Origin of the sequence: Gluconobacter potus, assembly GCF_015244705.1 — a bacterium.
GTDB classification, from domain to species: domain Bacteria; phylum Pseudomonadota; class Alphaproteobacteria; order Acetobacterales; family Acetobacteraceae; genus Gluconobacter; species Gluconobacter potus.
Window position 1 is genome coordinate 57,672 of record NZ_JABCQF010000005.1, and the last position, 112,841, is coordinate 170,512.

A 112,841-nucleotide genomic window follows, 5' to 3' on the forward strand; every position below is an offset into this window, starting at 1 on the left:
GCGGCGGGTCTATAGCATCATCCTCGTATACATTAGAAACACTCCCCACAAAAAATGAATTAGATGGTGCACGACTATGGTGTTCGGATTGCAAACTGAATGGCATCAGCGGAGTCGTTGTGTACTGGCATGCATCCATATCCAAATGGACTGACAGCCAAAATAATACCCCAGTTAACTGATTCTCCAATTTTTGTTCCAAAAATAGGATACTTTATAATTCCAAAAGGATCATAATTTATCAAAATCCTGATAGACCCCTCTTGAGAAATATGGTTAATTCAAAAACTCTGAGAGGATTATAATATGTCAGAAATTATACTCAACAACGACAACTATGAAGTCTCCTATTGGAACAGGAAATCGAATACTGTTACGGTTGTGTTTTCAAGCGCAGGAGCTCTGGCACTTGCTCAGCCCGTTGAAGAATTTCGAAATACAATAAAGAACTTTGATACATCTTATATTTTCGTTAGATCCAAACATCTGGATTGGTATAATAACTCAAATTCAGTAAAGATGTTTCGGTTTGTTAGTGATTTTTGTCTGAAATATCAGTACATTTTTTCCATGGGAGAGAGCCTAGGAGGATCTGGTTCTCTCCTTTTTTCAAAATATTGCGATAGAATCACCAGAATTTTGGCTTTTAGCCCTCAATATTCGGCGTTGCCTTCCTTCTGCAAATGGTTTGGGCCTTTGACGCCCTTAGATGGAGCAATCGGCACCTTTGCCTTCTCAGATTATGCTCCAGAAAATGCCACTTCAAAAGCCATACTAATTTATCCCACCCAGTCTTACGAAGACAATCTTCATGCAAAATTTTACAAATCTGAAAACTTCAATGTTGTTTTCATAAAAACACATCATCATGATATAGCAAGACATCTCAAAAAGGATTATGAGACAAACTATTTAAATATCGTTTTGAACGCCTTCTACGATAGAAAAATTGAAATATCAACTAAATCATTTACTGATTTATTATCAAACATATCAGAAAGAAATCCTAAAACTTATACAAAATGGATTGGGCAGCAGACATTCAGATATGATGTCTTTATTGAAATTCCAGATTTTCCTCTAATTTCCGAAGAAGGAAAAGCTGACCAGAGTAGTGTTTGCGAATATTCTTTTCATAGACATAGTACAGAGGAGGAAGCACAGAGAGCTCTCACAGAGCCACTAAGGATGATTCCTGCATTTCACACGAATATCGAAAAAAATCCTTGGTGGAGTATAGAACTTAAAAGCCGCGCCCATATAAAACAGATTATTATCTTTAACCGTTGCGATAATGAAGAATACAACCGACGCTTAAGTAAATTTTCGCTTTTAAAATCCGATGATGGCATCTATTGGGAAGAATTTTTTGAAAAAACCGACACGAGATATATAGGAGGTGAGTTTGGAGAACCTCTTCAGATAGAAACAGATTTTTTGGCACGTTATATTAAGATAGTACTCAAAGAAACATCTTTTCTTCATTTGAGTAAGTTTAATATTTATGGAAATTATGTTTGATAAGATTTTTTAGTTTTTAAACCGTCTGTATATGAAATTTTTTCTTGCCTGGGTGTCGTTTCTGACTGCCTGTTCCACAAGGTTGTGAAACGGTGACAGGCTACAGACTGGATCGGTGTTTGCCGCATTTCCCGTCAGCGCAAGCGCCTGACAGCGGCATCCGCCCCAGTCCCTTTCCTTGCGTTCGCAGGAGCGGCAGGGCTCGGGCATCCAGTCCGTCCCGCGGAACATGTTGAACAGGGGCGAGATGTTCCAGATCTCGGACAGGGTCACGTCTTTCACGTTCGGGAACGCGACATCCGGAATGATCTCGGCCGCATGGCACGGCAGCACCCGTCCCGAGGGCGTGACATTCACGAAACGCTGCCCCCATCCCCCCATGCAGGGCTTGGGGCGATCTGCATGATAGTCCGGCGTCACGTAATCGATGGAAAGGCCGCCCTTCGCGCGTTCAGCTTCCACGGCACGGGTGGATTCCTCTAGCTGGTCCCTGCTGGGGAGAAGCGCATCGCGATTTTTCAGCCCCCAGCCATAATACTGGGTATGCGCGATCTCCACCCGCCCGGCTCCGAGTTCCCGCGCCAGCGCGAACATCTCGGGGATACGGGCAACATTTTCCCTGTGCACCACAAAATTGAGCGTCATCGGAATGCCGGATGCGCGGATCAGCCGCGCCGCCGCGATCTTGCGGGCCTGCGCCCCCTTGAGACCGCCAATACGCTCGGCTCCCGCTTCCGTCACGTCCTGGAAGGAGAGCTGGATGTGGTCCAGTCCCGCCTTGTCCAGAGCTTCCAGTTTCGGTTCGTCCAGTAGGACGCCGGACGTGATCAGGTTGGAATACAGGTTAAGTCTCCGCGCGACGGAGACCAGTTCGACCAGATCGGGCCGGGCCATGGGCTCGCCGCCGGAGAAATGAACCTGCAGGACTCCAAGCTCGGCCGCCTGCTCCAGTACGGCAGTCCAGGTGGCCGTATCGAGTTCTGCCGCCTTGCGTTCGAGTTCAAGAGGATTGGAGCAGTAGGGGCAGGCAAGCGGGCATCGATGCGTCAGTTCAGCCAGAAGGCTCATCGGCGGCGAAGGGAGTGTCATGTGTGCAGGACGTTCTTTTCTGTCAGTTCAGAAAGAAGCGTGAGGACATCCTTCGCAATGACCTCACGCGGGGCGGAAAACTCTTGGGCAAGCTGCTGGATGATATCGCCGACGCTGCGTTTCCCATCCAGCAGCCGCAGAATATGCGGCGCGGCGCCCTCAATCACAAATGCTTTTTCAGGGGCCTGCACGATCCACACATCCCGCACGCGATCGTGCTGGAGCCGGTGGCCACGGGCGAAAGAGAGCACCATCTCTTCCACGATACCCCGGGGGACTTCCATCATGGAACGAAAGCGCCCGGCGGAATGTGACCCTCCACATAGGCGTAATCGAGCGCATCCAGCATCGTCCACAGCACGGAACACTTGAACTCCAGCGCTCCCAGGACCTCTTTCTGCTGCTTCGGCGTGCGGGCGTTTTCGCGCACATAGGCCAGAGCGAAATCGGAATCCCGTGGGGCCTGCGTGAGGCGGGGCGTGAAATAAGCCAGCGTCTTTTCCGACACGAAGTCGTAGTGACGCAGCATCCCCGACACACGCTCGCTGATAATCGTAGGCGAAAACAATTCCGTCAGCGACGACGCAATGGCCGCCAGAATCGACTGGTCCCGCACGAAATTTACATAGGCATCGACCGAGAAGCGCGTGGCCGGAAGCAGGCCGTCGAGGCTTTCAACATACTCGCGATCCAATCCCAGACCGTCCGTCAGCATCAGCCAGCGCGCGACACCACCCGTTCCGGGCTCCGTGCCGTCATGATCCTCAATCCGGCGGCGCCATTCCCGACGCAGTTCGGCCGTGGGCAGGCGGGCAAGCAGGGTCGCATCCTTGGCCGGGATGCGCGCCTGATAATAATAGCGGTTCAGTGCCCAGGCCTGAACCTGTGCCTTGTCGAGCTTGCCGTCATGCAGTTTGCGATGGAACGGGTGCCGGTTGTGGTACCGCTCGGCACCGATCTGACGAAGCTGTGCTTCAAGCTGGTCAGGCGTAAGGAGCGTCATGGTGTGTCCAGTCTGAAAGTCATGCCATCTTCCGCAACCGTCCATCCGGCGCGTTCAACGTCTTTGCGTTCGGGGCTGTCTTCGAACAGAATTGGATTGGAGTTGTTGATATGAATCAACACCTTGCGAGGTTTTTCGCATGTGGTGAAACATTCTACCGGCCCACCGGCATCATTCACGGACACATGCCCCATGCGCTGCCCGCTCTTCGGGCTCAGCCCGGCGCGGATCATTTCATCATCCCGCCACAGCGTCCCGTCAAAGAACACGAGATCGGCCGCGGCCACCCGTTCCACGATTTCCGACGTAATCTGCGCACAGCCGGGAATGAAGAGCATCGTCTTGCATCCATCCGTAATGGACAGGCCCAGCGTTTCGTCCGGGCGTGAGCCTGCGGCTTCCGCGTAAAGCGGCGCCTTGCCGGGAACGGCGAAGGCCGTGAGCAGAAGACCGGACGGAATCCCGTCCTTGTTCATCAGGGACGTGGCTTCATCGAGAATAAGCGGGACACGCGGGACGATTTCCGGATCGAGCGCACCGAAGATCGGATTGTCCGCAAGCTGCTGAAGGGTCGAGTCGCTGCCCATCAGCGTGAAAGGTTCACGCTCGCGCAGGGTCAGAAGACCGGTTATGGCGTCGATCTCGCCGCAGGTCAGGACGACGCCCTGAATGGGAGTTCCGCGCAGGCTGCCCTGATGATGCAGGGCTGGCGTGTCGATGATCTGCTGCCGCAGATCGGGCGAGGCGTTGAGAATGAACCAGCGCTTTCCGTCGGCACTGACGGCAAGAGAAGCCTGGGTCCGGGCTTTCGCGCCCTGTCGCGTGCGGGCAGCCACACAGCCGGGTGCTGCGGAGTTCCACTGCGGGAAACCGCCCCCTGCCGCCGCGCCGAGCACGATGACATCAATCATTTTTTCACAAACCGTCTGACTGGGGCACCACAGGGCACCCATGAATGAAAACGGCCGCTCCATGGGGGAGCGGCCGTGCCATTATTCCTCAAGGACAGGTCCCCGGGGAAGCGGCTTATTTCTTCTCGCCGCAGACATACGAATTGATTTCTGCGCCCAGCGGGATTTCGGTAACTTTGGGGGTGTTCCAGGCCATAATGTTTCTCCTTAGTCTGCGATAACCGGCGAATGCGACAGACCACGCATCCACAGGCGCTCCTCATGATTTAGTGACCGGATGGCACTGGAGTTCAAGGGGGTTTTTGGGCAGAACACGCAACTGTGTCCTTTCGCGGATCGTTCTGGTCCGTAAGCTCCGTCTCCGTTGCAGGCAAAGAAAACATGTCCGGCCGTCCCATCGCGTCTTCCGCCGACCCTGCCTGTAACGACAGCCCCTCTCCCTCCGGAAAACCGGGCGAAAGACTGTTGCCCGACGGCGATTTTCCGGACCCGACCCTCGACCGCAATCTCCTGCGCGAACACCTGAACATCCGCGACATGTGCGTCCTGATCCTGACGATTCTGGCCGTATTCTATTCGCTGTATTTCACCGCGCCCATTCTGCTGCCCTTCGTCTTCGCGCTCGTCCTGAACCTGCTCATGATCGCGCCCATGCGATTCCTGACACAGCGCCTGCACCTGCCCCGGCATCTGGCAGGCCTCATGCTGATCGTCATGATGTTCGGAATCGTGGGCGGAATCGCCACGACCATTTCCGTCCCGGCCGCCGGCTGGATCACACGCGCCCCTCAGACGCTTCCCGCCCTGCAAAGCAAGCTGGCCCTGCTCAGCGGGCCAATCGACGTGGTCCAGCGCGACTATATGCGCCTTTCCGCCATGTTCAGCGGCCATTCGGGCAGCACACACACCACCCATGGCGTGAGCGGGACGATCGGGGGAGAAACGGCCCTCTCGCGCCTCGGCTCCTCCGTCCTGGCCGGAACACGCGAACTGGCCGGCGGCTTCTTCTCGATGCTGCTGATGCTGTTCTTCCTCATGACGGAAGGCGACACGCTCCTGCGCCGCTGCGTCGAGATCATGCCGACCTACGCCAAGAAACGCCGCCTCGTGGAAATGGCGACCCAGATCGAGCAGAACGTCTCGCTCTATCTCGTGACGATCACGATGATGAATCTGGGTGTCGGGCTGGTGAACATGATCCAGTGCTGGGCCACCGGCATGCCCAACCCGCTTCTGTGGGGCGTGCTCGCTTTCCTGCTGAACTACATTCCCATCATCGGCCCACTGACGGGTGTGGTGGTCTATTTCGTGGTCGGGCTGTTCAGTTTCCCGTCCCTGCTTTACGCACTCCTGCCGCCGTCGATCTACCTGCTGATCCATGTTCTGGAAGGCGAGACCATTACACCCATGCTGCTGGCCCGGCGTTTCACGCTCAATCCCGTCTTCGTCATGGGATCGCTGCTGTTCTGGGACTGGATGTGGGGCATTTCGGGCGCGTTCCTGTCCGTCCCGATGCTCGCGGTCTTCAAGATCGTCTGTGACCATATCGAAGTGCTCGCCCCGCTCGGCCATGTGCTGGGCGGCCCGACACGGCGGACGATCAGCCGCGCCATCGTCGCGCAGCTTCAGTCCGAGCCGTGAGGATCGGGGCTTTGCCCCGCGTCCCTTTGCGGGTTTCAAGGCAGCGCCCTGAATATCTGGCCAAAACCGCCCCTTTCACGCTAGACGCTTCGGCAGAACACTTCCCATCCGGCTCATAATGCAAGGAGACCCCATGACCCAACTGCCCCGCCGCGGCGTCTGTCTGGTGATCTCGGCCCCGTCTGGTGCGGGCAAGTCCACCATTGCCAACGCCCTGCGCGCTTCGGAACCAACCCTGCGCCATTCCGTCTCGGTCACAACGCGCAGTCCGCGTCCGGGAGAGGTCGAGGGCGTGCATTACCATTTCCGGGACATTGCGGAATTCCGCCGCATGGCCGCGGATGGCGAGCTTTTGGAATGGGCGGAAGTTTTCGGACGGGGGTATGGCACGCCGCGCGCACCGGTCGAGGAAGCGCTGGATGCCGGGCATGACATGGTGTTCGACATCGACTGGCAGGGACACCGCCTGCTGCGCGCCGCCCTGCCGGACGATGTGGTGAGCCTGTTCGTTCTGCCGCCGTCACTGGAAGAGCTGGAACGCCGACTGAACAAACGGGCGTCGGATGATCCGGAAGAAATCGCCAAGCGCATGAAGGCCGCGCTGGACGAGATTTCCCACTGGTCCGAGTTCGATCACACGATCATCAACTCGGACCTCGACACCGCCATTTCGCAGGCCCGCTCCGTGCTTACAGCCGCGCGGCTTGCGACACGGCGTCAGCGTAACCTGCGCGGCATGGTCGCCAGCTTCAGTCGCTGACCTCACCTGCGGCCACCGGAGGAGCCGCTTCCGGCTGGACCGTCTGCATTGCGGCGGCGAAGGCCGTGGCGGTGGTCATCGAATCCGCCATGGTGGTCGGCATCAGGATGGTGGTGCCGCGGTTCTTGTTCATCTCGAAGATACGGTTGATCTGCAGGATCTGAAGCGCGATCGGTGAGGCCTCATAGGTCTTCGCCGCCAGCGCCAGTTCATGTGCCACTTCCCGCTCCGCCGAAGCCAGCGTGACGCGGGCGGCGCGTTCACGTTCAGCCTGGGCCTGACGGCTCATGGCGTCCTGAAGACTGTCGGGAAGCTGCACGTCACGAATTTCGACGGCCTGCACCGTCACACCCCATTCGCGCGTCTTGATCTCGATAAGATCCCGCAATTCCCCGTCGATACGGCGGCGGTCTTCCAGCAGCGTGGCGAGGTCCGAACTGCTCACCACCTCACGCAGGGTGGTCAGTGCGACCATCGACACCGAACCTTCATAATTGTCGAGTTCCGTGATCGCCCGCAGCGGGTCATGCACCATCCAGAACACGACCGCATCCACATCTACCGGCGTCGTATCGCGCGTCAGGGTCTGTCGCGTATGGACCGGCACGGTGCGGATGCGCTGGTCCACGACGGCGTCGATCTGATCGAGAAACGGCACGATCATGAACAGGCCCGGGCCGCGCAGACCCTGAATTTTCCCTGCCCGCAGGACCAGAACGCGCTGCCAGGAATTGCACATCCGCAGCGACATCATCACCAGCAGCCCGAGAACCAGGCCACCGATCACCCAGCCCGGCGCTTTCGTCAGGGCCGTCAGACCGGCTCCCGCCAGCAGGATCGCACCCGCGATGGACGCCGCGACCGTATTGACGGGCAGACGCGACCGGTTCCCTGCGGACCGCAGTGGCGAAAGGGACGGGAAAACAGGAAATTCCGGCATGGACATCAGCCTTTCGAAACGCCGTCTCTCGGCATCAGGGGTTGGACAGGGAAAGAAGATCGCGCATGGCCTGAAGAACCGCTTCGGGCTCCAGACCCAGCGCCTGGCACCGGGCGATCGTGGAAGCGGCCAGATCCCGGATATCCGCCGCCCGGCGCTCTTCATCCGGGGGCGGTGGCCTGTCGCTGACGAAACTGCCACGTGCCCGGAAGGTCTGGATGGCCCCCAGACGTTCCAGCTCGGCATAGGCCCGCTGCACGGTGTTGAGATCCACCCGCAGATGAACCGCCAGGGCACGCATGGTGGGCAGACGATCCCCCGGACCGAGAAGTCCCGAGCCGATGGCCGCCAGCACGCGTTCCCGGAGCTGGACCCGGAGCGGCAAGCCACTCGTGTCGGACAAAGGCGTGGGAAACAGCAATGTTTCTATGTTGGCAGACATACATACAAAATTGAGCGATGGCGCTTCCGGACGTCAAGAAAATTCGCATCCGCCCCACACCGAGGCTGGAAATTCCTTTGAGGAACTTGGGAAGATTCCGGCTTCGTGATATGGCCTGCCGTTCTCTCAGTGGCTGCGGACGGCAAGGGAAAGACACTTCATGACAGCGCCCCAGAACGGGACCGGAAACGGCCTCCAGACCGGAGCGGACCTCGCTGTCCGCAGTGACTCACCCTTGATCCTGGCGCTCCCGAAAGGGCGTATCCTCAAGGCGCTGGCCCCCGTCCTGAGCCGCACCGGCATCGAACCCGATCCGGATTGCCTGACCGAAAGCAGCCGCCGCCTGCGCTTTGGCACGTCCGATCCGAATCTGGATGTGGTCCGGGTCCGCTCCTTCGATGTCGCGACCTTCGTGGCCTATGGCGGCGCGGATATTGGCGTCTGCGGTGCGGATGTGCTGATGGAGTTCGATTATCCGGACATCTATGCGCCGCTCGATCTGGGCATCGGTGGCTGCCGCATTTCCGTTGCACGCCCCAAGACCATGGTCGAAGATCCCGCAACCGGTCAGTCCCGCCTGCGCGTCGCCACGAAATACCCGACCATCGCCCGCCGCCATTTCGCGTCCCGCGCCATCAACGCCGAGATCGTGCATCTGAATGGTGCGATGGAACTGGCACCGACGCTGGATCTGGCGAGCGTGATCGTCGATCTGGTCGATACGGGCTCAACACTCCGTGCCAATGGCCTGATGGAAACCGAGACCATCGCACATGTCACGAGCCGCCTGATCGTCAACCGCGTCGCGCTCAAGACCCGTCCTGAAGAAATCAGCGCCCTGATCGAACGCTTCCGCGCCGCCCTGAACACGGAGGAAGCCGCCTGATGAAACGCCTCGATACGACCGCAGCCGGTTTCGCCGAAGACTTCGCAACACTGCTCGCCGCGCGTGGAAGCGATGAACGCAGCGTGGCCGAGCCGGTCCGCGCGATCCTCGCCGATGTGCGTAGCCGGGGCGATGAAGCTCTGTGCGATTATACCGCCCGCTTTGATCGCCTGACCCTGCCAGCCGAAAAGCTGCGGATTAGTGCCGAAGAAATCGCCTCCGAAGCCGCGCGCGTCCCTGCGGACCTGATGGACGCCCTGCGCACCGCCGCACGCCGGATCGAGACATTCCATACCGCCCAGATGCCAAAGGATCTGGACTTCACGGATGAGGACGGAATCCGCCTCGGCATGCGCTGGACGCCGCTGGATGCGGTCGGGCTGTATGTTCCCGGCGGCAAGGCGGCCTATCCGTCTTCCGTCCTGATGAATGCCCTGCCCGCCCGCGTTGCGGGTGTGAAGCGGCTCGCCATGTGCGTGCCATCGCCGGGTGGCGTGCTGAACCCGCTGGTTCTCGCAGCCGCGCAGCTTTGTGGCGTAGAGGAAATCTACCGCATCGGTGGTGCGCAGGCCGTGGGCGCCATGGCGTTTGGTACGGACCTTATCGCGCCCGTGGACCGCATCGTCGGACCCGGCAATGCCTTCGTTGCGGAAGCCAAGCGGCAGGTCTTCGGGCATGTCGGCATCGACAGCATCGCCGGACCATCCGAAGTCGTGGTCGTCGCCGATGGCCAGAACGATCCGCGCCTCGTTGCACTGGATCTGCTCGCGCAGGCCGAACATGACGAACAGGCCCAGGCCATCCTCATCACGACGGATGCCGCCTTTGCCGAGCGTGCTGCCGAAGCCGTCCGCACGGAGCTGGAAACGCTCCCCCGCACGGCCATCGCCTCAAAAAGCTGGGACGATCATGGCGCGATCATCGTGGTGCGTTCACTTGAGGAAGCCGCCGAAATTGTCAATGCGCTGGCCCCCGAGCATCTGGAAGTCATGCTCGACGCCCCGCGCGACTTCTCGGCCATGATCCGCCACGCAGGCGCGATCTTCATGGGCCGCTACTGCCCCGAAGCCGTGGGCGATTATGTCGGCGGCCCGAACCACGTCCTGCCGACCAGCCGAACGGCGCGGTTCGCCTCCGGTCTGTCGGTGTTCGACTTCATCAAGCGCACCACCACCATCGAAGCCGACGAAGCCGGTCTGCGCCGGATCGGCCCGGCCGGCGTGGCGCTGGCAAAGGCCGAAGGGCTGGACGCCCACGCGCTCAGCCTGTCAGTCCGGCTGGAAAAGAACTGATCCAGCCTCCACCCGGGAGGTTCTGACACCTCCTGGAGCATCCCGTGTTACCGGAGCGAGCCCGTATCCGGGTCCAGAACCAGAGGCGTGGTGTTCGGCATCTGCGTGAAGTCGAACATCGTGTTGATCTGGCCCGCATCCGCATCAAACGAGCCGCCACCAAGCCGCTTTCCGCCCAGCCAGTTGTCTTCGATGAAGCGCACCACGGAGGCCTGACTCGTCAGCCGATGACTGACGAAGTTCCGGCGGGCATACGGAGAGATCACGATGAGCGGGATGCGCGTCCCCGGCCCACAACGGCCATTGACCGGCTTGCCCGCCACACCTTTCGGAGCCGACCCTGCGGTTCCGCAGATCCCGGCGCCATTGAGCTGGTCCGCGGTGCTGTCGAACGAGCCCCAAAGTGGTTTGTGGAACGCATGATCGTACCAGCCATCAGAGTCATCATAGTCGATGATGATCGCCGTGCTGGCCCATTCCGGCTGGCTCTGGATAAAGTTGACGAGAGTTACAATACCGTTCTGCTCATCCAGCGGGTCTGAATTGCCAGGATGACCGTCCTGATAGGCCGGCAACTTGATATAGGAGACCGCGGGGAAATTTCCCGCCTTCACGGCCGTATAGAAATCCTTGATATCATACTGATGGTTGGCCGGTTCCCGCGTTGAAGTGCCGGGGATCGTGCTGAAGCCGATCGAAGCCGTGGAGTTTGGCCGGGCATGCGTCGGATTGGCCGTACTTGCGAAATACTGGAACCAGGCATGATGCGGAACATAGTCCGTGCGGATTCCCACCGTTTCGGAATAGGTGCTGCGATTGCACCCCGTGGTGTTGTTCGCGTTCGTGAGCGTCAGGTCGAAGCCCCCCATGAAGCCCCCCCAGGAAATCCCCTTCTCGTTCAGAAGATCGCCGATGTTTCTGGCATTGATCAGCACCTGTGACGGGGTGGAGCAGCGATCGTAAGCGGGATCCTCATCGTTGATCAGGGTGTATCCGCCCTGCCCGTCATGGATGTAGGCACTCCCGAGCATGTTACCCGCAACAGGCTGAAGACCGTTGGTCTGGCCAGCCACAACTTCAAGCGCACCCGGCGTGGAGGGCCCGTATGTATCGCTCCAGTTATTGTCGCTCATCGCGTAATGCTGGGCGTAATTCCAAAGCGCCGTGACCGTGTTGCCATCAAAATACCCCAGGACCTGCCCCTTTGTTCCGAAAGCACCCGAACTTCCAGATGTTGCTGATCCGGTATATTTTGGGAACAGATCCATCTTCCCACCATCATAAGCCTGCTGCTCCGGCGTATAGCTGTGGTTCTGGTCCGCTGTATTTGCCTGCGTCCGGTCAATGCGGAACGGAAGTGCTGCTCCCGACCCGTTTGCCGGGCTGGAATTCGGATTGCTCGTAAGGAGATTGGCGCTCGTGAGATTGTTGACAGAAGGCGTATCAGTCAACGCCGTAAAAGCCGGTTCACCACTCACATTCGCCGCCTTGGGATAAGTCGCGAAATAATGGTCGAAGGAACGGTTTTCCTGAAAAATCACCACGACATGCTTGATAGGCGTTGCAGTCTGGTAAGTCTCAGCCGCAGAAGACGATGCCGCCAGCCCCACGGATGGAAGAAGCATGGAGCCGGATAGAAGGACTGCCAGTCCGGATTTTGCTCGTTGTACGCGCTTCATGAACACCTTGCGGAACCTTTCCCCACTACGATTGAACGGCTTGCCAAAGACCCTGAACTCCATGTCCATCGTCCGTCCTGGCGCTTCCGGCTTTTGGAGCATGTCATCCATTCTGTCGTTTCCCTGTCTGTCCCGTGACGGTATCCACCGCAGGAGCCACGGCCGGAGCATCCGTATCTGTCAGCGTCCCAAGAAACGCGATGATCGCCCGGCGCTCGTTTTCGGTTAACGCCGACGACTCTCCGGCTTTGCGATCAAACGGCGCATCTATCGTGTCAATGTTGGAACGATATTGTTCCGGAATATCGTTGTAGACGTTGATTTTTCCATCCGGCCTGCGCGGATAGAATTTTTCAGGCTGAAGATCCCGGACAGCATAAAAATCCAGAACAGCTTCGAGCGTGTGAAAAACACCGTTATGGAAAAAAACATGACGCGTCGCGACATTGCGCAGGGTCGGCGTCACGAACATCCCGCAATAAGCCGCAAAGGCCTTCCGACCGTCAGACTGACTGTCGCACACCCCAAGATCGTCATAGCTGGCAACGGCATTGCGGCTGATCGCCATGTTGCGCGGCGCGCCCAGCGCTTCATACTGATGATCGGTGAAAAGCGGGGGCAGGCCGTCGCGCGTGATGCGATCGAGATGACAGGCCGCACAGTTGCCTTTCCGCGGATCGTTGAACAGAAGATATCCTTCGCGTTCGAGCGGCGTGAACTGGGCCTTTCCTTCCAGCCAGGCATCAAACCTGCTGGAATATTCGTGGAAATGACGGTCTTCCAGCTCATAACGCCCAATCGCGAACAGCGCTTCTTCACGCAGGAAGGCAGGATCCTTTTCCCCGCGCGTTCCTGCCAGCGCAAGAAGAGCCGCACGGTAAGGTGCCGTATTCAGCCGTGCGGTGACATGCTCCGGCGTGGAAGCCATCTCGTCGGGATCAAAAAGCGGCCCTCCGGCCTGCTGCTGAAACGTATCGACCCGACCATCCCAGAACAACCCGCCCTGAGGAACGATATGCACGGCGGATGACGCCGTATCCGTGGCACTTTTGCTGCCGCGCCGGTTTCCCGTACTCGGCACACTGATAACACGCGGTGCAACATCGTCATTTCCCAGATCTGGCCCGATACTGAACGGCGGCATACGTTCCAGATAGGTCAGAGTGGGAATTGCCCGCCGCCCCTGCCGGTGCAGATCCGCCCCGCCTTCGAAAACGGACGTCTCGCCCGTCGGCCCGTAATGATTGGCCGGATCGTGACAGGACGCGCAGGACAGTTTTCCCGAACCCGAAAGTGCCCTGTCGTAAAACAGCATGCGCCCGATCTGCGCCATCTGCGACAGGGGCTCCTGTCTGGGGCGCTGAAAAGTCTGGGGACAGGGATTGCGGCCATCCGGCGCGGGATCACAGACATCCTGCGACACCGGGGGTGATACAGGCGAGGATTGCGCCTCACAACCTGCGCCGAGCACCGTCATGCCAAGGACTGCACTGACACACCGAATTATCCGCATCACGCCCCTCACAGGAAACGCGTCCGTTCTCCATCCCGCACGTGCACCGTTTCCTGAACCCGTCATAACCAAAGGTCGTACCATACTGAAATGCGGGTGCTTCCTTGTCGCCAATTCTGAGCCAGTCCTCCCGATCAGTTCCGGCACAGGAGTAATCGCGGTGTCCGAGACAAGGGCTGATAACGGATTCAGCAAAGAGGGGGATGTGACAGTTTTATGAACCTCAGCCTGCGGTTTTTCGCTTTCTTTTCCCATGAAGGCAGGAGTGATGCAGTCCGCACGACGTTCGCATATGCCTTTCGGATTTGAAATCGGGCACGGGAAGCAGAAAATTTTTACCCACGATCCGGAAGTGCTCTAGGCTCCGTCCTGAGAAGGAGAAGTGTATCATGGCCAAGTTGTCGATCGGAGATCATGTTTCGGACCTGAAGGGCACGCATGATGGCAGGCTGGTCGATATCGACGGCTCCACCGGCTATGTGGAGCAGGCCAATGGCGTGGAGGTCGAGTTTCCGCTGAACCAGCTCAAGCCTTATGAGCCTCCGAAAATAGCGGAAGAGCGCACCCTCTCCGGCCCCCTGCGGGACCGGCTTCTGAACCCCGCACAGAGAGCGCTTCTGGCTTCGGTCCCCGCTTCCCTCCTTGCCGCAATTGCCAAAAGCTATGATGCGGGCAGTGAGGGCCCCGGATCGCGCCCACCTTTTGCGGCACTTCCGGAGTCCAAACGCCTTGAGGCCATCCGGATCTATCTGCCCACGTTGCCGCAGCGGCTTCTGGCGTCACACATGTCTCTGGTCGTGGCCATGCGCGATATTTCCAAACTGTCCTGACAGACGGGCTTGGCACGCTCTTTCGTTGCGTTGACGGCGACAGGCATCATTCGTACAAGCCCGTTTTCTGAATCCGCGAAGCCCCATCAGGCGCAGCTTTACTCAGCGCCGGAGGCGCCGCTTCATCATGTCCCCAACTTCTGCCCAGGCTTTTGCCGATCTCGCCCTGGCGCCCACCCTCCTCCGCGCCCTAGACGAAGCGGGTTACGTCACGCCGACGCCGATTCAGGCCCAGTCCATCCCGATGCTTCTGGAAGGCCGCGACCTGCTCGGTCTGGCCCAGACCGGCACCGGCAAGACGGCCTCCTTCGCACTCCCGCTGCTCCATCGGCTTGCCGAAACGCCGCGCCCTTCCCCAAAAAACGGAGCGCGCGTTCTGGTTCTCGCTCCCACACGCGAGCTGGTCTCCCAGATTGCGGACGGGTTCGAGAGCTTCAGCCGTCACCAGCCGGTACGCGTCACCACGATTTTCGGCGGTGTAAGCCAGTTTCATCAGGTCAAGGCGCTCGAAGAGGGCGTGGACATCATCGTCGCCGCACCGGGACGCCTGCTGGACCTGATCGAGCAGGGCCTGTGCGATCTGTCGCAGCTTGAAGCGCTGGTGCTGGATGAAGCCGACCAGATGCTGGACATGGGCTTTGCCAAGCCGATCGAACGCATCGTCGCAACGCTCCCCGAAGACCGGCACACGGTGCTGTTTTCCGCAACGATGCCGAAATCCATCACAGCCCTCGTCGAGAGCCTGCTGCGTGACCCGGCAAAGGTCGAGATCGCACCGCCTTCGACCACGGTGGACCGGATCGCGCAGTCTGTCATGTTCCTCGATGCGTCCAACAAGAAAGCCGCTCTTCTGGCGCAGCTTCAGACGCCGGGCATCGGTCAGGCCGTTGTCTTCACGTTGCAGAAGAACATCGCCAACGAGGTCTGCACCTTCCTGACGGAATCCGGCATCACGGCCGAAGCCCTGCACGGCAACCGCTCGCAGGGTCAGCGCGAGCGTGCCCTGAACGCTTTCCGCGAAGGCGACGTACAGGTTCTGGTGGCAACCGATATCGCCGCGCGTGGCATCGACGTCGATACGGTCACGCATGTGATCAACCACGATCTGCCGAGCCTGCCGGAAAGCTATGTGCACCGGATCGGCCGGACGGGCCGTGCGGGTCGCAGCGGTTTTGCCATCACGCTGTGCGATGCCGAGCAGCGCGCCTGGCTGCATGCCGTGGAGCGTGAGATCGGCCGGACGCTGGACGTTCATGACAGCCATGAATGGCACTCGGAAGAAGCCCGGAACTCCACCATGCGCCCGCCCGTGCTCGGCGGCGGTCCGGTCAAGCAGGTCAAGCCGCAGAAGGTGCGCGAGCGCCGCGTCTGGACTGAAGAGGAAAAGATGGCCGCCCGGGCTGCGGCGGCTGCCAAAGCGTCCTGAACAGATCCCGTCGTGCTGCCTGAGAGGGCGGCACGACGTCAGAGTGCCAAAAAACCGCAAGAATCCCCGGACAGGGACCGGTCATGCTTGACCTTTGGGCTGACAGTCCGCACATAGCGGGCTGGATTTTCTGGCTCCGCACCGGAGCCACTGCCGCGCGCAGATCATTACCCTGTCCCTGAAGCAAGGATTCACATGTCAAAAGAAGACCTGATCGAGTTTACCGGCACCGTCATGGAACTGCTCCCCAACGCCATGTTCCGCGTCACGCTCGACAACGAGCACACCATCCTGGCCCATACGAGCGGCAAGATGCGCAAGAACCGCATCCGCGTTCTGGCCGGTGACCGCGTGAACGTCGAAATGACGCCGTACGACCTGTCCAAGGGCCGGATCACGTTCCGCTTCAAGTAAGACAGTCCGCCGCATGACCTCCTCCCCGTCTTCCGCAGAAGGGTCATCCGGCCTTCCGGACCGTCCGAAGCTCGTTCTGGCCTCCGCCTCCCCGCGCCGCCTGAGCCTGCTGGAACAGATCGGCATCGTGCCCGACGCTGTCGTCAGCGCCGATATCGACGAAGAACCGCGCCCCGGTGAACTGCCGCGCCCGCTCGCGCAGCGCCTCGCCCGCCAGAAGGCGGAGCATGTGGCCGCGCAGCGCACGGATGCCGCCCTCGTCCTCGGGGCCGATACGGTGGTTTCGGTTGGTCGGCGCGTCCTGCCGAAAGCCGAAGACGAAAAGACGGCCCGCGCCTGCCTGAAACTGCTCTCCGGCCGCCGCCACAAGGTACTGACGGCCGTGGTCCTGCGCCCGAGCGCGGGCTGGCCACAAGGTACGCCCTGCGAGCGACTGGTGGAAACTTCCGTCATTTTCCATCGCCTGACAGATGCGCAGATCGACGCCCTGATCGCGCAGGGGGACTGGCAGGGCAAGGCGGGCGGCTACGCCATCCAGGGCGCCGCCGCCGCCCATATCCGTCAGATCGGTGGCAGCTATTCCGCCGTCGTGGGGCTGCCCCTGTTTGAAACGGCCCAGCTCCTGCGCGGACAGCCGGTCGGCAAGCCTTCAGGTGGCTGGATCGCATGACCGAAATCCGCGCAGCCTGTTCTCCGGGCGAAGTGCGGATTGCCGTCACCGACCATGATACCCTGCTGGATGCCGCGATCTGGCGTCCCGGCTGCCCGGATGGTCTGGAAGACTGGCACGTCGTCCGCGTCCAGAAAGCCGCTCCCGCTCTGGGTGGCGCGTTCGTCCTGCTCGAAGACGGCCAGAGCGGCTTTCTCTCCACCCGCGAAGCCCTGATCGAAGGCGCCCAGACCGCAGCCCGTGTCAGCCGCGCCGCCCAGAACAACAAGGGCCTGAGGCTGCGCCGGGCGGACATGCCCACTGAGGCACCCTCTGCCCCCAAACTGCTCGAACGCGGACCAACCCCGCTCGACGAGTTGGCGGACCGTTATCCGGATGCTCCGATTTTCGTGGACGATCCGGGCATTGCGGCAAAGCTGCCTGCCCGCCTGCGCCCGCGGCTTCAGCGCTGCCAGCAGGCCTTCGACGGTGCACTGGAAGCGGATTTCGACAGTCTCGGCAGCCCCGAGGCCGATCTGGGCCTCCTGACCGCCAGCTTCTTCCCGACCCCCGCCCTTGTTGCCATCGACCTAGACAGTACTGGCGCCCCGGACTTCAAGGGCAATGTCGCAGCCTTCCCTGAACTGACGCGGCAGATCCGCCTGCGGAATCTTTCAGGCACGATTCTTGTAGATCCGGCAGGCGTGAAGACGCGCAAACGCCCGGCTCTGGTTCCCTTCCTGCGTGAGGCTCTGGCTGGCGATCCCCTGAAACCGGACGTCCTCGGCGCCACACCGTCCGGCCTGCTGGAACTGACGCGCCCGCGCCGTCGCCCCCCCTTGCATGAACTCCTATCCTCCCCACATGGGCAGGCGCTGTCCATCCTCCGGACGATCCTGCGCGAAAACCGCCCCGGCCGGACGCTGACCGCCTCGATCGGACTCGTCAGGGCACTGGAAAACGATCCCGATGCCCTGGCGGATTTCATATCCCGTCGCGCCCGGCCGCTTGATCTTGTCCTTGATCCCAATGCCCCACCCGCAAGCTGGAGCCTGTCATGAGCAACGCCACCTGCCCGATCTGCCATCGCCCCACCGATCCGCAGTTCCGGCCTTTCTGCTCCCGCCACTGTGCGGATGTCGATCTGGGCCGCTGGTTCAGCGGGACCTACCGCGTTCCGTCCTTTCGTCAGGATAATGACGAAGAGCACGACGAATATCGCGACAGGGAGGGTTGATCCCGCCTCAATCATCAGTTAAACCCCATCTCCGCAACAGGGTCCGCCCTGAAGCTCGGTGCCCAAGTAGCTCAGTTGGTAGAGCATGCGACTGAAAATCGCAGTGTCGGTGGTTCGATTCCGCCCTTGGGCACCATTTTTCTCCTAAAAAAAATCATCTTCTGATCAGCGCTTCACGCGAATGGCTGCCTTTGAAAGGGCGCGATTCCCTCTGGCGTTCTGACAACCGGATCTTCCATGATGAAGCCAGGCAGGCCATTGCCGTCTGAAACAGGCCTCATCTCTCGTGCCCGGAGATATCGGGAACCGAACAATGGACGATCCCCTTTTCCGGCATCACGACCCGGACATTCCACCCCTGATGGAACCGGAGCAGGGCCCCCAGTCTGAACTCCAGCCCTGTCCCGAGCCGGATACCAACGGGCGACGTCGCCAGCCACCAGTCTGGTTTCTCCTGCCCGTGCTCTGCATCTGCCTGTTTCAGGTTGCTGTTCTGGTGCCGCAGATCGCCCATCTGAACATCGGCCCGGGCAGGTTTTTCGGTATCGCGGACCATCAGGACAACACCCACGCCGCCCGGCTCAACCGCGCCGTGTCGGGCACGCCCCGTTATCCTCAGGACATGATCGACCGGCATATCGAAGATCACGTCACGGTGGCCTGTAGGATCGATGCCCAGGGCCGTTCCCACGACTGTATGGTCCGGGAAGGGCATTATGCGGAACTGAATCAGGCCGCACGCGACTATGTGGTTCAGGCGTCCTATTTCCCCGCGATGAGAAACGGTCATCCCGTCAGCTCACACTACAGGATGCACTTCAACTTCCTCATCCCTCCGGACCGCTGACCGATAGCCGGAACATGAATTCTCCCTTCGCATGCATCCGAACCCGCGTCGGAGCGTTGTCTTCTCAAGTGTCAGTGCCACACGGGTTTGCACCCGCAGGGCCTGACTATGAAAACAGACAGAAGGTTTCATGATGTCTTTCAATATCAGCCGCCGTGGCGTCGCCCTTGCAGCCGTCCTTTTCGGTGCCGGTCTTGTCGCAGCTCCTGCCGTACGCGCTGAAGATACGCTCGGGGCCCCTGTCGGACACGTCACCCTCACCGCCCATTCGGCGGATGTCGGCATTGGCTACACCTGGGGCGATGGCACCCTGACCTACGGCCATCATACCTATCACTTCAAGGTCAGCGGCGGGAACATCGCTGCCGTCGGCTACTCCGCCCTGAAGGCCGAAGGCACCGTCTACAACCTGAAGCATCTGCATGATTTCGACGGCAGCTACGGCGCGCTTGCCGGTGAAGCGACGCTGGACAAGGGTCTCGGTGGCGCTGTCCTGTCCAACAGCAACGGCGTGCGCATCAAGATCGAGACGGCGACCGAAGGTGCGCGTCTGGCTGCGGGTGCGCAGGGTCTGACCTTTACGCTGAGCCGGTAATCTGGTGTCCTCCTCCCGCAGCCTTCCGGGAAGGCTGCGGTGACAGGCCGGACACTTCCCCCGCGTGCCCGGCTCTTCCTGCATTTTTTCGCGGGGGAGCGGAGCGTGACAGATCATGGATACCAACATTCTTGTTCTCTCCTTCACCGAGCAGAGCAAGGCTTTTCAGGCGTTTTCCGAACTGCGGGAACGGGCTGCAGACCAGAAGCTGGTCGTCATCAACGAGGCTGTCGTTGAACGCACCACGGACGGCAACATCACCATTCATGACAACTGGGCCAACGGCTCTTCAGGCGAGCAGGTTCTGAACGGAACGCTTCTGGGCTCGCTCGTCGGGCTTCTTCTGGGACCGCTGGGCGTGCTTCTCGGGGCGTCCATGGGGGCGCTCGTTGGATCGAGCCTGTCGGTTGAGGATGCGGCGATCCGCAGCAGCCTTCTGGCGCAGATCGCCTCCGTCATTCCCGTGGGGACGACGGCCGTGATTGCGACGGTTCAGGAATATGTGCCGCAGGTCGTGGACGATCTGGCGGCATCGCTGGGTGCATCGCTGGTGCTGCGTCGGCCGATCGAGGCCGTGGAGCGCGAGGTCCTGGCCCAGCAGAAGGCCCAGGCCGCTGCCGCCGCAGAAGCCGGCCGTGTTCTGGTGCAGCAGCATTCGACCGAATGGCACGAGCGCATGACCGACTGGCAGAAGCAGGTTTCGACCAGCCTTCACAATCTGAAGAACAGGATCACGGGCGGCTGAGACCGTTACGGTCTTGATCTGAGCCTCTGATGCGGGCCATCGTGACGTAACATTTCCTTACAGGATGTCGTCACGATGGCCCGTTTTCGTATGCTCTTCCTGCTGGCTGGTCTGGGCGTGTTTTCAGCAGCACCCGCGGCTCCTGCGCCGCCCGTTCTGGCGCCCTTTATCCATGACGGCAGTTTCGAGCCCGGCGATTACGGGTTTGTCCGTGGTGCTTTTCCGGGTGCGACCGCGCAGCAGGTCGCGGACTGGAAGGCCATTAAGGCTTATGGCAAGGCCTGCATGCAGGATGCGGCGCTTATACAGGATGCGGAGTTGAAGAAACTTGGTGTTGCGGCTTCTGTTCCCGAGGAATCCGGCTATCAGGATCATGTGTGCATGCAGGTCAATATGGCGGACAGCGTGCCTGACGGAATGAAAAGCTGGGAAGATTTTCAGAGGGCCATGTCCCGTAGCCTGCCTTATTTTCAGACTTATGAAATAGCCGTCCATGATGCCACGAAGGCACTTGAGAGCGATCCGGCAAAAGACACATTGGAAGAACAGATTACGGCACATGTTGTACCAGACCAGATGTGGCGTTTTTCAGCTGAATCCCGAGAGAAAATCATAGGGCTCGATGCACCGACCCGGAGCGCTCTGAAGAGTCGTCTTATCTCCGCTATTATCAACGTGGACTGGGGCAACAGCCATTGGGCACGGCATGTTCTGGAAACGCAGGGATGGACGAGCGTGCTGAAAGCGGGGCACAAACCTGCGAAGATGCTGTGGACTTTGGTACAGCACGCAGATGTGGATCCGGGTTTTCAGGTCATGGCGCTTCGTCAGCTTGAACCGCTTGCACGATCGGGTCAGTTTCCAAAACAGGGATATGCGCTGCTGACGGATCGGGTCATGCTCGCCACGACCGGAAAGCAGCATTATGGCTCCCAGCTTTCATGTCAGAGCCACCATTACGCCCCTATTTCGCTGGATGCGGGCGGCGACAATCCGAAAACGCTTGATGCAAGACGGGCGGACATGAATCTCCCTCCCGAAGCCACCTACCTCACACACTTCCCACCCCATTGTTAAAAGGGGTGAAGGGGGCAAGCCCCTTCTTTGCACATTCGGGCAGGTGCAGGACAGATCCCTGTGTCAGACCGCAGTCGGACGATCCATGGTTTTGCGCAGTGGATACAGCGCCAGTTCCTCGATTGTCGCACCGGTATTGGTGGCCTGAAGACCCAGTGTCGTCAGCGGATTGGCAGGGAAGACCAGAGCCGTGGCAACCGAGAGGCCGTCATTGGCGAAGAGTTCCAGCGCGCAGGCATCCAGCACCAGCCGCAGGGAGAAGCGGCGACTGTTGGCGATCAGGGGCGTAGAAAAGCGCTCCGTGAAGAACGGCTGGGAGAAGCCGCGCAGATCGCCGCGGTCGAGCCAGAGCTGGCTTGAGAAGGCATCGAAGCCGATGGAGAGGGACTCTCCCTGCCCGTTCGAGAACACGATGACGAAGCGGCCCGCGCGTCCCTGTTCGCCGTCCGGCTGCGGGTTGCTACGTTCGTCAACAGTGACGGTCAGGAGCAGTTCGATGGCGGTGCCGGTGGGGAGCGCAACCTGGACACCGCTCTGGGCCGCGATACGGTCCACTTTGAACGGGATCTTCTCACCCCGGAAGGCTTCGAGCCCGTAGGGGCGCTGGACCAGACGCAGCCAGTTCATTTCATCCCGGCGCAGGGACATGCGACGCGGCAGCGTCATGAGACCGCGCCAGCTCCGGTTGGGGACTTCCTCGCAGTACTGCCAGTTGCCGAACCAGGCGAAATAGACCGCCTTGTTGTCCGGCATGCTGTCATAGACCTGCATGGCGTAGCTGTCCTTGGCGAAATCCGTCAGGCCGATCACCGTGTTGTCGGGCGTAAAGCGTTCACCGTCGAAATCGCCCACGAAATACTGCGTGACGCTGCCGCCCAGCGGGCCACCCGGATTGACGGAGACGAACAGGACCCAGCGCTTGCCTTTCTCATCGCCCTCGATGTCGAGCTCGATCAGGTTGGGACACTCGTAGTCCACGCCGAACAGGCCGGCGGGACCGAAGCTGCTGAGATGCATCCAGTGCAGCAGGTCGATTGAGCCGTAGAACAGCACCTTGTGAGCGCGTGCGCTGACCACGACCATGATCCATTTGCCGCTGGCCTCGTGCCAGAAGACCTTGGGATCGCGAAAGGAATTGACGCCGATATTCAGGATCGGGTTGTGGTCGTAGTCGATGTAATGCTGGCCGCCATCGGGGCTCCAGGCGATGTACTGCGTCTGGCTCTGCGGTGTGGCACGGGTGTAGATCGCGACCAGTCCGCCAGGCATGGGCGGGAGCGCAGGCGGGGCGGCATGGGTTTCGGCACCGTTCGGAGGCGCATAGACCGAGCCGAACGGGGCGCCCTCATTCGGGCCAAGCGCGGGCATTTTGTCGGGCGCGTAAGGCGTGTCGGACGTGGTTTTCCGCAGTTCCGGCGCGAGCGCCTGCACGGCGGCCTGCGTGGCCGTCGGGGTTGCAGGAGCAGCAGCGGAGGCCTCCGGTTTGCGAGGCGGGAAAAGGCCCGAGACGTTGTTGCGGTCCAGCACGACGCAGCCGGTATAGGCCTCGCCCGCTGCCGTCTGGTCAATGGCGATGGGCTGGTCCTGCCAGGTGTAGAGATCCGTGCTGGTGGCGTGGCCCCAATGGACGCGACCGGCATAGGGGGAGGTCGGGTCGTACTGGTAATAGAGATGGTAGGTCTGGCCGTCGAAGATCAGGCCGTTGGGGTCATTCATGAAGCCGGTAGGCGGCGAGAAATGAATGGAGGGGCGATAGAAATAGTCGCTCTGGGTGCGGATGACAGGCTTGTTATTTGCGCCGGGCTGATCGGCGGGTTCGATATGCGCATTGCTCGGCTGATGGCCGTGAGACGTGAGTGTGTCTTTCGGCGGTTCATCGGCGGCGCTGGCATTCCCCGTCAGACGCAGGCTGCTGCCGACGGTGCCGGCAACGGTTCCGGCGGCAAGAAGGGATGTCAGGGCGCGGCGGCGGCCCGGGACTGGCAGGTCATTATGGTCTGTCATGGCGGACAGGATACATGAGACGCCCGTTTTCAAAAGAGCGGGCGTGAGCCCGGGGCAGGACGTTGCATGTCCGGCCCGGATACGGACATAGTGCGGCATGAAGCGTCTCGACCCCTTTCTCCTGTCCCTCATCGCCGCGATCGCGCTGGCCTCTTTCCTGCCCTGCCGGGGGCAGATGGAGCACATTCTCCAGCATGTCGTGACGATCCTCATCACGTTCATGTTCTTCTTCCAGGGCGCGAAGCTCGAACGTCACGCCATCGTGGACAGCGTGAAGGACTGGAAGCTTCAGGGAAGCGTGCTGCTCTGCACGTTCGCGCTGTTTCCCTTGCTGGGGATCGGGCTGCATCTGCTGTTCCGGGCGGTCTTTCCGGATGCGCTGTTCGGTGAAGAGTTGTGGTCGGGCATCCTGTTCCTGTGCTGCCTGCCATCCACCGTGCAGTCTTCCATCGCGCTGACCTCCATCGCGAAGGGCAATGTTCCGGCGGCGATCTGTGCGGCGACGGTTTCCAATATTGCGGGCATTGCGCTCACGCCGCTGCTGACGGGCGTGGTGCTCGGGCATGTGGGGGCCGGACATTCACCGCTGGAATCCGTGCTGGATGTGGGCAAGGAACTGCTGCTTCCGTTTGCGCTCGGGCAGATCCTTCAGAAATGGGTCGGGCCGATCGTGCGCAGGCACAAGATCCTGATCTCATTCACCGATCGCGGGTCCATCATCGTAGTCGTTTATACGGCGTTCAGCTCGGCCGTGGTCGAAGGAATCTGGTACCGGGTTTCGGGCGCGCATCTGCTGGAAGTCGCACTGCTCGACAGTTTCATGCTGGCGCTGGTTCTGGTGCTGTCGCATCTGATGGGCGACGGGCTGGGACAAACGACGGAGAACAAGATCGCGCTCCAGTTCTGCGGCTCAAAGAAGTCGCTGGCGTCAGGCGTGCCAATGGCGAGCGTGATTTTCCCGGCGGCATCGGTCGGCATCATCGTGCTGCCACTGATGATCTATCACCAGATCCAGCTCTTCACCTGCACGCTGCTGGCCCGGCGTTATGGACGTCGCGCGCTCGACACCAGAGACCAAGGCACGGCAACCTCGCCGCAGCGTCGCACTGCCACACCGTAAACTTCGGCGAACAGGGCGTCCGTCAGGACTTCGGCGGGGGGGCCAATACTGACGAGGCACCCCTGCGACAGGACGGCAATGCGTGTGCAGAAGCGGGCCGCGAGCGCCAGATCGTGCAGAACGACGGCGACGGCCTGACCCTGTGCGGCGCATTGGCCGAACAAGTCCATGACCGTAAGGGCCTGCGCGGGGTCGAGGGCCGCGACCGGTTCGTCCGCCAGAAGGATCGGGGCCTGAACCGCCAGCGCGCGGGCGAGCAGGACGCGGGCGCGTTCGCCGCCTGAGAGACGGGCGGAAGAGCGGTCGGCAAAGGCGCTCATTCCGACCGCATCGAGAGCCTGCTGCACGGCTGTTTCATTCTGTTCCGCCGAGGCCGTGCGACGATGGGGCAGGCGCCCGAGCATTGCGACATCCCGCACGCTCATGCCGATGGCAGCGGGGGCTTCCTGCGGGAGGTAAGCCAGATGGCGGCCGCGCTTTTCGGGGGGCATGGTGAACAGGTCCTGTCCGTCCAGCAGGACGCGGCCGGTTTCGGGGCGGAGCAGTCCGGCCATGATGCGCAGGAGCGTGCTCTTGCCCGCGCCGTTGGGTCCGATCAGGCCGAGGACTTCGCCGGGGCGGACGTCCAATGCGATATTGTTCAGGAGTCTGTGGCCCTGAAGGGTCAGGCTGATCGTGTCGGTCTGAAGGATCATGGCGCGCTCCTCATACCGGCCGGCCGCGCAGGCGCCAGACCTGCCAGAAAAAGACCGGCGTTCCGATCAGGGAGGTGACGACGCCAAGTTGGAGTTCGGCGCCGCTGACAGGCAGGCGCACGAACAGATCCGCGGCCAGCAGAAGCGCCGCGCCCCCGAGTGCGGACGGCAGGAGGAGGCGCGACGGGCGGGCGCCGGCGAGTGGGCGGAGCAGGTGCGGCATGACGAGGCCGACGAACCCGATCCCGCCCGCCACGGCGACACCGCTGCCGACCGCGAGCGCCGTTCCGAGCACGACGCGCCACTGCACCGCACGCAGGGGGAAACCCATTGTCTGGGCGACGTCTTCGCCGAGGGTCAGGGCGTCGAGCGAACGTCCAGTGCTAAACAGCAGCGCCGAGCCGATCAAGAGGCCCGGCGTGGCAATCAGCACGTCATGCAAACTGGCGCGGGACAGGGAGCCCATGAGCCAGTGCATGATTTCGTAGGAGGCATAGGGGCTTGGCACGAGATTGAGCGTCAGGGCCAGAAGGGCGGCGCTCATGGAGCCCAGCGCCGCACCGGCGAGAACCAGAACGAGCGTGCCACCGCGCGTCAGAGCCAGAAGCAGAAGTGTGGCGAGTCCGGCGCCGGACAAAGCCGCCAGCGGGAGTGCGGGCGCCCAGACTGCCGAGAGGCCGGTATAGAAAACCAGCACGGCGCCGAGCGCACCACAGCCCGAAATACCCAGCACGCCCGGATCGGCGAGCGGGTTGCGAACCAGTCCCTGAAGCGCTGCCCCCGACAGGCCGAGCGTTCCGCCGATCAGCAGGGCCAGGATCATGCGCGGCAGGCGGATCTGGCCAATGATGGTCGCGGCGATCGTCTCGCGGCCGTGCAGCATGTCGGACAGGCCCTGAATGACGCCGATCCCCGCCGGGCCTGCGGCCAGTGACAGGATGGCGAGAGCCAGAACCAGCGCACTCAGGACGGCGACGGTTAGCGAATAGCGACTCATGGCGAAGGCTCCGTGCCGGTCAGACGGTCATGCGCGGCGATCAGGGCGGTTAGCGCATCGAGAGTGTCAGGCGTGCCGCACATAGTCAGGCGGCCGGGAAGCGCCAGGAGATGCGCACCCGTGAAGCGATCCCGCAGGGCGGGATGATGCACGGCATCTTCCGCCAGAGATGCGCCTTCGGAAATCATGCCCGTCACCAACAGGTCGGGCGGATGGGCGATCAGTGTTTCCAGCGCAATGGTGCCATCAGGCCGTTCGGAAGCAGATAGCCGGAATCCGGCGCGCTTCAGCAGATCGGAAATCAGGCCCCCTTCTTCTCCGGCAAGGTTCGCGCCGATGACCGTGGCCGTCAGGATCTGATCCGGATGGGCTGGATGGAGACTTTCCAGACGGTCCGCGAAGTCGCGGATCATGTCGTCGCCGCGTGCGTCCTCGCCAATGGCATGAGCGACCGTGCGGATCTGCGTGGGAATATCCTCCAGAGACGCGATGGACGGAAGCTGGACGAACGGAACGTGCAGGGCATTGGTCACGAGCGGAACCGTTGGGCGGTGCCATGTTCCGTCCAGAACGACGTCCGGATGAGTGACGACGAGGTTTTCGCCATCAGGCCGCTGGACAGGATATGTCGCCGCGATCTCACAGCGGACGGATTCTGCGCAGTCCGTGGCCAAGGGGCTGAGACCGAGAATGTGGGACGGGTCTGCCAGTTCAAGCAGCAGTTCGTCCGTGCACAGGTTCAGGGAAACGATACGGGTGCGCACCGGACTGGCACAGGCCGATCCAGCGATCGCACCCGTCATCAGGCCCGACAGCAGCAGGACTGCCATCGGGGCTGAAAGGATGTGAAGGAACGCCTTAAAGGCCAAACGTCACACCGCCATAGAAGGACCGGCCCGGCTGGAGATAGCCGACCGGGTTTTCATAATACCGGTTCCCCAGATTGTCGCCGCGCGCGAACAGGGTAACGAAGTCGGCTAGCTTGTATTCCGCAGCAATGTTCACCGTCACATAGTCATGAGCGATCGTGTTCAGCGACGTGTAACGGTCGAGATCGTGCCAGCCGCTGACATAGAGCAGGCTTGGCGTGATGCTCAGGCGCTTGGTCGGCGTCCAGATGACGCTGGCCGTGGCCTTGTGGCGGGGCCGGCGCACGAGGGCCGCACCGGTGCTGCGGTTCGTGGCATCAGTCCAGGTATAGGTGCCGCGCAGATCCACGCTCTTGATGATGCGATAATCGATGAAGGCTTCCACACCATGCGTCTGGGCGCGGGCGACGTTCACATAGGTGTAGTTGTAGCCCGACAGCGCGGTATTGATGAGGTTACGGATATGGTTGCCGTAATAGTCGGCGCCAAAGGTCAGCTTGCCGTCCAGAAGGCGTTCTTCAAACCCGGCATCGAAACCCAGAAGGCGCTCGGCCCGCAGGTTCGGGTTGGCCAGGAAGTAATAGGCCGGGTAGCTGACGAAGAGCTGGTTCAGGGACGGGCCGTGGAAGCCAGAACCGCCGCTGGCCTTCAGCGTCAGGCCGGTGCCGGGGATTTTTACGGCTGGGGCGACGCGCCAGGTCACGTAATTGCCGTAACGGGAATTGTTGTCGTAGCGGATATTGGCTGAGCCGAAGAGAATGTCGTGCCAGTGGCCTTCGAGCTGTCCCCAGGCGGCGTTCGTCGTGGTCTGGGCGGAAACCGGGGTCATGATCCGCTCGCGGATATAGTCGTATCCGACGAGGAAGGAACCGTTATGGCCGAGATGGGTCAGGCCCTGCCAGTCCACTTTCAGACGGTCACCACGATTGGACGAGATATCCGGATCGCCAGCCGTAATGTCATGGCGGTCATAAGTGATGTAACCAACGCCCAGCGTCTGCTCGAACACGCCCTTGAAGGATTTCAGATGAGCAGTACCGCGCAGGATGGCCTGTTTGAGGTCGCTCTCGTTCTGCTGGGCTGACGGCAGCGTAGGGTAGGAGCTGTAATCGTCGGCGACGTATTCGTAATCCGCCTGCGTCAGATGGGCCGTAAAGCCGAGATCGAAATTGTCCGTCACGTCATAGCCGAGGCGTACATTGGCCGTACGGTTATCGTTGCGGTTGGACGCGACATCATGGCCTTGGACCTGCGCGCGGATGGCTTTCGGCACGGCCTGATAGTCGCCGACATGGTTATGCGAGACTTCAACCATATAGTGGAAACGATGGAGCGAACCTGAAAACCCGGCCGTCTCGTTCTTGGTGGAATAGCTGCCACCTTCAAGACGGACAAAACCGTGCAGCGGTCCCTGCCCCTGTTTGGTCGTCATGTCGATGACGCCGCCCATCGCATCTGCACCATAAAGACCACTCTGCGGTCCGCGCAGGATTTCCATCCGGGCCAGACCATCGGTGAGGAACTGCGCCGTATCAAATGCCCCGGCCGGCGTGGACGGATCATTGATGTCCATCCCGTCCAGCCGCACCTTCACTTCATTGGAATTGACCCCGCGCATGAAGATCGACCCCGTCCCGCCGGGGCCGCCCGTGCGCACCATGTTCAGGCCCGGCTCACGCGCCAGAAGGTCCGCAAGGTCGCGCCGCTGCAGAAGTTCAATGTCACGCTGGGTCACAACCGTAACCTGCGAGCCGACCTTGCTGATGTCCTGCGGGATGCGGTTGGCCGTTACGGTGACGGTCTCGGGGACCGTGGCGGTCACGGCGTCCGGCGTGCTCTGCGGGACACTGGTGGCTGTCGTCCGGGGAACGGCCGGGGGTGCCTTGGGCTTCTGCGGCGGTGCCGGTTCCTGGGCCGGGACGGACGCCAGCGCGGGAACGGCGACAAGCATGCTCGTCGCGAAAAGAAGGCAGGAAATACGGGGCATGGCGATAGTAATGTCTCGTCGTTCTGCGTCGCCCTCAAGAAGGAGGCAGACCCGCAGTGACAGGGCCTGACCCGGCGTTCCGATGCACCCCGCCCGGACCGTCCTTCGGACAACTCATGCTGACGGCAGGTCTCCTGGCTCGCGCTCCGGTCTCAGGCCCCTTCCCGGCACCGGGCCAGTGGGTTCTCTCCTGAAGCCGTACTGTTCGCCCGTTACGGAGCGGCAGTCAGCACTTACAGTTGCGGGGGCAGCCGCAGTTTTGCACTGCGTTCCCTTTTCACCCGGCAGGCCGGGCACCGTCAGGTGTCATGAAGCGCCCCGGGCGGCACAAGTCAAACACAAACATCCATTTCTGGCTGATTTGATACCGCACAACTCTGCAACATGGCTTTCATTCCGTTACAATACGGCCTTTGCCTCGAATATCCCCGGACGTCAGTGTTCCTGCCATCGGATACAGGATCAGGACACGATCATGACGACCCCTTCTGCTGCCCAGACGGTTCACCAGGACCGCGACCTTCCGACAGGATGCGATGGCATGAAAGCAGAGGGGCCCGGTCTTCCCCAGCGCCTGTTATGCAGCACCTTCCGGGTCCGGCAGTATAACGACGTCCATGCCCGGGCCGCCGATCTGAAACTGCGACTGCCGCTGGGCCGCAAACGTCTTCAGCGGATCGAACGCATCCGCGAAGCCGGGGCGCTGTTCATCCATGTTCCCAAGAACGGCGGCACGTCGATCTGCGACCTGCTGTATGGCGGGATCATGATGCATGAGACCTGGCGCTATTATCAGCATGTCGCGCCCGATCTGTGCCGGACCCTTCCCAGCTTCGCGATCTGGCGCGATCCCGTGAAGCATTTCGTTTCCGCATGGGCCTTTGCCCGTCGCGGCGGAACGTCACGGGTGAAAATCCATCCTTCCGTCAACGCGCTCTACCGCTCGTTCCACACGCTGGATCATGCCATCGACCATGTGGAATCCTGTTCGTCGGTTTACGAGATGGACCATGTCTTCCGTCCACAGACCCTGTATGTCTGCGACCGCAATGGCCGGCTTGCCGTCGATCAGCTGTTTTCGATGGACCGGATCTCGTCCCTGCCCGATCTGGTGCCTGTCCTGAAGGGCAAAACCATTCCCCATCTGAACGGCAACAGCCACGATGTCGTCCCCACGGCCGCGCAGGCAAAAAGGATTCGACAGCTCTACAGCGCAGACGAGGCGCTGCGTCCGGCAGGATGACTTTTTGAAACGATCGCCCCCAGAAAAACGGGTCATGTCTTCCAAATGTCACAATACGCAGGGAGTTACCTGCCATTTCGTGCCGTTACATCAGCGAAATGTGACTAAATTGCCATATCCCTTTCATGTCATATTGTATCACTCCACATCTGATTGAAATAGAGCCAGCAGTCATGCTTTTTCTCGGTTGAAAGTTCACCTGACCGAGAAAGACCGAAAATACGATGCGCCTTGCTCGCCTGCTTTCGACTTCGGCCCTGTTTGCGTTCGGTACGGTGTCGGCATTTGCCGCACCCGCAGACAGCACGGCCCCTTCTTCCAAGAAGGGTCCCGCGAAAGTCGCTGCTGCCGCCCCGTCCATGATGGGCAATACGGCTCCAACAGACGAACATGAAGAACATGTCTCCGTCAGCGGTCATCATACCTATTTCGATGGCGTAACGCGCCGCGATGTCGGTGGTGGCCTGATGCAGAAACAGGACTCCGCGAAGTCCGTTTCGGCCATCTCCCGCGACTACATCGAAAAGCAGGCCCCGGGCCAGGACCCGATGCAGCTGATCGCGCTGCTTCCAGGTGCGAACGTTACGTCTTCCGATCCGGCCGGCCTGACGGGCAGCCACATGAGCGCCCGCGGCCTCGACCAGTCACAGATGGGCTTCACGCTTGAAGGTTTTCCGATCAACGACATCGGCTCCTTCGCGGTCTATTCCCAGGAAATCGTGGACTCCGAGAACCTGCGCAAAGTCAGCCTCGCACAGGGTTCCGCCGATCTCGACAGCCCGCATCTGAGCGCTACTGGTGGCGTGGTCGACATGTACATGATCGATCCGAAGATGAAGAAGGGCGGCGCGTTCGACGTTTCCTACGGTTCATATGACTACACACGCGGCTTCCTGCGTCTGGATACCGGCAAGATCGGCCAGACCAACCTCCGCGCCTATTTCTCCGGCTCTTACGCTACGGAAGACGCCGTCCATTCCGAGGCAACGAACCGCAAGCTGCATGCTGAAGCCAAGGTCGTAAATGACTGGGGAGACGGCAACCGCGTCTCGCTCGCGATCGTCGGCAACCGTCTGTACAACTATTCGAACCCGAGCGTGAACCTCGCATCCTGGGATGCATATGGTCTGGGCGTAAAGGACCAGTACGTTGCATCCTGCTATAGCGGTGCAACCTGTACGCGGCCGAATGGCACGACGTTCAAGAATACGAGCGGCGCCACGATTTCCAACACGGTCTATAACGGTGTTTACAAGGACTCCAGCTACTACAAGCTGCATGCCAACCCGTTCACCAACATCTATGCCAGTGCTCCGTCCACGTTCAAGCTGACAGACCATCTTGTCCTGACCGAAACCCCTTATTTCTGGTACGGCTATGGTAGCGGCGGCGGCAGCTCCTACTCCGTTCCGACCAGCTGGGGCGCCACGGCAATGAGCGGTACACTGGACGGCAAGACGCCGGCCAAGGGAACCCAGGTTTTTGAAACGGCTGTCACGACGACCTACCGTCCTGGCGCCGTCACCAAACTAACACTGACGACCGGCGCCAACCGTCTTATGGTCGGCTACTGGTTCGAATATGCCAAGCAGCTCCAGACCGAGCCTGCAACAGGCATCGGTGCCGACGGCACGCCCTGGGATATTCTGGGCAATGGTCCGAACTATGTGTTCAGTGACGGAACGACCTATCAGTACCGCGCGAGCCTGACGCAGACCCGGACGCATACCATGTTCATCGGTGACAGCCTGTCACTGCTGCACAACAAGCTGACGATCGATGCCGGCCTGAAATATGCCATCGTGACACGCGATGCACACAACATGCTGCCCGACACGTCTACCGGACCGTATATCAACAAGACGTATTATGAGCCGCTGCCGACCGCTGCGATCCGTTACCAGATCAATCCGGAAATGCAGGTCTTCGTCTCGGGATCCACGAACTTCCGTATCCCGACGAACACGTCACTCTATGACTCTGGCACCTATTACAGCAACGGTGGTTACGGAACGCACGGTACGACCAACCTGCAGCCGGAAATCTCGATTTCGGAAGAAGCTGGCTGGCGTTATACGGGTCCGACGGTCATGGCCTCGGTCACATATTTCCACTACAACTTCACGAACCGCTTCTTCTCCCAGAGCCAGTGCCTGGATGCAGCCTGCCAGAGCTATGCTTCCAGCAGCATCAATGCCGGCGGCCAGAGCACGAACGGTGTGGATGCCGAAATCGGAACGCGTCCGATTTTCTATCACATCCGTCCCTATGCTTCGTTTGAATATGTTGATGCCCGCACCACGAGCAACATGGCAGCAGGTAGCGGCAAGGCAACCGACTACCTGAAGACGAGTGGCAAGTTCGCTCCGGAAACACCGAAGTATCAGGTTGGCTTCAACCTCGACTACGATGACGGGAATGTCTTTGGTGCCTACAAGCTGAAATACGTCGCCAAGCAGTATTCCACCTTCATGGACGACCAGCACATCCCCGGTTACGTGAAGATGGACATCACGGTTGGTTACCGCTTCAAGAACTTCGGCATCCTGCAGGCTCCGAACATCAAGCTGAACCTGACCAACATCGCCAACAAGCATTATCTCGGTTTCCCGCTGAGCCCCACGACGAACGCCACGACCCAGACAGGCGTCTTCGGCACCTCGATCAAGGGATCAGCTCCGACCTACATGATCGCAGCACCGTTCTCTGCCATTGGCTCCATCAGCGCCGGTTTCTGATCTCTTCAGACCCTGCTGAACCTGAATACCCCATGCCGGTCTCCGGCATGGGGTTTTTCATGACCGGAAGGGTTCCGCGCGGGCCGCTCTGCGCTCTTGCACTCCATTCGGCAATATGGCCATTTAAGACCGCACCAAAGACGAAAAGGATCCATGGTGGGCAGAACGAAAACGACGGACAGGTCAGCTCTGGACATCTATCTGGGCGCCCTGCGGGATCACCTGTCCATTGAATCCAAGGCGATCGAGACCGCGCTTTCGGAGCTTCCCGTGTGTGAGCAGTATCCGGGGCTGTGCAGCCGGATGGAGCAGGATCTGGCGATGGGCAGGAGCCATGCGCGTGAGATCACGATCCTTCTGTCCCGGCACGGGCACCCTGCCCCGGTTCCTCATGAGACCGTCTCGTCCATTCTCAGCACCGTTTCGGGGCTGCTGCATGGGGGCGAGGAGCATGACGTTCTGAAGAACGTGCTGGCGGCGAGCGGGTATCGCGCGCATCAGATCGCGTCGCTTCAGGTTCTGGTCGTGCTGGCGCGGCAGCTTGGCTTTGCGCAGGATGCGGCTGCGCTGGAATGTCTGAAGGAAGAAGAAGCAGCATCGGCCGATGCGCTTGAAGGACTGATGCCGGAAATCGTGGCACAGTATCTGGCGGCGGTCTGAGGCGACTTAACCCGGCTTGCAAGACATCCGCGAGAGCGTAAACTTCCGGCATGTCCTCATTCCGCTTCCTTCATGCTGCTGACATTCATCTCGACAGCCCCCTGAGGGGGCTGAGCCGTTACGAGGGGCTTCCCGAAGCGGAAATCCGCGGCTCCACGCGGCGTGCGCTGGACCGGCTTGTCGAGACGGCACTGACGGAAAAGGTTGATTTCGTCGTGCTGGCCGGGGATCTGTATGACGGGTCCTGGCAGGATGTGGGAACCGGGCTTTACATGGTCCGGGCGCTGAGCCGGCTGGTTCAGGCGGGCATCAGGGTCGTGACGCTTTCGGGCAATCATGATGCCCAGTCGGTCATTGCGCGCGAACTGCCGCTGCCGGATGGGATCGACCATTTCTCCTATGATGCGCCCCAGACGCTGCACTGGCCCGAACTGGGCGTGGCGCTGCATGGGCAGAGTTTCCGGGACCGGCATGGCACGCAGGACATGACGCGATCCTATCCCGCGCCGGTGGCGGGGTGTTTCAATATCGGGGTGCTGCATACGTCGCTCTCGGGATATGGGGAGCACGAGACCTATGCGCCCTGCTCCGTCGAGACGCTCTCGGCCAAGGGGTATGATTACTGGGCGCTGGGCCATGTCCATGCGCGCGAAATTGTCTGCGAGCATCCGTGGATCGTATTTCCGGGCGTGCTTCAGGGACGTCATGCGCGGGAGACCGGGGCGTGTGGCTGCGAGTTGGTTACTGTTGAAGACGGGATCGTCTGGTCTGTTGAATTCGTGGAATGTGATGTCGTGCGCTGGTGCCGGCTGGAGCTGGATGTCAGCGAGATGCAGACCATGGATGCGGTTCTGGGCGCGGCGCGTCAGGCGATGGAAAACGCGCTCTCCGATGCCGGTGGCCGGACGGTCATTGCGCGGATTGTGCTGACGGGGCGGAGCGTCCTGCATGACCGGCTGTGTGCGTCGCAGGCGTGGAAAGAGGATCTGCGGGGCATTGCGGTGTCGATGGCGCAGGGGACGGCCCAGATAGCGCTGGAGAAAATCCGCAACGAGACCTCCGCGCCCGTGCATCGGGCGGGAGTGGCGGAGACGCGGGAGCTTGATCTGGCGCTTGAGGGGCTGATGCAGGACGACGAGTTTCTGGCGTCCCTGCCCGAGGCGTTTGAAGGTTTTTTCTCTGCCCTGCCCTCCTGCGTCGAGCGGGACAGTCTGATGCCGGACGGACAGTTTCCGCTGGAACAGGCCCGGGCGGCCTTGCGGGCGCGGCTGGTGGGGGAGACGGAATAATGCGCTTCGAACGTCTCGATCTTCTGCGCTATGGCGGCTTTCAGGATGCCACGCTGAGCTTTCCGAAGGGGAAGCGGGACCTGCATGTCATTTACGGGCCGAACGAGGCTGGAAAATCGACGACGCTCTGTGCGATCCGGGATTTCCTGTTCGGGTTTCCGCATCATATTGCCGGGGACTGGATGACGGCCGCGCCGCTGCTGCGGGTCGGGGCGTGTCTGGAGCAGGACGGGACAGTTTTTGAGGGTGTGCGGCGTCGAGGGCGAAACCAGACGCTTTATGCGGCGGATGACAAAACCGCTCTGGATGATCTGCCGCTGCGGACCTGGCTGGGCGGACTGGATGCGAAAGGATTTGAGGCGGCCTGGGCGCTGGATCATGCGCGTTTGCGGGATGGCGGCGAGGAAATGCGTCGGCTGAAGGACGATGCGGGGCTTCAGATCCTGGCGGCGGGTCTGGGTCTTGAGGGTGTCGGGAAGCTGGCTGCGACGCTTCAGGACGATGTTAATTCGGAATGGAAATCCGGACGCGCGCGCTCGGCCCTGCAGCAGGCGAAGCTGAAGCTGAAGGAGTTGCAGCAGACGCTGCGTCAGGACACGACGACGGCGCGGCAGCTTTCCACGGCGAACCGGGCGCTGTCTGTTTCTGAGTCGGAACGGTTGGCTTGTGAGAAGGAAGCGCAGGCTCTTGGCGTGCGTCGCAGGACCAACTCACGCCTGAGAATGACATCCGTTCCGATTCAGAAACTGATGGAGACGGAAGTGGAGGTCGCCGCATTTCCGCACTGGGATCTGACGGTTCAGGACTGCGCACGGATTGAAAAAATCCTGGAAAACCTGCACCGGGAAGAAGAGGCGCTTTCGGCTGCGCGCCAGAAACTTGAGGCGGTGTCCGGGCAGCTCCGGGACTGTGGCGAGCCGCATCCCGTTCTGGCGGAACAGGATGCCATCCGGGCACTTCTGGGCCGGGGTGTTCTGGTTGAGCGTCTTGAGGCAGCGGCGGGGGACCGTCAGGCTCGGCTGACGCGGGACGGGATCTGGCTTGAGCAGTTCTGGGCGCGGCATGGCTGTGAGCCGGACGTGCTGCCAGACCTGGCGGAACTGGATGATCTGGACCGGCGGCTTCAGGAACGCGCGCTGCTGCACACGCAGGAGCAGGATCTGCGGGACAGGCTCCGGGAGACGGAGCAGGCGCTGAATGCACTTCACCCGCAATCCGTTTCGGATACGGATGGAAATGGAAACGGGGAGCGTCTGCGTCTGTTCCGGCTGGAACTGGATGAGGCGCGGAGCCTTGGTCCGCTGGATGAGCGGATCGACAGCCTTTCGGAGGCGATTGCGCGGCAGGAAGACGTCACGGCTTCTGCTTATGGGGCGCTGTTGCCCTGGCGTGCGACAGGCGGAGACCGGAAAGCCGCGCTGACGGCGCTTGCGTTGCCGGACATGGCTGCGCTCGAAGAAGAAGCGCGGCTCCGGGCGGGGCTGGAAGAGCAGCGCCGGGTGGCGCGCGAGGACGAGCAGGCGGCGGAGACGGAACGCGCGCATCGGGAGCAGCAGCGTCGGCGGCTTGAGGAAGGCGGACAGGCCGTTTCACGCGAGCAGCTTTCCGCGGCGCGTCAGGAACGCGACCGGCTGTGGCAGGAAATGGAACGTCATTTCCAATCCGGGGCCTGTCCACCTCCGGCGATGCGGGAGGCCTTTGGCGTTCTGGTCCAGAATGCGGATGGTCTGGCGGATCGGCGTCATGACCATGCCGAGCAGTCGGCGCAGCTTGCGGCGCTGTCGCGTCAGGTTGAGGATCTGGCGCTGAAGGCGGGAGAGGCCCGGCGCAGGGCGGCGCATGCGGAAACGGAACTGGATCGGCGCGATGCCGCATGGGCGACGCTGCTGGAGACGTTGGGCGCGCCGGTCCTGCCTCCTGCCCCGCTTCAGGTCTGGATTACGCGCCGTCAGGCGGCGCTTGCGGCCGAAGAGCAGTTGCAGGGCACGCGGGCCCAGTTGCAGGCCGCGACGGAAACCCGGGCGGATATGCGGCGACGGTTGCAGGCTTTCGTGCCGGCATGCCCGTCCGACCGGCTGGCGGTTCAGATCCGGCAGGCGGCGTCGGTTCTGGAGCGCGACGAGGCCGTGGCAAGGCAGAATGAAGCCCGGAATGCAGATCAGCGCCGGTTGCAGGAGGCTGTGGCAAAAGGCAGGGCGACACTGGCCGGACTGGAGCGCAAACTGGCGCAGTGGGACGAAGACTGGGCGCTGGCCTGTCAGGCCTGTCATTATCCGGGGCGGCCGGACCGGGCGGATCTGCGGGATGTGCAGGATGCGCGCGTGATCCAGACGCGGATGGAAAGCGAGCAGAAGGAACAGGCCGCCGAGACGCGCGATATTGCGGCGTTCCGCACGGAACTGGGGACGTTCCTTCAGCGCCACGGGCAGGGATCGGCGGCCGAACTGGAGGCTTTCCTGACGCACGCGCTGGCCCACGAGCAGAAGCGGCAGAATGTGGTTCAGGCTCATGCGGCGCTTGAGGCTGAGATTGCACAGAAGGATCTGAAGATTGCATCGCTGGCGGCGGAGCTGGCGCCTGTGCAGTCAACGCTGGGTCTGGGGCCGGACGATGATCTGCGCCATGCGCTGTCGCGGGCATGCGAGCGGGCTGCATTGTGCGACAGGCGCGACGAGTTGCGCGATCAGATCCTTCAGGCCGGAAATGGCCGTCCGATCGACGTTCTTCTGGAAGAGGCCCGCGAGACGGATCCGGCGCAGCTTGAAGAGGAATTCGAGGCCATCGAGGCGGAAACGGTGGCGCTGAACGCCCGCAGGTCGGAAGTGGACGAGCGTCTGTTTACCGCGCGCAAGGTTCTGGACGACCTGGAAAATGCCCGGGGCGTTCATGAGACGGCGGAGGAAATCCAGGAAACGGAAGCGGATATCGCCGAGCGGGCCAGCCGCTATGTCTCGCTCAGGCTTCAGCAGTTGATGCTGTCGCGGCTGGTGGAGCAGGGGCGACAACAGGCTCACGGGCCACTGCTGTCCCGCGCCGGGGCGCTGTTTTCGCGGCTCACGCTTGGGCGTTACGTGGGGCTTGCGACGGAAGAGGATGGTTCGGACGGGCTGGTGCTGGCAGGGTGCCGGCCGGGGAACACGGCGCTTGTTCCGGTTCACGCCATGAGCGAGGGCACGCGCGACCAGCTTTATCTGGCGCTGCGTCTGGCGTCGGTCGAGCAGGCTCTGGAGCGCGGAATCCGTCTGCCTTTCCTTGCGGATGATCTGTTCGTGACGTTCGATGAAGAGCGCACGGAGGCGGGTCTGAAGATTCTGGCGGAGATTTCGGAAAAAACACAGGTTCTGTTTTTTACCCATCATGGGTATATCTTAAATCAATCGAAAGAAATTGGCTGTCTGACCGAACTATAATTCCGTTTCTAAAAAAATATTTACTTTATGACATTCCAATGCTTCCCAGTTTTGTGAATGACACCGAGTGACGAAATAGTATGAAATACAGTCTGGCTATTTTCCTTTGAGCTGATTTTCCATATAGCCATCCTGACATGGGTGTTTTGACTGGTTTTACTATTAAAAATGGTGTTTAACGGCATTCCCACTTTCCTTCACGGAGCACAGTCGTGACTGAAAGCCCCCGTGGTAGCCTGAATGCACAGCGCATCATCCCACTCGCGACCCTTGCGGCGCCGCCCCGTGGAATGGACCCGATCGTCGTTCGTCTCAGCACGGCCCTGTCAACGGCTATTGCGGAAATTCTGAAGCAGGAGCGGGCGGTTCTGGTGCTGTCACGGCAGTCCACGGGCAGGCTTTACCTGGATCAGCACCAGTTCTCGACTCTGACCACACCGCCACCTGTTGAGCCCACGGCGGATGTCTTTCTGCTGAGTGTCACGCGCAGCGCGCTGTTGCGGTATCTTCCGATGCTCGCGGGGCTGCCACCCCTGTCTTTCAACATGGAGAAGGGGCCGGGGGCATTCCTGCTGTCCGCGGGGTCCATGCTTGAAGCCGGGGTGCTAGAAGGCACGATTCCGCAGACACGCCAGCGCCTCATGCAGCATGTCACGGATCTGCTGATCACGACGATCCTGGACTGTCTGGAACTGGAAGTCAGTGTGGCGGGGCGGCGGCGGCATCGACAGAAGCATATCCGCCACTATATCGAGACACGCCTGCACGAGCATGATCTGACGCCGCAGAGCATTGCGGAAGCATCGGGGATTTCGACCCGGGCGCTCTATCAGCTTTTCGATGGCGAGGAGGGAGCGGTCGCGGGGTGGATCCTCAACCGGCGGCTGGAGAGGATCCATGCGGATCTGACGAACCCGACGCATGATGCGCTGCCGATCGCGCAGATTGCGCTGAACCATGGGTTTCGCAATGCCGCGCATTTCTCCCGGCGTTTCCGGCAGAAATTCGGGGCGTCCCCGCGGGAAATCCGACAGCGTTCCGCCTTGCGGCTGGGGCGGCTGGAACAGACGGGATCGTCAGGACGGGGCTAATCAGGACGTGGCTGACTGCATGCCCCGGACGAGGCGGGTGGTGGACTGGCCTTCGACAAGGTCCACCAGCACGACCTTGCCGCCATAACTCTTGACCACATCGGCACCGACCACCTGGTCTTCGGTGTAGTCCGCGCCCTTGACGAGAATATCCGGCTTCAGGGTGCGGATGACCTCCAGAGGGGTGTCTTCGTCGAACAGCACCACGAGATCGACCGAACGCAGGGCGCCGATGACCCGGGCGCGGGCCTCTTCCTTCTGGACCGGGCGGGTCGGGCCCTTCAGCCGGCTGACGGAGCGGTCCGTGTTGAGGGCCACAACCAGCCGGTCTCCTTCACGGGCCGCCGCCTGAAGCAGGCTGACATGGCCGGGATGGACCAGGTCAAAGCACCCGTTGGTGAACACAACCTTCGCGCCGTGCCGGTGCCAGCTTTCCACGATGCGGGCCGCCTGTTCGACCGGCACGAGGGCGCCTGTTTCGGGCATTTCCTGCAGCAGTTCGCGGGAGAGTTCCTCGCGCGAGACCGTGGCGGTTCCGAACTTGCTGACGGACAAGGCCGCCGCAGCGGTTGCGATGACGACGGCTGTTTCCAGCGTCTGCCCGGCGGAAAGCACGGCGGCGACCGTGGCGACGACCGTGTCTCCGGCGCCCGAGACGTCAAAGACTTCGGATTTGCGGCTGGCAACATGCAGCGGTTTGGCGTCACGCTGCCAGAGCGTCATGCCGTCTTCCGATCGCGTAACGAGGACGTTGCCGCCGAACTGGCCGGACAGGGTTTCCGCGACTTTCAGGACCTCGCCATCCGTGCGCGCCGGCAGGCCGCTGGCCTGTTGCGCCTCGATGCGGTTGGGTGTGACGAGCGTGGCGCCGGCATAGGCTTCGAATGTGTGGCGCTTGGGGTCGACGATGACAGGGATGCCCTTTTCGCGGCCGGCGGCGATGATGGCGTGCAGGACCTCATCCGTCAGGACACCCTTGGCGTAATCCGAGCAGACGAGGACGTCCGAGACAGCGATCGCACGACAGGCTTCTTCCACAAGGCGCTGCTGGAGTGTTTCGGAAAGGGGGGTGAGCTTTTCGACGTCGATGCGCACGATCTGCTGGCGGCCACTGACGACGCGGGTCTTGGTGATGGTGGTCCAGTCGGGGGACGAGACGATGCCGTCCGTCTCGATGGTGGGCCAGAGTTTCAAGGTTTCCTTCAGGCGCGCGGCCGAATCATCCTCGCCCACAAGACCGACAAGATGAACCTGGGCGCCCAGGGCAGCGGCGTTGACCGCCACATTGGCCGCACCGCCCGGCACACAGCGCAGACCGTCATGCAGGACGACGGGAACGGGGGCTTCAGGGGAAATCCGGCTGACGCCGCCCGAAATATACTGATCCAGCAGCAGGTCGCCGATGACCGTAATGCGGCCAAAGCGGAAATCGTCGATCACAGGCCTGCTACTCCCTCAGTCATGTCTGGCGTTCCATATCTCACAGGAGCGCATGAAAAAGAAAAGGCGAGGGATGACTCCCTCGCCTTTTGCGAACCGGACCGGAGACATGGATTGCTCCGGGTCTTTGCTCACTCTGCGGCAGGACCGGCCAGCAGCGTGGCAAGCGAGCGGCCGAAACCGGTCGGGTCGGGCAGGGGTTCGCCTTCCTGCACGCGGGCCAGATCCAGCAGGACGGTCGCATAGTCCTTGACGCTCTCACCCTTTGCGACGCGCTCGGCCAGGGCCTTGATGAGCGGATGCTTCGGGTTAATCTCAAGGATCGGCGGCATGGCGGGCATGGCCTGACCGGAGCGGCGCATCAGGCGCTGCATCGTCAGGTCCGGGCCGCCATCGGAGGTGATGACGACGGCGCTGCCTGTCAGGCGCACGGTGCTGCGGACGTCCTTGACCTGTTCGCCCAAGGCGTCCTTGAGGGCCGGGACCAGCTTTTCAACGTCTGCGGCTTCGGTCGTGTCTGCTTCCACAGACTCGAACTTCTCCAGATCGCCATGGGAGTGGGTGACGGAGCGAAGGGGCTTTTCCTGATAGGAAGACAGACGCTCCGGCCAGAAACCGTCCACCGGATCGGAGAGCAGCAGGACTTCGAGGCCGCGGGCGCGGAAGCCTTCAAGCTGGGCGGAAGACTTCAGAGCGTCGAGGTTATCGCCGGTCAGGTAATAGATAGCGTCCTGACCATCCTTCATGCGGGAGATGTAATCGTCCAGCGTGATCAGGTCGTCACTGTAGGTGGAGTGGAAGCGGGCGAAACCGGCGATTTCCGTGCGGTGTTCGGCATCTTCCCACAGGCCTTCCTTGATGACGGCGCCGAAGTTTTCCCAGAACGTGTTGAAACCGCTATCGGCTTCTTTCGCGCGCTTGGTGATCTCGGTCAGGACGCGTTTGGTCACAGCCTTGCGGATGCGAGCCAGGACCGGGGTGGACTGAAGCATTTCACGCGAGACGTTGAGCGGAAGGTCTTCAGTATCGACCACGCCCTGCACGAAGCGCATCCAGTTCGGGACCAGTTCGGCTTCGTCAGTGATGAACATCCGGCGGACATGCAGATGGATCCGGCTTTCGCGGGACTGCTCCATGAAGTCGAACGGACGGGCGCTGGGCAGGAAGAGCAGGGCCGTGAATTCGGTCACACCTTCCGCGCGCCAGTGCAGCGTTGCGTAAGGCTCATCGAAAGCATGGGAGATGTGCCGGTAGAACTCGGCATACTGTTCCGGCGTAATCTCGGATTTCGGCTTGCTCCACAGGGCCGTGCCTTCATTGGCGGCCTGGTCTTCGGTGGTGCCGTCTTCCTTGGTTTCACGCAGGGTGATGGGCCAGGAGATGTGGTCTGCCCATTTGCGGATGATCGAGCGCAGACGCCAGCTGTCGAGGAACTCGTCCGCATCGTCCTTCATGTGCAGGACGATGTCGGTGCCCGGCGTGGAGCGGAATGCGGGGGTGAGCGTGAAGGCGCCCTTGCCATCGGATGACCAGGTCCAGGCTTCATCGGACCCGGCTTTGCGGGACGTGACGTCCACACGGTCGGCTACCATGAAGGCTGCGTAGAAGCCGACGCCGAACTGGCCGATCAGGCTGGGACGGTCTTCCGGCTTGGCGGCATTCAGCTTCTCTCCGAAGGCGCGTGTTCCGGAGCGGGCAATCGTGCCGAGATTCTGGGACAGTTCGTCATGGGTCATGCCCACGCCGTCATCGGAAATGGTCAGCTCTTTCTGGGCCTTGTCCGGATTGATGCGGATGGACGCATTTTCCGGGAGCGCCAGGGCGCTGTCTGTCAGGGCTTCGAAACGGCGCTTGTCGGTGGCGTCAGCCGCGTTGGCGACGAGTTCACGCAGAAAGATTTCGCGGTCAGAATAGAGGGCGTGGACCACCAGATCCAGCAGACGGCCGACTTCGGCACTGAATTCGTGCTTTTCGGCTGCTTTCTGGGTGTTCGTTTCACTCATTTCATCAGTCTCCGTACAGGAAAGTGACTTCGATATGCGGTGTCACAAACGGATTTTCAACCGGGATCAGAGGTAAGATGCGAGCGTCATGCCCTTCATGTCGGCGATGAGGGAATAGGACGCCTGAAGCTGGTTGTTGGTGTCCGTCACCTGCGTGGAAACCTGCGCCAGATCGGCATCCTTGACCTGCCCGAGCTGGGTGGTCAGGGCGGAAGACATCTGGCTCAGCATGGAGGCCTGTGTTGTCAGGCTGTTCTGCTGGACGCCGAGAATGCCGCTCATGTCTCCCAGGCCGCTCGTTACGGTTTCCATGGAGCTCTGGAGACCTGAAATCAGGCTGGAATAGTCACTTGCACTGGTGGAAGACGAGCCGAGGGAGGCGACCACCATGAGGTTGCGCATCAGGTCGCGAATGGGCGACGTGGTGGAGGTCGAGGTTGCGCTCTGGGTGGCGACCATGCCCACGGAGACCGTTTCGGACTGACCGACGACGACCTGCATTTTCTGCTGGTAGGCCTGATCGGGGGACGTGGACACCGCTGCGGAGAAGGGCTGCCCGGCGGCGGTATTGCTGGCCAGATCCTCGGTCGTGCTGAGCACGTCGTCCGCACTGGTGGAGCCAAGTTGGCTGACGGCCTGTTCGATCTGGGTGGCGAGATCCGATGTGCCCAGATCGGTGCTTACGGGGGCGGTCGTGTTCTGCTGCCCGGCGAAGACATAGCTGTCGCCCTGTTTCGTATTCAGCAGGTTGCCGAGCGATGTCAGGGCCGACTGGGCGGCGGTGGCGGCCGTCGTGACGGTTGAATAGGTCAGCGTGCTGCCGAGCGTGGACAGCGAACTCGTCAGATCGCTGGCAATGGTGGAAATCTGCGACAGAGCTGTCTGGGTCGTGGTCAGGGTGTTCTGGGCGTTCGTGACGTTGCTCGTCCAGGCGGATACCTGCGTGATGGCCGGCTGAAGGGCGAGGGCCTGAGTTCGGGATGCGCCGAGACCGGCATAGCTGCTGGAGAGAACGCCGGTCGAGGCTTCGAGCTGGAGCGAACTCTGGCTTTGCGAAAGGTTCTGGACACCCAGAAGAAGCTGGCTGGAGATTCCTCCGAAGCCGAAACTGGAGATGGTTCCGGTCATGATCAGGTTCCGATTGCGCTCAGCAGGGCGCTGAACATTGTCTGGACGGTTGATACGACTTTGGCATTGGCCGCATAGGCGTTCTGCAGGGTGACGATATTGGCCATTTCCGTGTCCACGGAGACCGTGGATGTTCCGGAAAGGTTGGACGTCAGGCTGGTCTGTGTTGTCTGGGAGAGGGCGAGGCCGCTGCTGGCATCGCTGGCGGTGGCGGCCTGTTTTGCCGTGAGAGATATCGCAAGGGAGATGATCCCCTGATTTCCCGTATAGCCCGTGGACAGGTTTCCGGTCAGTCCGAGGTTCGTACTCGGCGCTGCCGTCTGGGCGGTGCCGGAGGAATCGGATGTGGTTCCGAAACCGTAGCTCAGGACATTCTGGATGGTCTGCGTGCCGGATGTGCTGCTGTCGAGCAACTGGGACGGATCATCGGAATAGGCGCTGGAGACGGTCATTTCCTGCGAGAAGCCGACGCTTCCGGTCGGCGTGAGGTCCGTCTGCGATGTGCCCGGAACGTCGCCATCTGCGCCGGATGTGAAAAGAGGCATGCCCTGATCGCTCAGACGGGTGGCGACGGTCGAGGACAGTGAATCCAGCTGGGCCTGCATGGTAGGAAGGGTCGTGTCTCGCAGAGTGATGTTTGCGCCCAGCGTTCCACCCGTCAGATCCGTGGTGACGTCGCGACCGTTCAGAGTGATGGCGGGAATACTGTTGCTGGAAGACGTGCCGGGATAGGTTGTGCTGACCGAAATCTGGGCCTCTGACGTGCTGAGAGGCCAGGTGGAGGATACGGTTGCGCCCTGGGTACTGCTGGTGTCGCGCGTCGGCAGCGTCACGCCATCCGCCGTGGAAATGGTCATGTCGCCATTTGCGGATTCGGACCAGGAGACGGAAAGTTCCGAAGAAAGGGACGACAGGGCCGTGTAACGCTGGTTTTCCAGCGCGGCCGTATCCTGACCGGTGCTTTTGAGATTCATGATCTTGGTGGACAGGGCGCCGATCGTGGTGAGATCTGTGTTGATGTCCGAAACCGAGGACACGACAGTATCCTGAGCCGTCTGGCGCTGGGTCTGATAGGCTGAGGCCAGGGTGTTGACGGACTGCGCGAAGGTGGAGGCGGCGGACACGACAGTGCTTTGGGCGGTAGCACTGTCCGGAGTGGAGGTCAGGGACGTCAGGGCGGACTGAAGATTGCCCAATTCGTCAGACAGCGTTCCACTACTGCCGGATGTCGCGCTGGTAGAGCCCTGAAGTGCCGTGATGTTGGCCAGGGAATTGCTCGTGGCCGTATAGGCTGCGACATCCGCGTTCTGGGCATAAAGTGCCTTCTGGACCTGCTCGTTCGTGGCCAGCGTCGTGGCAACGGTGCGGACACCGCTACCCGTATTGCCAGCCACGAGGGACTGAACGTTGGCGTTTTCCTTGATATAACCGCTTGTTCCCGCATTGGAGACGTTGTTGGACGCAACGGCCATGGCATTCTGAACGACGTTCAGGCCGGACGTTGCAATCGAGAGTGCGCTGTTCAGTCCCATGAGGCAGGTATCCCTTCAGTCCCGCTTACTGGATCATCGCCAAGGTTGTCTGAAGAAGCTGGTCGGCCGTGGAGACGACCTTGGTGTTCGCGCCATAAGCCTGCTGCGCCACGATCAGCTTGCTGAGGTCCCCAGTCAGATCGGAGGTGGATTCCTCGATGGAGCCCGTGGTGAGGGTGCCCGCGCCATTGGTGTTGACGGTGTTGATTTGCGGGCTACCGGACTGTGACGTGGCAGTATAGGCCTGCCCGTCCTGTGCAGCCAGGCCATTCGGATCAGCAAAGGTCGTCAGCGGGATCTTGGCGACCAGCTGGGAATATCCGTTGTCGAAAGTGGCCATGACCGAACCATCGGATTCCATGGAAATGCCTGAGAAGGTCCCGCTGGTGACGCTGTCAGACGTCATGGTGGCGCCCGTCGGGGTAGAACCGTCCGTGGCGATGCTGATGCCGCTCGTGCTGCCGACTGTTCCCAGGCTCACGGTCATGTCCTGAGGCGAACCGTCATATTCGAAGGTGGCTGCGGAGCCGGAGGCCTGACTCTGTCCATTGACTGACGAAATGGCGCCCGTCGAGGAATCAAAGGTTACAGTTGCGCTGTTGGTCGGATCACTGGTGTTGCTGACAGTCCAGGTCGTGGCATCGACCTGGTTCCAGGTGAGGCTGACGGTCTGGGCCTTGCCGGAACTGTCATAGGCCGTGGCCGTGGTGGTGCTGGTTCCACCCGTGGAGGTGGCACTGCTGCCGATCTGCCCCGTGACGGTCAGCTTCGTGCTTTCGGTTGGCTGGAACGCGATCGTGGAAGGAACCTGAATGGGAGCGAGAGACGTGCTCAGGGCCCCGGTCGAGGAATTGACGTTGTATCCTTCGAGGTAATAGCCGGACGTGTTGACCAGATAGCCATTCTTGTCCTGCGAAAAGTCACCATTTCGCGTGTAATACTGCTGCGATCCGAGAACAGGGGAGCTGTCGTTGCTCTGGCCCGTCGCCTGCACGACGTTGAAAAAGCCATTACCTGAAATGGCCAGCGCCGTCGTGTTGGTGGAAGTCGTCACCATGCCCTGCGTATCGGTATGCTGCTGGGTGGTGGCTTCCACGCTGTCGCTCAGGGCCGAACCATCAGTGGCAAGATCGTTGTTGGTGACGTAGTCCTCGAAGCTGGTCGTTGTCGCCTTGTAACCGGTGGTCTGGCTGTTGGCGATATTGTTGGACAGGTCGGTGAAGGCGTGGGACTGGGCGTTCAGACCGCTGACGGCGGTATAAACCGCGTTGATGATCGAGGACATGGCATACTCCCGGACATGGAACAGGCTGCGGGTCGTATGCCCGAGCATCACGGCCAAGGATTCCACGACGGATATTAAGGAAGTCCTTACAAGCCCGAAAAGGACGGATTCGCCGTTGCAGGCGCTGGATTCGCGGGCCGTAACGATAGAGCATGGGGGCGAAAAAACGCCGGTGGCCTCTGGTTCTCCGGTTCCGGACGGGGCATGATGGGTGGGCATGCCCCAGCCAGACGACGACCCGAAAAAGCCCAGTATTCCTGACGATTCTCCGGTCAGACCCGCCAGATTCGTTCATGGCAGCATCATGCGTCATGTCGTGACCATGGCCGGGACGGGAGCCATCGGGCTGATGGCGGTCTTTGCCGTCGATCTGCTCAATTACGGCTATATTTCCCATCTGCATGACAAGACGCTGACGGCGGCGATCGCGTTTGCGACGGCGGTCAGCTATGTGCAGGTGTCGGTTTCCATTGGCATGACGATCGGGCTCGGGGCCTGCACGGGACGTCTGATCGGGGCGCGGCAGCATGCCGAAGCACGGCGGATGGCCTCGGCATTTCTGGTGGTCATGGTGGCGATTACCGCGGTGTTGGGGCTGCTGACAGCAACGTTCGCGATGCCTCTGCTCGGGTTGCTCGGCGCGCATGGCGAGGCGCAGCAGCATGCGGCGACGTTCCTGCATATCGTCTCGCCGGCGTTGCCGCTGGTCTGTATGGGGATGGCGCTGTCATCGCTACTGCGGGCGGTCGGGGATGCCAAGCGCTCGATGCGGGTGACGCTGACCGGTGCCGTCGTTTCAGCCTGTCTGGATCCGGTCATGATTTTCGGGCTGCATCTGGGGCTTGAGGGCGCGGCCATCAGCACGGTTCTGGCGCGGCTGGCCATTACGGCGAGCGGATTTCTGAATCTTCGCGGTCACGCCATGCTGGAATGGCCGGAACGGTCGGCGTTCGGGCCATCCACACGATTGATTGGCGGGATTGCAGTGCCGGCGATTGCGACCAATCTGGCGACGCCGACGGGGGCACTGTTCGTGACGCATGCTATGGCGCGGTTCGGGCTCAATGCCGTGTCCGGGCAGGCGACGATTGACCGGATCGTGCCGGTGGCGTTTTCGCTGGTGTTCGCGCTGACGGGATCAGTGGGACCGATCATGGCGCAGAACCTCGGCGCGCGGCAGATCCATCGCGTGCAGGAGGCGCTGCTGGCGGCACTCAAGCTGACGGCGCTGTGTGTGGGCGTGACCTGGCTGATCCTGGCGGCGACGCACAGTTACATCATCCAGCTTTTCGAGCTTCAGGGTGTGGGCGTGGACATCGTGCGGCTGTTCTGCTGCTGGCTGGTGCTGAGCTACATGTTCGTCGGACTGCTGTTCGTGGCCAATACGGCGTTCAACAATCTGGGGCACCCGTTCTATTCCACGGGCTTTAACTGGGGCCGGGCGACGCTGGGGACCATTCCGTTCGTGTGGTTTGGGTCGGCTTACGGGCCGGTCGGAATTCTGGTCGGGCAGTCGCTGGGCGTGGTGCTGTTTGGCAGTCTGGCGGTGGTGACGGCGTTCCGGGTGATCCGGAAGCTGGAGCCGGGGATTATGCAACCGTAAGCGGGGCGTCGGGGTTGCCGCTGCGTCTTTGAGACCAGTGTTCTGGCCCGGATCCGCAGCGACGGGACCTGCCTTTATTGTGCGGAGAGAGGCGTTTTCTTTGCGGCTTTGTGGTTGCCCTTGGCGATTTTGCGCGCCTTGAGACGTTCGAGACGCTCTTTCATTGCCATTTTCTCGTAGCGGATGCGCTGACGGATCCAGTTCAGCATGCCTGATGCTGTCAGGACCGCGATGCCGACAAAGGTCCAGCCGTCGAGCGGCTGTTTGAAGAGGAAATAGCTCAGCGCAACGCCCCAGGCCATCTGGCTGTATTGCGGCAGGGCGACGCGGTTGGCCGGGGCCCTGGCGGTGGCGAGCATCATGCAGAGCTGTCCGAGCGCGGCCAGGAAGCCGTATCCGAACAGGTAGAACCAGATCTTTGTGCTGGATGGCCATGTGGCGTGGGCGATCATCAGAAGGCCGTTTCCAACCAGGGCGCCCATCAGGCTCGATCCGAAAAGCGACAGCCGGACGGTTTCTTTGCTGGCGATGCGGTAGGCGATCACGCTGCCCGCATTGGCGCAGGCTGCCATGAGGGCGCACAGATGGCCCAGATTAAGAGGGCGCACACCGGGGCGCAGGACGATCAGGACGCCCGCAAAACCCAGGGCGACGGCGAGCCAGGCCCAGAATGTCACTTTCTCCTTGAGCAGCACGACGGACAGGATCGTGACAAACAACGGCATCAGGAAGATGATCGACAACGCCTCGGGCATCGAGAGCAGCATGAATGCTTTGACGCTGGCAGCCGTGGCCACGAAGACGCAGACGGCCCGCAGGAGCCACATGCCACGAAGCTTCGGACGCACGATGTCGAGATAGGATTCAGTCGGTTTGCGAATGAAGGGAAGGATGAGAAACCCGAACACCCCGCCAAAAAACGCAACCTCGAAGGGGTCGAGACTCCCGTCCAGCAGTTTGGAAAAGGCATCGCTGATGGCGAACGCGGAGTATGCTCCGAAGGCCAGGGCCATTCCGGAGAAGAGGGTTTTGGTGTCCATGAGACTCTGGGATTCTGAAGGATAAAAGAGAAAGCGTGCAGTCCTGAGACAGGGCACCAGTAATTGCGGTGAGGCTTCTTAGAAGAAGTATTATGGAAATTCAAACCCGTTTCCGGAATGGCGAGTATTTTCTTTTATAACTGGTGATATATTTCATTATAACACATAATTATTTATATATAACACTTATAATGTGATTAACCCACACCAGATCCTGCTTTTGATGTGTTCTGGTCCAGTCGGCGAAATCGACTCTGGTGAAGCCGCCCGTTATAGAAGCGGCACTCTTCAATGCTGTTTTCAGGGGAACGGTCTGTGCAGTGCGAATGGCGTAGGTCTTACGACAGGCTGGTTCCGATGCTCATCAAGGAGCATTTCGGGGATCCGGGGGTCATGACCCGGCAGTTTCCCTACATGAAATCGAATTTTCTCTGGAAAGGGGATGATTTCATCCTCACGCCGGAGGCACTCGCCAATCCGAAGAACAAGTATCATGGGCTTGAGCGGCTGGCGCTGGAGCATCATGCGGCCGGAGACTGGCGGCTGGCCGGGGAATACTGGCTGATCGCGGCGGGGTGGCGCCGGAACCTGATGGATCCCGAGAACGAGCGGCATGTGGAAGCGCTGCAGTTCGCGCTGCGTCATGTTGAATATGATCGCGCGCTGGCAGAGTGGAAAAAGAAGAAGCTCGGCCGGAATGCGATGCCTTATCCCAGCCAGTTCGGGCTTTCGGACGACTGATTTTCCGGGGCTATGCAGGGACGCCCGCCCCTGCGTCATGAAGAACCAGTCTGAAAATTATTGACCGAAAACCTTTTGATAGAAGGCGAGTTCTCTTTGCAGGGCGTCTTCTATGGTGTCGCGGGCGCGGAAGCCGTGGGCTTCCTCCGGATAGACGTGCAGGGCGGAATGTTCGAGTTTTGTGCGCATGGATTCCGCCTGTGAGAGGGGGACGACCCTGTCTGCGCCGCCGTGCAGGAACAGGACGGGAACGGTAATTCCCTCGGCCTGCGTGATGGGAGAACGTTTCAGATACACGGCCTCGTCTTCGGGGTATGGGCCGATCAGGCCGTCCAGATAGCGGGCTTCAAACTTGTGCGTTTCTTCGGCGAGGGCGCGCAGATCGGTGACGCCGTAGAGGGAGGTTCCGGCCGCAAAGAGGTCTGACTGGGCCAAGGCGCTGAGAACGGTCAGGCCGCCGGCGCTGCTGCCACGGATGACGCAGCGGGCGGGATCGGCAAGACCGCGGTCGAGCACGGCCTGCACGCCAGCGAGGCAGTCTTCGATGTCTGCGACGCCCCACTGACCGTCCAAGGCTTCGCGATAGGCGCGGCCGAAGCCGGTTGAGCCGCGGTAATTAACGTCGAGGACGGCAAAACCGCGCGACGTCCACCACTGCACCTTGAAAGCGAAGGACGGGTTGGCACGGCCGGTCGGGCCGCCATGGGCCATGACGACGAGCGGTGGTTTTTCGCCATCCTGCAACGCGCTGGTGCTGCTGGCGGGAGCGTAGAAAAGCGCGTGGGCTTCGGCGCCGTTGGCGGTCGGGAAGGTCAGTGGGGTGGGGGTTGCGATATCGGCTTTCGTGACACCGTGCGGGAGCGTGACGCTGGTGCGGAAGCGGTCACAGGGCTCGCCGGGACGGTCGACGGCGATGGCGGCGGGCGCGTCGGACGGGGCGTCGATCCAGGCGAAGCGTCCGTCTTCGAGAGGTTCAGGGACGTTGACGGGGCTGCCGAGCGCAAGCTCGGTCCAGCGGCCGTTGTCTTCCAGCAGGACGTGGTTGAGGCCGTGGCGGATGCCGAGGGCCAGCAGTCTGTTTCCGCGCAGCGGAGCCATGGTGCGTTGACCGAAGACCCAGTGCGGCAGGCCGATTTCGGCGTTGGCGCCATCGAGGCTGTGCGAGTGCCAGCCTGTGGTGTCATGGGAAAAGCGGATAGGAGTCCAGCGGCCTGAGGCGTCGGACGTGGCGTAGAGCGTGCCATCGGGGGACCAGCAGGGTTCGATGATGCTGCATTGTTCCGGGCCGGTCAGGTCAGTGACGGGGCCGAGTGTGCCGGTTGTGCGGTCGAAGGGTGCGACGGAGAGGGTTGTGACGGTCCAGGGCATGGCGGGATCGTTCCAGCTGAACCAGGCGAGGAAACGTCCGTCGGATGAGGGGCGGGGGGCGGCGTAGAAATCCGCGCCTTCGGCCAGCACGGTTTCGCGGCCGTCGGGCTGAATATGGACGAGGGTCGCGACGGGCGTGCCTTCGCCATAGCTTTCTCGCACGCAGAAGACGGCATTGGAGACAGGGTCGAAGGTCAGGTCGGCGTAGCGGTGTTCGGGGTTTTCGCCCGCCTGCGCCCATTGCGTGGCGGTGATGCCGTCGCTGAACCAGAGTCCGCCGAGTTTGCGGTCGCTGAAGACGACCTGCGGGGTGCCGTCTTTCAGGCGGACATCCCAGGCCCCGCCGCCATATTCGTGGACGCGGGTGCCGACCGAATATCCGGGCGGGATCAGGTCGCGGATCTGGTCTTCGGGGTCGCGGGCGGTGATGACGGAGCGGCCCTGTTCATCCGGGCGGCTTTCGAGCCAGACGATCCAGTTTCCAGCCGTGCGCAGTTCGGAGAAGGACAGGGTGCGGCCGGCCACGAGTTCGGGCGTGACCCAGGACGGCCAATTTCCGGAGGCGGAGGCGGGAGCGCGGGGGGAAACTGTGGGGGAAGGCGATGTCGTCATTTTTCATCCTGTCTCCGATGACGTAGTATCGTAACCGGCGGCCTTCCTTTCCGCCACAGCTTGAACGGGACCAGGACACTGTTTCACCTCAGTCATTTTCTCGACCACATGCTGGTGCATTACGGCTACGGCGTCGTGGGCGTCATTGTCATGTTCGAGAGCATGGGCCTTCCCCTTCCGGCGGAAAGCGTCATCATCGCAGCCTCGCTCTATGCGGGCAGTACCCATCATCTGGAAATCCGCTGGATCGCTCTGGCCGCCGTGCTTGGCGCCATCATGGGCGACAATATCGGGTATCTGATCGGCCATCACTTCGGTTACAGCATTCTGAAAAAGCACGGCCACAAGGTCGGCATGACGGAAGAGCGGCTGATGCTGGGGCGGTATCTGTTCCGCAAGCATGGCGGGATCGTCGTGTTTCTCGGACGCTTCATCGCAGTGCTGCGCGTGTTTGTGGCGCTGCTGGCCGGAGCGAACCGGATGCCCTGGCATTCGTTTCTGTTCTTCAATGCGATGGGCGGCATCTGCTGGGCGGGAGGCTATGCCTTCGTGACCTATGAACTGGGCCGGCAGATCGAGAAGATTTCGGGGCCCGTGGGTGTGGTCATGGCCATTCTGGGGGTGAGCTGTCTGATCGGGGGGCTCATCTTTCTCAAGAAGAACGAGAAGCGCCTGACGGATGAAGCCCTCAAGGAAGCCGAAGCGGATGAAAAACGCGACGAGGCCCACGCAGAGACGAAACCGAGCTGACCCACACTGGAAGGACAGACCCGATGACACAGACCGCCACACCCGCATGGTCCACGGATTCCCTTGAGCGTCTGGATGGGAAGACGGCACTCATCACCGGATCAACGGGGGGTCTGGGCTTCGAGGTTGCCTGCGGGCTGGCAAAGCAGGGCGCCGCGATCCTTCTGAGCGGGCGCAATCATGACAAGGGGCAGGCGGCTCTGGCGCGGCTGCATGAGCGGGTGCCGTTCGTGAAGGCACGGTTCGAGCTGCTGGATCTGGCGTCACTGGCCGGGATCGAGGCCTTTGCGTCTGCCATGCGCAGCCGGGGCGAGCCGATCCATCTTCTGGCGAACAATGCCGGGGTCATGGGGCCGGCTACGCGGCTGACGACGAAGGACGGGTTCGAGCTTCAGTTCGGGACCAATCATCTCGGGCATTTTGCACTGACGGGGCGGCTGCTGCCTCTGCTGGCGGCGGGAAGTGCGACGGTCATGACGGTGGCGTCTCTGGCGGCACTGAAGGGAGAAATCCCGTTCGGTGATCTGAACGCGCGGCATTCGTATAATCCGATGGTGCGTTACCGGCAGAGCAAGCTGTGCAATCTGCTGTTTGCGCTGGAGCTGAACCGCCGGGCGCTCAAGGCGCCCTGGCCCATCCATTCGCGGGCCGCGCATCCGGGCTGGGCGGCGAGCGATATCGTGGCCAATAACGGCAGTCTGGATCAGTCCGCCAACAAGGCGGCGCGGTTCATGCGGGGGCTGGCGCGGCGTGTGGCCGGGCCGGTGTTTCACGCCATGGGCCAGACGGTCGAAGAAGGCGCCTGGCCGCTGCTTTATGCGCTGGCCAGTCCGGAAGCGCGTGACGGCGGCTATTACGGGCCGCAGGGTCCGGGAGAGCGCCGGGGCGTGCCAGGGATTGCTGGATTGCCTGCTCTGGCGCATGATCCGGAGTTGGCATCACGTCTGTGGACCGTCTCCGAACAGATGACGGGCGTGAAATACGGCCTACTCTGAGACAAATAAAAGTTTTTGGGTGTCGCCTTTTTTCAAAAAGGTGACGTTCCTTGAAGCTTTTTGGAAAAAGCTTCACCAAAAACTTTTATTCGGGATCTTTCTCAGGGGCGGACGATGATCATGATGACGATGATCATCATCAGGATCGTGGGGACCTCGTTGGCGATCCGGTAGAACTTTTCCGGGTGCTGGTTACGGTCTTCGGCGAAGGCGCGACGCCAGGCCCCGCAGGCCCCGTGGAAACCGGCGAGCCCCAGGACGCAGATCAGCTTTGTCCACCACCAGCCGGCATTCCAGTCGATCAGGCCGGGAATGGAGGCCAGCGCGCCGCCGGCGAGGAAGGTCACGATCATGGCCGGGGTCATGATCTGGCGCAGGAGCTTGCGCTCCATGACCTTGAACCGCTCGCTCTCGGCAGAGCCCGGTACCACTTGGCAGTGATAGACATACAGGCGCGGCAGATAGAACGTCCCGGCCATCCAGGCGATGAACGCCATGATGTGCAGGGACAGGATCCAGCTCTGATAGGTCGCGAGAAAGTCGGTCATGCGTGTTTCTGGCTTTCCAGCGTCCGGCGGAGCAGCGGTACCAGCTCGTCCAGATGCGTGATGCGGACGGAGCCTTTGACGGGCCAGAACGGGGGCAGGGGCACATCCTCGGGGCGAAGAAGCACACAGGCCATGCCGGCCTTCCAGGCCGCTTCCGCACCGGTATTACTGTCTTCGATGACGACACAGTTTTCTGGCAGGACACCCTCGGCCTTTGCGGCGTACAGATAGACGTCCGGAGCAGGTTTGGGGCAGCCCATGTCATTGGCGGAATGAATGCGGTTTTCGGGGAAATACTGCGACATTCCGGTGCGATCGAACTTGGCTTCCATCTCCCGGACGGAAGAATTGGAGCCAACGCGAACCGGCATTCCCAAAGCCCGAACGCCTGCCAGCATTTCGAGCGCTCCGCTTACGGGTTCTGCGCTTTTTCGCATCATCTGTACGAGATTTTCGCGCAGTCTGAATGCCGTTTCGTCTGGCAGGGAATGCCCAAGTTCCTGCTCGAGTTCCATCACGATCTGCGGCAGGGCCTTGCCTGCAAAACGCTTATGCGCCTCGTCATCCGAAATGGACAGCCCCTTGGAGCGGGCGAATTCCGCCGTGGCCCGGCAGGACGGGCCTTCGCTGTCCACGAGAACGCCATCGCAGTCGAAAATGACCAGTTTCAGCTGGCCTGCCGGGTCCAGGGCGGTTGTCATACCGAGCGTACCGCCTCGACGAGGGCCGCCACGTTTTCAGGTGGCGTATGCTGCATGACGCCGTGTCCGAGGTTGAAAACATGCGGTTTTCCGCGCATCGCGTCCCGGATGGCTTGGGCTTCGCGGATCATTGTCTCGCCGCCGGAGAACAGGATCATCGGATCCATGTTGCCCTGAAGCGTCAGGCCGGGGCGGACTTCGGAGACCAGCTCGGAGATCTGGACCGGGTCGGCGACGGTGTCGAGAGCGAGCGTGTTGACGCCGGTTTTCTGCGCATATTCGCGGACCATGATGCCGCCGAGACGCGGGAAACCGATGATCGGGGTTTTGGGATGCCGGGCGCGGATGTACTCGACGATCTGGCGCGTCGGCTCGATCACGTAGCGGCGGAAAGCGGAAGGCGGCAGGATTCCGGCCCAGGAATCGAACAGCATCACGGCTTCCGCACCGGCTTCGATCTGGCCGCAGAGCATTTCGGCGGTACTCGAGGTCAGGGTATCGATCAGGCGATCGAACAGGGCCGGGTTGGTCTGCATCATGCGGCGGGTTTCGGCGAAATCCCGCGATCCGCCGCCCTCAACCATGTAGCAGGACACCGTGAACGGACTGCCTGCGAAGCCCAGAAGCGTGGTGACGTCCGGAAGCTCTTTTGTGAGGCGGGACAAGGTCTCCCGCACGGGTGCGACGGCGTCCTGTACGCGCTTCGGGTCCAGTCTGGCGAGGTCGGCTTCGGAGCGGATGGCACCGAGCACGGGGCCGCGTCCGTCAATGAATTCAAGGGACTGACCCATGGCCCAGGGCAAGATCAGGATGTCGGAAAACAGGATGGCGCCGTCCATGCCGTAGCGGCGGATCGGCTGGATCGTCAGCTCGGTGGCCATGTCCGGGGTCATGCACCGGGTCAGGAAGTCGGCCCTGTCCCGCATGGCGCGGAATTCGGGGAGATATCGGCCTGCCTGACGCATGAGCCAGACCGGAGGCGGCCAGATGGCTTCACCACGGAGGGCCCGCAGAAGCGGTTTCGACGAGGGTGAGGAAGGTGCGTTTTCCGAAATCATGCCGCCCACTAATCATAAAAGAAAAAAGAAAGAAATGCTGGAGGTTAAGATGATCCCTGTGGATACCGGGGTACCCGGCTTTCTGAAAATGTACCCCGTCTTACTCACACTGTGTACAACTCCGGAAGCCGCACTTTGCAAGGGAGTCGTTGATTCAATCCCGAATTGCCCACAGAGAGCCTGTGTACAACCCCCAGTTCCGGCTGGTGTACCGTACAATCCACGGTACTCGGTACTCCTTTCGCAAGGGCAGGTACTATCCCCATGTACCCCAGTACTGACGCAATCTCTTCACCGGGTGATCCGCAGTACTCGTCCCTGTTCCAACAGTCGATAGTACGGAGTCGTACTTCATGATGTCTTTCAGTACTTCCCTCATTCTTGCCAGCGGCTCTTCAGCCCGGCGCATGCTGCTCGAAAATGCGGGTCTCGCCGTGCAGGCCAGACCGGTCGATCTCGACGAGGAGGCGCTGCGGCGATCCTGCGAAGAGCAGGGGCATACGTTTTCCCAAACGGCCATCGCGCTGGCAGATGCGAAAGCCAATCTTGCGACGCGGGATGTGGGCTTTGATGAACTGACGGTCGCGGCAGACCAGATCCTTGATCTGGACGGGGTGGCGTTTGCCAAGCCGGGGTCTGTGGCCGAGGCGGCGGAGCATCTGCGCCGGTTGCGGGGGCGGACGCATGTCCTGCGCACGGCTGTCGTTCTCTATAAGGGGGGCGAGAAGGTCTGGGAGCATCTGGCGTCGCCGCGGCTGACGATGCGGGATTTCTCTGACGACTTTCTGAAGGCCTATCTGGAGCGGGAAGGGCCGGCGATCCTGTCCTGTGTGGGGGCGTATCGGCTTGAAGGCCCGGGGATACAGCTTTTTTCGGCTGTCGAGGGCGCTCAGGATGCCGTGATGGGTCTGCCGCTGTTGCCACTCCTGGAGGAACTGCGGGAACTGAAGGTCCTTGCGGCCTAAAAAATCTGTTTTTCAGGCTTGTCAGGGCGAAATCATGACGATATACCGCCCTCATCCGGCCCCGTCCCAAAGGGGCCGCTTGAAACATGTGGGGCCATAGCTCAGTTGGGAGAGCGCCTGAATGGCATTCAGGAGGTCGTCGGTTCGATCCCGATTGGCTCCACCAGTTTCCCTTTTTCCTGAAAATCTGGATTTTCTGTTTCAGCTCCGCCGTAGCAGCTCGCGATCTGTTGACGCGGGCGTTCAGCTCTCATACGGCAGTCGGATGCTGACCGGAACGCGACACGCCCCCTTGCCCACCTTCATGGATGCTGACCAGCGGGCGCTGTGGAGCGACTGGCTCACGCGTACGGTGCTGCCGGCATGGAGCGGCGTCGGGTTTGATCGCGGGCGGCGCCTTTATCATGAGCGACTGACATTTTCCGGAGAACCGCTGGTTCTGCCCGCCTCGCGCCTGATGGTGCAGGCGCGGCAGATCTCGACATTCTGTCGGGCTGCGCTGGACGGGCTGCATGACGCTTCGGCGCAGGCGCTGGCATGTCTGGAAGAAGTCGAGCGGCTTTACCGGCACCGGGACGGGCAGGCGGGATGGATCTTTTCCGTGGCGCCTGACGGGTCGCCGGTCGGGACGCAGCGCGATCTTTATGCGCATGCCTTCATTCTCTTTGCTTATGGCTGGGCTTACCGGTTGAGCGGCAACCCGGATTTCCTCGCGGTGGCGCGGCAGACGGTTGTGGAGCTTCACCAGATCTTCGCGGCGGAGCATGGCGGGTTTCTGGATGAAGTGTCGCTGACGGCACCGGGGGTTACGGGAGCTGTGCGGCATCAGAACCCGCACATGCATCTGCTTGAGGCGTTTCTGGTGCTGTTCGAGGTATCGGGAGACAGCTTTTATCTGGATGAGGCGACGGCTCTGGTGCGTCTGGCGCTGGAGCGGCTGATCCAGCCGGGGTCCGGAGTGTTGCCCGAGGAGTTCGGGCCGGACTGGCGGCCTGTGGCGGCTGCGGGGGAAAACCGGGCGGAGCCGGGGCATCTGTTCGAATGGTCCTGGCTGCTGGGGGATTATCTGCGTCTGAATCCTGGGGCGCAGGACGCCGGGGCGATCCGGCAGGCTGCGGATGGGCTGTTCGCGTTCGGGATGCGTCATGGAGTGATGTCGGGGGTGCAGGGACCCGCAGTGCGGGATGCCATTGCGGATGATGGACGCTCCCTGGAAAACGCGACGCGGATCTGGCCGCAGACCGAGCTGTGCCGCCTGCTGGTCTGCCGAAACGAGAGGCCGGAGATCCTGCGGGGCCTGACGGAGCATTTCTTCGGGACGTTCATCCCCGACAGCACGCGTGCTGTGTGGATCGACCGGTTTGATGCATCCGGAAAGGCGAGCGTTTCGGACGTGCCAGCCAGTTCACTTTATCATATCTATGGCGCGGCGCGGGAGTTCTGCTGAAGCGGCAAGGGTGGACCTGCTGTCCAGCTATGTTAGCGTGACCCCGGGTCGGTATGATTCTGGCAGCGACGGTTTCCGACTTCTGGCAGGTGCTGCCCTGAACGTTCTCTGAAGGAGAAATACGGTGCGTTACTCAAACGGTATTTTCGCGGTTCTTGCGGCAGCTGGCCTTGTCGTGTCTTCGGCTCATGCCCAGTCCATCCCGGGCGTTGGCAGCGCGGGCAATGCCATGAGCGGCATGTCGGGCATGAGTGGCATGACGGGTGGCACCGGCATGATGAGCAGCATGCTTCCGAACATTTCTTCCGCCAGCACGGGCAATGTCGCCGGTGTTCTGAGTTACTGTGTGCAGAACAATTATCTGAGCGGCAGCGGCGCGACCTCGGCCCTGAGCAGCCTGACCGGCAAGCAGGGCGTGACGTCGTCCAGCGACTATACGGCCGGTCAGCAGGGGCAGCTTCTGACGGGGGGCAGCAACGCGTTCTCGCTGTCGAGCCTGAAGGGGCAGATGAAGCAGAAAATGTGCAACATGGTTCTCAGCCGCGCGAAGAATCTTCTTTGATCTGAATGGGATGTTCCGGTCTGTCGTGGTTCTGACGGGGCAGGCTGGAATATTTCCGGGAAAAGGACAGCTGGATCAGTGAAGTATCTCGTGACGGGTGGCGCCGGGTTTGTCGGCAGTCATCTGGCGCAGGCTCTGGTGGATGCCGGGCATGACGTTGTCGTTCTGGACAATCTGAGCACGGGTCATCGTGCTGCCGTGCCGCAGGGTGCGGAATTCCTGCATGTTGATCTGGCGGATGTGGAAGCGACGGACCGCGCGGTGTCGTCAGGGCGGTGGGATGCGGTGCTGCATTTTGCGGCTCTCTCGATCGTTGGCGAGAGCATGCGGCAGCCTTTCCTGTATCTGAGACATAATTACATCACGTCCCTGAACCTGATCGAGGCCTGCACGCGGCATGGCGTGACGCGTTTTGTCTTTCCATCGACAGCGGCGCTGTTTGGTGGCGAAGAGCAGATGCCGCTTATTTCGGCTGAAGCTCCGATTGATCCGGGATCGCCTTATGGCGAGAGCAAGTATCTGATCGAGCGGGCCCTTGTGTGGGCGGACCGGATCTGCGGCATGAAGAGTGCGTGTCTGCGGTATTTCAACGCGGCGGGTGCGGATGCGCAGGGACGTCTTGGGGAGGATCACCGGCCGGAGACGCATCTGATTCCGCTGACGATTGATGCTGCTCTTGGGCGTCGTCCCGGGCTGAAGCTGTTCGGAAACGATTATCCGACGCGTGATGGCACCTGTGTGCGCGATTATATCCATGTGGCCGATCTTGCCGATGCGCATATCCGGGTCATGAGCCAGCTCGATCAGCGGTCTGTGACCTATAATCTGGGCAATGGGCTGGGTTTTACCAATCTGGAAGTTGTCCAGAGTGTCGAGCGTGTCAGTGGCCGGAAGGTGCCCTGGGAATGGGCGCCACGACGTGGAGGCGATCCGGCCGTTCTGGTGGCGGATTCTACCGAGATCCGTCGGGAAACGGGGTGGGACCCGCGTTTCAGCCGTCTCGATGATATCGTCGAGACGGCCCTGCGCTGGCGTGTGGACCATCCGGACGGGTATGGCGCCGCTTAAAGCGGTTTGACCAGATCGGCCGTGATGCCGTTCGTCGCGGTCAGGGCGTCTTCTGGGGAAAGTGCGATCAGCAGGCCCTGGTTTCCGCCGTTGATGACGACGGGTGGGCCGTCCATGCCGCATTGCTCGAAGGCGGTGGGGACGGTGCTGCGCTGGCCGAAGGGGCTGACACCGCCGATGCGGTAGCCGGTGCGCTGTTCGGCGTCGGGGCGCGACAGCATCTTGGCTTTGCGGCCTCCGAAAGCCTGCGCCACGCGGGCGAAATCCAGTTCGCGGTCCGCGGGCAGCACGACGCAGGCGGGTCGTCCGTCGATCTGGACCATCAGTGTCTTGAGGACGTGGTCCGGCGACAGGCCGAGTGCTGCTGCGGCGGCCACGCCGAGTTTTCCCGCCGAGGGATCGTAGTCATAGACATGGCGTTCATAGGAAATGCCGAGCGCGTCCAGTGTCAGGGTCGCGGATGTGTCCTGCACGCTTGTCCTCCTGTCCTGTGCGGTCATCGTGAGGTGTTCAGGATGGCAGGCGCGGGCGTCCGATGCTAGGGTCAGGACCATGATTCAACAGCGTTTCGTCCGCAACCATGGCTGCTAGTCTGCTGGCCTGCATGCTGGCTTCGGCCCTGCATTACCGGCTGCCGCCGCGCATCCTGCCTGCGATCCAGCGGGTCGAGGGCGGAACGATGGGGCATGTCAGCACGAATACGGACGGGTCGGTTGATATCGGGCTCATGCAGATCAATTCGCGCTGGATTTTGCCCATTGCGTCCATGATTCATCAGCCGGTGCCGCAGGTTGCGGCGCGACTGGCGCTTGATCCGTGTTTCAACATCGCGGCGGCGGCCATGATCCTGCGCAGGGCGCTGGATGACGAGCATGGCAATCTGATGAAGGCCATCGGGGATTATCATTCCCGGACGCTGCCGCTCAATCTGGATTATCAGCGTAAGGTGGTGGCCGCGGCGGCGGCGCTCTATCTGCGTCAGGGGTGAGGGGCTCTGGTGAGGTGGTCAGGCGGGATGTGTTACTTTATAACGCTACACCCATGACGCTTTCCCGAGGAAAATGATGCGCTGTTTCCTGGCTTTTCTGCTGGCTGGCCTGATACTGGGCAGCCTTGGGAGCGGTTTGGCCGCTGCTCAGGCCGGGCCTTCCCGAACTCCGGTATCCGTCGTGTGTGCGGAAGCGGCGTGGTGCGATGTGGCGGCGCAGATCGGTGGGGCAGATGTTCAGACCCATGCCCTTCTCGCGACACCGGGGATTGATCCGCATGACCTGACGCCGTCGCCTTCCATGGCGCGGGCCATGGCGGGGGCGACGATCGCGGTGGTGAACGGCGCGACCTATGATGACTGGGCGCTGCCGTTTGCGGCGTCCGTGCCCGGAAAGATCGTGGTGGCGGGGATTGCCGGATGGCAGCCCGGCGATAATCCGCATCTTTTTCTTGATCCTGAAGCGGTAGGAAAAGTCGCGCATGTTTTTGCGGACATGCTGGCGCATCAGCCGGGGATTTCGGCATCGGATGTGGACGCGCGGCTGGGGGCGTTCCTGAAGGAACTCGACGGTGTGAAAGCCCGTCTGGCCGCGATGAAGGCGCGTCATGAGTCCGTGCCTGTGGCGGCCGTCGAGCCGGTTGGGGAGACGCTGCTCCGGGATGCGGGGCTGGATGTCGTGGATGAGAGTTTTGCGCTGGCGATCATGAACCATGCGGAGCCGTCGCCCCGGGATGTGGCGCAGGTTGATACGCTGGTTGACGGGCGCAAGGTGCGGATGCTGATTACCAATCCGGCCATTCATTCCCCGCAGATCGACCGGCTGGTGGATCGGGCGCAGGCGGTGGGGCTGCCGGTCGTGGCGATTGGCGAGACGCTGCCGCCGGGTCAGTCCTGGCAGGGCTGGGTTCATGGCATTCTTCAGACGGTGGATCAGGCGATGGGTGATGGTGGACGCTAAAAGAGTCTGCTGTCAGCCGGAACGCGGGCTGGTCCTGCGGGATGTGACGCTCACCGCGGGATCGACCTGCGTGTTGCGCGATGCCTCGCTGACGGTGCCGCTTTCGGGGATGACGCTTCTGTCCGGGCGCAACGGGGCCGGGAAGTCCACGCTGCTGCGGGCGATGCTGGGGCTGATTCCGCTTCAGGGCGGTGAGATCCTCACCCATGGTCTGCCACCGGCGCAGGCGCGGCAGCATATCGGTTACATGCCGCAGAGTGTGACGGATGCGGCGCTGCTGCTTCCGGCAGTCAGTCATGTGCGGGCGGCGGTGGACGGGTTGCGCTGGGGGCTGCCGCTGCGTCTGCGGCCACGGCGTGAGGAAGCGGACCGGCTTCTGGCGCTGACGGGGGCTTCGGCGTTTGCGCATCGTCCGCTCGGGCTGTTGTCCGGAGGGGAGCGGCAGCGGGTGGGTCTGGCGCAGGCTCTGGCGGGAAAGCCGGATCTGCTGCTGCTGGATGAGCCTCTGGCGGCGCTCGATCAGGCGGGGCAGGAGCAGACGGTGCGGCTGCTGATGGATCTGACGGAGCGTCTGGGGATCGGGATTGTCCTGACGTCGCATGAGACGGAAGCGCTGGCCGGGGCCGTGACGCGCGTTGTGCAGCTTGCGGACGGGGAGCTGCATGTTCGAGTTTGATTTCATGCGCCATGCCTTTGTGGGCGCGGCGGTCGTGTCGGTTCTGGCGGGGACGGTTGGCTGGTTCCTGATGCTGCGGCGTCAGGCGTTTGCCGCCCATGCGCTGTCCCATATCGGGTTCAGCGGGGCGGCCGGGGCGGTGTGGCTCGGCTTTCCGCCGCTGTCGGGGATGGTGGTGTTCAGTCTGATGGCCGGGTTTGCCATCGGGGCCGAGCGCGAAGGGGAGCGCGGTGTTCCGGCCCAGCGCGACAGCACGATCGGGCTTGTTCTGGCGGCCAGTCTGGGGCTTGGGGCTTGGTTCCTGCATATGAGCAACCGGGGTTCCAGCCTCGCGACGACGCTTCTGTTCGGCGATGTGCTCGGGATCGACATGCGGACGCTGGAGGCGCTGTGCGGCGTGGCCGTGCTGTGTCTGGGGCTGCTGGCGTTTCTGGGGCGGCGGCTGCTGTTTGCCAGTCTGGCGCCGGAAGTGGCGCGGGCGCGGGGTGTGCCGGCGCGGCTGGTCTCGGTCGTGTTCATGGCCGTGGCGGCGCTGGCCTGTGCGGCCTGTGCGGAAGTGGCCGGGGCGCTTCTGGCGTTCAGTCTGATGATCGGGCCGGCTGCGACGGCGCTAAAGCTCGGGCTGGGGCCGCTGGCCGGGATTGCGCTTTCGGTCGGGCTGGCGCTGGGGCTGTCATGGGGCGGGCTGATGCTGTCCTGGGTGACGGACGCGCCCGTGCCGTTCTGGATCGGGCTTGGAGCCGCCCTGTCCTACGCGCTGGCCGATCTGTGGCGGCGGTTCAGAAGTCTGTAAGGCCGGACAGCCTGAAATGGATCAGCATGATGAATGCGACCAGCATCACATGCATGATGATCAGCGCTTTCGTGCCGATAACCGGAACATCATTGGTTGTGTCAGGTGTCTGCATAAGGCGTATCCTGACGGTCTTCGGGTGTCATAGTCAATCCTGATCGTGTTTTCGGACCAATTTGTGGCGGTTTTCTGCCGGGCCTGAAAAACCATTCGTTTTGTGATATGTTATCTCACTATGGAAAACGATACGAAAACAGTCCGAACCGGACGGGATCACATCGATCCCGCGTCCATCGAAGTTTCTCCAAACGCCAAGCTGATGCTGATTCTGGCCGCTGTGGTCGCCGCGATCTGCGGTGGTCTCTATGGCTATGACACGGGCATCATCTCCGGCACGCTGCCGCTGATCGGCGATGATTTCCGCCTGGGTGCCACCATGAAGGAAAGTGTCGCGTCCGCCATTCTGCTGGGGGCGATTTTCGGTGCTTTTGTTGCTGGCGGTCTGTCGGAAAAATACGGACGGCGGAACACCACCTGCATGGTGAGTGGTCTGTTCGTGGCTGGGGCGACGGCCTGTTCGCTGGCGCCGGATGTGTGGAGCCTGATCGCTTCGCGCTTCGTGTTGGGGCTGGCAGTTGGGGGTTCGACGCAGGTCGTGCCGATGTATATTTCCGAGCTGGCGCCGCAGGAGCGTCGTGGCACGCTGGTCACGATGTTCAACGTGGCCATCGGTCTGGGCATTCTGATCGCCAACATCATCGGCTTTACGGAGCGTGTGAACTGGGGCTGGCGGCCGATGGTCGGTGTTGCGGCCATTCCGGCGGCCATCGTGTTCGTCTCGATGTTCTTCATGCCCAAGAGCCCGCGCTGGGCTGCTGAGAACGAGGGCATGAAGAGTGCCATCATCCAGCTCGGCCGGATCCGCACGACCAAGCGGGCCATCCGCCGCGAGGTGCAGACCATCCGCGAGAATGCGGAAGGGATCGATCCTAAAAACCGTGGCTGGCGCGGTCTGTTCCAGCCCTGGGTTCGCCCGGCGCTCGTGGCCGCCCTTGGCGTTGCGTTCTTCACGCAGTGCGGCGGTCTGGAAATGATGATCTACTATACGCCGACCTTCCTGAACGATGCAGGCTTTGGCACGTCGTCCGCGCTTCTGGCGTCGCTGGGTGTGGCGGTGATCTACTGCATCATGACGTTCCTGGGCTGCATGTTCGTGGACCGGATCGGTCGTCGTCGCCTGATGCTCATCATGGGACCGGGTGCGGCTCTGTCGCTGGTCGGGCTTGGCGTGATGTTCCTGAGCCATCCGGCTCCGGGCAGCGTGGGCGCCTACATGATTGTCGTGTTTCTGCTGCTGTTCATGATGTTCAATTCCGGCGGAATCCAGGTCTGCGGCTGGCTGCTGGGGGCCGAGATGTTCCCGCTGTCGATGCGTGGACAGGCGACATCGCTGCATGCCGCGACGCTGTGGGGGGCCGATCTGCTGGTGACCAGCACGGCGCTGAGCATGGCTGAAGCCATCGGGCTGAGCTGGACGATGTGGTTCTATGCGTTCGTGAACCTGGCATCCGTGGTCTTCGTGTTCTTCTTCGTGCCGGAAACGGCTGGTGCGTCGCTTGAGGACATCGAAGAGGCGCTGATTGAAAAGCGCTTCCGTCCGACGCCGGGAAATACCCGGATCGTGCAGAGCGATGACGGGGACGCCGAAGCCGCTGCATGATACGCTTTCCCCTTCATGCAGAAGGGGAACTGACCATGACGGATGTTATCGCACAAAGGGTTGCTGCCGCACGGTGTGGCAGCAACCCTTCTGTTATCGGGCGTATGAAATCGGGCTGGCTGGTGATTGGTCAGACGCAGCCTCTGCCGGGCTATTGCCAGCTTCTGGCCGATCCGGTCGTGCCGACGATCAATGATCTTCAGGGCGAGGCTCGCACGCAGTATCTCGCGGATATGGCGGCGGTCGGGGATGCGCTGCTGGCCGTCACCGATGCGGTGCGGATCAATTACGAGACCTGGTGCAATCTGGCGCCGTCCCTGCACACCCATATCGTTCCGCGCTATGCCTCCGAAGATCCTGAAAAAGCCACGCGCCCGGCGGGGACGGTCTATGACTACGACGCAGCGCGGCCGTTCAGTCTGGAGCAGGACGGCCCGTTCATGGAGGCCATGCGGCGTTATCTGGATCTAGCGTGAGAGCAGATACCAGATCCGGAAGACGGTGGTTTCGGAGAACCGCTGTCGCCGGAGGGACGGATATCTGAAAAGCGTGTGCAGTCGGGCGCGGAATGTGCGGGCGGCTGCGATGTCCGTCAGCAGGCGCCGGGCCGGAGCGGACAGGTTTTCCGGACGGTTCAGCAGATGCGTCACGTTGGAGTGGAAGATCGTCATGAAGACCTTCGGGCCGCGGCGGCAGGCGGCCCAGGCGCGTCTGATGAAGGAACCGGTTGCACCAACGGTGTTGTGGGCGTGCTGCCGGTAGTAGCTGACGCAGCGGTTGTCGAAGATGACCTCTCCGCCGGCCGCGGCTGTCAGGAGATAGGCCCACCAGTCATGCAGGACCGAAGGCGGGGGCGGCGTGTTCCGCATCAGGCTGTGGGTTGCGGCGTTCAGCAGGATGGTGTGGCCGGTGGCGATGTTCTGCGTCAGGGAAGCCGGAAAATCGGGTCTGCGGCGCAGGGGGGCGGATTCCTGGAAAATGACGAGATCCGCGTCTGTCAGATACTGCCGGGCGCAATACAGGGTCGGCTTTTCGGCCGGGCGACGGCTGACGGCATCGAGGGCCCATTCCACCTTCTGCGGTTCCCAGATGTCGTCCTGATCGGCGAAGGCGACATAGGTCGTGTCGGGGATGGCGTCGAGCAGATGCGCGTAGGAACCTGCGACGCCCAGGCGGCCGTGGCGGGTCGTGATTTCGACGCAGCGGCCCTTTCCGGGGCCTTCGGCAAAGGCGCGCATCCGGTCGCGTGAAAGATCGGTCGAGGCGTCATCGCGCCAGTAGAGCGTCCAGTCAGGATGGGTCTGGGCCAGGATGCTGGCAAGCTGGGCGTCCAGATAGGTTTCGCCATTGTAGAGCGACAGGAGAATGGCGACCTGACGGGAAGATTCGGCCCTTTTCTGTGTCATGTTTCGGCACCTGGGCATGAGGCCGAAAGAAAGGAAAAGGGAATCATTCGGACGCAACGGCAGAGAATGTGATGGTCGGTTGCCCTCCCGCCGGGAGAGGGCAACAGGCGGTCAGGCTTCAGAAAACAGCTTGTGGACGATACGCGTCACGCTGTGGCGCCAGTCTGGCATTTTTACGCCGAAAACGCGATGCAGCTTTGAATTGTCCATCCGGGAGTCCTGCGGGCGTTTGGCCGGGGTAGGCCAGTCCTCGGTTCTGATGGCGTTGACCTGCGGCATGGTCTGGCCATGCTTTGCGGCTTCTTCCAGCGCGGCGACGGCCAAGCCGTGCCATGTGGTCTCACCCGTTCCGCTGGCGTGGAAAATGCCGCGATATTCTGGCTTCCAGCCATCGCGCTCGATCAGGGCGATGATGGCAAGAATAGCTTCGGCCAGATCGTCCGAACTGGTCGGGTTGCCTTTCTGGTCGCCGACGACCTTGAGCACGGGGTTTTTGGCGCCCGCATTGATCATGGTGCGCACGAAGTTCTTGCCGTGGGCCGAATAGACCCAGGACGTGCGCAGGATGATGCTCTTGATGTTGGCGGTCAGGACGGCCTGCTCGCCTTCGGCCTTGGTGCTGCCATAGACCGTCTCGGGAGAGGTGGCGTCCTCTTCGGTATAGGGCGAGCCCTTGTCACCGGAGAAGACATAGTCCGTCGAGACGTGGATGAACGGGATGTCCGCCTCGGCGCAGGCTGCGGCCAGCGCTGCCGGGCCGGAATTATTGGCGCGTTCGGCGCCATCCTTCTCGGTTTCGGCCAGATCGACGGCCGTCCAGGCGGCTGCGTTCATGACGACTGACGGCTTGTACTTTTCGACCGTGGCGGCAATGGTTTCCGGGCGGTCGAAATCGAATTCCGGACGGCCGACGCGGATGATGCGCTCATTGCCGAGATTCTGAAGGGACGTCGCAAGCTGGCCGTTGCCGCCCGTGACGAGAATGGGACCTGTGCTGGACATCGTCATGCTCACTTTTCGTACGAGAACCAGCCCTTGGCTTCTGCAAAATGCGGTGCGACCTTGTCCTTGTCGGACAGGATGGCGTCAGCTTCGGAAACGGGCCAGTCGATCTTCAGTTCCGGGCAGTTCCAGATGACGGCGCGTTCGGAGACCTTGCTGTAGAGCGAGGTGCATTTGTACTGCACTTCGGTGTTCTCTTCGAGCGTGACAAAACCGTGCAGGAAGCCGGGCGGAATCCAGAGCTGGGACCAGTTTTCGGCGGAGAGTTCGGCGGCGCACCATTTGCCATAGGTCGGCGAGCCCGTGCGGGCGTCGACGGCCACGTCCCAGATGGCGCCCCGCGTGACGCGTACGAGCTTGCCCTGCTCGTAAGGCGCAAGCTGGCAGTGCAGGCCGCGAACGACGCCTTTCTGCCGCGACAGGCTCTGGTTGTCCTGAACGAAAGGCAGGTCGATACCGGCTTCGCCCATGCGCTCCACATTGTAGGTTTCGGAGAAGAAGCCGCGATTGTCACCAAAACGGGGAGGCGTGACGAGAATGACCTCTGGAATGGAAAGACGTTCGACTTTCATGCTCTGAAAATCCCTGTTTTGAAGATGGGGTCGTGAAAATTGGTCACGAAAAAACGGCTCCGGCTGCAAAAAGATGCAGGAAACCGGAACCGTATGAAGAAATCAGCTGTCGGCCAGTTCCCGCAGCAGGCGACCGAGTTCGGTCTTGCCCATTTCCTTTGCGTGTTCGCGGAGCTGGTCGGCGGTGATGAATTTGTTGCGGAATGCGACTTCGGCGGGGGAGCCAACCAGCATGCCCTGACGGGACTGGATGGTCTGTACGAAGGTTCCGGCCTGCATCAGGCTGTCGGGCATGCCGGCATCGAGCCAGGCACAGCCGCGGCCCAGACGGTCCACCTGAAGAGTGCCTTCTTCGAGATACATGCGGTTGAGGTCGGTGATTTCCAGCTCGCCGCGGGCGCTGGGCTTCACCTTCTTGGCGAAGTCCACGACGCGGTTGTCGTAGAAATACAGGCCCGTGATGGCCCAGTGGGATTCCGGATGGGTCGGCTTTTCCTCGACCTTCAGGGCCCGGCCGCTCTCGTCAAAGGAGACCACGCCGTAACGCTCGGGATCGCGGACCTGATAGGCGAAGACCGTGGCACCCTGCGGACGGTTCGACGCGGCACGCAGAAGAACGCCCAGATGTTCGGAGAAGATCAGGTTGTCGCCCAGCGCCAGGGCACAGGGAGCACCCTGGATCCAGTCTTCGGCGATCAGGAACGCCTGCGCCAGGCCGTCCGGCGACGGCTGGACGCGGTATTCAAAGGTGACGCCGAACTGGGAGCCATCGCCCAGCAGGCGCTGGAACTGTGGCATGTCATGCGGGGTTGTGATGATCATGATGTCCCGGATTCCCGCCAGCATCAGCGTGGAAAGGGGATAGTAGATCATCGGCTTGTCATAGACCGGCAGGAGCTGCTTGGAGGCTGCCATCGTCATCGGATACAGGCGTGTGCCCGAACCGCCGGCGAGGATGATGCCCTTCATGGGCTTTGTCTCGATGGTGCTCACGTGTTTGCTCCCAGTCTCTGGCCGGTGTAGCGCTTGGAGCGGATTCCTTCCCACCAGGCGCGGTTGTCGAGATACCACTGAACGGTCTTGCGGATGCCGCTTTCGAAATCGTGCTTCGCTTTCCAGTCGAGTTCCTTCTCGGCGTGGGACGGGTCGATCTCATAGCGGAAATCATGGCCGGGGCGGTCGGTCACAAAGCGGATCAGGCGCTCGCGCGGGCCGGCAGGGTCGGGCTGAAGTTCGTCGAGGACGGCGCAGATCTTCTTGACGACTTCAAGATTGGTGCGCGGCTGGCGGGCGCCGATGGCGTAGGTTTCGCCCGGCTTGCCGATTTCGACAGCTTTGACCAGTGCCTCGGCATGATCTTCGACGAACAGCCAGTCGCGGACGTTCTCGCCCTTGCCGTAAACCGGAAGTTCGCGGCCTTCGATGGCGTTGATGGTCACAAGCGGGATCAGCTTCTCGAGGAAGTGCCAGATGCCGTAATTGTTGGTGGTGTTGGTGACTGAGGTCGGCAGGCCGTAGGTGTGGAACCAGGCGCGGACCAGATGGTCGGACGACGCCTTGGAGGCCGAATACGGGCTGCGCGGATCGTAGGGGGTGGTTTCCGTGAACGGCGGGTCATTCGGCTCCAGATGACCGAAGACCTCGTCCGTGGAAATGTGATGGAAGCGGAAGGCCTTCTTTTCGGCGTCTCCCAGCGAGTTCCAGTATTTCCGGGCAGCTTCGAGCAGGGAATACGTGCCGACGATGTTTGTCTGGATGAAGACTCCGGGGCCGTCGATCGAGCGGTCCACATGGCTTTCCGCTGCGAGATGCATGACGGCGTCCGGGCGGTATTCCTCGAACAGGCGCTGCATTTCCACGCCGTTCACGATGTTCGCGCGGGCATGGGAATACCGGGGGTCGTCTGCGACTTCGTTGACCGTGTCTTCCGATGCTGCATAAGTCATGCAGTCAACGTTCAGAACCGAATGTTCGGTGTTCCGGATCAGATGGCGTACAACGGCCGATCCGATGAAACCACAGCCGCCTGTCAGCAGAATCCGCATTTGAACCTCATGATATTAGATCAGGGCCTGAACCCTGGTAGAGTAATTTTATCTTACAGCGTTGTTGAAACAGCGCAAATAACGCCGGTACGTTTCTTGACACGCCGGACAGGTGACATTGGGAAATGCTTTCACCTCTCGCGCTGTCCGCATTGATGGGCTAATCCCACAGTCGTGCGGAGGCAGGAGAGGCAGGTATGCTGGCTGATACTTTGACACGCTCCCTGACGGATGTTCTGGAGCGGCCCGATCTTCGGGTGATTGCGGATGGGCTGGTTCCGATCCTGGATGTGTCACTGTCCCTGCCTTTCAGGATCGAGGGAGCACTCGAACCGGGGCAGCCTTTCTGCCTGCAGACGGCCACGCTCAAGCTGGGCGGTCCGTGTCTTGAGGCACCGCGTCTGGCGCCGACTTTCCTGCGGCATGCCATCGAGTTGATGAGGTTGCTGGAGCCGGGCGCCAATCCGTATCTGGCCAGCTTTGCTGCAGCGCGTGTGGCGGCGTTGTTCCATGCGCTCGATACGGGTGATGTGGCACCGCTTCCGGCCTGGCTTGCCGTGTTCAGTGAGGATGTACCGGAGGCATCGGCTCTTATGCAGAGCTGGGAGACGCTGAGTGCATTTCTGCCGGATGTGCCGCCGTTCACGCCGCATGAGGCCGAGCGGCTGGAGCGGGTTCTGACCCGCCTGTGGTCTGTTCTGGCGCCTGCCGAGAGCCTGATGAGCGGTGGCGGAGATTCCCGGCTTGCCGTTGATCCGCATACCGGGCTGAACCGGTATTCAAGTTCTCATCGTCCGCGTCCCTGGGCAATCACTTTTGGGTCATCCACCGCATCTTCGCTGTCCGAGCGTGGTTTCGGGGGAGCGGAAGCCGCCCGACGCGGCATGATGAGTGCACTTCTGGCCAAGCAGGACCCGGATCTGGTGCAGGCGGGCGTTGTGCGCCGGGCCCGCGAGGCGATCGGGGCGCATTACGGTCTGCCGGAAGATGCGGTTCTGCTGTCCGCGTCCGGCACGGATTGCGAACTGGCGGTTTTGGCGCTTGTTGCCGCCGGGACGGAACGGCCCGTGACGTCCATTCTCCTCGCGCCGGATGAGACGGGCAGCGGGGTTCCGCTTGCGGCCTGTGGACGGCATTTCGCGACGGACAGCGCCTGTTCCACGCTCGTGGGCAAGGGCGAAGTGATCGAAGGATTTTCGCCCGAGACGCGGCTGATTGGTGTCGATATCCGCGCGGCTGACGGAACGGCGCGTCCGGTGGCCGAGATCAACGCGCAATGTGCGGAACTCGTGCGGCAGGAAGTGGCGGCGGGGCGGCATGTGCTGCTGCACCGGCTGGACCAGTCCAAGACCGGACTTGCGGCGCCGGACATGGATCTTGTCTGGGAATTGTGTACGGAGCTGGGCGATCAGCTCAGCGTTGTTGTTGATGTCTGTCAGGCGCGGCTGAGCCCGTCGCGTGTGGCGGAATGGGTGGAGCGGGGGATCATCGTCATGATAACCGGCTCCAAATTCTTTACGGGCCCACCTTTCTGTGGGGCCATTCTTCTTCCTCCCGCAATCCGCACCCGTTTGCCGTCCCTGTCGCTTCCCAAAGGGCTCCGCGCATATGGCAATCGGGACGAATGGCCGGAAGGCGCGGATGCGTCAGCCCTCAATAACGGGCACAATATTGGTCTGGCGCTGCGCTGGTATGCGGCTCTGGCGGAAATGGATGCGCTGTTTGCGCTGCCCGATCCTGTCATTCGTGGACGTCTGACCCGGTTCATGACGGAAGCCGTGGCCATGGTTAAGGCCCGTCCGGCGCTGACCATGCTACCGATGGGCACGCCTTTTGATGATGGCCGCTGGGACGCGGTGCCGACCATTCTGCCATTTCTGGTTGATGATCCCCATGCGCCGGGCCGGCCGCTGGCGCTGGAAGACGCGCGGCGGCTGCATCGCTGGCTGAATGCGGATCTGTCGCCCTGGGTATCGGAAGGGGAGGGTAGTCTGCTCTGTGTGCTGGGGCAGCCCGTGCCGGTGCCGCATCCGCTGGTGGACGGGCCGGCCGGAGCGCTGCGTCTGTGTGCTGGGGCGCGGCTTGTGTCCGGTGAGCCTTCCCACGAAGGGCTGGACGAGGAGCGCCGGCTTCAGCGCGAATGCATGGACGCGCGCCGGGTGCTTGGAAAACTGGAGCTGATCCTGAAGCACTGGGATGTTCTGCTGGACGCGAACCCTGTCCCCCGTTACGCCCCGTTGTCATGACCCAGACAGACAAAGCGGTCCCGCACGGGCATTTTCTCGATACGCCGGAACTGCCGAAGGGCGTCACCCGGTTCTGGTTGATCCGTCACGCGGTCGTGGAAGCCAGTGCACGCAAGACGATGTATGGGGCGCTCGACGTGCCGCTGTGCCGTGAGGCAATGGCGAGCCAGCAGGGTGGTTATGCCACGCTGGCACGCCGTCTGCCGAAGGATGCGCTGTGGTACAGTTCACCGTTGCAGCGGGCGCAGGATACTGCGGCTGAGATTCGCAAGGCCGGCGCGTTTTCGCAGGATGTGACGATTGATGGACGCTTCATTGAGCAGTCGATCGGGAAGTGGCATGGCACGCCGCATGGTGAGTTTATGTCCCTGCTGCGTCTGCCGCCCAATCCGTTCTGGTCCATTTCCGCCTGTGAGCTTCCGCCGGGCGGTGAGAGCATGCTGGATGTCTGCGCGCGCGTAGGGCACGGGCTTGAGGACCTGGCGAATGCGCATGAAGGGCAGGATATGGTTGTCGTTAGCCATGGGGGCGCCATTCGTGCGGCTTTGGCGCATGCGCTGAGCGTTCATCCTGATACGGCGCTGCGCTTTTCGATCCAGAACCTGTCCATCACCATTCTGGAGCGCATCGACTGCCTGTGGCGCGTCGTGACGGTCAACGAACTGCCTGATTTCCGGGGCTGAAAGTTGGGGCAGTCTCTGGATTTCAGGGGCTGCTTGGAAACACGAAAAGACCCGTAACGGGCTTTGGTCGGTCAGTATGAAATTTTTGGGAAACAACCGGAGACGGGCATGGTGGGCACACAAGGGCTCGAACCTTGGACCCGCTGATTAAGAGTCAGCTGCTCTACCAACTGAGCTATGTGCCCATGGCCCGTCTACCGGTGGAGCGGCTTATAGCGGGATTTTGCCCCGGGCTGCAAGGGGTTTTTCATCTTTTCGTGCGGTTTAGTGCTGAAAAAATGAAAAACCTTTTATTTCAATGGTTTACCTGCGGTTGAGCAGGCGCATGACGCTCTCGAACTGCTCCAGGGACGTGTAATCGATCTTCAGGGAGCCACCTTTTTTTCCATTGTAGGAAATATGGACTTTTAGTCCGAGGCGGGAGGAGAGGTCGTTTTCGATCTGCAGGATTTCTGCGTCTCGCGCCTTTTTGGCCGGGGTCGTGGTCTCTTTGCCGCTGGTGAGGGCTTCTGTCTGACGCACGTTGAGGCCACGGGCGATGACGATCTTGGCTGCGGCGATCGGATCGGGGTGGGTCAGCAGGGCACGGGCGTGACCGGCCGTGAGTTCACCGTTGCGGACGTAGGCGCGGACTTCCGGCGGCAGGTTGAGCAGGCGCATGGTGTTGGTGATGTGCGGGCGCGATTTGCCCACGGCACCGGCCAGCTCTTCCTGCGTCAGGGTGTAGTCCGTGACCAGACGGTGCAGGCCCTCGGCTTCTTCGATCGGGTTGAGGTCTGCGCGCTGGAGGTTCTCGACCAGGGCTGCGGCCATCGCGTCCGTGTCATCCAGTTCGCGGATATGGACGGGGACGCTGTGCAGGCCTGCGAGCTGTGAGGCGCGCCAGCGGCGTTCGCCGGCGATAATCTGGTAATGGCCCGGCTTTTCCGGATCAGGACGGACGAGCAGCGGCTGCAGGACGCCGCGGGAGCGGATGGAATCGGCCAGTTCGGACAGGCGCTCGGGGTTCATGTCCTGTCGCGGCTGGAAGGGGCTCGGGGCCAGAACATCCACCGGCAGGGACGAAAGCTGCTGCGGCTGGGCGTTCGCACGCGTGGCGCGGGCGAGCTGCGGCGCCTGATCGCCCAGAAGAGCCGCGAGGCCGCGTCCAAGCCGCGGAGAACTGTCCTTTTTGGCCATCGCCGGTTACGCCTTTGCCTTGTTCTTGTTGCGTTTGATCAGTTCGTCCGCCAGTGCCAGATAGGCGATGGCACCCGTGGAGCGGGCATCATAATCCAGCACGGGGCTGCCATGGCTCTGGGCTTCGGAAATGCGGATGTTGCGCGGAATGAGCGTCTCGAACACCTGATCACCGAAAAAGCCGCGGGCATCTTGCGCCACGAGTTCGGACAGGTTGTTACGCCGGTCGTACATCGTCAGGACGATGCCTTCGAGATGCAGATCGGCATTGAAGGCGCGGCGCACGCGGTCGATGGTGCGGACGAGCTGGCTGATACCTTCGAGCGCGAAGAACTCGCATTGCAGCGGCACGATCACGCTGTCAGAGGCCACCAGCGCATTCAGCGTCAGCAGGCCAAGGCTTGGTGGGCAGTCGATCAGGATGGTGTCGTAATCGCCTTCCAGCGCACGCAAGGCGTCGCGCAGGCGGTATTCGCGACGCTCATCGCCGATCATTTCCAGCTCTGCACCCGCCAGTTCGTTATTGGCGGTGATGATCGCCAGATTGTCGAACCCGGTTGGCTGGGGCAGGGCGTGGGGCTCGGCTTCCACCATCAGCGCGGCATAGGTGCCGGTGTTGCGCTGGTCGTAGTCAATGCCCAGACCGGTGGAGGCATTGCCCTGCGGGTCGAGATCCACGAGCAGGACGCGCTGTCCCTGACGGGCCAGACCGGCTGCCAGATTGATGGTGGTGGTGGTCTTGCCGACGCCTCCCTTCTGGTTGGTGACGGCAATGATCCGGGTGGTGGGAGATTCGGTTTTAGACGACACGCTTGAAATCACTGACCTTGATGATGGCTCCGCCGGGGTCGGTGCGGCTGGGAATAAGAGTGTGGCTCATGTGCCAGTCGGCGCTTGCCTCGGTCAACTCGGCCTGCGCCTTCTGACCTTTCAGGAACAGGCAGAACCCGTCTTCCTTCAGCAGCGGCCGCGCCCATTCGAGGAGCCTGTTAAGAGGAGCCAGCGCCCGGGCCGTGATGATGTCGGCCGGAGGGGGGCTGGCGGCTTCGATGCGCTTGGCGATGACCGTGACCTTGGCCTCGCAGATGCGTCCGGCTTCCCGCAGGAAGGCACATTTGCGCTGGTCCGATTCGATCAGGGTGACCGGATTACCCGTGGCGATGGCCAGAATGATGCCTGGAAAACCGCCGCCCGACCCCAGATCGGTGATGGTCGCGCCTTCGGGGATCAGTTCCGCGAGCTGGAGGCTGTCTTCGATATGACGGGGCCAGAGCTGGGCGATGTCACGCGGGCTGACGAGATTGATCTTTGCGTTCCACTGCACGAGCAGGTCGGCAAAGCGCTCCAGCCTCTCATGTGTTTCACGTGAAACGGTGGTCATGACAGGGTCCTTACATGGGCCAGCAGGGCGACCAGCGCGGCAGGTGTGACCCCGCGCACGCGCTGTGCTGCGGCGAAACTGGTCGGGCGGGCCTGGGAAAAGCGCTCGCGCATTTCGCTGCTCAGGCCGCCGATGGCAGTGTAATCCAGATCGGCCGGAAGGGCGATGGCACTTTCGGATGCGAGCTGTCGAATTTCACGATCCTGCCGGTGAAGATAGCCGCCATAACGGGCTTCGGTCTCGACATGGCGACGCACGCGCAGGGGGAGTTCGGCGAACCAGGGGGCCAGCGTGTCCAGCTTCGTATGGTCGCCATTGCTGGCCAGAACGTCGAGAACCGTGCGTCTGCGGCCATCCAGCGAGACTTCAAAACCAACATCACGGAGGGTCTGCGGCAGGAAGGTCGTCTCTGCCGCGCGGGCCATGGCGGCGTCGAGTTCCGCTTTCTGGGCGGTGAAAGCGGCTTCGCGTTCGGACAGGACGCAGCCTGCGGCGATACCCTTTGGCGTCAGGCGGAGGTCGGCGTTGTCGGCGCGCAGGGTCAGGCGATACTCGGCGCGGGAGGTGAACATGCGATAGGGTTCGCTGATGCCGTGCAGGGTCAGATCGTCGATCATGACCCCGAGATAGGCTTCGCTTCGGTCCAGCGTGAGCGGTTCATTGCCTGCCGTAGCGCGGGCAGCATTCAGGCCGGCGAGCAGACCCTGTGCTCCGGCTTCCTCGTAGCCGGTCGTGCCGTTGATTTGTCCGGCAAGGTACAGGCCCGGCAGGCGGCGCAGTTGTAGGGACGGCAGAAGCTCGCGCGGGTCCACGTAATCGTATTCGACGGCATAGCCTGCCGTGACGATACGTGCCTTTTCCAGACCGGGCATGGTGGCGATCATCGCGGCCTGCACGTCAGCGGGCAGGCTGGTGCTGATGCCGTTGGGGTAGACCAGATCGCCGCCCGGATTGCCGGGCAGGGCTTCGGGCTCCAGAAAGACTTGATGCGAGGTGCGCTCGGCGAAGCGAACGACCTTGTCTTCGATCGACGGGCAGTAGCGTGGGCCGCGACCGGCGATGGCGCCGCCATACATGGCTGAGCGGTGCAGGTTCTCGTTGATGATCCTGTGGGTCTCGGCGGTTGTGTGGCTGATGCGGCAGACGACCTGCGGGTTGGTGATGGCCGCCGTCATGGGGCTGAAAGCCTCGGGCTCGGCATCGCCTGGATCGGCCGGGAGGTTTTCCCAGTCGATGCTGTCCCTGGCCAGACGCGGTGGGGTGCCGGTCTTGAGGCGGCCCATCTGGAGGCCGAGCGCATAGAGGCGTTCGCCCAGACGTTTTGCCGGAGCTTCGCCGATGCGACCGGCCTCCGTCTGTGTGTGGCCGACATGGATGACGCCGCGCAGGAAGGTTCCGGTGGTCAGCACGACGGCGCCGCAGCGGAATTCGCGACCGTCTTCGCAAATGACACCGGTGATGCGGCCGTTGTCTTCGATCAGGTCTCCGGCGGCGCCTTCGAGGATCGTCAGGTTTGGCGTGGCGGCCAGAAGGTCCTGAATGGCGGCGCGATAGAGCGATCGGTCGGCCTGCGCGCGTGGGCCGTGGACGGCTGGCCCCTTGGAGCGGTTGAGCAGTTTGAAATGGATGCCCGCACGGTCTGCGGCTTTGCCCATCAGGCCATCGAGCGCATCGATTTCGCGCACGAGATGGCCCTTGCCGATCCCGCCGATGGCCGGGTTGCAGGACATGGCGCCGATCGTTGCAAGCCGATGGGTGAGCAGCAGAGTGCGTGCGCCGAAGCGGGCCGATGCCGCTGCGGCTTCACATCCGGCATGACCGCCGCCGATCACGATGACATCGAAATCGCTCAAAACCTACTTCCCGATACAGAACTGCCCGAAAATTGCATCGAGCAGGGATTCAACATCAACACGTCCCGTCAGACGCCCCAGAGCCATCATGGACAGGCGGAGTTCTTCGCCCCGAAGCTCCGGCCATGTCGCGGTTCGCGCGCGCTCCAGATGGGTTGCGGCCTCCTGGATTCCGGCGCGGTGTCTGGCGCGGGTCAGGGGGGGCGCAGCGGAACCGGCCATGAGTTCTGCCACCCGTCCGGACAGGACCTGACGCAGCGCAGCGAGGCCTTCGCCGGACTGCGTGCTGATCCCTAACATGCCGGGCGGGGCTGGTGCGATGTCGATTTTCGTCCGGATGGGAATTTCCTGTCCGGAAAGGGATTCGAGGCTCTCATCCGGGCCGATCAGATGCAGCACGACGTCGGCCTGTTTCACGTGAAACAGTGCGCGGCGGATGCCTTCGGCTTCGATCTCGTCTTCGGTTTCGCGCAGGCCGGCCGTGTCGATCAGCCGCAGACGGACGCCGTCCAGAACCCAGTCGAGCGCGATGGCATCGCGGGTGGTGCCTGCGCGATGGGTGACGATGGCGGCGTCGGTTCCCGATAAAGTATTGAGAAGACTGGATTTTCCGACGTTTGGCGAGCCTGCGATCACGACCGTCAGGCCCTGACGCATGAGTTCGCCGCGATTATCCTGAAGATGGGCGGACATCTCGGTCTGGAGCTTAGACAGTTCTGCGATCAGCCCGTCTTCCACGTCCTGCGGCAGCTCTTCGTCCGGGAAGTCGATCAGGGCTTCCTGATGCGCGAGGACGAGGCGCAGGCGTTGGGCCCAATCGTCGTACAGGCGGCTAAGGGCGCCGTCGGCCTGACGCAGCGCCTGTTTGCGCTGGCTTTCGGTTTCAGCGTCCACAAGGTCGGCGATGGCTTCGGCCTGAAGGAGATCCAGCCGTCCTTTCTGGACGGCGCGGCGGGTGAACTCACCCGGCTCGGCGGGGCGGGCGCTCAGATCGGTCAGGGCATCAGCGACGCGGGCGATGATGGCGGGGCCTGCGTGGAGGTGCAGTTCGAAGCCGTCTTCGCCGGTATAGGAATTGGGGCCGGGGAGCCAGAGGGCGACGGCGTGATCGAGCACCTCTCCGTTATGACGCAGGGTGCGCAGGCTGACGCGGCGGGGTTCGGGCAGCCGCCCGTTGCAGAGTGCTTTGAGGATCGCATCGCTGCCTGGGCCGCTGGCACGCATGATCGCGATGGCCGCACGGGATGGACCCGTGGCCAGTGCGAAAATGACCTGTGGCGTGTTGTGAGGGGCGTCCGGAGGGGATGAGCGCGTCATGGGTTTCTATGTAGTGCAGGTGGCCCCGCGGTGAAATGCCCTGCGGGCAGGCATGAAAAAAGGCGGATCGTTTCCAATCCGCCCTTTCTCTCAGACTGACAGGAGTGGGGACGCTTACTGTGCGTCGTCCACGCCGGTGTGGGTCTGCGGGGAGAAGGTCCAGCCTTCGCCGTAAGGCTGCGGCATGTAGGCCATCCAGCCCTTGCTGGAGACGTTCCAGCCAGCGGTGGAGACCGGTGCACCCGTCGTGCGCAGCTTCTGGATATCGGAAGCGGACACGGTTCCCGGTGCGTTGTTGCCCCAGCCCTTGCGCATGAAGTTCACGACATCGGCCATCTCCTGGTCGGAGAGGTGATTCTTGAACCCGGGCATGGCCACAGCAGACGGTGCGCTGTTGGTCGGGGGCAGGATGCCACCAAAGGCCACGACATTGGCGAGCGACGTCGGATCGTCGGTGATGACGACCGGGTTGCCTGCCAGCGGCGGGAACATGCGGTTGACGCCCGTACCATCGTTCATGTGGCAGATGGCGCAGTTGTGCAGATAGACTTCCGCACCTGCGTTGCCCTGGCCACCCTTGTTCAGCAGAGCGGTCGTCTGACCGTCATCCTGACCGAGGTTCTTGCCTTCCGGCACAGCCGGCATGCTCTTGAGGTACTTGGCCGTGGCGCGCAGATCGTCGTCGGACCAGTGCTGCGTGCTGTAGGCCACCACGTCGGCCATGCCACCGAAGACGGCGGAGTGGTCGATACGGCCACTCTTGAGGAAGGTGACGATGTCATCTTCAGACCAGCGGCCCAGACCCGTGTCGCTGTTGCTGCGCAGGCTCGGTGCGATCCAGTTGTCGATCGGGGCACCACCGGCCAGGTAGGCGTTGCCGCCAGCCGTGCCGTAGGCCTTGACCTGCATTCCGAAACCGCGGGGCGTGTGGCATTCGCCGCAATGGCCCGGGCCGTTGACGAGATATTCGCCGCGGGCGACTTCCGGATCACTGATGCTCTTGTCTACGCCCGGCGTCATGCTCGGGACGAACATGGCGCGCCACATGCCCAGCGGCCAGCGCATGGAGAGCGGCCAGCTGATGTCCGGCGCCTTGTTCTGCAGGGCGACCGGCTTCACACCGTGCATGAAGAAGGCATACATCGCACGGATGTCGTCGTCGGACAGACGTGCGAATTCAGGATAGGGCATGGCCGGATAGACCGTTGCACCATCCTTGCGGATGCCCTTGCGGAGGGCCTTCGTGAAGTCCTCCAGGGTGTAGTTGCCGATACCGTGTTCCGGGTCCGGCGTGATGTTGGTCGAATAGATCGTGCCAATCGGGCTCTTGATCTCCAGACCGCCCGCATAGGGCTGTCCGTGAAGGGCCGTGTGGCAGGCGATGCAGTCCGACAGGCGGGCGACATATTCGCCACGCTTGATCAGGGCTTCATCGGCGTCCTGGGCATGGGCGGCGCCGAAAGACACCGCCATGAGGCCGATAGCGGCCGCGAGTTTCCATCCCTGTTTCATCTCAGATACCAGCCTGTCCCGAGTTAATGCGTTCAGCATGTCACGTGCTCCTTATGCAAACCGCTGCCTCAGGGGTGATCCGCGGTCGGAACATCGGCCGTGGACTGCGGGACATTGAGGAACTGATCGTTCGGAACGCCAGTTGAGTTTTCACGTGCCTTGACTTCGTCGTCGTAGGATTCGTTCGCGCGCTTCACGATGAAGTTGCGGATATCCTCGATCTGCTCAGGCGTCATGGACGTGTCGAAGCGGTCCATGCCGTAAGCCGTCAGAGCACCGCGGCCAACGAGCTTGTAGAAGCTTTCCCTGCCGCGCGGAGCACCGGACCAGCGAAGGTCAGGCAGAACGCCACCGGAGATCGCATTGTCGCCATGGCAGGCCGAGCAGAACGTCTGATACATGAAGTATCCGTCCTTCTGGCGGGCCTCGTCATAGGTCGGAACCGGCTTGACGGGGGTGAAGCCCAGCTCGTTCTTCGGCGGCAGGTTGTCCTTGCCGTCAAGCGAGAAGGCGATCACGCGGGAGTGGTTGACCGTCCAGCCCGAGGTGCGGGCAACGCCGCCGTACAGGAACGGATAGATGCCACCCCAGCCCACTTCAACCGCGACATACTGCTTGCCGTTGGCTGTATATGTCACCGGCGGAGCGATGATCGCGCTTTGTGCGGGGAAGGAATAGAGATCGTTGCCGTTCGTGGCGTCGTAGGCGTGGAATTCGCCGTTCGCCAGACCCTGGAAGATCACGTTACCGGCCGTGGCCAGAAGACCACCGTTCCACGGACCCTTGTGGTTGATCGTGAAGGCCGGAGCCATCTTCACCGGATCCCAGGCCAGCGTCCAGCCCTTCAGGACTTTCAGGAAGTCCTTCTTGGCGGCGACATGTTCCGGATCATTGTCGTCGAAGAGGCCGATCTTGTTCATGTCGAGGCCGAGGTTCCAGGCGTCATGATACGCCTTGAAGCCGCCTTTCTGGCCGTCATACAGGAGCGGGATCTGCTGTGCCGGGATGTAGACCAGCTTCGTCTTCGGGCTGTAGGCCATGGCGGCGAAGTTATGGCCGCCGAGCTCACCCGGAATGCCGAGCCAGGGCTTGCCCGTCAGGGTCCACAGAGCGTCAGGCACGTAGTTCGGGCGACCCGTAACCGGATCCAGGCCGTTGGCCCAGTTCTCGTAGGTGTAGGGCTTGCCGGTGATGAACTTACCGGTCTTCGCATCGATGATGTAGAAGAAGCCGTTCTTCGGAGCATGCACGATGACGTGGCGCATCTCGCCGTTGACCGGCATGTCGAGCGTCATGATCTGCTGGACGGAGGTGTAATCCCACTCGTCCATCGGCGTTTCCTGGAAGTGCCAGACATACTTGCCGGTGTCAGGATTGATCGCGACGATGCTGCCGAGGAAGAGGTTGTCGCCCTTGCCTTCGGAGCGGAACTTGTAGTTCCACGGCGAGCCGTTGCCGACGGCCAGATAGACGAGGTCCGTCACCGGGTCATAGACGAGCGAGTCCCAGACGGTACCGCCGCCGCCCTGCTGCTTCCAGGCGCCGTTCTTGCCCCAGGTCGGGTAGGCCTTGGACATCAGGATGTCGTCGGAGGCTGCGCCGTCAGGCTTGTTCTCGGGGTTCGGAACGGTGAAGAAGCGCCAGTCGAGCTTGCCGGTTTCTGCGTCGAAGGCAGAGACGAAGCCGCGGGCACCGAATTCTGCACCACCGTTGCCGATCAGGACCTTGCCCTTGGCGATACGGGGGGCACCGTCAACCGTGTAGGACCGCTGGTGGCCGAGCTGGGCCTCCTTGGGGATCGTGTAGACGCTCCAGACCAGCTTGCCGGTCTTGGCGTCGAGCGCGATCAGACGGCCGTCGAACGTGCCGAAATAGACCTTGCCGTTCCAGTAGGCGGCGCCACGGCTGACCGTGTCACAGCAGCCACGGTCGGCGATGTTGCCCGGAACCTTCGGATCGTAGGACCACAGGAGCTTGCCGGTCGCTGCATCCAGCGCCTTCATCTTGCTCCAGTTGGTCGTGGCGTACATGACGCCGTTGACGATCAGGGGAGTGCCTTCCTGGCCGCGGTTCGTGTCCAGATCGTAGTGCCAGGCGAGCTTCAGCTTGCCGACATTCTCCGTGTTGATCTGGTCGAGCGGGCTGTAGCGCTGCTCGGAGTAGGAACGGCCGTAGGACAGCCAGTCCCCGGGATGGCCGCCGTTATCGGAGCTCGTGATTGCTGTGCCGGTATCTTCCTGCGCAAAAGCGACAGGTACAGCTGCTGAAAACGCCAGCGCGGCAGCGCAGCTGAGAAGGCGCTTTTTCGTAACCTTGATCGGCGTCAGTAGACCAGAAGTCATGATCCAACTGTCCTTTTTGTAAAGACTGTTTCCGCTGTGATATTCTGGACCTGTGAAGTCTTGAAAGGAACGGGAGCTAATCCTCGTTCTCTCAAGCCAACACTCAGTACCGGACACCGGCAGCATGAGAACTTACTGAGCCTATTTTATTGCTTAAGACAAACACGGCTTCTGACGTTTCCGTGAGGGGGACGGCGGGATCGCTCCGAAACGGGGTATGATGCGGCTCACCGAATAATTACACTGCCGTTCCAGAAAACATCGGGCTGCTTTCTGAATACAAAAAACGGCAGTTTTCCAACACATTACAGAACATTGCTGGAAAGCCTACATGAGCGGTCCAGTATGTGTTTTGTGCATGTTGCTATGCTGCGATATGCGTATGGAGCATGGCTTAAAAGTCTCGTCCTGATGGTGATATCGCCGGATTGACGGTTTTGAGCGGCTCGGGCACCGTGTCGTTCATGCCACAGCTATCCTGCCACTCACCTTTCGGGGCCCTTACCATCAGTGAAGATGAGGGCCAGATCGTCGCTCTGGACTGGGGTTGGGGGCGCGATCAGGAAGAGACTCCGCTCCTTCTGAAAGCCCGTGACCTTCTGGAGCGCTATTTTGACGGGGAATCGGTCGATTTCGAGACCCTGCCCTACCGTCCTTACGGGACTCCGTACCGCCAGAAGGTCTGGGACGCGCTGCGCCGGATTTCCTATGGGCAGACGCGGACCTATGCCGATATCGCGGCCGAGGTTGGGGGCTCTCCCCGATCGGTTGGTGGTGCCGTGGGGGCGAATCCGATCCCCATCCTGATCCCCTGTCACCGGGTTGTCGGACGTTCGGGGCTGGGGGGCTATTCAGGGCTTGGGGGTGTGGCCGACAAGCATGCGCTTCTGCATCTGGAAGGCGCGCGCTAGGGACCGGTCTTTCATCTCCATGTCCTTTCACTCCACGTCGCTGGAACACAAAAAAGGGGAGCCGGAGCTCCCCTTTTTCATGTCGGCCGGGCTGATCGTGGATCAGTTGTTCATGGCCTCGAAGAAGTCGTGGTTGGACTTGCTGTATTTGAGCTTGTCCAGCAGGAAATCCATGGCGTCCATCGTGCCCATCGGGGCCAGGATGCGGCGCAGGACCCACATCTTGGACAGCTCGGCGCGGTCCACCAGCAGCTCTTCCTTACGCGTGCCCGACTTGGTGATGTCGATAGCGGGGAAGGTGCGCTTGTCGGCCAGCTTGCGGTCCAGGATGAGCTCGGCGTTGCCGGTGCCCTTGAACTCTTCGAAGATGACTTCGTCCATGCGCGAGCCCGTGTCGATCAGGGCCGTTGCGATGATCGTCAGCGAGCCGCCTTCCTCGATGTTACGCGCAGCACCGAAGAAGCGCTTGGGGCGCTGCAGGGCGTTGGCGTCCACACCGCCGGTCAGCACCTTGCCCGAGGAGGGGACGACGGTGTTGTAGGCGCGGGCGAGACGGGTGATGGAATCCAGCAGGATGACCACGTCGCGCTTGTGCTCGACGAGACGCTTGGCCTTTTCCAGAACCATTTCCGTTACCTGGACGTGGCGGGTTGCCGGTTCGTCGAAGGTGGAGGAGACGACTTCGCCGCGAACCGAGCGGGCCATGTCCGTCACTTCTTCCGGGCGTTCGTCGATCAGCAGGACGATCAGGAACACTTCGGGGTGGTTGGCGGAGATCGACGCTGCGATGCTCTGGAGCATCACGGTCTTGCCGGTGCGGGGTGGGGCGACGATCAGGGCGCGCTGGCCCATGCCGATCGGCGTCACGAGATCGATCACGCGCGGGGTGTAGTCGCGCTGGTCTTTCTTGCCCTTGCCGCGCGGGGAAGATTCCGTGACGGCGGCTTCGGACTGTTCGACTTCCATCTTCAGGCGACGCTCGGGGTAGAGCGGCGTGAGGTTGTCGAAGTTGATACGGGTCCGGACGGTTTCCGGAGCCTCGAAGTTGATGGTGTTGACCTTCAGCAGCGCGAAATAGCGCTCGCCGTCGCGCGGGGCGCGGATCTGGCCTTCAACCGTGTCGCCCGGGCGGAGGCCGAAGCGGCGGACCTGGGTGGGGGAGATGTAGATGTCGTCAGGGCCGGGAAGGTAGTTGGCTTCCGGGCTGCGCAGGAAACCGAAGCCGTCTGGCAGGATTTCCAGCGTTCCTTCGCCGTAGATCGCCTGATCGCGCTCGGCAAGGGTCTTGAGGATGGCGAACATGATGTCCTGCTTGCGCATGGACGAGACGTTCTCGATCTCCAGTTCCTCTGCATAAGCCAGCAGATCGGCCGGAGATTTCTTCTTGAGTTCGGCGAGATGCATGAAAGACGCGCCTTGATGTGCCGTAAGGGGCAGACCTGATAGGGGAGGATGCGCGACCACACAGAAGGCAGGGCGACTGGGCGGGGGCTTCGGGTGTCAGGCGGGGATCCGTAAAGATTGCGCAGGACAGTGAAGCGGGCGTCATCCGGATGGAAAGGGAGACCGGGTGACAGGACGTCACCGGAAAGTCGTCCTTCGATTACCGGAGCGCGCGAACCGGTGTCAAGGCTGGTGCGCGTGCTCCGGAACACTTTGATCTATGTCATCTTGGGTCAGTTTTCGAGATCAGGCCTTCAGCATGGCGTCCGCCGTGCGCAGGGACAGGGCCATGATGGCCAGGGCGGGGTTGGCGGCGGCGGCGCTGGGGAAGATCGAGTGATCGGAGATCCACAGATTGTCGATATCGAAACTGCGGCCTTCCGGATTGACGACATTGCTGCCCGCATCCGTACCCATGCGGCAGGTGCCGATCATGTGGGCGGCGCGGTCGATGACGCGGATGTCTTTTGCGCCGATGGCTTCCCACATCCGGCTCAGCAGGTTGGCGGCATGATTGTGCATGGCCCATTCGTTGGGGCCGTAGGAGTGCTCGATCAGGGGTTTTGGGATGCCGAATGCGTCCGTCTCGTTCGAGAGGGTGACGCGGTTTTCGGGGCGGGGCAGACACTCGCCGTTGATGCCCATGCCGGCGGAGCGGTTGTATCCGGCAAGCGCACGGGCGAAGGCCGGGCCGCGTGTCGTGGTGCTGCGGGCAAGGTTCTGGCCCCAGGTCGCGGGCATCATGCCAAGCGATTGCACGAGGTAGCCACCGACGAAATCCGCATCCCTGGGGCGCATCATGTCTTCGGTGATGGTCAGGGACGGGTAGCCGCGATTGGGGCGGATGTCCTCGTCGAATTCGCCCCAGACCTGTGTGGAAACATGGGTCATGTAGTTCTGGCCGACCTGACCTGAGCTGTTTGCGAGGCCGTTGGTCAGGAGCAGACGCGGGGTTTCGACCGCACCGGCGGCGAGAACGAGAGTTGCGCATTTCTGGCGGTGTTCGACGCCGTTCTGGCGATAGACCACGCCGGTCACGCGGCCGGAACTGTCGCGTTCGATCGTGTGGGCGAAGCAGCCCGGGCGGAGTTCCGCACCATGGGCGACGGCCATGGGGAGCCAGGTGTTGTCCGCGCCGGATTTGGCGCCGTTACGGCAGCCCTGATGGCAGGCGCCGCAGTTCGCGCAGCCATGGCGGGTGCCGAAATGCGGCTGTTCGATATCGCGGGTAATGAGGGCAGCCGGGCCGTCGGCATGGCGCAGGCCGAGCGCGTCACAGGCTTCGCGCATTTTCAACGCGGCGGAGTTGGCGGGTGGGGGCGCGTAAGCGTAGCGGCGGTTCGGGTCCCATGGGTAAGACGCCGGGCCTGAGACGCCGATGAAGGATTCCACGCGCTCGATATAGGGGAGCAGTTCGTCCAGACCGAAGGGCCAGTCCACGCCCTTGCCGGTTTCGGTGTGCAGGTGGAAGTCGCGGGCGTCCATGCGGGGCATGAAGGCACCATAATGCAGGAGGGAGCCGCCGAGGCCGGTGCCGCTGTTATTGCCGCCGAAAGCCTGCGGGTTCGTGCCGGCGGAGAGGCGTTCGTGCAGCCAGTATAGCTCTCGCGCCGCGATCTCGTCAGGTGTGTGGCCCATGGCGGTGAAGGCGGGGCCAGCTTCGAGCACCACGACGGTTTTGCCATTGCGGGCGAGTTCTGCGGCGAGCGGCGCGCCACCGGCGCCGCTGCCGATGACGACGGCATCGACGATGTCTGTTTCGGCGAATGTCTTCATGACGGTCGTGCTGTTCATTCCCTGGAGTCTGCCATCTGGGCGAGGGGGGCGGTGGCTTTGGGCTCGAAATCTTCGCGGCTGTCCGGGCCGACTTCGGTGAAACCCTGAAAGACGGTGTCACCGCCGGTGAGGCTGGAAGAAATGCCCAGCGCCTGCTGCACGCGCGGGTCACTCATGACGCAGTCCACGACTTCGCCGCGCAGATCGCCGGCCCAGCGGGTCATCTGGGGAATGGAGAGGCGGCCGTCACGATCGAGGCCGAGCTGGCCGGTCATCATGGCATCGAGCAGGGTGCCGCGCAGGTCCGGAGCCAGATGGATGAAGCAGATGCCGTGCCGTTCGGCTGCGACATCGTCGAGTGTGAGGAGGGCTGCTTCCCAGGCTTCGGCGTCGGGCGGAAGGTTCGCAAAGCGCCAGCCGTCGCGGGGGCCGGAAAGGGCGGCGTCGATCCGGGCCGTCATGTTGATGTCGGTGCCGGGTGGCAGGATCTCGTCGAGGGGAAGCAGGACGGGAAGGAGCGCATCGAGGACGGCATAGGCCTGAAGCGAGAGGGTGCGGGGCTGTGTTTCGGGGGCTGAAAGCCGGGCTGTCAGGATCTCGCGGGTGCGGGCGGAGAGGTGGTCGGAGTCCAGAATTTCAGGACGGTCGGGCGGGGGGGACATTGCGGCCTCCTGTGTTTTGGTTTCAAAGTCCGGCGACGGGGATGGTTCCGTCTCCCGCTGGTGACGAAGATGCAGTATCCTGCATTGCCGAACCTATTCCGGTATGGTGCCGGGCGTGATTCTGGGGGCCAGTTTTTGGAACGGGCCGCAGGACAGACAGACATTTCCCCGCTTCGGGGCGGGATGCAAGACAGGGAAACAGCATGACGGTCGAGATCAGGGTTCCGGCGCTTGGAGAAAGCCTGACGACTGCGACTGTCGCGCGGTGGCTTAAAAAATCCGGCGACTATGTGCAGCATGACGAAACCATCGTGGAGCTGGAGACCGACAAGGTCAGCGTCGAGGTGACGGCGCCGTCCGCCGGGCGTTTGGAAGACTGCGTGGCGGTGGGGACGGAAGTCGAGATTGGTGGGCTGCTGGGCGCCGTGGACGAGACGGCAGAGGCGCCGGCTGCGCCTGAGCCTGCTCCGGTGGCTGAAGCGCCTGCCGAACCGGTTGCTCCGCCGCCAGCACCTGGACCTGTTGCAGCGCTTACGCGTGTTATACCGCCCGCACCGGAAGCTCCGAAGCCTGCTGCTGTTGCTCCGGCTCCCAAGCTGTCATCGCATGAAGCGCGCGAACGTCGCGTGCCGATGAGCCGTCTGCGTCAGACGATCGCCCGCAATCTGAAGGCCGCGCAGAACACGGCGGCCATTCTTACGACGTTCAATGAGATCGACATGTCCGCCGCCAAGGCGCTGCGGGCACAGTATAAGGAAGAGTTCGAGAAGAAGCATGACGGGGCCCGGCTGGGGTTCATGTCCTTCTTCGCGCGCGCTGTGGTCGGGGCGCTGAAGGATTATCCGGCGATCAATGCGCAGATCGAAGGCGATGAGATTGTCTACCGCGATTTCGTCAATCTCGGCATTGCTGTGGGCACGGAGCGCGGGCTGGTTGTGCCGGTCCTTCATGATGCCGATCAGATGAGCTTTGCCGAGCTGGAACGTCGCATTGCCGATTACGGCAAGCGGGCGCGGACGGGCGGGCTGAAGCTGGAAGAGCTGTCGCACGGGACGTTCTCCATCACGAATGGCGGGATTTTCGGATCGCTGCTGTCCACGCCGATCCTCAATACGCCGCAGTCGGGGATTTTGGGGATGCATGCCATTCAGGACCGGCCGGTCGTACGGGACGGGCAGATCGTGATCCGGCCGATGATGTATGTGGCACTGTCTTACGATCATCGGATCGTGGACGGGCGGGAAGCGGTGAGCTTCCTCGTCCGGATCAAGCAGCTTGTGGAAGATCCGCGGCGCCTGCTTCTGGATCTGTGATGCCTTTTGCATGGCTGGGGCGTTGAAAGACGTACCAGTCATGCTGAACGCCCGGACAGGAAACTGTTCCCTCGCGTTCTGTTTGTTGTTCTGAACTCGGGGATGGTTTTCTGACGATGCGTGATGTTTCCAGACTGACGCGGTTTGTGGCCCTGTTATCTATGTCCACGGCGATGATGGTGGGCGTTGTGCCGCTGGTGGCCTGTGCGAGGCCGGACAGTGCGGGGCCGGAACTGTCAACGCAGCAACCCGATACGACGCCATCGCTGGGCGCTTCGGTGCCACCGCCCGCCAGCAATCCGCCGACGGATACGCCGCCGCAGCCTGATCTTGCGCCGCCGCCGATCGATATTCCTGATCTGCCGGTTGTGTCGGATGAGGTGGCGCGGGAAGAGGCGTCCCGGCTGGCGGTGCTGATGAAGCATAATGTCAAAGGATTCAGCACATACACGCCGGAGCGCCGCAAGGCCTTCCTGACGTTTGCGAAGGACGAGGTGACGCAGGCAGGTATGCCGGTGTCGCGGCCGCAGCTTGTTATGGTCGTGGATCGTAACGAGAAGATCCAGCATTTGGATTATGTGCTGGCGCTGCCGGATGCGCCTTGGGAATCCCTTGGGGGGACGCCGGTTTCGACCGGGACGACGGGGCGCAAATATTACTACATCACACCGACCGGAGTTTTTCAGAACACGGCGGACCGTCTGGGGTATCGGGCGGAAGGGACGAAGAACAAGTACGGCATTCGCGGCATCGGTGCCAAGGGATCGCGCGTGTGGGACATGGGGTGGCAGACGGCGATGAAGGGCTGGCTGCCACGTCATGAAACCGGGCAGATCCGGCTGGAAATCCATGCGACGGATCCGCAGTTCCTGGAATGGCGTCTGGGACATCCGGCGTCGGAAGGCTGCATCCGGATTCCGGCGACCATGAATAAATTCATGGATCATTACGGGTTGATCGATGCGCTGTATGAGCAGGCCGCGAGTTATGACCCGCGCTTTCAGGCGCTGCTGCCGAAGGACCGGCAGCCAACGCAGATTGCCGGGGATCTGGTGGTTGTGATCGATTCAGGACCACTGACGGAGCCGAAGATCGACCCTATTGCGGATAAAAGACCGTTACCTTAAGTATAGAATTAGAAATATTTCAAAATAAGTATGAAAGTTTGAAGTAAAGCATGTGAATGTTTTATTTCAGGAACGGTAAAGCAGTTTTCCTGAGCTGAAGCCTTCCGTATGGAATGCGCGCCATTCACTGGAGCCCATTCCCCATGACGTTCAAGATGCGTAACCATGTCCTGCTTTCTGGGGGCTTCGCCGGTGCCCTGTTGCTGGGAGGAAGCGCCCAGGCCGATGTTTCTGATGCAAAACAGAAGAAGCATGAGGAACACAAAGCCAAGAAAGAAAAAGCGGCCACGCCCGGCGTGGAAAACCTGACCGTTCTGGGTCATGCCGCGCGGATTGCGCCAGCGACGGTGCCGCTGGACATTACGGAGCCCACATCGAAAATCCAGTCGGGCTTTCTGAGCAACAACATCATTCCGCTTGCCAGCATCGATGATATCATCCGGTTCCAGCCGAGTGTTTATTCGCAAAATCCTAACGGTCCCGGAATGGGTAAAGCCGAGGCGATGAGCCTTCGCGGCTTTCAGGACGGGCAGTACAACATGACGTTCGATGGCATTCCGTTTGGTGATGCCAGTGACCTGCACCACACGACATCGTCCCTGTTCATCTCGCACTTCCTGGGGGAAGCGCAGATTGATCGCGGTCCCGGAACGGGGTCCACGATCGGTAATGCCACGTTCGGTGGAACGATGGGGTTCATGTCCAAGACGCCATCGGCCAAGAGCGGTGTGTCGCTGTACGGGACTTATGGCAGTTTCAATACGCGCGCGGGCGGCATCGAATTTGACAGTGGCAAGACGCGTTTTGGCCGTGCGTTTCTTGACATGCAGCATGAAGAGACGAACGGCTATCTGACCAATTCGGCCGAGCGCCGCAGCAATCTGATGTTCAAGGACGTGATCGATCTTGCGCCCGAGACGACGCTGACATTCGAGACGACATATAACAAGGAATGGCAGTACACGACACAGGGTGCGACGCTCGCCGAATATGCGAAATACGGCAAGAATTACGGGCTGTGCAACGATCCGTCCAAACAGTGTTATTACGGATATAATCCCAGCACTTACACGTCCGATTTTGATTATGTGAGCCTCAAAAGCCGCCTTGCATCGTGGCTGACGATGGAAAACCAGCTTTATACGAGCGGCTTCGAGCATGATTATACGGAAAGCACGGATGCCAGCCAGACGAGCACGGCTGCGAACGGTGTGACGTTCTACAATACGGCCGGGAAAAAGGTGGCGACCTATGCCAGTGACATTCCCGGAAAATATGCGGACGCAAAGTTCCGTTCCTATGGCGATACGTTACGATTCAAGGCGCATACAGCCTATACGGATATTCTGTTCGGTGTGTGGGCGGATGTGCAGAAGGACCGGCGTTACACCTATGCGCTCGATCTGAGCAAAAATGCGATCCCGGTTCCGTCCAAAACGGGGTCGGCTTACAGCTATGATATTTCCGATCTGAACACGACGGTGCAGCCCTATCTCGAGTTCGATATTCATCCCTGGAAAGGGGCAATTATTAAGCCGGGTGTGAAATATTCCATGTTCATAAGGGACTATGATGCGGCGATGAACAAGTCGACGAAGGTGCCGCTGAAGGACACCCAGCATTATGGATCCTGGCAGCCGTCCATTGCGATCAATCAACGGATTATGAAGAACTGGAGTGCTTATGCGCAGATTGCACGCGGGTTCCTTGCGCCTCCGATGTCAGTTTTTCAGGTTCAGTCCGTTGGAAATGTGAAGCCGGAAACGACCCTGAATTATCAGGTTGGATCGGTTTATCATGGCAAGAACTGGATGCTGTCGCTGGATGGATATTACATCGATTTTTCCAATTATATCGCATCCGCACAGATCAATGTCGAAAACATCGGGACGACTTCGACTTATGTGAACAGTGGCGGCGCGGTTTATCGGGGGATCGAGCTTGAGGGACAGTATGTCATTGGGTATGGCTTCTCGCTTTATGGTAATTACAGCGTGAATGATGCGCGCTACAAACACAGCAGTGTGCGCGTGGCGACGACGCCGGATTCACTGGCGTCCTTTGGTCTGTTGTACGAAAACCCGAAGGGGCCATATTTCTCGCTGATGGGGAAATATGTCGGGCATCACTGGGGGCTGGACAGCACCACGAATGCAGCGGGCAACACGGTGTTTGAAAACCAGTACAGGATCCATGGCAACGTGACGGCCGATCTGGCCCTGGGCTGGCGTATTCATAATATCGGTGGCTTCATGCGCGATGTGACGCCGAGCCTCAAGATTTCCAACCTCTTCAACAACCGCTCCATCAGCGATTTTGCGGGCAACCAGTCTTACGGTGATGCGCCGCTTTACTGGCGGCTGGCCGGACGGAGTGTATTTTTCAACATGACGGCGACCTTCCCGTGAAAAAGACCGGCTGTGTCCTTCTGTTTGCGCTGTCCCTGACGGGATGTTCGGGCGGCACTTCTGCGCCGTCCGGCCGTGTGCTGGAAAAAGTCGTGCTTCTGTCGCGTCATGGCATCCGGAGCCCGACGGCGTCTCCCGCCATCCTGCGGGAAAAGACCGGGTTTGACTGGCCTGAATGGTCCGTGGCGCCCGGCGAAATGACACCTCATGGTGCGGTGGCGCTGCGGGGCATGGTTCAGGCTGTCCGGTCGCATTATCAGCATCTGGCTTTTGGACCGTTGCAGAACTGTTCCGATCAGATCCGGGTCTGGGCGGATGGTGCGGATCACAGGACGCAGCAGACCGGGCAGGTCTGGGCGCGGGATGTGGCGCCGGACTGTCACGTTACGGCGCAGTGGCAGGCGCAGGGTGCGGATCCTGTCTATAACGCTATTGCGGCGGGTCGCGCGGTGCCGCCGCGGCCGGAGACCGAGCAGGCGTTTGCGTCTGCATTGCCTGTGTCCCGTACTGCGGAGGTGCAGCGCGGATTACAGGCAATGCAGACGCTGATGGCGCCGGGAGCGTGCGAGGGGGCTGGGCGTATCTCGCATTGTCTGCGGGATGATGCCGTTTTGGACTGGAAAAAAGCCGCACCACATCTTTCAGGAGGTGTTGCGACGGGGGGGATGGCGGCGGAAAGTCTGCTACTTCTGTATTCCGAAAGCTTTCCGGTGGATGTGTTCGGTTCTGCGAAAGCGGATGTGCCGGGGCTGTTGAAGACCGTCATGCCGGTTCATGAGGCGGAAAGCCTGCTGCTGCGGCGTTTGCCGGTTGTGGCGCAGGCGCGGAATGGCGTTATGGCGCAAAGCATCCGGGCGTTTCTGACGGATCGTCCGGTTGCGGATATTCCCAGTGTCACACCCTCCACGCGGCTTCTGGTGCTGGCGGGGCATGATACGAACCAGGATGCCATGGCGGCGATTTTCGGGCTGTCATGGGTGTTTGAGGATCAGCCGGACAGTACGGCGCCGGATACGGTTCTGGCGTTCGAGCGGTGGCGTTATCCGGACCGGCATGTGGAGGTCAGGGTGCGGATTTTCCATCAGTCTCTGGAGGAGCTGCGGGCAGGGCAGGCGTCCCATGTCGAGCGGTCGATGCAGACGCTGGAGCCGCGTAATTCGATCCTTCCCTGACGGAAAACCGCTGCACCTGAAAACTTCATAAAAAAAGCCCGGCTGAAAACAGCCGGGCTTTTCATGTTGTCCGTGCGGACGGGGCGCGGATCAGTGCGTCCAGTCAGCCGGAACCTTGCCGCCATTCTTGGCCAGCTCGGCATAGACCTGCTTGATGAGCCAGACGTTCATCGTCGCGGTGTCGTCCGTGCTGCCCGAATAATGCAGCTCACCGGCCAGTTCCTTGCGGGACTGGAGCGAGCTGTCGAGACCGAGCAGCTTCAGGAGATCCACGATGGAGGTCTTGTAGTTCAGCGGCTGGCCAGCTTTTGCGGCCAGGCCGGACAGGACGGCGTCCACGTCAACCGGAGCCGCGGCTGCCGTTGCTGCTGCGGCCGGAGCGGCTGCGTCAGCGGCGGCCGGGGGTGCCGCGGAGGTGGCTGGTGTCGCGGCTTCTGCATGGCCAAAGATCTTGGACATGATCGTGCTGAAAAGACCCATGAGTGTAACTCCTGTTGATAAAGGAAGTCCGGAAGGGACGTAACAGGGGTTTCGCCCTTCCTGATCCGCCTTGTCTTAGTAGCGGTATTCTTCGTGCTTGAACGGACCATTGACTGGAACGTCGATGTAGTCCGCCTGTTTCTGTGACATTTTGGAAAGTTCTGCGCCAACCTTTGCGAGGTGCAGGGCCGCGACCTTTTCGTCCAGAGCCTTCGGCAGGGTGTAGACCTTCACTTCATACTGGCCCGGCTTTGCCGTCCACAGTTCGATCTGAGCCAGGGTCTGGTTGGTGAAGGATGCGGACATCACGAAAGACGGGTGGCCCGTTGCGTTGCCCAGATTCACCAGACGGCCTTCGGACAGAAGGATGATGCGGCGGTTCGGAGCCAGCTCGATCTCGTCAACCTGCGGCTTGATGTTGTTCCAGCGATAGTTGCGCAGGGCTTCGACCTGGATTTCGCTGTCGAAGTGACCGATGTTGCAGACGATCGCACGGTCCTTCATTTCACGCATGTGGTCGATCGTGATGATGTCCACGTTGCCCGTGCAGGTGACGAAGATGTCGCCACGCGGTGCTGCGTTTTCCATCGTGACGACTTCATAGCCTTCCATGGCGGCCTGAAGGGCGCAGATCGGATCGACTTCGGTCACGAGCACGCGGCAGCCTGCGTTGCGCAGGGAGGCAGCGGAGCCCTTGCCCACGTCACCGTAACCGGCAACCACGGCAACCTTGCCGGCCATCATGACGTCCGTGCCGCGACGGATCGCGTCCACGAGGCTTTCACGGCAGCCATACAGGTTGTCGAACTTGGACTTGGTGACGCTGTCGTTCACGTTGATGGCCGGAACCTTCAGCGTGCCCTTCTTGGACATTTCCCACAGACGATGCACACCCGTCGTCGTCTCTTCGGAGATGCCGCGCACGTCCTTGAGCATTTCGGGGTACTTGTCGTGCATCATGATGGTGAGATCGCCACCATCATCGAGGATCATGTTCGGCGTCCAGCCATCGGGACCATGGATGGTCTGCTCGATGCACCAGTTGAACTCGTCTTCCGTCAGGCCCTTCCAGGCGAAGACGGGGACACCGGCGGCAGCGATGGCTGCTGCGGCGTGATCCTGCGTGGAGAAAATGTTGCACGAAGACCAGCGGACCGTGGCGCCGAGAGCGATCAGCGTCTCGATCAGAACGGCGGTCTGGATGGTCATGTGCAGACAGCCGGCGATGCGTGCGCCCTTGAGCGGCTGTGAATCCTTGTACTCTTCGCGAAGAGCCATCAGGCCCGGCATTTCGCCTTCGGCGATGGAGATTTCCTTGCGGCCCCAGTCTGCCAGAGTAATGTCGCGAACCTTGTAATCCTGCGTCGTCATGAAATGGCCCTTGCTGCCCATCTTTGGATGGCTGCCTGTATAAAGGCTTGGCGGACCCGCGGAAAGGGCGGGCCCGGCAATAGGCCTGTCGCCCTTATTCCGGCGACGTGGTCTGGGGCGACGTTTCGGTTGGCGTGGACGTCTTGTGGTGCGAGCGGTGATGCTTGCGGGAGAGCTTGTGCACGTCCTTCTGGTTTGAAGGGACGGGACCGGTTTCGGTCGTGGTGCGGCTCATGGCTCCTGGAGCTGCCGGGGGCGGCTGATCCGGCTGTTCCGTGATCGTGCGCGGATTGGTCGGCAGGCTGTTGTTCGGCTGGCTGATCGTGGAGTTCTGCGCCTTCTGGATGGCCGAGGTCGAAGTCTGCGTCTGGTCGTTGCTGGGTGCGCTTACGGCCTGTGCCATGACGGACGGAGCGGCGACGGCGGTGCCGATCAGAAGGCTTGCAGCGAAGAAGGATGTGCGGATGGACATGGACATTCCTTTCCGGAGGGGAACTCCCCTGCGTCAGGGGCTGACTCAGAGTGGTGTGTTGGAATAACCGCTGCGGTCGGCCGGAGTTGCATCGCGGAGCGCCTCTGTTTACGGAAAGAGGGGTATATTGCGTCTGTCTGCAGACCATGCGAGAAGCCGGACAGGGTTTGCCTCCCGGTCTCTTTTCCAGTCGTTTCTGTTGAACCTGCATGCCGGTTCTGCCGGTCCTGAACCCCCTGAGAACAGGAGGATGTCGTGTCAGACAGCACTGCCTACAACTTCCCCTTCACGGTTCTGGACCCGGAACATCAGGAAACCGGAGCACCTGCTTTTGCAAACGGTCTCGTCTGGGCGGTTCATGCCGTGCCGGGGCAGGATCTGCGGACGCTGGGATCTGCGGAAGTCGAGGCGCTCCTGGCGCCGGAGCGGCCTCCTGAAACCGACGGCTGGTACTGGCTGCATTTCGATACCGTGCACAGCTCCGCGCGGGGTTATGTCGCGCATCTGCCGGGTCTGCCCGAAGACGTGTGTGCCATGCTGGCCGAGACGGAATATGGCATTGCGCTCGAGGCGTTCGGGGATCTGATCTGGGGCGCGCTGCCGGCGTTTGACGATGCGCTGTCCGAAGAGGACCGGGATATCTGCGCCTGGCGCTTTGCGATGCGGCCGGATCTGCTGATCACGACGCGGCGCAATCCCATTCCGGTTCTGGGCGCGGCGTATCGTTCGCTCAAGCCGGACCAGATTCCGAAGACGCCTGCGGGAATCATTGACCGTGCCTTGCGGGAATTCACGGGGACGGTGCGGCGGCAGCTCGGGCATCTGGATGATGAGCTGGACCGGGCGGAAGACGTGCTTTTGCTGATCGAGCATCGCTCCGACCTGGGGCATCTGGGTAGTATTGTCGGCAAGGTGCGCCGTCGTGCGACTGAACTGCGCCGGGTGGTGACGCCGATCGACCGTGTTCTGAAGGACGAGGATCTGGACCTTCCGGACTGGGCCGAGGACGAATTGCGGGACAGGGCTGAACGGCAGGTTCATGCGGCGCTGGACGATCTGATCGCGCTTCAGGACCGTGCGCGGTCCCTGCAGGACGAGCTGGGGTCCAATCAGGCGGAAGAAACCAACCGGCGTCTGTATATCGTCTCGGTCGGGACCACGTTGATGCTGCCGGCGACATTCGTGACCGGGTTCTTCGGCATGAATACGGGTGGAATGTTTCTGGCGCAGGGGTCTCTTGGGACTGTGGAGGCGGGCATTGTCTGCTTCGTCTTCATGAGTGTGACGTTCCTGTTCATGAAGATTGCGCGTCTGCTCTGATTTTCGGTTGAGAGCCGGTCCAAAGAAAAACCCCCCGTGCCGGGCACGGGGGGTTTTCTGTGTCGCAGGGACTGATCGGGGAAGGATCAGACGCTCTGGGGCTTGCGGGAGTTTGCGGCGGCCACAGCCTTGCCCCACTCCACGAGGGTCTTGGTGCAGTCCGTGCGATCGAGCTTGCACTCGATGAGCGTCGGGCCGCGGGTGTTCTTCTTGGCCTTGGCGATGGCTTCGGCCAGTTCCGCACCCGTCGTGGCATGCAGGCCGAGGCCGTACTTGCCGCTTTCCTCACCCGGGACGCCCTGGTTGAAGCACTGCATCAGAGCTGCGTAGTCCCAGTTCTGGATGTAGTTGTACGGGCCGTCATGGATGGCGATTTCGATGACGTAGCCGTGGTTGTTCACCAGGAAGATGATGACCGGCAGTTCGTAGCGGACCATCTGGGCCACTTCCTGCGCCGTCAGCTGGAAGGAACCGTCACCGACCATCAGAACGTGCTTGCGCTCCGGCGAAGCGGTGGCGTTGCCGAACATGGACGGAACGGACCAGCCGATATGACCCCACTGCATTTCGGTCTCGACCTTTGCACCTTCGGGAAGATGCATGCGCACGGCGTTGAACCATGAGTCGCCGGTCTCGGCGAAGAGGGTCGTGTTGCCGTCGACCAGCTCATTGATCTGGCGGGTCATTTCGTCATTGGACAGTGGCTTTGCCGGATCGGCCTTCGGCAGCATGACGGGCTTGTATGCGCCGGTCAGGGCTGCGGACTTCTTCGGGGCCTTCTCGGTCAGGGCCTTGACGAATTCCTTGAGGCGGAAGCCGTCGAAGGTCTTGCCGTTGACGGTAACGCGGTCAGGATCGACCTCAAGGACCTTTTCGCCACGGACGATGCTCTTCCAGCCGCCCGAGGAGTAGTCATTCCAGACCGGTGCCAGGCAGATGACGGCATCGGCGCCTTCGATGATTTCCTGGGCGCCCGGGCTGCTGACATCACCCCAGTACACGCCACGGAAGCCGGGGTGCGTCTCGGGGAAGTAGCTCTTTGCAGCGGCCATGACCGTGACGGGGCAGCCGAGCTTGTCAGCCAGTTCGATCGTTTCCTTGAGGGCTTCGGCTGCGCGCAGCTTGGTGCCGACCAGGATGGCGACCTTGTTGGCCTTGGTGAGGAAGCCCAGGCTCTCGTCCAGGGCTGCCTTCAGGCTGGCTTCATCCGGACGCGGATGGGCGTGCAGGGACGAGACCGGGCCCGGACGGACGCAGGGTGCGGCCGAGATGTTACAGGCGATTTCGAGATAGGCCGGCTTCTTCTCGCGCAGCATCGTGCGGATGACGTGGTCGATCTTGGCCGGGGCGGTTTCAGCAGACGTGATGCTTTCGGCGGCACAGGTGACGTGCTTCGCCATTTCCATCTGGTAGCTGTATTCCGTCGTGCCGATCGTGTGGTGCAGGACGTGGCCCGAACCGTGATCGTTGGAGTTCGGAGCGCCCGAAATCACGAGGATCGGCAGGTTTTCGGCATAGGCGCCGCCGAGGCCGTTCATGGCGGAGATGGCACCGACGCTGAAGGTGATGACGGCAGCGGCCGCACCGTTGGCACGGGCGTAACCTTCGGCTGCGAAGCTGCAGTTCAGCTCGTTGCAGTCATAGATCTGCTTCGTGCCGCCCTGTTCGATCAGCTGGTCGAGCAGAACGAGGTTGTAGTCGCCGGCAACGGCGAAATGATGCTTCAGGCCGATCTGTGTCAGTCGTTCGGCAAGATAATGTCCGACAGTATAAGTCATGATTTCAGTACCTCAGGAGCCATAGGGACGGTCAGATGACTGGATGATCTGCCTCGCTGACAGGACCATGCAGTCATCCGACCGAAGGAAGGCGGGTGACAGGTCACGGGTATCCGGAAGGACCGCGTAGCCATTTGGATAGCAGTGGTATTGGGAAGGAACCTGGACCTGTCCGGGAAAAGCGTATGAGGCCATCCGGAGTTCGGGGGCAGGTGTCTGGAGCAGGATGCTGAAAGGTGACGTGCCGTCAGGGGCGTTGGAAAAACCGGGAACTTCAGGTATGCGATTTTCTGTCGTTAAATAATGGGTAGTATAACAGAAGAGACGGCCCGTTCCGTCATGACGGACCCCAGAAACGGCAAGAAAAGAACCTCTAGATGACATATCTTCCCATGACAGCCGGAAAACAGACCGGCTTCGTATGAAATACCTGTCTGCTCCAGACACAGGAATGTTTAGAACAAAAATCCCGCCTGTGAAGGACATCAATCAAACATTACAATTAATTGAAAAAACCCTTTCTCGTGAAGGGGAATTGAATACAGCCGGAAGGCTTCCGTGAAACGGATGAGGACCACAAAGGTCTGGTTCCGGTATTTCAGGTTGGAAATATCATTGAGGTGTCCCGGATGGACTCTCCGGGACTGGCCGCGTCTCTGGTTTTACAGTGTTGCCGGTTCTGGCGTCGGGGCTGTCTGACGGTGCACGGCAAGAGGGGCCGGGGCAGAGTCGATCTGCCAGGTCAGGTCGATCGAAGCGGTCGTGCCAGGCATGATCTGGCCGATCCGGGTCAGGGCATCGGTGTTCAGGAAGAGGGGAAGGTTTCTCTCGCCAAACCGGAGAGTCATCTGCTCGTGCAATGTCGGAGTCGGCAGGTCTTCACCGGTGTCGTCTTCCAGCTTCAGGGTATCAGGCGTTACGAGCAGGGAAAGTCCGCGCAACATTTCCAGAGTCAGGGGAAGGAAGGTTTCCCACTCTTTTTGCGCCGGGGAATAGTAATCCACGAGGCCGGAACCAAAAGGTACGCTGATCAGGTAAGTCTTATGCCTGGGCAGGAAGAATGCGACCCGGTTATGAGGCAGTTCCTGCATTTCCATTTCCGGGAAAGCCCGGGGCATGGACACGCGTTTTTCCATGAACGGGCGGCAGGGGAACTGGAAGGCAGTCGGGACAATGGCGCAGAGTCCCGGCAGACGGCCTGGCTGGAAAGGGGTGCTGGTCGGAGCATCTTTCAGCGGATCGTGGTCGAGCATCCCGCCATGCCAGTCCATGAACCACAGGCGCAGTGTCGGGTGTGTTTCAGTCATCGTGTCTCCGGAGTCTGCTTGGTGAGGGCCAGACATTTCTTCATGACGCCGGGCAGGGCGGCGCGCTTTGCTGAGCGGAACGTGCCGAAAGAGGAATCGATCCCTGCATTATGGCTCTGTGGAAGGCAAGCCTCGTAGACTGTAAGATACAGGGTGAAATGGGTGAAGACATGGCGGATCTCGCCTCTGCGGACCCAGTGGGTCAGGCAGGGGGCGTGGGTGAGGGCTTCTTCGTCCGTCCAGGCTGTGCTGCGCCAGTCGGTTCCGGGGAGTTCGTCCATGCTGCCGAGCAGGCCGGTGGGCGGGCGTGTCCGCAGAAGGATCTGGTCGCTGGAGTCGTGCAGGAGGAAGTGCGCGCCGTAACGGGTGGGGCGGGCCTGTTTGGGCTGTTTGGCCGGAAGCTGTGCTGCGATTCCACGGGCATGGGCGATGCAGGATGTCTGCCAGGGGCAGGTCAGGCAGGCGGGGCTGCGCGGGGTGCAGATCGTGGCGCCGAGATCGAACAGGGCCTGTGCGAAATCGGAAGGGCGGCTCTGGGCGACAGGATCGTCGTTCAGGAGTGCGGCCTGCCGGGCGAGCAGCGGGCGTGAGGCCGGGAGGGGATCTTCGATGGCGTTCAGGCGGGCTGTGACGCGCTCGACATTGCCATCAACCGGGACGACGGGGCGCCCGAAGGCGATGGCAGCGATGGCGCGGGCCGTATAGGCGCCAATTCCGGGGAGCGTCAGCAGCTCTTCGACCGTATCGGGGAAACCGCCGCGTTCGGAAACGCGTTTTGCACAGGCATGAAGATTACGGGCGCGGGCATAATAGCCGAGGCCGGCCCAGAGGTGCAGGACATCTTCAAGCGGGGCGGCTGCGAGGTCCTGAACCGTCGGGTAATGCGTGAGAAAGCGCTCGTAATAGGATATGACGGCTTTGACAGTTGTCTGCTGGAGCATGATTTCGCTCAGCCAGACGGCGTACGGGTCCGGACGCTGGCCGGGCAGGCTGCGCCAGGGAAGGGCGCGGCGATGGTGGTCGTACCAGCGCAGCAGTGCGGATGCATCAGGAGTCACGGGAAGGGATATGACGAAGGATTGCGGTTCGGACAAGCGCCCTACACGAAACACGTCCCGAAAGAAGGCCGCACCGGAGCCCGATGGCTGGGTGCCGTCAGACCGGAACTGGAAGCCGCGCCGCTCGGGGGCGAAGCAGATCGGGTCTTTCGTGCAGGCGCTGACGCAGCCGGTCTTCAAGAAGAAACCGCCCGTGCTGGCGCGACTGATGATGGACTGGGTGGATTTTGTCGGGCCGCGTCTGGCAAAGCAGACCGAGCCACGCCGTCTTTCTGCGGGGACGCTGACGCTGGCGTGTTCGGGACCGATCGCCATGGAGCTTCAGCATCGGGCGCCCCAGATCATCGAACGCATCAATGTCGCCTGCGGGTTGCGGGGGGAATATGGAATCGAGCGTCTGAAGATCGTTCAGGATCTGGTCGCGTTCGAACGGCCGACGCCGAAGCGTCCGAAACCGGTACAGATCGAGGTGCCGGATATCGAGGATGAGGAGCTTCGACTGGCGCTGGAAAGCCTTGGTGGACATCTGGGCGCGCGGCGCAGGCGAAGGTGACGGAAATGTTTCACGTGAAACAAGTTGTTTCGTCATGGGAAAGCCACCTTTCCACGCGATCTGATAATGCCGATATGGGAAAATGATCGGGCTTTCCCACAGGAGACTTGCCATGACCTTTGCACACAGACCCGCTGCCGCACTGATGCTGGCGTTGCTGGCGTCCTCGATTTCCCTCCCGGCCTTTGCCCAGCACGGTGGCGGCGGAGGTGGTGGGCATGGCGGTGGTGGAGGCGGTGGCTTCCACGGCGGCGGTGGCATGGGCGGTGGCGGTTTCCATGGTGGCGGCATGGGCGGCGGATATCGCGGTGGCCCCGGTGGTGGCTGGGGCGGCGGCTATGGCGGTGGGCGTCCCGGCTGGGGTTTCCGTGGAGGCGGCTGGGGTGGTGGCTGGGGTGGCCCGCGCTTTGGCGGCTGGGGTTATCCGGGCTGGGGTGGCTGGAACGGCTGGGGCGGTCCCGGCTGGTTCGGTTATGGCTGGGGCATGCCGGGCTGGGGCGGTGGCTGGGGCTGGGGCGGCTGGGGCCTTGGCGTCGGTCTGGGCATGGCGGCCGGAATGGCGGTTGCCTCGCCTTATGGCTATGGCGGTTACGGTGGCTATGGTGGGGGCTATGGCGGCGGATATGGTTATGCGCCGGGTTATGCTCCCGGTTACGCAGTGCCGTCCTATTCGGGTGTGCCGCCCTATACCTGGGGATACTGATCGAAAAAAGCCGCCGGAGGCTGGGACTTCGGCGGCTTTTTTCGTTTCTGGTGGTGCGGATGTCCGGTCAGTCCGTGACAAAGTCCCGCGCGTGATAGCCCTGTGCAAAGAGATGCGCGCGCAGGTTGGCGAAGTTGATCTGCGTGGAAATGATGCGGCGGACATTGGGCTTGGCATGGAAGGCCAGACCGAGGCCAGCGCTGGCGAGCATCGGGATGTCGTTTGCACCATCACCGGTCGTGAGGGCAGCACGAAGCTGTACGCCGCGCTCTGAGGTCAGGCGTTCGAGATGATCGCGCTTGGCGTCCGGGCCGAGGATCGGGCCGGCGAGGCGTCCGGTGATCTTGCCGTCCTCGATTTCCAGCGCATTGCCGTAATTCTCATCGAAGCCGCAGAGTTCGGCTACGCGCTGAGTGAACCATGTGAAGCCGCCCGATACGAGGGCCGTGCGACCGTTGTGCTTGCGCATGGTCTGCACGAGTTCGCGCGCGCCTTCTGTCAGGGTGACGGAGGCCCAGACGTCTTCAAGGACGGAGGCCGGTTTTCCGGCCAGAAGGGCCACGCGCTGCTCAAGTGCGGTTTCGAAATCCAGCTCACCGTTCATCGAGGCACGGGTGATGGCGGCGACGTCTTCGCCACAGCCCAGCAGATCCGCCAGTTCGTCGAGCGTCTCGCCCGTGACGATGGTGCTGTCCATGTCGGCGACGAGGACGGCCCGGCGCCGGCCGCGCGTTTTCAGAAGCAGGGCATCGACGCGATAGGGCGCGAGGGTTGCGCGGATGGTGGCGGCGCTGGCCGAGCCGGGACGCGGCGGGGGGCAGGGAATGTCCACCGCTTCGCCCGGGGACAGGACGATGGGCGCATTGCCCTTGACGAGCGTCCGGGCCACGTCGATGGCCTCGGGTTTGAGGGGGCCGGATTTCCGGTCAGCGATAAGGGTCAGGACGGCAGGAAGGGACATGGGATCTCGTAACGGTCCGGCACGTGTGGCAGGAGGGGAGGAATGAACGCCCCGAAGACGACAGAAGCAAAAACTGCGATCATTGTGGCTGGACCGACGTGCTCCGGCAAGTCGGCACTGGCGCTCGATCTTGCCCGGACCTTTGGCGGTACGGTCATCAATGCGGATTCCATGCAGGTCTATCGTGATCTGCACATCCTCACAGCTCGGCCCGACGCGGCCGACGAAGCTGCGGTGCCGCACCGGCTTTACGGCGTTCTGGATGCGGCCGTGCCGGGGAGTGTGGCCTGGTGGCGGTCCGAGGCGCTGCGGGAGATGGACGCGGTCTGGGCTGAGGGGCGGATGCCGATCCTGTGTGGCGGGACGGGGATGTATCTGCGGGCGCTGACGGATGGTCTGGTGGAAGTGCCGGACCCTGGCGATGCGGCGCGGACCGAGGCTCGGGGTCTGGCGGAGGAAATCGGGCCGGAGGCGCTTCATGCGCGGCTGATGCAGGTTGATCCGGAGACGGCATCGGGCTTGCGTCCGAATGACACGCAGCGGATTTCGCGGGCCTGGGAGGTCTGGACGGGGACGGGGCGCGGACTGGCCTGGTGGCGGTCGCAGCCGGGGCTGCCGCCTGCTCCGTGCCGGTTCGTGTCCGTGCGACTGGACCCGGAGCGGGAGGGGCTGCGCCGGGCGATCGATTCCAGATTCGGGCAGATGCTGGAGGCCGGGGCTCTTGAAGAAGTGTCCGCTCTGCTGGAGCGGGGGCTTGATCCGGTTCTGCCTGCCATGCGTGCGCATGGGGTGCCCGAACTGGCGGCTGTTCTGCGGGGGGAGGTCCCGCTTGAGGAAGCGCGGAAATCCGCCGTCCTGGCCATCGGGCGCTATACGCGGCGGCAGGCGACCTGGTTCCGGCATCATGCGTTGGGAAAGGGTGAGGATGCGATGATTTCGTTGCGCAGATATACCCATTCTGCGCAAGAATCGGAAAGTCAGTATGAAAAAATAGAGAACTTTATATCTGAACGAGTTGACGCCGCTGCGCGGGCGTCCTAAATCCCGCCGCTCATACCTTGGGAGGAAACGGTGACGGCTGCTGAAAGAGACGCAGGAACAGGCAATGAGGCGCTGAATGGCGCGGAGGTGCTTCTGCGCGTTCTCGATGAAGAGGGTGTGGAGGTCATATTCGGATATCCGGGTGGGGCTGTCCTTCCGATTTACGATGCTCTCTTCAAGCAGGACCGTATTCGCCATGTGCTTGTCCGCCATGAGCAGGCTGCCGTTCATGCTGCCGAGGCCTATGCGCGTTCGACAGGCAAGGTTGGCGTGGTGCTGGTGACGTCGGGTCCGGGGGCGACCAATGCCGTGACCGGGCTGGTGGATGCGCTGATGGATTCCATCCCGCTCGTCTGCCTGTCGGGTCAGGTGCCGACCAAGCTGATCGGCAATGACGCGTTCCAGGAAGCCGACACGACGGGCATCACGCGTCCGGCGACCAAGCACAACTATCTCGTGCGGGAGCCGGGTACGCTGGCGCAGACCGTGCGTGAGGCGTTCGAGGTTGCGCGTTCGGGCCGTCCGGGGCCGGTTCTGGTGGATCTGCCCAAGGACATCACGGTCGGCAAGGCACCGCTGACGAAGCCTGCGCTGTCACGCCTGCAGCGTCTGAGCCATCAGGGTGGCCCGGATGCGGAGGCGATCGCGCGGACTGTCGAGGCGATGAAGACGGCCAAGCGTCCGCTTTTCTATACGGGCGGTGGCATCATCAATTCCGGGCCGGAAGCGTCGGAACTGCTGCGTCGTCTGGCGCGCAAGACCGGTTTCCCGGTGACGTCCACGCTGATGGGCCTGGGTGCGTTTCCGTCTCCCGATCCGCAGTTTCTCGGCATGCTGGGAATGCACGGCTCTGTCGAGGCCAACATGGCCACGCATGGTTGTGACCTGCTGATCGCACTGGGCTCGCGCTTCGATGACCGCGTGACGGGGCGTGTGGATGCGTTCTCGCCCAATTCGTTCAAGGTCCATGCCGATATCGACCCGAGCCAGATCGACAAGATCGTGCCGGTGGATGTGCGGATCGAGGGCGATGTGCGCGATACGCTCGAAGCACTTCTGGAAGCCTGGGGCGATACGCCGGCGCCGGATCTGTCCACCTGGTGGAACCAGATCGCGTCCTGGCGCAGCGTGGATGGCTTTGGCTTCACGCAGGACATGGACCCGTCGGCCATCATCCGTCCGCAGCATGCCATCCGCCGTCTGTACGAGCTGGCGCAGGAGACGGGGCGTGACACGTTCGTCTCCACCGAGGTCGGGCAGCACCAGATGTGGGCGGCGCAGCACTTCCAGTTCGACAAGCCAAACCGCTGGCTGACATCCGGTGGTCTGGGAACGATGGGCTATGGTCTGCCGGCCGCCGTGGGCGCGCAGGTGGCCCATCCGGATGCGCTGGTGATCGATATCGCCGGTGAGGCGTCCACGCTCATGAACATCCAGGAACTGGGGACGATTGCGCAGTATCGCCTGCCGGTGAAGATCTTTATCCTGAACAACCACTATATGGGCATGGTCCGTCAGTGGCAGGAGCTGCTTCACGGGTCGCGCTATTCGCAGTCCTACAGCGAGGCGTTGCCGGACTTCGTAAAGCTGGCTGAAGCCTTCCATGCGACCGGAATGCGGGCGACGCATGTGGGTGAGCTGGATGACGTGATCCGCCGGATGCTGGCGCATGACGGTCCGGTCGTGGCCGATATCTGTGTGGCCGAGGGCGAGAACTGCTATCCGATGATCCCGTCGGGGGCGGCGCACAACCAGATGCTGCTGGGTCCGGATCAGGATTCCGAAGCGGCGGGACTGACCGAAGAAGGAAAGATGCTGGTCTGATGACGGAGACTATCCAACATTCGGTCATCTCGGTTCTGATCGAGGACGAGAGTGGCGCGCTGGCCCGCGTGGTGGGCCTGTTTTCCGGCCGTGGCTACAACATCGAGAGCCTGACGGTGGCGCTGGTGGATGCGGAGCAGAAGCTCTCGCGCATCACGGTGCTGACGTCGGGCACGCCGATGGTGATCCGGCAGATCAAGGCGCAGCTCAAGCGCCTGATCCCGGTGCATGATGTCTGCGACCTGACGGAAGAAGGGCCCTATGTGGGGCGTGAGCTTGCGCTGGTGAAGGTCGTCTCGTCCGGTGACCGCCGGACGGAGGCCCTGCGCATTGCGGATTCGTTCCGTGCGCGCCCCGTCGATACGACGGCCATGAGTTTCGTGTTCGAGCTGACGGGGTCTCCCGAGAAGATCGACGCGTTCATCGAGTTGATGCGCCCCCTTGGCCTGGCCGAGGTTTCGCGCACCGGGATTGCCGCCATCGGGCGCGGTCCTTCAGTGTTTCATCTTAAAAAGGAGCCTGTCTGATGCGGGTGTATTACGATCGCGATGCCGATCTGAATCTGATCAAGAGCAAGAAAGTCGCGATCATCGGCTATGGCAGCCAGGGTCACGCCCACGCCAACAACCTCAAGGACAGCGGCGTTTCCGACATCGTCATCGGCCTGCGTCCGACCTCTTCCGCCGTGAAGAAGGCTGAGGAAGCCGGTTTCAAGGTGATGGAGCCGGGTGAGGCTGCTGCCTGGGCCGACGTTGTCATGGTCCTGACGCCGGATGAAGGCCAGGGCGCGCTGTACAAGGAAAGCCTTGAGAAGAACCTGAAGCCGGGCGCTGCCCTGGCCTTCGCTCATGGTCTGTCCATCCACTTTCGCATCATCGAAGCCCGTCCGGACCTGGACGTGTTCCTGATCGCGCCGAAGGGTCCGGGTCACACGGTCCGTTCCGAATACCTGCGTGGTGGTGGCGTGCCGTCCCTCGTGGCCGTGGCACAGAACGCTTCGGGCAATGCGCTTGAGATCGCCCTGTCCTACGCTTCCGCAAACGGTGGTGGCCGTGCGGGCATCATCGAGACGACCTTCAAGGAAGAAGTCGAAACCGATCTGTTTGGTGAGCAGGCTGTCCTGTGCGGTGGTCTCGTTGACCTGATCCGCGCCGGCTTCGAGACGCTGGTTGAAGGCGGTTATGCGCCGGAGATGGCCTATTTCGAGTGCCTGCACGAAATGAAGCTGATCGTGGACCTGATCTACGAAGGCGGCATTGCGAACATGAACTACTCCATCTCCAACACCGCCGAATACGGTGAATATGTCACGGGTCCGCGCATCATCACGCCGGAAACGAAGGCCGAGATGAAGCGCGTTCTGACGGACATCCAGGACGGCACGTTCGTTCGCAACTTCATCCTTGAGAACCAGTCCGGCGGCGTTGGCTTCAAGGCCATCCGCGCCCGCAACGACGCTCACCCGATCGAGAAGACCGGTGAGAAGCTGCGTGCGATGATGCCATGGATTGCCAAGGGCAAGCTGGTCGACAAGGCCAAGAACTGATCAGACTAATCCGAGGGGCCGGATTCGGCCCTTTGGAACGGGGAAGCCTCAGCTTCTTTCGGGCGTCGGGATTTCCGGGATTCGTTTCCCGGCGATCCGGCGCCCGAACTGTATGTGGCGTGTCTGGCTCAGGAAAGTTCCGTGCCTGAGCCCTGTGTGCAGGAGAGGGAAAACCCGTTTCTCATGCAGTGGGAGCATGGGATTGGTGGGTTATGTGACATATTCGGGAATTGCCCCATAAAGTGCTTGCATCAGGGGGAGGGGGCCGCTAACTAGCGCGCTTCCTGGCCCAAGGGGGCAATTTTGCCCAACAGGCTGTCTACTGGTTTGGGGGTACGTGATGAACGCACTTGCTCAACTGGGGATGGTATCGGAACTCCCGAGAGATATCCAGAACGGCGCAGCTCACCTCGTTGAGGAGGAGCGCAAGGATTACTTCATTGAGCGTGATGGCGAGCGTTTTGCTGGCAATCACCTGCTGATCGATTTCTGGGACGCCCGGAATCTCGATGATCCGATGCGGATCGATGAAACGCTGTGCGAAGCTGCGGTGGCGGCTGGTGCGACGATCCTGCACAGCCATTTTCACCACTTCACGCCCAATGGTGGCGTGTCCGGCGTGATCGTGCTGGCGGAAAGCCATATCTCGATCCATACGTGGCCGGAACGGAATTATGCGGCTGTGGACGTGTTCATGTGCGGCGCATGTGATCCGAACCTGTCGATCCCGGTGATGCAGCGCCTGTTCCAGGCCGGCCGGATTGAGGTCGATGCCGTGCGGCGTGGCCGCGTGCAGGACAAGGCCGCGAAAGCAGCCTGAACTGATGAAAGGACCGGGTGAACCCGGTCCTTTTCCAATACAATCCCACAAGGAAACGATGATCCATGGCTGAAACATGGCTCAACGAGACCCTGTACCCGGACTGGGGACAGCGCTTTCTCGTTACGCGTGAGCTCGCACGGGTAAAATCCGACTTCCAGGATGTGGTGGTGTTTGAAAGCTCCAGCCACGGTCGAGTGCTGGTTCTGGACGGTGTCATCCAGATCACCGAGCGTGACGAGTTCGTCTATCAGGAGATGCTGACGCATGTGCCGCTTCTGGCGCATCCCTGTGCGAAGCGCGTGCTGATCATTGGTGCGGGTGACGGTGGTGTTCTGCGTCGCGTCCTGCAGCATGACACGGTGGAAAAGGCTGTCATGGTCGAGATCGACGGTGCGGTGATCGAACTGTCCAAACAGTATCTGCCGGACATTGCCGGTGACGCATGGAACGACCCGCGGGCCGAGGTCATTGTCGGCGACGGCATCGACTATGTGGCCAAGGCGGCTGACGGCTCGTTCGATGTGATCATCGTCGACAGCACCGATCCGATCGGTGTGGGTGAAGTGCTGTTCACGGACGAGTTCTACAGCAACTGCGCACGCATCCTTTCGGCTGAAGGACTGATCGTGAACCAGTGTGGCGTGCCGTTCATGCAGGCGGATGAGCTGTATGAGACGAGCCTGCGTCGCGCGAAGTTCTTCCCGCATGTGGGTGCGTATGTGGCTGCTGTTCCGACCTATGTCGGCGGGTTCATGACGCTGGGTGTGGCCTCCAAGGGGCAGGCTCCGAACACGCAGACGGTCGAGCAGATCCGCGCCCGTGCGGAAGCCGCGAAGATCCTGGGGACGACGCGTTACTGGACGCCGGAGATCCATGTCGGGTCGTTCAACCTGCCGCCCTATATTGCCGAGCATCTTCCGAAAACCGGAAAATGATCGTGCGCCTGCCCCATCATTTAAGGGGCAGGCAGCTACAGCTGGCTTTTCAGGCTGCTGGTGATCCGTTCCAGAAGTGTTACGAGAATATCGCGTTCAAGGGGTGTGAACCCCTTGAGTGCTGTGTTGGTTAAATGTTCCATAACAGGAACGATATTCCGGCTTTTCCGCTGCCCGTCCGGTGTCAGTGTGACCAGTGTGCTGCGGCGGTCTGTCGGGTCTGGTTCGCGCTGGATCAGGCCGTCGCGCTCCATCCGGGCGAGAAGTGTCGTCATGCCCGGCTGTTCGATATCCGCAAAATCCGCGAGGGCTTTCTGATTGAGGATCTTTCCGTCCTGCAAAGCCTGCAACACGGGGAGCTGACCGCTCCGAAGACCTGTCTTTTTGAGTTCGCGTTCCAGCAGGAGCGTGAAGAGCCTGGTATTGCGTGTGGTCAGGGCGCTTAGCTGCGAAGGGGCGGTCATTCGGATTCCGGGGATCATGTGGATGGAATACATAACATGTTATGTATTGAGAAAATGAAAAACCCGGCTGGCCTTTTCAGGCTGGCCGGGCTGGAAAATCAGGACGTCATCTTGGCCAGGGGCGCGACGCAGCGGTGTTCGCGATAGAGCGTCCATTCATCGCAGACCTGATTGGGCGGGAAGGTGCAGATACCGGTTTCGCCGCCGGCAGTCCGGACATCACCGTGGCGACCGCCCTGCTGCGTGCAATAGACGCTGGCGGGGTTGGGGATGCCGATCAGGCGCGTGCGGGGATTGTGCTGCGGGTGTGAGGCACAGGCCGAAACCGTGCCGCACAGGAGAGTGATGGCGAGAAGGCGTTTCGTGCTTGAAAGATGCATTGTTCAGGGGGCTCTCTTCTTCAGGAAGCGGACACTGCGTTCCTTGATCTCAAGATCTTTTACAGCTTTTGCAAACACCCCGAAATGCGGGGTCTTGAGGTGCTCTTCGAAGGCGGCGCGGTCGGTATAGACTTCCACGAGGATGACCGTGTCGGCTTCCGTTTCGGGGGAGAGGACCGTGAAGCTGTGGCAGCCGGATTCGTCGGCTACGGAACGCTCGCTGTCATAGGCGCAGGCTTCGAGGAACGTCTCATAGGTCGCGGGAGTGGTCTCGAATTCGGCAATGACCGTCAGTTCGCCAGCCATGATGTTCTCCTTTGCGTGTTGCAGGGCAAAAGACCTAACGCATGAGCGATCGTAACGATTGCGGAGTTTTTCGGAAACTGGCAGGATCGCGGGGACCGACACGGGAGAGACCAGCCGTCAGGCTGGCGCCGAAGGAGCAACCGCCCCGGAAACTCTCAGGCCAAAGGACCGAGGCGGTCAGGACATTCTGGAGAGAGGTGCGCTGGACGCATCCGCCGACGGGATAGCGATCTCAGGCGAAAGGACAGAAGGGGCGACGTTTTTCCGGCTGCGTCAGCGTGGAGCCGGGGGCGTCTGCATCTTCACGTCTTGAGATAGAATGGACCGGGCTTTCCCCATGAGCGATTCCCTCCAGCGTACTCCCCTTTATGATCTGAATCTGGAACTTGGCGCGAAGATGGTGCCGTTCGCAGGCTTTGAGATGCCGATCCAGTTCCCGGCCGGGCTGATGACCGAGCATCTTCATACGCGCGAAAAGGCCGGTCTGTTTGATGTGTCTCACATGGGGCAGATTCGCATTGCTGCGAAGAGCGGGGACGTGAAGGACGCGGCTGCGGCTCTGGAGACGCTGGTTCCTGCTGATTACGTCGGGCTTGCCGCCGGGCGTCAGCGTTATGGACTGCTGACCAATGAGGAAGGCGGAATTCTGGATGACCTGATGGTCGCCAATATGGGCAAGGACCTGCTGGTTGTCGTCAATGCAGGCTGCAAGGTTCAGGACGCGGAGCGGATCGAGAAGGCGCTGTCTGATCGCTGTGTGGTGACGCGCCAGTTCGACCGTGCGCTCATGGCACTTCAGGGCCCGGCGGCGGAAGCGGCTCTGGCGCCGCTCTGCCCGGCCGTGAAGGACATGCGCTTCATGGATGTGATCGAGACCGAACTGGCCACGGCGACTGGGTCTGTGCCTGTGACGGTGTCGCGCTCCGGCTATACGGGCGAGGACGGGTTTGAAATTGGCTGTGCGGGCACGGATGCTGACAGGGTCGCACGCGCGATCCTGGCGCAGCCGGATGTGCTGCCGATCGGACTGGGCGCGCGGGATTCGCTGCGTCTGGAAGCCGGGCTGTGCCTGTATGGCAATGACATCGATGTCACGACCACGCCGGTTGAGGCCTCGCTGGGCTGGGCAATCCAGAAGGCGCGTCGTGAGGGCGGTGTGCGTGAGGGTGGCTATCCGGGTGCGGATATCGTGCTGAAGCAGACGCGCGATGGCGTGGCGCGCAAGCGCGTCGGGCTGGTTGCGGATGGCCGGGCTCCGGTGCGGGCGGGGGCGAAGCTCTTTGCCGATGCCGAGGGGCAGAAGGAAATCGGAGTGGTCACGTCCGGGGCGTTTGGCCCGAGCGTGAAGGCTCCTGTTGCGATGGGATATGTCACGCCGGAGTACGCGGCGGTGGATACGCCCGTCTTTGCGGAACTGCGGGGCAAGTATGTGCCGCTGCATGTGCGGGCGATGCCGTTTGTGGCACCCGGCTTCAAGCGCTGAACTTACAGTCGAACTTCAGATCAGGAAAAAGCAGCAATGACGACCTATTACACGAAGTCCCATGAATGGATCCGCGTCGATGGCGACCAGGGCACTGTCGGC

106 protein-coding genes, 3 tRNA genes and 3 riboswitches (2 of these 112 cut by a window edge) are annotated in these 112,841 nt (G+C 61.5%); of the genes, 57 read left to right on the forward strand and 52 right to left on the reverse strand.

What is annotated here, in order from left to right; translation table 11 throughout:
• A protein-coding gene (locus tag HKD31_RS09455; protein WP_155723135.1) for a hypothetical protein crosses the window boundary here: on the forward strand, positions 1-182 show its final stretch. Its footprint begins 1,933 nt before the window's first position; the window shows 182 of its 2,115 coding nt (coding positions 1,934-2,115); its start codon lies off the left edge, out of view; the stop codon is at positions 180-182.
• Positions 183-306: 124 nt separating this feature from the next.
• Positions 307-1,521 (forward strand): discoidin domain-containing protein, encoded by a 1,215-nt coding sequence (locus HKD31_RS09460; protein ID WP_194264858.1) that lies wholly within the window; start codon positions 307-309, stop codon positions 1,519-1,521.
• A gap of 9 nt (positions 1,522-1,530) precedes the next feature.
• Here HKD31_RS09460 and pqqE read toward each other — a convergent pair whose 3' ends face one another.
• From pqqE to pqqA, 5 genes are all read right to left on the reverse strand, one after another.
• A complete protein-coding gene (gene pqqE / locus HKD31_RS09465; RefSeq protein WP_194264859.1) occupies positions 1,531-2,610 on the reverse strand; it encodes a pyrroloquinoline quinone biosynthesis protein PqqE in 1,080 nt (359 codons plus the stop codon).
• Positions 2,607-2,897, reverse strand: a complete 291-nt coding sequence (gene pqqD / locus HKD31_RS09470) for a pyrroloquinoline quinone biosynthesis peptide chaperone PqqD (RefSeq protein ID WP_194264860.1) — start codon at positions 2,895-2,897, stop codon at positions 2,607-2,609. Before pqqD ends, pqqE begins: the two co-directional genes overlap by 4 nt.
• Positions 2,894-3,613 (reverse strand): pyrroloquinoline-quinone synthase PqqC, encoded by a 720-nt coding sequence (gene pqqC / locus HKD31_RS09475; RefSeq protein ID WP_194264861.1) that lies wholly within the window; start codon positions 3,611-3,613, stop codon positions 2,894-2,896. The genes pqqD and pqqC overlap by 4 nt, the downstream gene beginning before the upstream one ends.
• Positions 3,610-4,524: a pyrroloquinoline quinone biosynthesis protein PqqB gene (gene pqqB / locus HKD31_RS09480; RefSeq protein WP_011252553.1), complete on the reverse strand. Its 915-nt coding sequence runs from the start codon at positions 4,522-4,524 to the stop codon at positions 3,610-3,612. Before pqqB ends, pqqC begins: the two co-directional genes overlap by 4 nt.
• A 115-nt stretch (positions 4,525-4,639) precedes the next feature.
• A complete protein-coding gene (gene pqqA / locus HKD31_RS09485) occupies positions 4,640-4,720 on the reverse strand; it encodes a pyrroloquinoline quinone precursor peptide PqqA (protein ID WP_010502998.1) in 81 nt (26 codons plus the stop codon).
• Positions 4,721-4,905: 185 nt separating this feature from the next.
• On the opposite strand from pqqA, the gene HKD31_RS09490 reads away from it, so the two are divergent.
• Complete coding sequence (locus HKD31_RS09490) at positions 4,906-6,165, forward strand: AI-2E family transporter (protein ID WP_194264862.1); 1,260 nt, start codon at positions 4,906-4,908, stop codon at positions 6,163-6,165.
• A 133-nt stretch (positions 6,166-6,298) separates the two neighbouring features.
• A complete protein-coding gene (gmk, locus tag HKD31_RS09495) occupies positions 6,299-6,925 on the forward strand; it encodes a guanylate kinase (protein ID WP_194264863.1) in 627 nt (208 codons plus the stop codon).
• On the opposite strand, the gene HKD31_RS09500 is transcribed toward gmk, so the two are convergent.
• Together HKD31_RS09500 and HKD31_RS09505 are read right to left on the reverse strand one after the other, a co-directional pair.
• The gene (locus HKD31_RS09500) at positions 6,915-7,865 is read right to left on the reverse strand and encodes a slipin family protein (protein ID WP_194264864.1); all 951 of its coding nucleotides are present in this window, start codon (positions 7,863-7,865) and stop codon (positions 6,915-6,917) included. The genes gmk and HKD31_RS09500 overlap by 11 nt on opposite strands.
• 34 nt (positions 7,866-7,899) lie before the next feature.
• Complete coding sequence (locus HKD31_RS09505; protein WP_194264865.1) at positions 7,900-8,307, reverse strand: GntR family transcriptional regulator; 408 nt, start codon at positions 8,305-8,307, stop codon at positions 7,900-7,902.
• Positions 8,308-8,467: 160 nt separating this feature from the next.
• Between HKD31_RS09505 and hisG the strand changes: the two genes are divergently transcribed.
• Entirely contained in the window at positions 8,468-9,193 is a 726-nt protein-coding gene (gene hisG, locus HKD31_RS09510; protein WP_062495092.1) for an ATP phosphoribosyltransferase, read from the forward strand.
• Positions 9,193-10,485, forward strand: a complete 1,293-nt coding sequence (gene hisD / locus HKD31_RS09515; RefSeq protein ID WP_194264866.1) for a histidinol dehydrogenase — start codon at positions 9,193-9,195, stop codon at positions 10,483-10,485. Before hisG ends, hisD begins: the two co-directional genes overlap by 1 nt.
• Before the next feature lie 47 nt (positions 10,486-10,532).
• Here the strand turns inward: hisD and HKD31_RS09520 are convergent, their stop codons facing one another.
• Both HKD31_RS09520 and HKD31_RS09525 read right to left on the reverse strand, forming a co-directional pair.
• Positions 10,533-12,164: a phospholipase C gene (locus HKD31_RS09520; RefSeq protein WP_370543918.1), complete on the reverse strand. Its 1,632-nt coding sequence runs from the start codon at positions 12,162-12,164 to the stop codon at positions 10,533-10,535.
• A 103-nt stretch (positions 12,165-12,267) separates the two neighbouring features.
• Entirely contained in the window at positions 12,268-13,497 is a 1,230-nt protein-coding gene (locus tag HKD31_RS09525; RefSeq protein ID WP_194264867.1) for a cytochrome-c peroxidase, read from the reverse strand.
• A 569-nt stretch (positions 13,498-14,066) separates the two neighbouring features.
• Here HKD31_RS09525 and HKD31_RS09530 point away from each other — a divergent pair.
• The 11 genes from HKD31_RS09530 to HKD31_RS09580 all read left to right on the forward strand — a co-directional run bounded on the left by HKD31_RS09530 (position 14,067) and on the right by HKD31_RS09580 (position 21,497).
• Positions 14,067-14,507, forward strand: coding sequence for a hypothetical protein (locus HKD31_RS09530; protein ID WP_194264868.1), 441 nt, complete (start codon positions 14,067-14,069; stop codon positions 14,505-14,507).
• Positions 14,508-14,634: 127 nt separating this feature from the next.
• Positions 14,635-15,933 carry a DEAD/DEAH box helicase gene (locus tag HKD31_RS09535; RefSeq protein WP_194264869.1) on the forward strand — a complete coding sequence of 433 codons (1,299 nt, stop codon included), beginning with the start codon at positions 14,635-14,637 and terminating at the stop codon, positions 15,931-15,933.
• 195 nt (positions 15,934-16,128) lie between these two features.
• Entirely contained in the window at positions 16,129-16,347 is a 219-nt protein-coding gene (gene infA, locus HKD31_RS09540) for a translation initiation factor IF-1 (protein ID WP_007282896.1), read from the forward strand.
• A 13-nt stretch (positions 16,348-16,360) separates the two neighbouring features.
• Positions 16,361-17,017, forward strand: coding sequence for a Maf family protein (locus HKD31_RS09545; RefSeq protein WP_194264870.1), 657 nt, complete (start codon positions 16,361-16,363; stop codon positions 17,015-17,017).
• Entirely contained in the window at positions 17,014-18,057 is a 1,044-nt protein-coding gene (locus tag HKD31_RS09550) for a ribonuclease E/G (protein ID WP_194264871.1), read from the forward strand. Before HKD31_RS09545 ends, HKD31_RS09550 begins: the two co-directional genes overlap by 4 nt.
• Positions 18,054-18,233 carry a DNA gyrase inhibitor YacG gene (locus HKD31_RS09555; RefSeq protein ID WP_024716732.1) on the forward strand — a complete coding sequence of 60 codons (180 nt, stop codon included), beginning with the start codon at positions 18,054-18,056 and terminating at the stop codon, positions 18,231-18,233. The genes HKD31_RS09550 and HKD31_RS09555 overlap by 4 nt, the downstream gene beginning before the upstream one ends.
• A 60-nt stretch (positions 18,234-18,293) precedes the next feature.
• A tRNA-Phe gene (locus HKD31_RS09560) sits at positions 18,294-18,369 on the forward strand.
• Positions 18,370-18,546: 177 nt separating this feature from the next.
• Positions 18,547-19,080, forward strand: coding sequence for an energy transducer TonB (locus tag HKD31_RS09565; protein WP_194264872.1), 534 nt, complete (start codon positions 18,547-18,549; stop codon positions 19,078-19,080).
• A gap of 133 nt (positions 19,081-19,213) precedes the next feature.
• Positions 19,214-19,675: a hypothetical protein gene (locus tag HKD31_RS09570; protein WP_062495194.1), complete on the forward strand. Its 462-nt coding sequence runs from the start codon at positions 19,214-19,216 to the stop codon at positions 19,673-19,675.
• A gap of 115 nt (positions 19,676-19,790) precedes the next feature.
• Complete coding sequence (locus HKD31_RS09575) at positions 19,791-20,420, forward strand: DUF1269 domain-containing protein (RefSeq protein WP_194264873.1); 630 nt, start codon at positions 19,791-19,793, stop codon at positions 20,418-20,420.
• Between the two features lie 75 nt (positions 20,421-20,495).
• Positions 20,496-21,497 carry a DUF6624 domain-containing protein gene (locus HKD31_RS09580; RefSeq protein ID WP_194264874.1) on the forward strand — a complete coding sequence of 334 codons (1,002 nt, stop codon included), beginning with the start codon at positions 20,496-20,498 and terminating at the stop codon, positions 21,495-21,497.
• Positions 21,498-21,560: 63 nt separating this feature from the next.
• On the opposite strand, the gene HKD31_RS09585 is transcribed toward HKD31_RS09580, so the two are convergent.
• Positions 21,561-23,501, reverse strand: coding sequence for a glycoside hydrolase family 32 protein (locus tag HKD31_RS09585; RefSeq protein ID WP_194264938.1), 1,941 nt, complete (start codon positions 23,499-23,501; stop codon positions 21,561-21,563).
• 97 nt (positions 23,502-23,598) lie between these two features.
• Between HKD31_RS09585 and HKD31_RS09590 the strand changes: the two genes are divergently transcribed.
• On the forward strand, positions 23,599-24,621 hold the full coding sequence (locus HKD31_RS09590) for a bile acid:sodium symporter family protein (RefSeq protein ID WP_194264875.1): 1,023 nt from the start codon (positions 23,599-23,601) through the stop codon (positions 24,619-24,621).
• On the opposite strand, the gene HKD31_RS09595 is transcribed toward HKD31_RS09590, so the two are convergent.
• From HKD31_RS09595 to HKD31_RS09610, 4 genes are read right to left on the reverse strand one after another with little or no spacing between them, the layout of a single operon-like run.
• On the reverse strand, positions 24,546-25,316 hold the full coding sequence (locus HKD31_RS09595; RefSeq protein WP_194264876.1) for an ABC transporter ATP-binding protein: 771 nt from the start codon (positions 25,314-25,316) through the stop codon (positions 24,546-24,548). The genes HKD31_RS09590 and HKD31_RS09595 overlap by 76 nt on opposite strands.
• A 10-nt stretch (positions 25,317-25,326) precedes the next feature.
• On the reverse strand, positions 25,327-26,313 hold the full coding sequence (locus HKD31_RS09600) for a FecCD family ABC transporter permease (RefSeq protein ID WP_194264877.1): 987 nt from the start codon (positions 26,311-26,313) through the stop codon (positions 25,327-25,329).
• Complete coding sequence (locus HKD31_RS09605) at positions 26,310-27,143, reverse strand: ABC transporter substrate-binding protein (RefSeq protein WP_194264878.1); 834 nt, start codon at positions 27,141-27,143, stop codon at positions 26,310-26,312. The genes HKD31_RS09600 and HKD31_RS09605 overlap by 4 nt, the downstream gene beginning before the upstream one ends.
• Before the next feature lie 28 nt (positions 27,144-27,171).
• Complete coding sequence (locus HKD31_RS09610) at positions 27,172-29,169, reverse strand: TonB-dependent receptor plug domain-containing protein (RefSeq protein WP_228120452.1); 1,998 nt, start codon at positions 29,167-29,169, stop codon at positions 27,172-27,174.
• 107 nt (positions 29,170-29,276) lie between these two features.
• Positions 29,277-29,485, reverse strand: a riboswitch (cobalamin riboswitch).
• Positions 29,486-29,644: 159 nt separating this feature from the next.
• On the opposite strand from HKD31_RS09610, the gene HKD31_RS09615 reads away from it, so the two are divergent.
• The 6 genes from HKD31_RS09615 (at position 29,645) to HKD31_RS09640 (ending at position 39,600) form a co-directional block, all read left to right on the forward strand.
• Positions 29,645-30,412: a hypothetical protein gene (locus tag HKD31_RS09615; protein WP_194264879.1), complete on the forward strand. Its 768-nt coding sequence runs from the start codon at positions 29,645-29,647 to the stop codon at positions 30,410-30,412.
• A gap of 224 nt (positions 30,413-30,636) precedes the next feature.
• A complete protein-coding gene (locus tag HKD31_RS09620; RefSeq protein ID WP_194264880.1) occupies positions 30,637-33,150 on the forward strand; it encodes a TonB-dependent receptor in 2,514 nt (837 codons plus the stop codon).
• 153 nt (positions 33,151-33,303) lie between these two features.
• Positions 33,304-33,810: a DUF892 family protein gene (locus tag HKD31_RS09625; protein ID WP_194264881.1), complete on the forward strand. Its 507-nt coding sequence runs from the start codon at positions 33,304-33,306 to the stop codon at positions 33,808-33,810.
• Between the two features lie 50 nt (positions 33,811-33,860).
• Positions 33,861-35,099, forward strand: coding sequence for a metallophosphoesterase family protein (locus HKD31_RS09630; protein ID WP_194264882.1), 1,239 nt, complete (start codon positions 33,861-33,863; stop codon positions 35,097-35,099).
• Positions 35,099-38,509: an ATP-binding protein gene (locus tag HKD31_RS09635; protein ID WP_194264883.1), complete on the forward strand. Its 3,411-nt coding sequence runs from the start codon at positions 35,099-35,101 to the stop codon at positions 38,507-38,509. Before HKD31_RS09630 ends, HKD31_RS09635 begins: the two co-directional genes overlap by 1 nt.
• Positions 38,510-38,721: 212 nt before the next feature.
• The gene (locus tag HKD31_RS09640) at positions 38,722-39,600 is read left to right on the forward strand and encodes a helix-turn-helix domain-containing protein (RefSeq protein ID WP_194264884.1); all 879 of its coding nucleotides are present in this window, start codon (positions 38,722-38,724) and stop codon (positions 39,598-39,600) included.
• Here HKD31_RS09640 and rfaE1 read toward each other — a convergent pair whose 3' ends face one another.
• The 5 genes from rfaE1 to flgE form a co-directional block, all read right to left on the reverse strand.
• Positions 39,601-41,040 carry a D-glycero-beta-D-manno-heptose-7-phosphate kinase gene (rfaE1, locus tag HKD31_RS09645; protein WP_194264885.1) on the reverse strand — a complete coding sequence of 480 codons (1,440 nt, stop codon included), beginning with the start codon at positions 41,038-41,040 and terminating at the stop codon, positions 39,601-39,603. It lies immediately after the preceding gene.
• Positions 41,041-41,171: 131 nt separating this feature from the next.
• Positions 41,172-43,043 (reverse strand): molecular chaperone HtpG, encoded by a 1,872-nt coding sequence (htpG, locus tag HKD31_RS09650; RefSeq protein ID WP_194264886.1) that lies wholly within the window; start codon positions 43,041-43,043, stop codon positions 41,172-41,174.
• Between the two features lie 66 nt (positions 43,044-43,109).
• Entirely contained in the window at positions 43,110-44,171 is a 1,062-nt protein-coding gene (locus HKD31_RS09655; protein ID WP_194264887.1) for a flagellin, read from the reverse strand.
• A gap of 2 nt (positions 44,172-44,173) precedes the next feature.
• Positions 44,174-45,703 (reverse strand): flagellar hook-associated protein FlgK, encoded by a 1,530-nt coding sequence (gene flgK / locus HKD31_RS09660; RefSeq protein ID WP_194264888.1) that lies wholly within the window; start codon positions 45,701-45,703, stop codon positions 44,174-44,176.
• Between the two features lie 25 nt (positions 45,704-45,728).
• Positions 45,729-47,036, reverse strand: coding sequence for a flagellar hook protein FlgE (gene flgE, locus HKD31_RS09665; RefSeq protein WP_228120477.1), 1,308 nt, complete (start codon positions 47,034-47,036; stop codon positions 45,729-45,731).
• Between the two features lie 169 nt (positions 47,037-47,205).
• Between flgE and HKD31_RS09670 the strand changes: the two genes are divergently transcribed.
• A complete protein-coding gene (locus HKD31_RS09670; RefSeq protein ID WP_228120454.1) occupies positions 47,206-48,591 on the forward strand; it encodes an MATE family efflux transporter in 1,386 nt (461 codons plus the stop codon).
• A gap of 74 nt (positions 48,592-48,665) precedes the next feature.
• Here HKD31_RS09670 and HKD31_RS09675 read toward each other — a convergent pair whose 3' ends face one another.
• Positions 48,666-49,631: a DMT family transporter gene (locus HKD31_RS09675; RefSeq protein ID WP_228120456.1), complete on the reverse strand. Its 966-nt coding sequence runs from the start codon at positions 49,629-49,631 to the stop codon at positions 48,666-48,668.
• A gap of 393 nt (positions 49,632-50,024) precedes the next feature.
• Between HKD31_RS09675 and HKD31_RS09680 the strand changes: the two genes are divergently transcribed.
• Positions 50,025-50,372 (forward strand): hypothetical protein, encoded by a 348-nt coding sequence (locus tag HKD31_RS09680; protein ID WP_062495208.1) that lies wholly within the window; start codon positions 50,025-50,027, stop codon positions 50,370-50,372.
• Between the two features lie 57 nt (positions 50,373-50,429).
• On the opposite strand, the gene HKD31_RS09685 is transcribed toward HKD31_RS09680, so the two are convergent.
• Complete coding sequence (locus HKD31_RS09685; RefSeq protein WP_194264890.1) at positions 50,430-52,352, reverse strand: S9 family peptidase; 1,923 nt, start codon at positions 52,350-52,352, stop codon at positions 50,430-50,432.
• A 150-nt stretch (positions 52,353-52,502) separates the two neighbouring features.
• Between HKD31_RS09685 and HKD31_RS09690 the strand changes: the two genes are divergently transcribed.
• Positions 52,503-53,102: a DedA family protein gene (locus tag HKD31_RS09690; protein WP_194264942.1), complete on the forward strand. Its 600-nt coding sequence runs from the start codon at positions 52,503-52,505 to the stop codon at positions 53,100-53,102.
• A 23-nt stretch (positions 53,103-53,125) separates the two neighbouring features.
• The gene (locus tag HKD31_RS09695) at positions 53,126-54,097 is read left to right on the forward strand and encodes an SDR family oxidoreductase (protein WP_194264891.1); all 972 of its coding nucleotides are present in this window, start codon (positions 53,126-53,128) and stop codon (positions 54,095-54,097) included.
• 101 nt (positions 54,098-54,198) lie between these two features.
• On the opposite strand, the gene hemJ is transcribed toward HKD31_RS09695, so the two are convergent.
• Genes hemJ through hemE form a run of 3 tightly spaced genes read right to left on the reverse strand, consistent with a single transcriptional unit; the run spans position 54,199 to position 56,404 of the window.
• Positions 54,199-54,645, reverse strand: coding sequence for a protoporphyrinogen oxidase HemJ (gene hemJ, locus HKD31_RS09700; protein ID WP_011252598.1), 447 nt, complete (start codon positions 54,643-54,645; stop codon positions 54,199-54,201).
• Positions 54,642-55,346, reverse strand: a complete 705-nt coding sequence (locus tag HKD31_RS09705; RefSeq protein ID WP_194264892.1) for an HAD family hydrolase — start codon at positions 55,344-55,346, stop codon at positions 54,642-54,644. The genes hemJ and HKD31_RS09705 overlap by 4 nt, the downstream gene beginning before the upstream one ends.
• Positions 55,343-56,404 carry a uroporphyrinogen decarboxylase gene (hemE, locus tag HKD31_RS09710; protein ID WP_194264893.1) on the reverse strand — a complete coding sequence of 354 codons (1,062 nt, stop codon included), beginning with the start codon at positions 56,402-56,404 and terminating at the stop codon, positions 55,343-55,345. Before hemE ends, HKD31_RS09705 begins: the two co-directional genes overlap by 4 nt.
• Before the next feature lie 353 nt (positions 56,405-56,757).
• On the opposite strand from hemE, the gene HKD31_RS09715 reads away from it, so the two are divergent.
• The 5 genes from HKD31_RS09715 to galE all read left to right on the forward strand — a co-directional run bounded on the left by HKD31_RS09715 (position 56,758) and on the right by galE (position 60,446).
• Positions 56,758-57,369 carry a Maf family protein gene (locus HKD31_RS09715; protein WP_194264894.1) on the forward strand — a complete coding sequence of 204 codons (612 nt, stop codon included), beginning with the start codon at positions 56,758-56,760 and terminating at the stop codon, positions 57,367-57,369.
• A gap of 90 nt (positions 57,370-57,459) precedes the next feature.
• A tRNA-Ala gene (locus HKD31_RS09720) sits at positions 57,460-57,535 on the forward strand.
• A 126-nt stretch (positions 57,536-57,661) separates the two neighbouring features.
• On the forward strand, positions 57,662-58,816 hold the full coding sequence (locus HKD31_RS09725) for an AGE family epimerase/isomerase (RefSeq protein ID WP_228120458.1): 1,155 nt from the start codon (positions 57,662-57,664) through the stop codon (positions 58,814-58,816).
• Between the two features lie 124 nt (positions 58,817-58,940).
• Positions 58,941-59,378 carry a YjjA family protein gene (locus HKD31_RS16305; protein WP_231100531.1) on the forward strand — a complete coding sequence of 146 codons (438 nt, stop codon included), beginning with the start codon at positions 58,941-58,943 and terminating at the stop codon, positions 59,376-59,378.
• Positions 59,379-59,456: 78 nt separating this feature from the next.
• Positions 59,457-60,446, forward strand: coding sequence for a UDP-glucose 4-epimerase GalE (gene galE, locus HKD31_RS09735; protein ID WP_194264895.1), 990 nt, complete (start codon positions 59,457-59,459; stop codon positions 60,444-60,446).
• On the opposite strand, the gene HKD31_RS09740 is transcribed toward galE, so the two are convergent.
• A complete protein-coding gene (locus HKD31_RS09740) occupies positions 60,443-60,946 on the reverse strand; it encodes a YbaK/EbsC family protein (RefSeq protein ID WP_370543919.1) in 504 nt (167 codons plus the stop codon). The genes galE and HKD31_RS09740 overlap by 4 nt on opposite strands.
• A gap of 80 nt (positions 60,947-61,026) precedes the next feature.
• On the opposite strand from HKD31_RS09740, the gene HKD31_RS09745 reads away from it, so the two are divergent.
• The 4 genes from HKD31_RS09745 (at position 61,027) to HKD31_RS09760 (ending at position 63,864) form a co-directional block, all read left to right on the forward strand.
• Positions 61,027-61,434 (forward strand): lytic transglycosylase domain-containing protein, encoded by a 408-nt coding sequence (locus HKD31_RS09745; protein WP_011252605.1) that lies wholly within the window; start codon positions 61,027-61,029, stop codon positions 61,432-61,434.
• Positions 61,435-61,507: 73 nt separating this feature from the next.
• Positions 61,508-62,395, forward strand: a complete 888-nt coding sequence (locus HKD31_RS09750; protein WP_228120461.1) for a metal ABC transporter solute-binding protein, Zn/Mn family — start codon at positions 61,508-61,510, stop codon at positions 62,393-62,395.
• Complete coding sequence (locus tag HKD31_RS09755) at positions 62,382-63,071, forward strand: ATP-binding cassette domain-containing protein (RefSeq protein ID WP_194264897.1); 690 nt, start codon at positions 62,382-62,384, stop codon at positions 63,069-63,071. The genes HKD31_RS09750 and HKD31_RS09755 overlap by 14 nt, the downstream gene beginning before the upstream one ends.
• Positions 63,058-63,864 carry a metal ABC transporter permease gene (locus HKD31_RS09760; RefSeq protein WP_194264898.1) on the forward strand — a complete coding sequence of 269 codons (807 nt, stop codon included), beginning with the start codon at positions 63,058-63,060 and terminating at the stop codon, positions 63,862-63,864. Before HKD31_RS09755 ends, HKD31_RS09760 begins: the two co-directional genes overlap by 14 nt.
• Here the strand turns inward: HKD31_RS09760 and HKD31_RS16260 are convergent.
• A complete protein-coding gene (locus tag HKD31_RS16260; protein WP_255520127.1) occupies positions 63,851-63,979 on the reverse strand; it encodes a hypothetical protein in 129 nt (42 codons plus the stop codon). The genes HKD31_RS09760 and HKD31_RS16260 overlap by 14 nt on opposite strands.
• Positions 63,980-64,099: 120 nt before the next feature.
• Here HKD31_RS16260 and HKD31_RS09765 point away from each other — a divergent pair, with 120 nt between their 5' ends.
• Both HKD31_RS09765 and HKD31_RS09770 read left to right on the forward strand, forming a co-directional pair.
• Positions 64,100-65,584 carry a sugar porter family MFS transporter gene (locus HKD31_RS09765; protein ID WP_194264899.1) on the forward strand — a complete coding sequence of 495 codons (1,485 nt, stop codon included), beginning with the start codon at positions 64,100-64,102 and terminating at the stop codon, positions 65,582-65,584.
• Positions 65,585-65,619: 35 nt separating this feature from the next.
• On the forward strand, positions 65,620-66,060 hold the full coding sequence (locus tag HKD31_RS09770; protein WP_194264945.1) for an HIT family protein: 441 nt from the start codon (positions 65,620-65,622) through the stop codon (positions 66,058-66,060).
• Here the strand turns inward: HKD31_RS09770 and HKD31_RS09775 are convergent.
• The 5 genes from HKD31_RS09775 to rfbB all read right to left on the reverse strand — a co-directional run bounded on the left by HKD31_RS09775 (position 66,052) and on the right by rfbB (position 70,609).
• Positions 66,052-66,990 carry a glycosyltransferase gene (locus tag HKD31_RS09775; protein ID WP_194264900.1) on the reverse strand — a complete coding sequence of 313 codons (939 nt, stop codon included), beginning with the start codon at positions 66,988-66,990 and terminating at the stop codon, positions 66,052-66,054. The genes HKD31_RS09770 and HKD31_RS09775 overlap by 9 nt on opposite strands.
• A 111-nt stretch (positions 66,991-67,101) precedes the next feature.
• Entirely contained in the window at positions 67,102-67,992 is an 891-nt protein-coding gene (rfbD, locus tag HKD31_RS09780) for a dTDP-4-dehydrorhamnose reductase (RefSeq protein ID WP_228120485.1), read from the reverse strand.
• A gap of 8 nt (positions 67,993-68,000) precedes the next feature.
• Complete coding sequence (rfbC, locus tag HKD31_RS09785) at positions 68,001-68,564, reverse strand: dTDP-4-dehydrorhamnose 3,5-epimerase (RefSeq protein ID WP_194264902.1); 564 nt, start codon at positions 68,562-68,564, stop codon at positions 68,001-68,003.
• Positions 68,565-68,666: 102 nt separating this feature from the next.
• Entirely contained in the window at positions 68,667-69,533 is an 867-nt protein-coding gene (rfbA, locus tag HKD31_RS09790) for a glucose-1-phosphate thymidylyltransferase RfbA (RefSeq protein WP_194264946.1), read from the reverse strand.
• 20 nt (positions 69,534-69,553) lie between these two features.
• Positions 69,554-70,609: a dTDP-glucose 4,6-dehydratase gene (gene rfbB / locus HKD31_RS09795; RefSeq protein ID WP_194264903.1), complete on the reverse strand. Its 1,056-nt coding sequence runs from the start codon at positions 70,607-70,609 to the stop codon at positions 69,554-69,556.
• A 197-nt stretch (positions 70,610-70,806) separates the two neighbouring features.
• Here rfbB and HKD31_RS09800 point away from each other — a divergent pair, with 197 nt between their 5' ends.
• Complete coding sequence (locus tag HKD31_RS09800) at positions 70,807-72,855, forward strand: hypothetical protein (protein WP_194264904.1); 2,049 nt, start codon at positions 70,807-70,809, stop codon at positions 72,853-72,855.
• Positions 72,852-73,538 carry a histidine phosphatase family protein gene (locus tag HKD31_RS09805; protein WP_194264905.1) on the forward strand — a complete coding sequence of 229 codons (687 nt, stop codon included), beginning with the start codon at positions 72,852-72,854 and terminating at the stop codon, positions 73,536-73,538. The genes HKD31_RS09800 and HKD31_RS09805 overlap by 4 nt, the downstream gene beginning before the upstream one ends.
• A gap of 109 nt (positions 73,539-73,647) precedes the next feature.
• Here the strand turns inward: HKD31_RS09805 and HKD31_RS09810 are convergent.
• From HKD31_RS09810 to HKD31_RS09845, 8 genes are all read right to left on the reverse strand, one after another.
• A tRNA-Lys gene (locus HKD31_RS09810) sits at positions 73,648-73,723 on the reverse strand.
• A gap of 118 nt (positions 73,724-73,841) precedes the next feature.
• Positions 73,842-74,717: a ParB/RepB/Spo0J family partition protein gene (locus HKD31_RS09815; RefSeq protein ID WP_194264906.1), complete on the reverse strand. Its 876-nt coding sequence runs from the start codon at positions 74,715-74,717 to the stop codon at positions 73,842-73,844.
• Positions 74,718-74,723: 6 nt separating this feature from the next.
• Positions 74,724-75,527: a ParA family protein gene (locus HKD31_RS09820; protein WP_011252624.1), complete on the reverse strand. Its 804-nt coding sequence runs from the start codon at positions 75,525-75,527 to the stop codon at positions 74,724-74,726.
• Entirely contained in the window at positions 75,517-76,098 is a 582-nt protein-coding gene (gene rsmG / locus HKD31_RS09825; RefSeq protein WP_194264907.1) for a 16S rRNA (guanine(527)-N(7))-methyltransferase RsmG, read from the reverse strand. Before rsmG ends, HKD31_RS09820 begins: the two co-directional genes overlap by 11 nt.
• On the reverse strand, positions 76,095-77,951 hold the full coding sequence (gene mnmG / locus HKD31_RS09830) for a tRNA uridine-5-carboxymethylaminomethyl(34) synthesis enzyme MnmG (protein WP_194264908.1): 1,857 nt from the start codon (positions 77,949-77,951) through the stop codon (positions 76,095-76,097). The genes rsmG and mnmG overlap by 4 nt, the downstream gene beginning before the upstream one ends.
• Before the next feature lie 3 nt (positions 77,952-77,954).
• The gene (gene mnmE / locus HKD31_RS09835) at positions 77,955-79,268 is read right to left on the reverse strand and encodes a tRNA uridine-5-carboxymethylaminomethyl(34) synthesis GTPase MnmE (RefSeq protein WP_194264909.1); all 1,314 of its coding nucleotides are present in this window, start codon (positions 79,266-79,268) and stop codon (positions 77,955-77,957) included.
• 114 nt (positions 79,269-79,382) lie between these two features.
• A complete protein-coding gene (locus HKD31_RS09840) occupies positions 79,383-80,819 on the reverse strand; it encodes a cytochrome c (RefSeq protein ID WP_041111538.1) in 1,437 nt (478 codons plus the stop codon).
• Between the two features lie 29 nt (positions 80,820-80,848).
• A complete protein-coding gene (locus HKD31_RS09845; RefSeq protein WP_062494022.1) occupies positions 80,849-83,122 on the reverse strand; it encodes a PQQ-dependent dehydrogenase, methanol/ethanol family in 2,274 nt (757 codons plus the stop codon).
• A gap of 464 nt (positions 83,123-83,586) precedes the next feature.
• Between HKD31_RS09845 and HKD31_RS09850 the strand changes: the two genes are divergently transcribed.
• A complete protein-coding gene (locus HKD31_RS09850; RefSeq protein ID WP_194264910.1) occupies positions 83,587-84,033 on the forward strand; it encodes a methylated-DNA--[protein]-cysteine S-methyltransferase in 447 nt (148 codons plus the stop codon).
• Positions 84,034-84,135: 102 nt separating this feature from the next.
• Here HKD31_RS09850 and rho read toward each other — a convergent pair whose 3' ends face one another.
• The 3 genes from rho to HKD31_RS09865 form a co-directional block, all read right to left on the reverse strand.
• Positions 84,136-85,437: a transcription termination factor Rho gene (gene rho, locus HKD31_RS09855; protein WP_062494024.1), complete on the reverse strand. Its 1,302-nt coding sequence runs from the start codon at positions 85,435-85,437 to the stop codon at positions 84,136-84,138.
• Between the two features lie 285 nt (positions 85,438-85,722).
• Positions 85,723-87,252 carry a GMC oxidoreductase gene (locus HKD31_RS09860; RefSeq protein ID WP_194264947.1) on the reverse strand — a complete coding sequence of 510 codons (1,530 nt, stop codon included), beginning with the start codon at positions 87,250-87,252 and terminating at the stop codon, positions 85,723-85,725.
• Positions 87,253-87,266: 14 nt separating this feature from the next.
• Entirely contained in the window at positions 87,267-87,914 is a 648-nt protein-coding gene (locus HKD31_RS09865) for a gluconate 2-dehydrogenase subunit 3 family protein (RefSeq protein ID WP_194264911.1), read from the reverse strand.
• A 203-nt stretch (positions 87,915-88,117) separates the two neighbouring features.
• Here HKD31_RS09865 and sucB point away from each other — a divergent pair, with 203 nt between their 5' ends.
• The 4 genes from sucB (at position 88,118) to HKD31_RS09885 (ending at position 93,934) form a co-directional block, all read left to right on the forward strand.
• Entirely contained in the window at positions 88,118-89,227 is a 1,110-nt protein-coding gene (sucB, locus tag HKD31_RS09870; protein WP_194264912.1) for a dihydrolipoyllysine-residue succinyltransferase, read from the forward strand.
• A 116-nt stretch (positions 89,228-89,343) separates the two neighbouring features.
• Positions 89,344-90,354, forward strand: coding sequence for a L,D-transpeptidase (locus HKD31_RS09875; protein WP_194264913.1), 1,011 nt, complete (start codon positions 89,344-89,346; stop codon positions 90,352-90,354).
• Positions 90,355-90,497: 143 nt separating this feature from the next.
• Entirely contained in the window at positions 90,498-92,762 is a 2,265-nt protein-coding gene (locus HKD31_RS09880) for a TonB-dependent receptor (RefSeq protein WP_194264914.1), read from the forward strand.
• Positions 92,759-93,934 carry a histidine-type phosphatase gene (locus HKD31_RS09885; protein WP_194264915.1) on the forward strand — a complete coding sequence of 392 codons (1,176 nt, stop codon included), beginning with the start codon at positions 92,759-92,761 and terminating at the stop codon, positions 93,932-93,934. Before HKD31_RS09880 ends, HKD31_RS09885 begins: the two co-directional genes overlap by 4 nt.
• Positions 93,935-94,024: 90 nt before the next feature.
• Here HKD31_RS09885 and HKD31_RS09890 read toward each other — a convergent pair whose 3' ends face one another.
• The 3 genes from HKD31_RS09890 to HKD31_RS09900 form a co-directional block, all read right to left on the reverse strand.
• Positions 94,025-94,414 carry a DUF3597 domain-containing protein gene (locus HKD31_RS09890; RefSeq protein ID WP_194264916.1) on the reverse strand — a complete coding sequence of 130 codons (390 nt, stop codon included), beginning with the start codon at positions 94,412-94,414 and terminating at the stop codon, positions 94,025-94,027.
• A 75-nt stretch (positions 94,415-94,489) separates the two neighbouring features.
• Positions 94,490-95,785: an adenosylhomocysteinase gene (gene ahcY, locus HKD31_RS09895; RefSeq protein ID WP_194264917.1), complete on the reverse strand. Its 1,296-nt coding sequence runs from the start codon at positions 95,783-95,785 to the stop codon at positions 94,490-94,492.
• Between the two features lie 94 nt (positions 95,786-95,879).
• On the reverse strand, positions 95,880-96,257 hold the full coding sequence (locus tag HKD31_RS09900; protein ID WP_155723024.1) for a hypothetical protein: 378 nt from the start codon (positions 96,255-96,257) through the stop codon (positions 95,880-95,882).
• 255 nt (positions 96,258-96,512) lie between these two features.
• On the opposite strand from HKD31_RS09900, the gene HKD31_RS09905 reads away from it, so the two are divergent.
• Complete coding sequence (locus tag HKD31_RS09905; RefSeq protein WP_194264918.1) at positions 96,513-97,577, forward strand: CorA family divalent cation transporter; 1,065 nt, start codon at positions 96,513-96,515, stop codon at positions 97,575-97,577.
• Between the two features lie 86 nt (positions 97,578-97,663).
• Here HKD31_RS09905 and HKD31_RS09910 read toward each other — a convergent pair whose 3' ends face one another.
• The 3 genes from HKD31_RS09910 to mutY form a co-directional block, all read right to left on the reverse strand.
• A complete protein-coding gene (locus HKD31_RS09910; RefSeq protein ID WP_194264919.1) occupies positions 97,664-99,355 on the reverse strand; it encodes an alpha-keto acid decarboxylase family protein in 1,692 nt (563 codons plus the stop codon).
• A 662-nt stretch (positions 99,356-100,017) separates the two neighbouring features.
• Positions 100,018-100,662 carry a hypothetical protein gene (locus HKD31_RS09915; RefSeq protein ID WP_194264920.1) on the reverse strand — a complete coding sequence of 215 codons (645 nt, stop codon included), beginning with the start codon at positions 100,660-100,662 and terminating at the stop codon, positions 100,018-100,020.
• On the reverse strand, positions 100,659-101,720 hold the full coding sequence (gene mutY, locus HKD31_RS09920) for an A/G-specific adenine glycosylase (RefSeq protein WP_194264921.1): 1,062 nt from the start codon (positions 101,718-101,720) through the stop codon (positions 100,659-100,661). Before mutY ends, HKD31_RS09915 begins: the two co-directional genes overlap by 4 nt.
• Before the next feature lie 10 nt (positions 101,721-101,730).
• On the opposite strand from mutY, the gene HKD31_RS09925 reads away from it, so the two are divergent.
• Complete coding sequence (locus HKD31_RS09925; RefSeq protein ID WP_194264922.1) at positions 101,731-102,273, forward strand: DciA family protein; 543 nt, start codon at positions 101,731-101,733, stop codon at positions 102,271-102,273.
• Between the two features lie 112 nt (positions 102,274-102,385).
• Positions 102,386-102,976: a hypothetical protein gene (locus HKD31_RS09930; RefSeq protein ID WP_194264923.1), complete on the forward strand. Its 591-nt coding sequence runs from the start codon at positions 102,386-102,388 to the stop codon at positions 102,974-102,976.
• A 67-nt stretch (positions 102,977-103,043) separates the two neighbouring features.
• On the opposite strand, the gene serB is transcribed toward HKD31_RS09930, so the two are convergent.
• Positions 103,044-103,937: a phosphoserine phosphatase SerB gene (gene serB / locus HKD31_RS09935; RefSeq protein WP_194264924.1), complete on the reverse strand. Its 894-nt coding sequence runs from the start codon at positions 103,935-103,937 to the stop codon at positions 103,044-103,046.
• A 42-nt stretch (positions 103,938-103,979) separates the two neighbouring features.
• Between serB and miaA the strand changes: the two genes are divergently transcribed.
• From miaA to speE, 6 genes are all read left to right on the forward strand, one after another.
• Positions 103,980-104,978, forward strand: a complete 999-nt coding sequence (miaA, locus tag HKD31_RS09940) for a tRNA (adenosine(37)-N6)-dimethylallyltransferase MiaA (protein WP_194264925.1) — start codon at positions 103,980-103,982, stop codon at positions 104,976-104,978.
• A 30-nt stretch (positions 104,979-105,008) separates the two neighbouring features.
• Positions 105,009-106,802: a biosynthetic-type acetolactate synthase large subunit gene (ilvB, locus tag HKD31_RS09945; protein ID WP_194264926.1), complete on the forward strand. Its 1,794-nt coding sequence runs from the start codon at positions 105,009-105,011 to the stop codon at positions 106,800-106,802.
• Complete coding sequence (gene ilvN, locus HKD31_RS09950) at positions 106,802-107,329, forward strand: acetolactate synthase small subunit (RefSeq protein ID WP_011252649.1); 528 nt, start codon at positions 106,802-106,804, stop codon at positions 107,327-107,329. Before ilvB ends, ilvN begins: the two co-directional genes overlap by 1 nt.
• Entirely contained in the window at positions 107,329-108,348 is a 1,020-nt protein-coding gene (gene ilvC, locus HKD31_RS09955; protein WP_011252650.1) for a ketol-acid reductoisomerase, read from the forward strand. Before ilvN ends, ilvC begins: the two co-directional genes overlap by 1 nt.
• A 340-nt stretch (positions 108,349-108,688) precedes the next feature.
• Complete coding sequence (gene speD / locus HKD31_RS09960; protein WP_194264927.1) at positions 108,689-109,168, forward strand: adenosylmethionine decarboxylase; 480 nt, start codon at positions 108,689-108,691, stop codon at positions 109,166-109,168.
• Positions 109,169-109,233: 65 nt separating this feature from the next.
• Positions 109,234-110,106: a polyamine aminopropyltransferase gene (gene speE, locus HKD31_RS09965; protein ID WP_194264928.1), complete on the forward strand. Its 873-nt coding sequence runs from the start codon at positions 109,234-109,236 to the stop codon at positions 110,104-110,106.
• A gap of 35 nt (positions 110,107-110,141) precedes the next feature.
• Here speE and HKD31_RS09970 read toward each other — a convergent pair whose 3' ends face one another.
• The 3 genes from HKD31_RS09970 to HKD31_RS09980 all read right to left on the reverse strand — a co-directional run bounded on the left by HKD31_RS09970 (position 110,142) and on the right by HKD31_RS09980 (position 111,256).
• Positions 110,142-110,570: a MarR family winged helix-turn-helix transcriptional regulator gene (locus HKD31_RS09970; protein ID WP_194264929.1), complete on the reverse strand. Its 429-nt coding sequence runs from the start codon at positions 110,568-110,570 to the stop codon at positions 110,142-110,144.
• A 98-nt stretch (positions 110,571-110,668) separates the two neighbouring features.
• Positions 110,669-110,950, reverse strand: coding sequence for a putative hemolysin (locus HKD31_RS09975; RefSeq protein WP_194264930.1), 282 nt, complete (start codon positions 110,948-110,950; stop codon positions 110,669-110,671).
• 3 nt (positions 110,951-110,953) lie between these two features.
• Complete coding sequence (locus HKD31_RS09980) at positions 110,954-111,256, reverse strand: putative quinol monooxygenase (RefSeq protein WP_194264931.1); 303 nt, start codon at positions 111,254-111,256, stop codon at positions 110,954-110,956.
• A gap of 91 nt (positions 111,257-111,347) precedes the next feature.
• Positions 111,348-111,437: riboswitch (glycine riboswitch) on the forward strand.
• Positions 111,438-111,514: riboswitch (glycine riboswitch) on the forward strand. It begins immediately after the preceding riboswitch.
• Between the two features lie 79 nt (positions 111,515-111,593).
• On the opposite strand from HKD31_RS09980, the gene gcvT reads away from it, so the two are divergent.
• Complete coding sequence (gcvT, locus tag HKD31_RS09985) at positions 111,594-112,739, forward strand: glycine cleavage system aminomethyltransferase GcvT (RefSeq protein ID WP_194264932.1); 1,146 nt, start codon at positions 111,594-111,596, stop codon at positions 112,737-112,739.
• Positions 112,740-112,775: 36 nt separating this feature from the next.
• Positions 112,776-112,841, forward strand: partial view of a glycine cleavage system protein GcvH gene (gene gcvH, locus HKD31_RS09990; protein ID WP_062455063.1) — the beginning only. Its footprint extends 294 nt past the window's final position; 66 of the gene's 360 nt are visible here — the first part of the coding sequence; its start codon is at positions 112,776-112,778; the stop codon falls past the right edge of the window.

What these genes read in the sequence shown, in the direction of transcription:
- HKD31_RS09460 (WP_194264858.1), top strand. Translation starts at nt 307, where the DNA reads ATGTCAGAAATTATACTCAACAACGACAACTATGAAGTCTCCTATTGG.
- pqqE (WP_194264859.1), bottom strand. Translation starts at nt 2,610, where the DNA reads ATGACACTCCCTTCGCCGCCGATGAGCCTTCTGGCTGAACTGACGCAT.
- pqqD (WP_194264860.1), bottom strand. Translation starts at nt 2,897, where the DNA reads ATGATGGAAGTCCCCCGGGGTATCGTGGAAGAGATGGTGCTCTCTTTC.
- pqqC (WP_194264861.1), bottom strand. Translation starts at nt 3,613, where the DNA reads ATGACGCTCCTTACGCCTGACCAGCTTGAAGCACAGCTTCGTCAGATC.
- pqqB (WP_011252553.1), bottom strand. Translation starts at nt 4,524, where the DNA reads ATGATTGATGTCATCGTGCTCGGCGCGGCGGCAGGGGGCGGTTTCCCG.
- pqqA (WP_010502998.1), bottom strand. Translation starts at nt 4,720, where the DNA reads ATGGCCTGGAACACCCCCAAAGTTACCGAAATCCCGCTGGGCGCAGAA.
- HKD31_RS09490 (WP_194264862.1), top strand. Translation starts at nt 4,906, where the DNA reads ATGTCCGGCCGTCCCATCGCGTCTTCCGCCGACCCTGCCTGTAACGAC.
- gmk (WP_194264863.1), top strand. Translation starts at nt 6,299, where the DNA reads ATGACCCAACTGCCCCGCCGCGGCGTCTGTCTGGTGATCTCGGCCCCG.
- HKD31_RS09500 (WP_194264864.1), bottom strand. Translation starts at nt 7,865, where the DNA reads ATGCCGGAATTTCCTGTTTTCCCGTCCCTTTCGCCACTGCGGTCCGCA.
- HKD31_RS09505 (WP_194264865.1), bottom strand. Translation starts at nt 8,307, where the DNA reads ATGTCTGCCAACATAGAAACATTGCTGTTTCCCACGCCTTTGTCCGAC.
- hisG (WP_062495092.1), top strand. Translation starts at nt 8,468, where the DNA reads ATGACAGCGCCCCAGAACGGGACCGGAAACGGCCTCCAGACCGGAGCG.
- hisD (WP_194264866.1), top strand. Translation starts at nt 9,193, where the DNA reads ATGAAACGCCTCGATACGACCGCAGCCGGTTTCGCCGAAGACTTCGCA.
- HKD31_RS09520 (WP_370543918.1), bottom strand. Translation starts at nt 12,164, where the DNA reads ATGAAGCGCGTACAACGAGCAAAATCCGGACTGGCAGTCCTTCTATCC.
- HKD31_RS09525 (WP_194264867.1), bottom strand. Translation starts at nt 13,497, where the DNA reads ATGGCGCAGATCGGGCGCATGCTGTTTTACGACAGGGCACTTTCGGGT.
- HKD31_RS09530 (WP_194264868.1), top strand. Translation starts at nt 14,067, where the DNA reads ATGGCCAAGTTGTCGATCGGAGATCATGTTTCGGACCTGAAGGGCACG.
- HKD31_RS09535 (WP_194264869.1), top strand. Translation starts at nt 14,635, where the DNA reads ATGTCCCCAACTTCTGCCCAGGCTTTTGCCGATCTCGCCCTGGCGCCC.
- infA (WP_007282896.1), top strand. Translation starts at nt 16,129, where the DNA reads ATGTCAAAAGAAGACCTGATCGAGTTTACCGGCACCGTCATGGAACTG.
- HKD31_RS09545 (WP_194264870.1), top strand. Translation starts at nt 16,361, where the DNA reads ATGACCTCCTCCCCGTCTTCCGCAGAAGGGTCATCCGGCCTTCCGGAC.
- HKD31_RS09550 (WP_194264871.1), top strand. Translation starts at nt 17,014, where the DNA reads ATGACCGAAATCCGCGCAGCCTGTTCTCCGGGCGAAGTGCGGATTGCC.
- HKD31_RS09555 (WP_024716732.1), top strand. Translation starts at nt 18,054, where the DNA reads ATGAGCAACGCCACCTGCCCGATCTGCCATCGCCCCACCGATCCGCAG.
- HKD31_RS09565 (WP_194264872.1), top strand. Translation starts at nt 18,547, where the DNA reads ATGGACGATCCCCTTTTCCGGCATCACGACCCGGACATTCCACCCCTG.
- HKD31_RS09570 (WP_062495194.1), top strand. Translation starts at nt 19,214, where the DNA reads ATGTCTTTCAATATCAGCCGCCGTGGCGTCGCCCTTGCAGCCGTCCTT.
- HKD31_RS09575 (WP_194264873.1), top strand. Translation starts at nt 19,791, where the DNA reads ATGGATACCAACATTCTTGTTCTCTCCTTCACCGAGCAGAGCAAGGCT.
- HKD31_RS09580 (WP_194264874.1), top strand. Translation starts at nt 20,496, where the DNA reads ATGGCCCGTTTTCGTATGCTCTTCCTGCTGGCTGGTCTGGGCGTGTTT.
- HKD31_RS09585 (WP_194264938.1), bottom strand. Translation starts at nt 23,501, where the DNA reads ATGACAGACCATAATGACCTGCCAGTCCCGGGCCGCCGCCGCGCCCTG.
- HKD31_RS09590 (WP_194264875.1), top strand. Translation starts at nt 23,599, where the DNA reads ATGAAGCGTCTCGACCCCTTTCTCCTGTCCCTCATCGCCGCGATCGCG.
- HKD31_RS09595 (WP_194264876.1), bottom strand. Translation starts at nt 25,316, where the DNA reads ATGATCCTTCAGACCGACACGATCAGCCTGACCCTTCAGGGCCACAGA.
- HKD31_RS09600 (WP_194264877.1), bottom strand. Translation starts at nt 26,313, where the DNA reads ATGAGTCGCTATTCGCTAACCGTCGCCGTCCTGAGTGCGCTGGTTCTG.
- HKD31_RS09605 (WP_194264878.1), bottom strand. Translation starts at nt 27,143, where the DNA reads ATGGCAGTCCTGCTGCTGTCGGGCCTGATGACGGGTGCGATCGCTGGA.
- HKD31_RS09610 (WP_228120452.1), bottom strand. Translation starts at nt 29,169, where the DNA reads ATGCCCCGTATTTCCTGCCTTCTTTTCGCGACGAGCATGCTTGTCGCC.
- HKD31_RS09615 (WP_194264879.1), top strand. Translation starts at nt 29,645, where the DNA reads ATGACGACCCCTTCTGCTGCCCAGACGGTTCACCAGGACCGCGACCTT.
- HKD31_RS09620 (WP_194264880.1), top strand. Translation starts at nt 30,637, where the DNA reads ATGCGCCTTGCTCGCCTGCTTTCGACTTCGGCCCTGTTTGCGTTCGGT.
- HKD31_RS09625 (WP_194264881.1), top strand. Translation starts at nt 33,304, where the DNA reads ATGGTGGGCAGAACGAAAACGACGGACAGGTCAGCTCTGGACATCTAT.
- HKD31_RS09630 (WP_194264882.1), top strand. Translation starts at nt 33,861, where the DNA reads ATGTCCTCATTCCGCTTCCTTCATGCTGCTGACATTCATCTCGACAGC.
- HKD31_RS09635 (WP_194264883.1), top strand. Translation starts at nt 35,099, where the DNA reads ATGCGCTTCGAACGTCTCGATCTTCTGCGCTATGGCGGCTTTCAGGAT.
- htpG (WP_194264886.1), bottom strand. Translation starts at nt 43,043, where the DNA reads ATGAGTGAAACGAACACCCAGAAAGCAGCCGAAAAGCACGAATTCAGT.
- HKD31_RS09655 (WP_194264887.1), bottom strand. Translation starts at nt 44,171, where the DNA reads ATGACCGGAACCATCTCCAGTTTCGGCTTCGGAGGAATCTCCAGCCAG.
- flgK (WP_194264888.1), bottom strand. Translation starts at nt 45,703, where the DNA reads ATGGGACTGAACAGCGCACTCTCGATTGCAACGTCCGGCCTGAACGTC.
- flgE (WP_228120477.1), bottom strand. Translation starts at nt 47,036, where the DNA reads ATGCTCGGGCATACGACCCGCAGCCTGTTCCATGTCCGGGAGTATGCC.
- HKD31_RS09670 (WP_228120454.1), top strand. Translation starts at nt 47,206, where the DNA reads ATGCCCCAGCCAGACGACGACCCGAAAAAGCCCAGTATTCCTGACGAT.
- HKD31_RS09675 (WP_228120456.1), bottom strand. Translation starts at nt 49,631, where the DNA reads ATGGACACCAAAACCCTCTTCTCCGGAATGGCCCTGGCCTTCGGAGCA.
- HKD31_RS09680 (WP_062495208.1), top strand. Translation starts at nt 50,025, where the DNA reads ATGACCCGGCAGTTTCCCTACATGAAATCGAATTTTCTCTGGAAAGGG.
- HKD31_RS09685 (WP_194264890.1), bottom strand. Translation starts at nt 52,352, where the DNA reads ATGACGACATCGCCTTCCCCCACAGTTTCCCCCCGCGCTCCCGCCTCC.
- HKD31_RS09690 (WP_194264942.1), top strand. Translation starts at nt 52,503, where the DNA reads ATGTTCGAGAGCATGGGCCTTCCCCTTCCGGCGGAAAGCGTCATCATC.
- HKD31_RS09695 (WP_194264891.1), top strand. Translation starts at nt 53,126, where the DNA reads ATGACACAGACCGCCACACCCGCATGGTCCACGGATTCCCTTGAGCGT.
- hemJ (WP_011252598.1), bottom strand. Translation starts at nt 54,645, where the DNA reads ATGACCGACTTTCTCGCGACCTATCAGAGCTGGATCCTGTCCCTGCAC.
- HKD31_RS09705 (WP_194264892.1), bottom strand. Translation starts at nt 55,346, where the DNA reads ATGACAACCGCCCTGGACCCGGCAGGCCAGCTGAAACTGGTCATTTTC.
- hemE (WP_194264893.1), bottom strand. Translation starts at nt 56,404, where the DNA reads ATGATTTCGGAAAACGCACCTTCCTCACCCTCGTCGAAACCGCTTCTG.
- HKD31_RS09715 (WP_194264894.1), top strand. Translation starts at nt 56,758, where the DNA reads ATGATGTCTTTCAGTACTTCCCTCATTCTTGCCAGCGGCTCTTCAGCC.
- HKD31_RS09740 (WP_370543919.1), bottom strand. Translation starts at nt 60,946, where the DNA reads ATGACCGCACAGGACAGGAGGACAAGCGTGCAGGACACATCCGCGACC.
- HKD31_RS09745 (WP_011252605.1), top strand. Translation starts at nt 61,027, where the DNA reads ATGGCTGCTAGTCTGCTGGCCTGCATGCTGGCTTCGGCCCTGCATTAC.
- HKD31_RS09750 (WP_228120461.1), top strand. Translation starts at nt 61,508, where the DNA reads ATGATGCGCTGTTTCCTGGCTTTTCTGCTGGCTGGCCTGATACTGGGC.
- HKD31_RS09755 (WP_194264897.1), top strand. Translation starts at nt 62,382, where the DNA reads ATGGTGGACGCTAAAAGAGTCTGCTGTCAGCCGGAACGCGGGCTGGTC.
- HKD31_RS09760 (WP_194264898.1), top strand. Translation starts at nt 63,058, where the DNA reads ATGTTCGAGTTTGATTTCATGCGCCATGCCTTTGTGGGCGCGGCGGTC.
- HKD31_RS16260 (WP_255520127.1), bottom strand. Translation starts at nt 63,979, where the DNA reads ATGCAGACACCTGACACAACCAATGATGTTCCGGTTATCGGCACGAAA.
- HKD31_RS09765 (WP_194264899.1), top strand. Translation starts at nt 64,100, where the DNA reads ATGGAAAACGATACGAAAACAGTCCGAACCGGACGGGATCACATCGAT.
- HKD31_RS09770 (WP_194264945.1), top strand. Translation starts at nt 65,620, where the DNA reads ATGACGGATGTTATCGCACAAAGGGTTGCTGCCGCACGGTGTGGCAGC.
- HKD31_RS09775 (WP_194264900.1), bottom strand. Translation starts at nt 66,990, where the DNA reads ATGACACAGAAAAGGGCCGAATCTTCCCGTCAGGTCGCCATTCTCCTG.
- rfbD (WP_228120485.1), bottom strand. Translation starts at nt 67,992, where the DNA reads ATGTCCAGCACAGGTCCCATTCTCGTCACGGGCGGCAACGGCCAGCTT.
- rfbC (WP_194264902.1), bottom strand. Translation starts at nt 68,564, where the DNA reads ATGAAAGTCGAACGTCTTTCCATTCCAGAGGTCATTCTCGTCACGCCT.
- rfbA (WP_194264946.1), bottom strand. Translation starts at nt 69,533, where the DNA reads ATGAAGGGCATCATCCTCGCCGGCGGTTCGGGCACACGCCTGTATCCG.
- rfbB (WP_194264903.1), bottom strand. Translation starts at nt 70,609, where the DNA reads ATGCGGATTCTGCTGACAGGCGGCTGTGGTTTCATCGGATCGGCCGTT.
- HKD31_RS09800 (WP_194264904.1), top strand. Translation starts at nt 70,807, where the DNA reads ATGCTGGCTGATACTTTGACACGCTCCCTGACGGATGTTCTGGAGCGG.
- HKD31_RS09805 (WP_194264905.1), top strand. Translation starts at nt 72,852, where the DNA reads ATGACCCAGACAGACAAAGCGGTCCCGCACGGGCATTTTCTCGATACG.
- HKD31_RS09815 (WP_194264906.1), bottom strand. Translation starts at nt 74,717, where the DNA reads ATGGCCAAAAAGGACAGTTCTCCGCGGCTTGGACGCGGCCTCGCGGCT.
- rsmG (WP_194264907.1), bottom strand. Translation starts at nt 76,098, where the DNA reads ATGACCACCGTTTCACGTGAAACACATGAGAGGCTGGAGCGCTTTGCC.
- mnmE (WP_194264909.1), bottom strand. Translation starts at nt 79,268, where the DNA reads ATGACGCGCTCATCCCCTCCGGACGCCCCTCACAACACGCCACAGGTC.
- HKD31_RS09840 (WP_041111538.1), bottom strand. Translation starts at nt 80,819, where the DNA reads ATGCTGAACGCATTAACTCGGGACAGGCTGGTATCTGAGATGAAACAG.
- HKD31_RS09845 (WP_062494022.1), bottom strand. Translation starts at nt 83,122, where the DNA reads ATGACTTCTGGTCTACTGACGCCGATCAAGGTTACGAAAAAGCGCCTT.
- HKD31_RS09850 (WP_194264910.1), top strand. Translation starts at nt 83,587, where the DNA reads ATGCCACAGCTATCCTGCCACTCACCTTTCGGGGCCCTTACCATCAGT.
- rho (WP_062494024.1), bottom strand. Translation starts at nt 85,437, where the DNA reads ATGCATCTCGCCGAACTCAAGAAGAAATCTCCGGCCGATCTGCTGGCT.
- HKD31_RS09860 (WP_194264947.1), bottom strand. Translation starts at nt 87,252, where the DNA reads ATGAAGACATTCGCCGAAACAGACATCGTCGATGCCGTCGTCATCGGC.
- HKD31_RS09865 (WP_194264911.1), bottom strand. Translation starts at nt 87,914, where the DNA reads ATGTCCCCCCCGCCCGACCGTCCTGAAATTCTGGACTCCGACCACCTC.
- sucB (WP_194264912.1), top strand. Translation starts at nt 88,118, where the DNA reads ATGACGGTCGAGATCAGGGTTCCGGCGCTTGGAGAAAGCCTGACGACT.
- HKD31_RS09875 (WP_194264913.1), top strand. Translation starts at nt 89,344, where the DNA reads ATGCGTGATGTTTCCAGACTGACGCGGTTTGTGGCCCTGTTATCTATG.
- HKD31_RS09880 (WP_194264914.1), top strand. Translation starts at nt 90,498, where the DNA reads ATGACGTTCAAGATGCGTAACCATGTCCTGCTTTCTGGGGGCTTCGCC.
- HKD31_RS09890 (WP_194264916.1), bottom strand. Translation starts at nt 94,414, where the DNA reads ATGGGTCTTTTCAGCACGATCATGTCCAAGATCTTTGGCCATGCAGAA.
- ahcY (WP_194264917.1), bottom strand. Translation starts at nt 95,785, where the DNA reads ATGACGACGCAGGATTACAAGGTTCGCGACATTACTCTGGCAGACTGG.
- HKD31_RS09900 (WP_155723024.1), bottom strand. Translation starts at nt 96,257, where the DNA reads ATGTCCATCCGCACATCCTTCTTCGCTGCAAGCCTTCTGATCGGCACC.
- HKD31_RS09910 (WP_194264919.1), bottom strand. Translation starts at nt 99,355, where the DNA reads ATGACTTATACTGTCGGACATTATCTTGCCGAACGACTGACACAGATC.
- HKD31_RS09915 (WP_194264920.1), bottom strand. Translation starts at nt 100,662, where the DNA reads ATGACTGAAACACACCCGACACTGCGCCTGTGGTTCATGGACTGGCAT.
- HKD31_RS09925 (WP_194264922.1), top strand. Translation starts at nt 101,731, where the DNA reads ATGACGAAGGATTGCGGTTCGGACAAGCGCCCTACACGAAACACGTCC.
- HKD31_RS09930 (WP_194264923.1), top strand. Translation starts at nt 102,386, where the DNA reads ATGACCTTTGCACACAGACCCGCTGCCGCACTGATGCTGGCGTTGCTG.
- serB (WP_194264924.1), bottom strand. Translation starts at nt 103,937, where the DNA reads ATGTCCCTTCCTGCCGTCCTGACCCTTATCGCTGACCGGAAATCCGGC.
- miaA (WP_194264925.1), top strand. Translation starts at nt 103,980, where the DNA reads ATGAACGCCCCGAAGACGACAGAAGCAAAAACTGCGATCATTGTGGCT.
- ilvN (WP_011252649.1), top strand. Translation starts at nt 106,802, where the DNA reads ATGACGGAGACTATCCAACATTCGGTCATCTCGGTTCTGATCGAGGAC.
- ilvC (WP_011252650.1), top strand. Translation starts at nt 107,329, where the DNA reads ATGCGGGTGTATTACGATCGCGATGCCGATCTGAATCTGATCAAGAGC.
- speD (WP_194264927.1), top strand. Translation starts at nt 108,689, where the DNA reads ATGAACGCACTTGCTCAACTGGGGATGGTATCGGAACTCCCGAGAGAT.
- speE (WP_194264928.1), top strand. Translation starts at nt 109,234, where the DNA reads ATGGCTGAAACATGGCTCAACGAGACCCTGTACCCGGACTGGGGACAG.
- HKD31_RS09970 (WP_194264929.1), bottom strand. Translation starts at nt 110,570, where the DNA reads ATGACCGCCCCTTCGCAGCTAAGCGCCCTGACCACACGCAATACCAGG.
- HKD31_RS09975 (WP_194264930.1), bottom strand. Translation starts at nt 110,950, where the DNA reads ATGCATCTTTCAAGCACGAAACGCCTTCTCGCCATCACTCTCCTGTGC.
- HKD31_RS09980 (WP_194264931.1), bottom strand. Translation starts at nt 111,256, where the DNA reads ATGGCTGGCGAACTGACGGTCATTGCCGAATTCGAGACCACTCCCGCG.
- gcvT (WP_194264932.1), top strand. Translation starts at nt 111,594, where the DNA reads ATGAGCGATTCCCTCCAGCGTACTCCCCTTTATGATCTGAATCTGGAA.